Origin of the sequence: Pseudonocardia halophobica (assembly GCF_027922425.1) — a bacterium.
GTDB lineage: Bacteria > Actinomycetota > Actinomycetes > Mycobacteriales > Pseudonocardiaceae > Pseudonocardia > Pseudonocardia halophobica.
Window position 1 is genome coordinate 395625 of sequence record NZ_BSFQ01000001.1, and the last position, 97341, is coordinate 492965.

A 97341-nucleotide genomic window follows, 5' to 3' on the forward strand; every position below is an offset into this window, starting at 1 on the left:
CTGTGGGTCTGCGCGAAGCGGTCGAGCAGGATCTGCCGGATCGACGTGAAGGACTTGTCCCAGTCGACGTCCGTGCCGAGGTACCGCCACCGGGCGGTGACGGCCGTGGCGAGGATCCGGTCGTCCGTCTCGACGAGCGAGGTGTACGGCACGTCCGGGAACCCGTGGAACTCGCTGCCGGTGCTCTTGAGCACCGTCAGTCCGGTGAGCCCGGAGACGACCGTCTCCTCGGCCCCGTGCTTGGTCACCACGCACGTCCGGACCTCGGAGCCGGCCCTGCTGAACGCGTGGTCGTGGGGCCCGCCCTCGGTGGTCGAGATCCGCTCCCAGTGGTCCAGGTTCACCTCCTGCCGCGCGCCCGTGACCTGCGCGAAGCCGTCGACGAAGTACCGGGCCAGGAGCAGCCCGAACGCCTCCGGCGACCCGACGCCGTGCTGCCGGGCGAGCGCGTACAGGGTGTTCTTCTGGGTGTCGGTGGCGATGACCGTGCCGTTGTCGCCCGTCAGGTGCGTGTCCGCGAAGTCGCCGATCAGCTGGCTGGTCACGGTGATGTCGGTGATCGCGTGGACCGGCGTCGACCGGTCCACGTGCACCAGGTGGCACTCCGCCTTGCCGTACTGGTTGTAGCCGAGCGAGATGCCCATTCGTCCTCCGGTGGTCGTGCGTGGTGTGCTCCGCTCAGGCCGGGTCGGCGGCGGGCTCCGGCGTGCTACCGGTCCGGCTCCGCGAGATCACCCAGTGCAGGACGAACGCCAGGGCCGCGCCGATGAACCAGCTGAAGGCGGCGGCCGTCGTCGAGCCGAAGAGGACCACGGCCATGGCGACGACGGCGCCGACGGCCGTCGCGACGATCGCGACCGGGTTGTAGCCCTTGCGGTAGTGGTAGGTGCCGTCGGCCTCGAGCGTGTACAGGTCGTCGACGACGACCCGGCCCTTCTTGATCAGGTAGTGGTCGGCGATCAGGACGCCGTAGAGCGGGCCGATGAAGGCACCCAGGGTGTCCAGCGTGTAGTGGATGACCTCGGGGCTGGAGTAGAGGTTCCACGGCGTGATCAGCACGGACCCCACGGCGGCGATCATGCCGCCCATCCGCCAGCTGATCTTCTGCGGGTTGACGTTGGAGAAGTCGAAGGCCGGGGACACGAAGTTCGCCACGATGTTGATGCCGATCGTGGCGATCATGAACGTGAGCGCCCCGAGGACGACCGCGAACGTGCTGTCCAGCTCCGCGACCGTCTCGACCGGGTCGGTGATCAGCCGGCCGAACACCGGCAGGGTGGCGGCGGCGGTGATCACCACGAGCAGGGCGAAGACGACGAAGTTCAGCGGCAGGCCGAGGAAGTTGCCCTTCTTCACGTCCGTGAACGTCCGGCCGTAGCGGGCGAAGTCGCCGTAGTTGAGCATCGGGCCCGAGAAGTAGGACACGATCAGCGCGATGGCCGTGAGCATGACGCCCACGGACTGCCAGCCCGACAGGTCGACCTCGGAGAGGTTGAGGTCGATGTTGCTCCAACCCGCCTCGATCACCAGGTAGCCGGCCAGCAGGAACATCACGACGTAGACGGCCGGTCCGCAGAAGTCGATGAACCTGCGGATGGCCTCCATGCCGCGCCAGAACACCGCGGCCTGCAGCACCCACATGGCGAGGAAGCAGATCCAGCCCAGCAGCGACAGCCCGGCGAAGCCGTACCGCCCGACCTCGGCGTACGGGGCGAGCCCGGGCCACAGCTTCAACGCGACGATGACCAGCGAGTGCGAGGCCAGGTAGGTCTGGATGCCGTACCAGGCCACCGCGATCAGGCCGCGGATGATCGCGGGAATGTTGGCGCCGAGCACGCCGAAGGACACGCGGGAGATCACGGGGTACGGCGTGCCCGTGGCCTGCGAAGGCTTGGCGACCAGGTTGCACAGGGAGTAGACGATCGTGATGCCGATCAGCAGCGCGACCAGCACCTGCCAGGCGGCCAGGCCGAGGGCGAACAGCGAGCCGGCGGTGACGTACCCGCCGACGCTGTGCACGTCGGACATCCAGAAGGCGAAGAAGTTGTAGGACTTCCAGCTCTGCTTCCTCAGGGGCGCGAGGTCCTCGTTGGTGAGCCGCTCGTCGTACCCGGCCTTCACCTCGCCCGGCGTGCCGCTCGTGGCGACCGGCGCGTTCCCCGCCGTCGCGTCCACCGATTCCGTCATCTCCCGCTCCGCCCTCCGCCGACCAGAAGTCCAGTGCGGACGACGGTAGGTGGCCGCCGTACCCGAAAGAGGGATACGGCCGCGGAATTCACGAGACCGACGCGGGGGTCAACGCAGTCTCAACATCTATCCGCAACCCCGAGCCGGAAATGGCGCAGCAGTCCGGTGTAGGGCTTCGCCGGGGGCCGCGCGAACTCGCCGCGGTCCCCGGTGCGCAGGCCCAGCGCGACGAGCGACTCGACGGTCCGGGTGGCGGCCGCGACGCCGTCGACCACCGGCACCCCGACCGCCGCCGAGATGTGCGCGCAGAGGTCCGCCATGCCCGCGCAGCCGAGGACGATCGCGTCCGACCCGTCCTCGGCGACGGCCCGGCGGCACTCCTCGGTGATCCGCTCGCGCGCGCCCGAGGCGGGGTCCTCGAGCTCCAGGACGGGGATCGCGCAGGCGCGCACGCCGCGGCAGAAGCGGGCGGCGCCGTAGTGTTCCGCCAGGTCCTGGGCCCGTCCGACGGTCCGGCCGAGCGTCGTGACCACGCTGAAACCCCGGCCCAGGTAGCTCGCGGTGCGCATGGCGGCCTCCGCGATCCCGACGACCGGGCCGCGGGCGAGCTCGCGCGCCGCGTCGAGGCCGGGGTCGCCGAAGCAGGCGATGACGTAGCCGTCCGAGCCCGCCTCCTCGCCGGCCGCGATCTCGGCCAGCAGCCCGGGGACGGCCAGCGCCTCGTCGTAGTGGCTCTCGATCGACGCCGGACCGGTGGCGGGGGTGACCGCCCGGACCGTCGTGCCGGGCGACACGACGGCGGCGGCGGCCCTCCCGATGGTCGCCGTCATTGATTCCGTGGTGTTGGGGTTGATGACCGTGAGCAGCACCGCGGTCCGTCCTTTCCCGTGCGCCGGACTCGGTGTCGACGCTAGCCGCACGTTCGCAATTCCGGGCCTCGGGCGGATATCTTGTAACGACGACGTGAACGACTTCCCCGAGCCATTTCGGGTTATTGCCAGTCCCTCCTGCGATGCTCTGCGGCATGGCAGGCATCAGCACGCACGTCCTCGACGCCGCCCTCGGCCGCCCGGCCGCCGGCGTCGCGGTGACCCTGACCGCGCCGGACGGCACGGTCCACACGGGCACCACCGACGCGGACGGGCGGGTCGGCGACCTGTACACCGGCCCGCCCGCCCCGGGGACCTGGACCGCGGTGTTCGCGACGGGCGCCTACCACGCCGCGACGGGGCAGGAGGCCTTCTTCCCCGAGGTCACGATCGCCTTCATCGCCGACCCCGAGCGCGGCCACTACCACGTCCCGCTCCTGCTCTCCCCGTACTCGTACACGACCTACCGCGGCTCCTGACCCCGTGAGCGGCAACTGCCCTTAGAGCGGCAGTAGGCACTCACAACCCCGGCTGACCTGCGACGACTCAGCGGGCGGCGTTCTTCACGAAGCCCGTCTCGGTGTCGCGCAGGCCCGGGTCGCCGCCCTGCCAGCCGCCGCGGACGTGCCGGCGGACGGTGGCGTCGTCGGTCGCGCGGGCGGCGGAGTGCCAGAGGAACGCGTCGTGCAGGATCACGTCCCCGCGCTCGGCGTACACCGGGAGCTCGCCGCGGACCTTCTCGAAGCCCAGCGGCATCGGGAAGGGCGGCGGGGTGTCGGTGTAGCCGCGCGCCCCCGGGGCGCCCTCGGGGACCACCGCGCCGTTGACGTTCTCGAAGGGCGAGGGCGTGGCCCACAGGTGGCTGCCGGGTACGACGCGCAGGAAGCCGTTGGCCGGGCTGGTGCCGTCGACGTGGATGGTGAAGGCGGTGCCGGGCCAGATGTCCAGGTGCGGCACGGCCTGCCAGTCGGCGTGCCAGCCGATGCGGCTGTAGCCGGACTCCCGGCCCGGCCGCGCGTCCTGGTAGACCACGCCGTTCCGGTTGCGCCAGAAGCCCTCGCCGAGCAGGTCGGCCACCAGTGCCCGCAGCGCGGGCAGGGCCAGGGCCTCCTCGACGCCGGGCGCCAGCTCCTCGACGTGCTCGACGTAGTTGACGAACTTCTCGACCTTGCCCTCGTCGTCGAGGTATTTGGTCGAGCCGTACCGGGGGTCGGCGGTGCCGGCGAGCACCTCCTGCTGGGCGGCCACGCACTCGGCCTCGATCCGCTCGAGCAGCGGGGCCGGGAGCAGGTCGCGGAGCACCACGAACCCCCAACGGCGGTAGAACTCCGCGGCCACGGCCGGCTCGTCGGGTGTGTGCACGCCGAGATCGGTGAACGCGCCCAGGTCGAGCGTCTGCACGGTGCCTCCACAGGTGTGAACCACTTGGTTCACCGAGCATGACCGGCGCGTCCGGTGCCGCGCAAGACACCGCGGTGACGTTTGCGTCAAGGCTGCTCGGTGTCCTCGATGTGCTGAGACAGCAGATGTCTCATCGTCCCTGAGCAGGAACAAGTCGCTGACGACCATCGCCGGTCACAGGGGATCAGGGGCGGCGGGGGGCGAAGGCGTCGAGCAGCTCCTGCGGCCACTCCGAGCCGGGAGCGCGGGCGGCGCGGAGGGCGCCGTTGATCAGGGCCGGATCGAGGCCCGCGCCGGTGAGGGCGTCGCGCAGGTGCATCGGGGGGAGGGCGTCGAGCCAGCGACCCGCCGCGGTCTCCACCCCGCCGTCGGTCAGCTCGCCGTTGGCGCGCAGCCGGGCGAACCCGCCGTCGGGGTAGATATCGATCTTCAGATGCGTGACGACCGGGGAGCCCGGCCGGATGCCGAAGCGGTGCGGGGTGTCGGGCCGGACCGTCCGGCGCGGCACGATGGGCGTCCACACCCGCGAGACCAGCGCGTCGGGCGAGATCGGGCCGTCCACGCGGCAGCCGCTGATCTGCACTTCGCCGGGGGCGTTGCCCACGAAGTGGCTGGTGTCGAACTCGATGTCGCGCAGCCGGCTCGGTCCCGCCAGTGCGACGACCACCCAGTCGTTGCCGGAGTCCCGGCGGCGCGCCGTCTCCCAGCCCTCCCCCATCGTGCGGGCGGGCCCGGGGAGCAGCAGGTTCGCCGGCGACGAGAAGAACATGTCCGAGCAGGTCATGATGAGCCCGCCGCGGTCCTGCGCCGCCAGGTCGACGGTGCCGTGCAGCAGCCGTGGGTCCACCACCGCCTCGCCGTGGACCCGGAACCGCGCGACCCCGCCGTCGGGGTGGATGGTCAGCCGGACGTGCGTCCAGCGGTGCGGGTTGCGGACGTCGTAGACGTTGGCCCGGTCGCCCTTCGCCGGCGAGCGCGGCACCAGCGTCTCCCACTCGGCCGCGGCCAGCTCCTCCTCGCCCGGGTAGTCCTCCAGCGCGGTGGCCTCGACCGAGATCTCGGGCGGGTAGTTGCCGCGGAAGTACGAGGTGTCGACGACGACGCCGTGCACGATCCCCGGGATCCCCAGCCGCACGATCGCGTGGTCGGAGCCGGGCTCGCGGCGCCGGCGGGTCTCCCAGCCGTCGTAGACCTTGCCGCGGTAGCCGAACTCGCTGCGCGGCTGCACCGGACCGGGCATGACGAGCGCGGCGCGGTCGGCGAAGAAGTCGTCGTTGGCCGCGACGACCGCCCCGCCGAGCCGCCGCGCGGCGAGGTCGGGCAGCCGCACGAAGTCCGCGTCCATGTCGGGCCCGTCGAGGCGGGCCGCCTCCGAGGAACGGGTGCGTGCGGGTCGGGTGTCGGGCCGGGTCATCGGTCTCCTCGTCGCGGCAGTCGGCCGGTCAGCCGATTTCGTCGATCACGAACTCGCTCGGCCCGGACAGCGCGCGCGGCCCGGGTCACGGTGCCTCGGTGCGGGTTCCGGCTGCACGAACGGCACTTCCGTGCGTACCTGGCGCACGAACGGCACTGTCGTGCACTGTCCCGGCGGTCCAGCCGGGGTGGGCCGCGACGGCCTCGGCGAGGGCTCGTTGAGTGCTCACCGCGTCGGGCCCGACGGCGGTGGCGAGGCTGCCGCGCACGGCGAGCGGGGCGAGCGACCACCAGCTCCCGGCCGCGGCCTCCCCGTCCTCGCCCCAGAGCAGCACCTCGGTGCCCAGCACGCGACGCCCGGCGAGGTGCGCGGCCGAGTCCTGCAGCGCGGCGTCGCCCAGCTCCTGGGTCTGGTGCAGCAGGGGTGTCGCACGAACGGCGCCCTCGCGCATGCCTGGTGAGCGAGAGGGCCGTTCACCGGTCTCCTCGATCCGCACCGTGCCCCGGTACCGCCCGCTCGGCTCCCCCGCGCGCCCCGCCACCAGCACCTCGCGGGCGCGCAGCCGGGCGGTCGGATGCAGCTGGACATGCAGCAGCGTGCGGTGGTGCGCCCGGGCGGTGATCACCGTCGGCTCGGGGAGGTACTGCAGCGAGGCGCCCTCGTCGAGCCCCACCCGGATCGTCAGGGAGCTGGGTCGGTCGGTCCCCGGCAGGGCCACGGCCGCCGCGAGGCCGGTGAGGACCAGGTCGGCGCCGGGGCGGACGTGGACGTCGAGCTCGACGTCGTCGCCCGCCAGGGGCGTGCTCGCCGAGCCGACCATGTGGACCGTCACCCCGGGGTCGGCCGCCGCCGCGGTGCCGCGCCGGGGCACGAGCGAGAGCGGGGACTGCGACCGCAGCTCCCGCACGACGCTGCGCCCGCCGGCTCCCCGCTCGACGGTCAGGACGGCCCGGGCGTGCATGTCAGGCGGCCACCCGCGTGGCGAGCCGGTCGAGCACCCAGGCGCCGACCTCGCCGGCCGACGGGTCCTCCACCAGCGACTGCGTGATCACCGGCAGCTCGCCCCGGATCCGGCGGGCGTCCCCGGTCATCACGTCCATGTCCGCCCCGACCAGCGGCGCGAGGTCGGTCTTGTTGATCACCAGCAGGTCCGCGGTGGTGACGCCCGGGCCGCCCTTGCGCGGCACCTTGTCCCCGCCGGCGACGTCGACCACGAAGATCTGCGCGTCGACCAGCCCGCGGCTGAACACGGCGGTGAGGTTGTCGCCGCCGCTCTCCACCAGCACCAGCTCCAGCCCCTGCCCGTCACGGGAGGCGAAGCGCTCCTCGAGGGTGTCGATGGCGTCGAGGTTGGCGGTGATGTCGTCCCGGATCGCGGTGTGCGGGCAGCAGCCGGTCTGCACGGCCTCGACCCGCTCCGGCGGGAGCACGGCGTTGCGGCGCAGGAAGTCCGCGTCCTCGGTGGTGTAGATGTCGTTCGTCACGACGGCGAGCCGGACCCGCTCGCCCAGGCTGCGGGCGAGCGCCGCGACCAGTGCGGTCTTGCCGGAGCCGACGGGCCCGCCGATCCCGATCCGCAGCGCGCGGCCCTGCGCGGGCGGGGCGGCGTGGTGGTCGGGTTCGGACTCGGTGGGGTCGAAGGAGACCAGGTGGCCGTGACCGTGCTGACCGGTGGGGCCGTGCTGATGCGTGTGGTCGCCGCTCATCGGCGTGCTCCGTTCATCGGGGTCAGGAGGCGAACAACCGCAGGCGCCCGCGGTGCTGGTCGACGTGGGCCTGCGCCATGAGGTCGAGCACGGGGGCGCCCGGCGCGGGCAGGTCGGACGAGGGAGCCCCGGCCGCCGACACCGCCTCCGCCACGACGCTCTCCAACGCGGGGCCGAGCCGGACCAGCACGGCGTTGACGGCGAAGGGATCCAGCCCGAGCAGCCGCACCGCCGCGGACGCCGGCCCGGAGACGGCGAGGTACGCGACGCATCGCGCGGCCTCCCCCGGCGGCTCGCCGGCGACCCCGCACACCGCGCCGACCAGCAGCGGATGGTGGGGGCGCGGGTGGACAGCGACGAGGTCGTCGAGCACGGGCGACGGCCAGGCGGCGCGGACCGCCCGGAGCGTCCCCCGCCCCTGCGCCCGCGAGGCCTCCCGCTGCGCCGCGCTCGGGGTCCGGGCCTCCAGCTCTGCGTCCAGCTCCGCGAACCGCGAGCGGGTCACATCGGCGTCGTCGCAGGTCAGCGGGGGTCGTGAGTGGGAAGTGCCGCTAGAGGGGCAGTGGGCACTCACGGGTACGGAGGCCGCGGCGAACGCAGCCGCGACGAGGCCCGCGGTCCGCAACCGCCCCAGGAGGAAGCCTTCCAGGGAATCCACGGACGAGACGAGGCCGCGGGAGACGGCCTCCTCCAGCCCGCCGGAGTGCACGTGCCCACCGCCGGGGAACCGGGCGTCGGCGAGCACGAGGGATGCGAGACCCGGCATCAGAACAGGAAGTACCGCTGCGCCATCGGCAGCTCGGACACCGGCGCGGGCTGCACGACGGTCCCGTCGATGCGGACCTCGAAGGAGTCCGGGTCGACCTCGACCGCCGGCGTCGCGTCGTTGAGCAGCATCGACGCCTTGGTGATCGAGCGCGTGTCGTCCACCGCCACCGCGCCCTTCGCCAGGCCGGAGAGCGCGTCGGTCCCCATCGCCACGGACGCCACGAAGTTCAGCGAGGTCGCCGACGCCACCAGCGGCGCCGCCCCGAACTGCGGGCGCGCGAACACCGGCTGCGGGGTGGGGACGGAGGCGTTGGCGTCCCCCATCTGCGCCCACGCGATGAACCCGCCCTTGAGCACGACGTCCGGCCGCACGCCGAAGAACTTCGGCTCCCAGAGCACCAGGTCCGCCAGCTTGCCCACCTCGACCGACCCGATCTGCGAGGCCATGCCGTGCGCCAGCGCCGGGTTGATCGTGTACTTCGCGACGTACCGCCGGGCGCGCAGGTTGTCCGCGGGCCCCTCGAGCGCGCCCTGGGACTCCTTCATCACGTGCGCCGTCCGCCAGGTCCGGATGATCACCTCGCCGATCCGGCCCATCGCCTGCGAGTCCGAGCTCATCATCGAGATGGCGCCCATGTCGTGCAGCAGGTCCTCGGCGGCGATCGTCGTCGGCCGGATCCGGCTCTCGGCGAAGGCCAGGTCCTCGGGCACCGAGGAGTTGAGGTGGTGGCAGACCATCAGCATGTCGAGGTGCTCGTCGAGCGTGTTGACGGTGTGCGGCCGGGTCGGGTTGGTCGACGACGGCAGCACGTGGCCCGTCCCCACCACCTCGATGATGTCCGGCGCGTGCCCGCCGCCCGCGCCCTCGGTGTGGAAGGCGTTGATGGAGCGTCCGGCGATCGCCTCGAGCGTCGACTCGAGGAAGCCGGCCTCGTTGAGCGTGTCGGTGTGGATGGCGGCCTGCACACCGGACTCCTCGCACACCCGCAGGCAGGCGTCGATCACGGCCGGGGTGGTGCCCCAGTCCTCGTGCAGCTTGAACCCGCCCGCACCCGCGCGCAGCTGCTCCCACAGCGCGTCCGCCGACACCGTGTTGCCCTTGCCCATCAGCAGGATGTTGACGGGCAGGTGGTCCAGCGCCTGCAGCATCCTTCTCAGGTTCCGCGGGCCGGGCGTGACGGTGGTGGCCTTGGTGCCCTCGGCCGGCCCGGTGCCGCCGCCGGCCAGCGTCGTGATGCCCGCGGCCAGCGCGGTGTCGACCAGGCCGGGGGTGATGAAGTGGACGTGGGCGTCGATGCCGCCCGCCGTGAGGATCTTGCCGTTCCCGGAGAGGACCTCGGTCGACGGGCCGATCACGAAGTCGACGCCGTCCATGGTGTCCGGGTTGCCGGCCTTGCCGATCCCGGTGATCCGGCCGTCCGTGATGCCGACGTCCGCCTTGACGACGCCCCAGTGGTCGAGGATCACCACGCCGGTGATCACCAGGTCCGGCGCGCCCTCGGCCGACGTCACGGCGGACTGGCCCATGGACTCGCGGATCACCTTGCCGCCGCCGAAGAGCACCTCGTCGCCGGACCCGGCGCCACGCGAGCGGTCCTCGGTGACCTCGATCAGCAGGTTCGTGTCGGCGAGCCGGATCCGGTCCCCGGTCGTCGGGCCGAAGAGGTCGGCGTAGCGGCCCCGCTGGATCCGGGGGACGGCAGCCGACGGAGTCGGCGGGGTGGGTGGAGTACTGCTCATCCGCCGTAGTTCCTCTCGGTGGGCTCCGCGGAGCGCGAGTCCAGCCCGCCGGCGTACTCGGCGCGCAGGCCCGGGACCTGCCGCTTCCCGGCCAGCGGGACGAGCACGACCTCCTTCTCGACGCCCGGCTCGAACCGCACGCTCGTCCCCGCCGGGATGTCGAGGTGGGTGCCCCAGGCCGCCTCGCGGTCGAACGCCAGGCCCGGGTTCACCGCGGCGAAGTGGAAGTGCGAACCGACCTGCACAGGCCGGTCCCCGGTGTTCGTGACGACGAGCGTGGTCCGCTCCCGCCCCGGGTTCAGCTCCACCGGCTCGTCGTCCGGAATGATCTGGCCGGGGGCCCAGCCCCCGGACGTCGCCCCGCCCGCCATCAGACGATCGGCGAGTGGACGGTGACGAGCTTGGTGCCGTCCGGGAAGGTGGCCTCGACCTGCACCGAGTCGACCATCTCGGGCACGCCCGCGAGCACCTGCTCGCGGCTCAGGACGGCGCGCCCCGAGTCCATGAGCTCGACCACGCTCCGGCCGTCACGCGCGCCCTCCAGGACGTGATCGGTGATCAACGCCACCGCCTCGGGGTGGTTCAGGCGCAGGCCGCGCGACTGCCGCGCCCGCGCCACGTCGGCGGCGACGTGCACGAGGAGCTTGTCGCGCTCCTGGGGGCTCAGATGCATGGCGACAGTTCTACGGCCCGGATGTTTCCGCACCGTTTCGCGTGCCAGACATCCGCGCGGCACTGCCCGGGATCACCGCAGGTCAGGGACGCACGAGCAGCCAGTCCGCGGTGTGCCGGTACCAGGTCCAGCGGGGCGCGGGCCGCGGGTGCGGCACGCCCTCGACCTCGATCCGGGCGCCCGTGGAGCCGATCTGCAGCGCCCGCCCGGTGGCCGCCCGCACCCCCTTGCCGGGCAGCGCCGACACCCCACCCGGCCCCGGCACCGCGACCAGCCGGCGCACCCGTCCGCGCAGCACCAGCGTGTTGTCGCAGTAGGCCTCGCCCTCGACGTCCCGGACCACCCCGCGGCCGACGAGCACGCCGCCCGCGTCGTCCCGGATCAGGGGCGTGGGGCGGGCGGGGCCGTCCAGGGCGAGGGCCGCCGCGTCGCGCGGCAGTTCCCAGGCCATCGCGACGGCCGAGCGCCGCACGGCGGGCACGAACGCCACCTCGACGTGGAGCAGCTCCCGTCGCAGCAGCCTGACCAGCACGGACGCCAGGTCGGCGTCGTCCCCGTGGACGATCACCCGGCGGGGTTCGCGCTCCTTGAGCACCGGGTCCACGTCGTCCTTGCCGGGCCGCGCCGGCAGCGCGACGGCCGGGACGTGGGCCAGCACGCCGGGCACCCGTCCGAGCCGCGCCGCCGGGCGGCTACCGTGGAACGGGAAACGGCGCACCGGCCTGTCGCCACAGGTCAGCAGCACCAGTTCCTGATCGATCGAAGCCACCTGATCGGTTACCCTCCCGCCGCAAGCCAGGACTGGAGTTTCACATGCCGGCGATCGTGCTGATCGGTGCCCAGTGGGGCGACGAGGGCAAGGGCAAGGCCACGGACCTGCTCGGCGGGTCCGTGCAGTGGGTGGTGCGCTACCAGGGCGGCAACAACGCCGGCCACACCGTGGTGCTGCCCGACGGGCAGGACTTCGCGCTGCACCTGATCCCCTCGGGCATCCTCACCCCGGGCGCCAAGAACGTGATCGGCAACGGCGTGGTGGTCGACCCGGGCGTGCTGCTCGAGGAGCTGAAGGGCCTGGAGAACCGCGGGGTGGACACGACGGGCCTGATGATCAGCGCGGACGCGCACTTGATCATGCCGTACCACGTGGCCATCGACAAGGTGACCGAACGCTTCCTGGGCAAGTCCAAGATCGGCACCACGGGCCGCGGCATCGGCCCCGCGTACCAGGACAAGGTGGCGCGCGTCGGCGTCCGGGTGGCGGACGTGCTCGACGAGAAGATCCTGCACCAGAAGGTCGAGGCGGCCCTCGACTTCAAGAACCAGGTGCTGGTCAAGGTCTACAACCGGCGGGCGATGGACCCGGCCGAGGTCGTCGACGGCGTGCTCGCGCAGGCCGAGGGCTTCAAGCACCGGATCGCGGACACCCGGCTCCTGCTGAACCAGGCGCTCGAGGCGGGCGAGACGATCCTGCTCGAGGGCTCCCAGGGCACCCTGCTCGACGTCGACCACGGCACCTACCCCTTCGTGACCAGCTCGAACCCCACCGCTGGCGGCGCCGCGGTCGGCTCGGGCATCGGGCCGAACAAGATCGACCGGGTCATCGGGATCCTCAAGGCGTACACCACGCGCGTCGGCTCCGGCCCCTTCCCGACCGAGCTGTTCGACGCCTCGGGCGAGTACCTGCGCAAGACCGGCGGCGAGGTCGGCGTGACCACCGGCCGCCCGCGGCGCTGCGGCTGGTTCGACGCCGTGATCGGCCGCTACGCCCAGCGCGTCAACGGCATCACGGACTTCTTCCTCACCAAGCTCGACGTGCTCTCCTCGCTCGACCGGGTGCCGATCTGCGTGGCCTACGAGGTCGACGGCAAGCGCGTCGACGACATGCCGATGACCCAGACGGACATCCACCACGCCGTGCCGGTCTACGAGGAGATGCCGGGCTGGTTCGAGGACATCTCGGGCGTCCGCGAGTTCGACGACCTGCCGGCCGCCGCGCGGGACTACGTGCACCGCATCGAGGAGCTCACCGGCGCGCCGGTCTCGGCCATCGGCGTCGGGCCGGGCCGGGACCAGACGATCACGCGCGAGGTCTGATCCGCGCCAGCACCACGGAGCCGCGGGCGACCAGCCGGTCGCCCGCGGTGACCCGGCACGTGGCGAACACGGTCCGCCCGCCGACCCGGTCCACCGTCGTGACCAGCTGGATCCACTCGCCCACGTCGACCGGCGCGAGATAGTCCATCGTCATCGTGACGGTGCTGACCCCGGACCCGTCGCCCATCGCGGCGCGGGCACCGCGGGAGGTGGCCACGTCGACCGCGGTCGCCAGGAACCCGCCGTGCGCCCGGCCGCGGACGTTCGCGTGCTCCGGCCCGACCCGCATGCCGAACGTGTGCTCCGGCGCCTCGGGAGCGTGGTAGAGCCCGCCGAGGTGCTCGACGAACGCCGACGTCGGCAGGGGCACGAATCCCTCGGGCACCCCGTTCGCGCCGGTCATGCCGCGCAGGAGCCGGTGTCGACGGAGCGGGTGAGCCCCGGCGCGTTCCCGAGCGCCCGCGCCACCTGCTGCGCCGTGAGCACGAAGCCGGTCTCCGAGTCGTCGAGCGCCGCGCCGAAGACCACGCCCAGGACCTGCCCGTCCGGCGCGATCATCGGGCCGCCGGAGTTCCCGGACTGGACCTTGGCGCGCACGGTGTAGACGTCCCGCGTCACGGTGTTGGCGTCGTAGATGTCCGGGCCGCGCAGCTGGATGCGGTCGCGCACCTTGCCGGCCGAGATCGTGTACGGGCCGTCGAGCGGGTAGCCGAGGATGATCGCGTCGTCCCCCGGGGTGGCCGGCGCCTGCGCGAAGCTCAGCGGATCGGCCTCGAGGTCCGGCACGGCCAGCACCGCGACGTCGATCTCCGGGTCGTAGCTGACCACCCGGGCGTCGAGCTGGCGGATGCGGTTCGACGACGTCGTGACCTCGACCGTGGTGTCCGTGGTCCCGGCGACGACGTGCGCGTTCGTCATGACCCGCTGCGGCGCGACCACGAACCCGGTGCCCTCCAGCTGGCGCTGGCAGGACGGCGCCCGGCCGTGCACCTTGAGCACGCTGCCGCGCACCTCGGACACGATCGGCAGGTTGAGCAGCGCCGGGTCCGGCGGGCCGACCTGCTGGATCGGGGTGGCCTGGAAGGGGCTCAGCACGTCCGGGAAGCCGGAGCGGTCCAGCAGCGTGCGCAGCTCGGCGGGCAGCGAGCGGGCCTGGTCCGGCATCACCGCGTCGACGCCCTTGAGCACCTCGGACTGGCGCACGCTGGCGGCCAGGCCGGGGAAGCTCGCCGAGGCCAGCGGCAGCGCCACCAGCCACGCGGCGATCACCACCGTGACGGCCTGCACGATCGCGCCCAGCGTGGAGTCGACCGCGAGGAAGCGCTCGCCGCGGATCCGGTCGCGGATCTTGCGGCCCAGGTAGACGCCGAGGGTCTCGCCGAGCGCGACCAGGAGCACGACCACCACGATGCTCACGATGATCCGCGTGGTCTGCGCCTGGATGTCCGCGACCAGCAGCGGAGCCACCCGGACACCGATGATCGCGCCGCCGAGCACGCCGACGAAGGACAGCAGCGCGACCGCCATCCCGTGCCGCCACCCGGACACCGCCGCGATCAGGGCCAGGACGACGACCGCGACGTCCACCCAGCTCATCGCTGGTCCTCGTGGTGGGTCCGCCTCACGTGCCCGCAGCCTCCTGCCCGTCCTGTCGGCGTCCGTTCCGGTCGCCATCGCGTGCCGAGCGAGCTGCCGACCACGCCGCGCCCAGGTCCACGACCCGGGACTCGTCCCAGGGATGCGCCCATCCCGCGCGATCCAACAGGCCGGACAATAGGCCCCCGGTGAAACCCCACACGAGCACCCCCGCCACCAGGAAGGCCGGGCCGCGGTGCCCGCTGGGGTGGTGCACGGTGATGCGGTTCGCGGGGTCGACGAGGTCGGCCACCGGCACCCGGACGACGGCCGCCGTCTCGGCCGGGTCCACGGCGTGCACCGCGCTCGGCTCGGCCCAGTAGCCCAGCACCGGGGTCACCACGAAGCCCGACGGCGGGATGAACAGTTCGGGCAGCAGCGCCAGCGGGACGACGCCCGCGGGGTCCAGCCCGGTCTCCTCCTCGGCCTCGCGCAGCGCGGCGCCGAGCGGTCCGGCGTCGCCCGGGTCGATCCGGCCGCCGGGGAAGGCCACCTGGCCGGCGTGGTTGCGCAGCGTGGAGGCGCGCTCGACGAGCAGCACGTCCGGCCCCTGCGGGCTCTCGCCGAACAGCATCAGCACGGCCGCCCTCGGGCCGCCCGCGGGCGGCGGGACGCGGTGGGGGGCGAGGTCGTAGGCCTCGACGCTGTCGAGCGAGCCCAGCAGCGGCTCCAGGAAGGCGGGCGCCGCCTCCGGGTGCACGTCGGTCATGAGGACAGCTTGCCCACCGCGGCCGCCACCTCGTCGGCCGACCCGAAGGGAACCGGCGGGTCGACACGTGCCACCGAGCCGTCCGCCCGCACGACGTAGCTGGCCGGGATGGCCGGCGGCACCGCCAGCCCGGCCCGCAGCGCGCCCTCGGGATCGGTGACCGACGGGAGCCGGACGCCGATCTCGGCGAGCAGCGCGAGCGCCGCCTCGTCCGTGTCCTGGATGTCGACGAGCAGGACGGGCGCCGCGCCGGGGCGGGCGGCGTACCCGGCGAGCGCGGGCAGCTCCTCGCGGCACGGGGCGCACCACGACGCCCACACGTTGACCAGCGCGGTGCGGCCGGCGAGCGCGCCGCCGACGTCGACCGGCGTGCCGTCGGCCAGGCAGGGGGCGACGACCCCGGCGAGCGGGCCGGCCCCGCCGGTGCCCGACGGGCAGGGCGGCAGGTCCGCCCGCGCCCGCAGATCGGCGAGCCGGGCGGGATCGGGCGCGGCCGTGGTGGTCGCGCCGCCTGCCGTGCCTCCGGACGGGGCGGGGTCGCGCGGCCACAGTGCGACGACCCCGATCACCACCAGCACCACCACCACCAGCGTGCTGACCAGCTCGGACCGGTGCCGCCGCAGGACGGCCCGGGGTCCGGTGCTCATCGGTGGCTCATTCCCCGCCCAGCCCCGCCAGCTGCAGCAGGTGCGGCGCCTCCGGACCCTTGACCAACTTCGCGGCCGCGACCGGGTCGGTGGGGCCGAGGCCGAACGACGGGCAGTCCATCGCCAGCGTGCAGGCCCCGCAGGCCGGCTTCTTGGCGTGGCAGACCCGGCGCCCGTGGAAGATCACGTAGTGCGACGCCATGGTCCAGTCCTTCTTCGGGACCAGGTCGCCGACCTCGTGCTCGACCTTGACCGCGTCCTCCTCGGTGGTCCAGCCCCAGCGGCGCACGAGCCGGCCGAAGTGGGTGTCCACGGTGATGCCGGGGACGCCGAACGCGTTGCCCAGGATGACGTTCGCGGTCTTCCGCCCGATTCCCGGCAGGGTGACGAGATCGTCGAGGTTCCCGGGGACCTCGCCGTCGAACCGCTCGACGAGGGCGGCGCCCAGGCCCATCAGCGCGTTCGCCTTGTTGCGGTAGAAGCCGGTCTGCCGGACGTACTCCTCCAGCTCGGTGCGGTCGGCGCCCGCGTAGTCCGCCGCGGTGCGGTAGCGGGCGAACAGCGCCGGGCTGATCTCGTTGACCTTCTTGTCGGTCGACTGCGCGGACAGGATCGTGGCGACGGCGAGCTCGAGCGGGTTCGTGAAGTCCAGCTCGCAGTGCGCGTCGGGGTACGCGACGGCGAGCGCCCGCAGGATCCGCCCGACCCGCCGGGCGCGGCCGATCCCGCTCTCGCCGGCGGCGATCCGCGCGGACAGCTTCGCGACCTCGCGGCTGGTGGGACGCCGGAGTGTGGTGGTCACACGGCGAGACTACGGCGACCCACCGACAACCTCGGGCGCGGTACGCAGGGTGACGGGCCGTTGCCGCAGGTGACGGGTCTCGATCGCGCATCGATCCCGACACGCGGGGGCCCCGGTGGGGCCGGGGTGCCGGGGGTAGGCCATCATCGACCGTGACATGACTGCCTGGTTAGCCGTCCTCGTGCCGCTCCTGGTGATGTTCTTCGCGCTCGGTATGGAGCGTGTCGAGTCCCGGATGCGGGAGTCCACCGTGCGGCAGGACGAGCTCGACGAGTTGCTCGAGCGTCCCCGCCCCGACGAGGTGCGCGCGTTGTTCCGCCAGGGCACCGTCCGCGCGCTGGAGCTCTTCCGCCTGCGCAACCGGGGCGGGAGGCGCGGGACACGCCGGAGTAAAGTCTCCTCGTAGCCCGTTCGGCCCGTGAGGGTCGGCCGGGAAGGGGGGCCGAACGGGTCGGTCCGCGGTGCCCGGGTACCCCAATCCGGGCATGGTGTTCACACGTCGTCTCGTCACACTGTGCGGAGCGACCCCCTAGACTGGCGCGCCGATGATCCGCCGCGTGGCTGCGGTGGATGTGGACGAGGAGCAGGTGTTGTGGACGATGTTCTGATCCGGGCAGGGATCTTCCAGGGTGTGGAGCCGCACGCCGCCGAGGTGCTGGCCCAGACCCTGGAGCCCGTGGAGTTCCCGCGTGGGCACGTCATCTTCAGCGAGGGCGAGCCGGGTGACCGGCTCTACATCATCGCCAGCGGCAAGGTGAAGATCGGCCGGAAGTCCCCCGACGGCCGGGAGAACCTGTTGATGGTCGCGGGCCCGTCGGACATGTTCGGCGAGCTGTCGATCTTCGACCCGGGGCCGCGCACGTCGTCGGCCACCTCGGTGACCGAGGTCCGCGCCTTCACGATGGACCGCGCCGCGCTGCGCGAGTGGATCGGCAAGCGGCCGGAGATCGCCGAGCAGCTGCTGCGCGTGCTGGCCCGCCGGCTGCGCCGCACCAACAACATGCTCGCGGACCTGATCTTCACGGACGTGCCGGGCCGCGTGGCCAAGTCGCTGCTGCAGCTGGCCCGTCAGTTCGGGTCGCAGGAGTCCGGCCTGCTCCGCGTCACGCACGACCTGACCCAGGAGGAGATCGCCCAGCTCGTCGGCGCCTCCCGCGAGACGGTCAACAAGGCGCTGGCGGACTTCGCGCACCGCGGCTGGCTGCGGCTCGAGGGCAAGAGCGTGCTGATCCTGGAGCCCGAGCGGCTCGCCCGCCGCGCCCGGTAGAACCGTCCCGCGCCACCCTCGTGGTGGCGTGCGGCAAATAACTGGTACGGCCGTACCAGATCGTGCGATCCTCGACGGCGTGTCCGTCTCGCTCGCCGACTACCGCGCGGCCGTCACCGCTCCCGGTGCGACCGTGCCCGTCCTCACCTCCGCGGTGGGCCGGTTCCCGGTCGCCATGTTCAGCTTCGCCACGCTGCTCTACGTGCAGCGCGAGTCGGGCTCGTTCGCGGTGGCGGGTGCCGTCTCGGCGGGGTCGCTGGTCGGCGTCGCGCTCGGCTCGGTGCTGCAGGGCCGGCTGATGGACCGGCGCGGGCCGTCGGGCGTGCTGCTGGTCGTCGCCACGTTGTTCGCACTGGGCGCGGGCGGGCTCGTCGCGGCCGTCGAGACGCGGGTCGCGCTGCCCGTCGTCGTCGCGGTCGCGCTGTTCACCGGGCTCGTCATGCCCGCCATGCCCGGCGCCTCCCGGGCGCTGTGGGAGCGGCTGGTGCCGTCCGGGCCGCGGCGCGAGGCGGCGTACAGCTACGAGGCGATCAGCCTCGAGGTCTTCTTCATCCTCGGGCCGGGTGTGGCCGCGCTGCTGGCCTCCACGCCCTGGCCCGGGACCGGCACGGCGGTGGCCGTGGCCGCGACCGTCGTCGGGACGGTGGGATTCGCGCTGAGCGGGCCCGTGCGCGGCAGCCGGCCGCTCCCGTCGACCGGGGCGACGCTGTGGGGCGCGATCGCGAGCCCCGGCATGCGGACGATCGCGCTGGCCGGGCTGGGCTTCGGGCTCGTCGTCGGCGCCGTCGAGGTCGGGGTGCCCGCGGTCGCCACGGGTCTCGGCGAGCCGTGGCTGGGCGGTGCGCTGCTGTCGGCCTGGTCGGTCACCTCCGTGCTGGTCGGCGTCCTCTACGGGATGCGGCCGTGGCCCCGCGCGCTGCACCTGCGGATGCCGGTGCTGGTCGCCGGGTTCGGCGTGCTGGTGCTGGCCATGTGGCTCGCGGGCGTGGCGGACTCGCTCGTGCTGCTCGTGATCGCCATGCTGGCGGCCGGCGGGCTCATCACGCCGCAGACCACGGGGCACTCGCTCATCGTGGAGGTCGTGGCGCCGCGCGGCGCGGCCACCGAGGCGTTCGGCTGGGTGGTCACGGCGATCACCGTGGGAGCTGCCGTCGGCCAGTCGCTGGCCGGGGTCGTGGTCGAGGCGGCCGGGGCGTCCGGGGCCTTCCTCACCGGTGGCGCGGCCGGCCTGCTCGTCGGCGCCGTGCTCTGGGTCCGGCGCCGGACGATCGAGGGGACGCCCTCAGCCGCGTAGGTAGTCCAGCTGGGCCTTCACCGAGAGCTCCGCGGCGTCCCACAGCCGCTGGTCGACGTCGGCGTACACCACCTCGACCACCTGCCGGGGCGTCGGGTCCTCGGGCAGCGTGCGCAGGGCCTCGCGGACCTGGTCGAGCCGCTGGTGGCGGTGCTCGCGGTAGTACGTCGCGACGGCCGCGGCGTCGGGCAGCTCCGGGCCGTGGCCGGTCAGCACGGTGGTGCCGGGCGGCAGGTCGGCGTACCAGTCCAGCGAGGAGAGGTACGGGGCGAGCGCGCCGTCCGGGTGCGCGATCACGGTGGTGCCGTGGCCGAGGATCATGTCGCCGGCCAGCAGCGGCGGCGGCCCGTCACCCGGGCCCTCCAGCAGGAACGACGTCGAGTCCGACGTGTGCCCGGGCGTCGCCACCACCCGCAGCTCCAGCCCCGCCGCGGCCACCACGTCGCCGTCGGACAACGCCTCGGAGCCGAGCACGAGGCTCGGGTCCAGGGCCTGCACCGGCGCCCTGGTGAGCTCGGCGAGCCGTCGGGCCGCGCCGCAGTGGTCGTGGTGCCGGTGGGTCAGCAGGATCCGGGCCACGGGCCCCTGCGCCGTGAGCCGCTCGAGGTGCTCCTCGTCGTCCGCCTCGCCGGGGTCGACGACGATGCACTCCTCCACCCCGGGCGCCCGCAGCACCCAGGTGTTGGTGCCCTCCAGCGTCATCGGGCCGGGGTTGTTCTGCAGCAGCACCGAGACGAGCGGCGTGACCTCCCGCAGGACGCCGTAGGCCGGAGCGGTCACGCCGACCGCGCGGGCGCGAACTGGTGCTCGGAGCCGTCCGGGAGGATGACGTACCGGACGCCCGCGTCGTCCTTGCGGAACTTCGGGTGCACCGGGGTCATGTCCCGGCCCGCGCACCCGGCCAGCGCCTCGGCCGTCGTCGAGAAGGCGGAGAGGTCCCGCAGCGAGAGCAGGGTCGGCGGCATCAGCGTCATCTCGCCGGTGTCGAACGCCGCCAACGCGTCCTCGGGGTACCACCAGGTCGCCTCGACGGCCTCGGTCGTGTGCGCGTCGGCCTCCTGACCGGCCGGCATGCCCGCGACGAAGAAGATCGTGTCGTAGCGGCGGCCCTCCTGCGGCGGTGTCACCCAGTGCGCCCAGGTCCGCAGCAGGTCCGAGCGCAGCACGTAGCCGGAGTCCACCAGGACCTGGGCCAGCGAGAGCGTGTGCTCGGTGAGCTGCTTGCGCCACAGCGGGGCCTGCGCGGTGAGGGAGCCGGGCTCGCCGCCGGGCGGGCCCGCGAGCAGCACGCCGGTCTCCTCGAACACCTCGCGCACGGCCGCGGACACGGCTTGCCCCGCGACCTCCGGCGTCACGCCGATCAGCTCGGCCCACTCGGTGGGGTCGGGGCCGGCCCAACGCTCGGCGTCGGGCACGTCGGAGGGGTCGACGCTGCCGCCCGGGAACACGGTCATGCCACCCGCGAAGGCCATCTGCTTCACCCTGCGCTGCAGGAAGACCTGCAGGGGGGCGCGACCGGGCGGGGGTGCCGGGTCGTCGCGAAGCAGCAGCACCGTCGCGGCCGGCTTCGGCTGCGCGGCGCTCTCGGTCGTGTTGTCACCGGCGACGCTCACGTCCGGACCTTAACCCGCCGCCCGCCGGGGGTCGGCCGTGAAGATGGCCACGCCGCCCGCATCGCGGGACGGATCGAGGCTGGTTCATCGATCCCCACGGCGCTTCGGGCGAGGTCTCGGTCGCGTTATGGATCCCTGACGCGCTCGGAGTGGGGCTCTCGGCCGCGTTGTGGATCCATAGCGCGTTGGGGTGGTGTGTTCTGCTCGCGTGAGGGTGCGCCGCGGCCTGCTGCCTCTGTGTACCCATGACGCGCTCAGGGCTGTGTAGGGGTGCGTGACGCGGGTCGGCCAGGGCGAGCGGGCAGGATGGGGCCGTGGATCAGCTGCGCGTCGGACTCGTCGGGGGCGGGCCGTGGGCCCGCTCCGTGCACGCCCCCGCCCTCGCCGCCCATCCCGGGGTGGAGCTGGCGGGCGTCTGGACGCGGCGGCCCGAGCCGGCCCGGGAGATCACCGCACTGCACGGCGGCACACCGTTCGTCGAGGTCGAGGAGCTGTTCGAGGCCGTCGACGCCGTCGCCTTCGCCGTGCCGCCCGCGGTGCAGGGCGCGTTGGCCCCCTCGGCCGCGGCCCTGGGGAAGCACCTGATCCTGGACAAGCCGCTCGCCGACACGCTGCCCGCCGCCGAACGCACCGCGGCCGCGATCGCCGAGGCCGAAGTCTGCTCGACGACCGTGTTCACGTTGCGCTTCCACCCGCCGGTCCGTGCCTGGCTCGCCGGGCTCCCGGCCGGTCCCGCCGACGCCGACACCACCGCCACCGCCCGCTGGCTCTCCGGAGCGCTGCTCGGCGGTCCGTACTCGGCGTCGGCCTGGCGGGCCGAGCGGGGCGCGCTGCTCGACATCGGCCCGCACATGGTCGACCTGCTCGACGCCGCGCTCGGCGAGGTCGTCGACGTCGAGTTCGCCCACGCGAGCGCGCCGGACCTCTGGCAGGTCGGTCTGCGGCACGTCGGCGGCGCCCGCAGCACCCTGACGCTCTCGCTCGCGCTGCCGATCGACCCCACCGAGATGGAGGTGACGGCCTTCGGCTCGGTCGGTCGGCACGTGCTCACCGACCGCCCCGCCGACGCGACCGCCTCCTACGCCGTCCTCCTCGACGAGCTGCTCGACGCGGTCGCCGATGGCCTCGTCGACGGCCCGCACTCCGCCGCCCGCAGCCTCCACGTGCAGCGGGTGCTGGCGCGGGCGGAGGAGTTGGCGCGGGGGTAGGTGGGGCGTGAGGGCTGTTCTCGAGTTCGAGAACAGCCCTGGTGTCCCGTTCGACCTGCGCGGCCGGCGTTGATCAGCCTGCGAGGTCCGGCGGGCCGTAGGGGCCGGAGCCGTTGCGACGCTCCGGCGAGGACTCCCGCACCGCCAGCTCCTGCTGGAGCAGGCGCAACAGGTCCTGTTCACGGCTGGAGAGCGAGGAGAACGACTCCGCAACGGTCTCCTGCCCGGCGGGCCCGTCGGACGCCGGGGTGTCGTCGCCCCGCGGTTCGTCCTCGGCGCGGGCCGGGCCCGGACCGGTGCCGAAGGGGTCGTCCGGACGGCTGGGCGGCACCTCACCGGGACCGAAGAGCCCGCTGACGGGCTGCTCGGACGTGCGCCGGATGCGCGGGATCGTCCGCGGCACCGGCCGGGGCGGGGGCAGCCCGTCCGAGCGGTCCTGCGGCCCCTCGTCGGGCTGCGGTGCGGGCTCCGCATCAGCGGCGGGCGCCGCGGGTCCGGCGTCGGTCGCGAAGCCCCACGGGTCGGGCTCCGCGTCGTCCGGGCGATGCCGGGCGCGACGACGGCCACCCGGCACCGGACGGATCGTCGGCACCCCGTCCCTGGCGGCGCGGCGCCCGGTGGGGGCGTCGTCCTCGCCCTCATCCGGGGTGTCGCCGTGTGCAGCCGCGGCGGAGCCCGACCGGTTCGCGGCCCCGCTGCCCGGGGCGTTGTCGCCCTGTAGCGAGCCGCTGTCGCCGGACGAGTTGGGGGCGGCTGAGCCGAGGGTGTCGCCCGAGTGGGAGTCGGGCGCATCCGGGCGGGGGCCGGAGGTGCCGCCGCTCAGGTGCGAGGCAGAGGTGTCGCCGCCCAGGCCCGCGGCGGCAGCGCCAGCGCGCGAGCCGGAGGTGACACCGCCCAGATGCGAGCCGGACGGGTCCTCCGGGCCGGTGGCGTCGGTCGAGCGCGGTGCCACCGCGTTGCTCGAGTCGGAGGCGGTGGAGGCGCCACCAGGACCCGAGGCGGGGCCGGTGTGCGAGCCGGCGATGTTCCGACCCGCAGCAGATCCCTCGCGGGGCGAGTCGGAGATGTCGGTTTGGCGCGGGCCGGAGGTGCCCCCGCTCCGGTCCGGGCCGGTCTGGCTGCCGAGGGGCGGGCCCGAGGTGTCGCGCGGGCTCGAGGCGGAGGTGTCCCCGCCCCGGTTCGGGCCGGGGATCCCTCCGGCGAGGGGCGGGTCGGAGAAGCCGGTCGGGCGCGAGTCGGAGGGCTCGCCGCCGCGCATCGAGCTGGTCGCGCTGCCGGGATGCGGGTCCCAGGTTCCGCTCGGGTCGGAGGTGTTCCCGCCCCGGCCCGGGCCGGAGGGGTCCCCGTCCGGGTGCGCGCCGGGTGCGTCACCCTCGAGGAGCGAGCGGGAAGGGTCGTCGCTCGCGGACGAGCCGGGAGTGGCCTCGCGCGGGGACGGATCGGAGGCGCCTGCTGACCGGAGCGCCTCGTCGACGCGCTCCGACGAACCGCGCGGGTCGCCGGTCTCGGACGGGGCGCCCGAGTGGTCCGCGGCGCCGCTCGTGCGCTCGGCGCGTCGACGCCCCCCGGAGCCCGTCGGGGCAGTGAACGGGGCGCCCGGGCGGTCCGGCGCATCGGCACGGCGACGGCCTCCACCGTTCGCCGAGCCGCCGGAGGGCGAGTCGGTGTCGCGCGCATCGAGTCGGGTTCCCTCGGGGCCTGCAGTCGCGTCGCTCGTGCGGTGCTCGCCCTGGGAGCCGACGGTCCCGGAGGCGCCATCTCCGCTGTTCAGCGACCCGGCCAGGGGCGAGTGCCCACCGAACTCAGGTGCATCGACCGTCTGGTCGTGCTGGTCGGAGCTGCTCGCCGCGGGGGCGAGGGCGTTCGCGCCATCGCGCGAGCCGGGCAGGTCCACGTCCGAGGGACCTTGTGCCGGGCCCGTCGGGTCCGTGCTGTTTGCAGACGCGGACTCCTGTGAGGTCGCCCCGAGCGGCGCGGTGCGGCCCGCGTCGTCGGCCGCGGCGGCCCGGCCGGCAGCCGGGAGAGCGGATCCGGAGCGACGCTCGGTGGTCGGCATGGCCCAGGCACCGGACGTCCAGTCGCGTGTCCACTCCGCGGCAGGCTCCCGCCGGGGCTCCTCGGCGCGACGGCGCCGCCCCGTCGTCGGAGCGGAGGCCGGGGCCTCCGACGGCTCGGCGGCGTCGGGCTCCGCCTCGGCGGTGCCCTCCTCGACGGGCGAGACCTGCGGCGGGGTGAGGCCGACGATCGGCACGGGGCCGGTCTCGGCGCGGTCGAGCTGGGCGTCGAGCAGCGGCTCGCGCAGCGGACCGCTCAGCGGGTCCCGCATCGACGCGAGGACGGGCGGGTCCGCCTCCTCGGTCTCCTCGCCGCGGGACGCCGGCCAGGGCTCGACCGGGGTCGGGAGCGAGTCCTCGGCATGCACGACCGGCGTCGGACGCGTGACGGGCGCCTGGCGCGGCCCGCTCGGGGGCTCGTGTCCCGGCGCGGGGGGCACCACGCTGAGCGCGGGGCCGGACCGGCGGGCCCCGGGCGCCCGGGTGCGCTCGAAGGGCGTGGTCCGCGGCTCGTGGTGCGGGCCGTCCGGCTCGACGGCGCCGAGTCGTGGGCCGTGGGATCGGGGGCCGGGGCTCGGCACCGGGCGCGGCCCGGAGCGGTCCGCCGGGGTGTCGGCGACCTGGGCCGGCCCCTCGATGACCGCGCTCTCGGCGGCTTCCGGGTGTGGGCGCAGCGGCTGGAACGCGGCCGGCGGCTGCGAGGTCGTGATCGGCTGACCGAGGACCGGGCGCGGCACGGGCGGGAGGGTGCCCGGCCCCGCGGTCACGGGTCGGGGCGACGGCGAGGGCCGCGATCCCGGCTCCGCCCGACCGGGCGCCGGCCGGACCTCGTCGGGACGGCTCGCCGCCTCCTCGCCGGGCACCCGCCCGGCGTTCTGGACCTCGTCCGATTCCGCGAGCCCGACACCCGCATCGCCGTGGGCGGCCGCACCTCCGTGGGTCGCCATTTCGCCGTGAGCGGCCGCGCCGGCGTGAGCAGCAGCTGCGCCGTGGTCGGCCGCAGGGCTGTGGTGAGCAGCCGCCCCGCCATGAGCAATCGCCCCGCCGGGGGCAGCCGTCCCGCCGTGGACAGCCCCACCGCCGTGATGAGCAGCGGACTCACCGAAGGGCACCGGGCCGCCGTGCACAGCCGCCCCACTGCGCACAGCCGCCCCACTGCGTCCGGCCCCGCCGCCCGCCGCCCCGGGAGCTGCTGCGCCGTGACCGACCCCACCCTGAGCGGCACCGCCGAAGGGAGCCGGCCCCCCGGCCCGCCCGATCTCCCGCGCCCGCTCCAGCGCCGCACGCTGGTAGGCCGGGAGCGCGTCGGCGGGCGTGTACGCCTCCACCGACGCCGGCAGGCCGGACCGCGTCAGGTGCGCCCCGAGCCGGTACGACACGACCTCGGGCGCGATCCCCGGCCCGGACAGCTCCACCAGCAGCACCGGGTGCGGCACCGGCCCCGGCGCGGCACCCGCGGGCGTCAACCGCCACGTCACCCGCACCGTCGAGCCGGGCGGCGGGGAGGTGATCAGCTCCGCGATCCGTTCGTCCGCGCCGGCCGGGCCCGCGCCGAAGACATGGCGGGTGCCGTCGAGCGACCCGGCGGCGGGGGCGAGGAGGCCGTCGACGTCGAACTCGACCGCGCGCCGGCGGGACAGCTCCACGACCTCGGACCGCAGCGGGGCGGGGAGCGCGGTGCGGTCGGCGACCAGGGTCGCGACGAGGATCTCCAGCGCCTGCGGCTCCTCGCCGATCGCGACGAGCTCGCGGGCGGTGGCCAGCAGGTCGTCGTCGACGCGGCCGGCCAGGGCCAGCAGCAGGTGGTGCGTGCTCGGGGCAGGTGGGGCCGTCATCGGGCCCTCCTTCTTTCGGTCAGCTCGCGCCGGAGGTCGCCGGCGTCGCGGACTCGGTCTCGGCGCCGGGCCGCACCCACACGGGGCGGGACCCGACGATGGCGGCCTGGTGGTAGGCGGGCGGCTCCAGCCCGCCGGGGAGCACCTCGACGCACGGCGTCCGGTCGCCGTGCACGCGCAGCAGCCGCTGCAGGGTGCCGGTCAGCTCCCAGGCGCGCTCGGCGCCCAGGACGAGGAGCACCCGTTGTTCGCCGTGCCGGCCGCGCCGCGCGTGCCGCAGCTCCTGCGCGCCGGGGTGCCCGGCCACGACGGCCAGCGCGCCCAGCACGGCGAGATCGGGCAGCTCCGGGCCCGCCGCGAACGCCGGATGGGGAGCGTCCGGCGTGTGCAGCGGGAGGACGGCGTCGACCAGGCGGTTCTCGCCCGCCGTGGCGGCGAGCAGGGTGCGTTCGGCGTCGGTGATCCCGACCCGGTTGCGCAGCAGGGCACGCGGCAGCAGCGCCCCGACCGGCGCCGCGGCACCGGCGGCGAGCCAGTCCCGCAGCCGCCAGAGGACGTCGTCGGGCAGCCGCCCGGCCAGCCGGACGAGCAGCTCGTGGGCCGCTGCCGCCTCCACTACGCGACCTCGACGATCAGCTCGACCTCCACCGGGGCGTCGATCGGCAGCTCGGCGACGCCGACGGCGGAGCGGGCGTGCGCACCCGAGTCGCCGAAGACCTCGGCGAGCAGGTCCGACGCGCCGTTGATCACGCCCGGCTGCCCGCCGAACCCGGGGGCGGACGCCACGAACCCGACGACCTTGACCACGCCCTTGACGTTGTCCAGCCCGACGAGCGCGTCGACCGCGGCGAGCGCGTTGAGCGCGCAGATCCGGGCGAGGTCCTTCGCCTCCTCGGCGGTGACCTCGGCGCCGACCTTGCCCGTCCTCGGCAGCTTGCCGTCGACGAACGGCACCTGACCGGCGGTGAAGACGAGCGAGCCCGACGCCTTGGCCGGGATGTACGAGCCCGCGGGGGCCGCCACGGTGGGCAGCTCGAGACCGAGCTCGGCCAGCCGCTGCGTGGGCGACGTCACGACTGCTGCACCGGGCGCTTGAAGAACGCGATGAGGTTCTCCGGCGTGGCACCGGGGACGACCGAGACCAGCTCCCAGCCGTCCCGGCCGAAGTTGTCGAGGATCGCCTTGGTGTTGTGGATCAGCAGCGGGGCGTTCAGGTATTCCCACCTGGTGACGGCCGGGGAGGTCATGGGCCGGGACTGTAGCCCGGCGCCGTCACCCGGTAGCGGGTCGGACGGCCCGGTCTGCGACGAGCGGGCGTCCCCGGACGGATCGGCGGGAAGCGGGCACGGAGACCGGTCCGGTCGAACGGGCCGCTCGCCGCACCGCTCCGTACGCTGGTGGCGTGACGTCATCCGCCGGGGCCGCCGATCCGTGGGCGGCCCGACTGCACGTGGTCTCGGGCAAGGGCGGGACGGGGAAGACGACGGTCGCGGCGGCGCTCGCCCTGGCGCTCGCCTCGCGCGGCCGCCGGACCCTGCTCGTGGAGGTCGAGGGCCGGCAGGGCATCGCCCAGGTCTTCGACACCGCCCCACTGCCCTACGAGGAGCGCCGGATCGCCGTCGCGCCGGGCGGCGGCGAGGTCCGCGCGCTCGCCGTCGACGCCGAGGCCGCGCTGCTCGAGTACTTCGAGATGTTCTACAAGCTGGGCGTGGCCGGCCGGACCCTGCGCAAGATGGGGGCGATCGAGTTCGCCACCACGCTCGCGCCCGGTCTCCGGGACGTGCTGCTCACCGGCAAGGTGAAGGAGACCGTCTCGCGCCGGGAGAACGGGAGACCGGTCTACGACGCCGTCGTGCTCGACGCCCCGCCCACCGGCCGGCTGGTGACGTTCCTCGACGTCACCCGCGCGATGGCCGAACTCGCCCGCACCGGCCCCATCCACAGCCAGGCCGAGGGCGTGGTCGAGCTGCTGCACTCGGACCGCACGATGGTGCACCTGGTCACGCTGCTGGAGGACCTGCCGGTGACCGAGACGCTCGACGCGGTGCGCGAGCTGCAGGCCGCGGATCTGCGGGTCGGCTCGATCGTCGTCAACCGGGTGCGGGAGCAGTGGCTGCCGGACCGGTCGGTGGCCTCGGCCGCGCACGGCCGGGTCGACGCCGGGCGCATCCACACCGGGCTCGCCACCGCCGGCCTCGACCTGCCGCCCGAGGTGATCGACGGGTTGGTGGCCGAGACCGTCGAGCACGCCGTCCGGGTCGCCGCCGAGGTGGCCGCCGGGGACCGGCTGACCCGGGAGAGCGGGGACATCGCGCGCCTGGAGCTGCCGCAACTGCTGGGCGGGGTCGATCTCGGCGCGCTCTACGAGCTGGCCGAGCACCTGTGCGAGCAGGGGGTGCGCCGATGAGCCCGGCCGCCCCGCCCGTGCTCGACGCCGACGCCCTGATCGACGACCCGGACACCCGGATCCTCGTCTGCTGCGGCTCCGGCGGCGTCGGCAAGACCACCACGGCCGCCGCCCTCGCCCTGCGCGCGGCCGAGCGTGGCCGCACCGTCGTGGTGCTCACGATCGACCCGGCCAAGCGGCTGGCCCAGGCCCTCGGGCTGGACGAGCTGAGCAACGATCCGGGCACCGTCCCGGGCCTCGACGGCCCCGCGAAGGGCGGCTCGCTGCAGGCGATGATGCTGGACATGCACCGCACCTTCGACGAGATGGTGTACGCGCACTCGACCCCGGACCGGGCCGAGAAGATCATCGCGAACCCCTTCTACCAGACGATCTCCAACTCGTTCTCCGGCACGCAGGAGTACATGGCGATGGAGAAGCTGGGGCAGCTCTGCGCCCGCGGCGAGTGGGACCTGATCGTGGTCGACACTCCGCCGTCGCGCTCGGCGCTGGACTTCCTCGACGCCCCGCAGCGCATGTCGACCTTCCTCGACGGCCGCATGATCCGGCTGCTCAGTTCGCCGGCGCGGGCCGGCGGCCGGGGCCTGCGGAAGATCGTCGGGGCCGGGTTCGGGCTGTTCGCGAAGGCCGTCTCGACGATCCTGGGCGGCCAGCTGCTGGCCGACGCCTCGGCGTTCGTCCAGGCCTTCGACACCATGTTCGGCGGGTTCCGTGAGCGTGCGACGAAGACCTACGAGCTGCTGCGCTCGCCCGGCACGTCGTTCGTGGTCGTCGCCGCCCCGGAGCCCGACGCCCTGCGCGAGGCCGCGTACTTCGTCGACCGGCTGGCGGGCGAGGAGATGCCACTGGCCGGGCTCGTCCTCAACCGGACGCACCCGGTGCTCGCGCCGTTGTCGGCCGCCCGTGCGCGCACGGCTGCGGAGAACGCCGGCTCGTCCCGCCTGGCCGGCGCGGTGCTCCGGCTGCACGCGGACCGGGTTGACCTCGCCGAGCGCGAGGAGCGCCTGCTCGCCCGCTTCTCCGGCGCCCACCCGACCGTCCCGGTCGTGCGGGTGCCCGCGGTCGCCGGCGACATCAGCGACCTCGACGGCCTGCGCGAGGTCGGCGAACGGCTGGCCGCCGAGGACGAGCTCCCGCCCACCTCCGCCGGCACGGTGCACCAGCTCCGGTGACCCCGTGAGTGGCGATGGTCGCCATGGCGACCATCGCCACTCACGAGCGGGCTTCAGCGGCGGCGGCGCCTGGGGCGGCGGGTGGAGGCGTTGCGGCGGGCCTTGAGCAGCGCCACCAGCCCTGTCACCAGGACCGCGGCACCTGCGGCGCCGGCCCAGGCGACCGGCGGAACCGAACGAAGGCGGGCCTTGGCGCGGGAGGGGAGGTCGAGGCGTTCCGCCAGCTCGTGCACGGTCGCGCCGATGTCCTCACGCAGCTCGTCGGCCTCCTGCCGGCGCTCGTCGGTCAGGCGCTCGACCTCCGCGCGCAGCTCCTCCGGCGTCGCACGGGTGCCGTCGACGACCGGACGGTCGTCCTCCTGCGGATCGGCCATTGCACACCCCTTCCGTCTGCGGAGGGAATGACCGGTTGCGGGGCGGCCACACCTGCCCCGACTCGCCACCCACCGATCGGCCTACGGCATCTCGAACCAGATCATCGGGTTGACGCTCGTCCCGCGCGCCCCCTCGACGCCCAGCTCGCGGCGCAGGTCGAGGAGTGCGGCGAAGGTCTGCGGCACCCGGCGCGGGGCCACCGTGAAGTGCGGGACGTCCCGCTCGGCGAGCCAGTCGAGCACCACGCCGCCCTCGTGCCGCACCCACGCCGACCGGCCCCGGTACACCTCGTGCACCCCGACCGGCGTGCCCGACGCCAGCCGCGGGAACACCGTCCGCACGTACCAGCGCCCGAACCGGGCGGTGTGCGTCGCGTCGAGCAGGAGGAAGTCGGTCGTCTCCGGCAGCGCCTCGAGCCGCGCCCGGACGTCGCCGGTGTAGACGGTCCACCGGTCCTCGGCCAGCTCCGGCGGCACGGCCGACGGGCGCCGGGTCCGCCGGAAGGAGACCAGGCGCCCGCACCCGTTGTCCCGTAGCGCGCTGAGCAGCCAGGACGTGGTCCAGCCGCGCGAGGTGCCGATCTCCACCACGTGCTCCGGACGCAGCTGCCGCAGGAGCAGGTAGGTGATCTCGGCCTCGAGGTCGTCGAGCCCCGGACGGACCCGGTCGTCGGCCGCCAGCGCCCGCTGCTGCGCGACGACCTCGACCAGGTCGGCGGCGTACCGGCGGTACAGGCCCGCGACGAAGTCCACCCCACCGGTCGAGATCACGGTCGTCCTCCGGGCTGGGTGGTGCGGGCCCGACCACGGTACTGCGCGCGGTCAGCAGGCCGTCCTCCGGTCGGGTGACGGCAGCAGGTCCGCCATGGCCATCGCCGACTCCTCCGCGGCCGACACAGCGGACACGGCCGACGCCGCCGACCCGGCCGACCCGATCGACCCCGCGGGGCCGCCCGCGGCGTAGTGCTCCGCCCGCGCCGCCCGCAGCAGCTCCGCCCACGACCGCACCCCGGGCCGCGAGCGCAGCAGGGCACGCCGCTCCCGCTCGGTGGTCCCGCCCCACACCCCGAACTCCACCCGCTCGTCGAGCGCATGGGCGAGGCACTCCATCCGGACCGGGCACGTCGCGCAGAACTGCCGCGCCCGCCGCTGCTCGGCGCCCCGCACGAACAGCTCCTCGGCGTCGGCGGTCCGGCAACGGGCGGCGATCCGCCAGTTCCACCTGCTCGCGGCACGTGCGTCCACCATCGTCTCCTCCGCCCCGGGCGGGCCCGCTCGGCCCGCGTTCGGCAACTGGGACGGATTCTGCGAGCGTCCGGTTCCGCCCGACACCACGCAGAACTACTCAACCTGACAGAACGGTGACGCCGGGCCGGTTACGCTTCCCGACCGTGGCTCCTCCCCGTCACCTGGCCCGGCCGATCGGCCTGCTGCTGGGCCTCTGCGTGCTCGCCGGCGTCGTCACGGCGGGGATGGCGTTCCCGTTCGTCGCGGGTGTCGGGCTGGTCAGCAACGACGCGGGGGACAGCGTCAACTCCACGTCGAGCAGCCTGGTCGAGGGCGGCCTGCCGCTGGCCACCACGCTGACCGACAACGCCGGCCAGCCGATCGCCTACATCTTCGACCAGAACCGCACGCAGGTCACCGCGGACGAGATCTCGCCCGCGATGAAGGCCGCGATGGTCGCGATCGAGGACCGCCGCTTCTACGAGCACCAGGGCGTCGACTGGCAGGGCACCATCCGCGCGGTGATCGCGAACTCGGCGTCGGGCGACGTCGTGCAGGGCGCGTCCACGCTGACCCAGCAGTACGTCAAGAACTACACGCTCTACGTCGAGGCGCAGACCGAGGCGGAGCGGCTCAAGGCCACCGAGCAGACGCCGGCGCGCAAGCTCAAGGAGGCGCGGATCGCCCTGCAGCTGGAGCGCCAGCTGAGCAAGGAGGAGATCCTCACCCGCTACCTGAACATCGTGTTCTGGGGCAACGGGGCCTACGGCATCGAGAGCGCCGCCCGCACGTACTTCAACACCAGCGCGAAGAACCTCACCGTCGCGCAGTCCGCGCTGCTCGCGGGCATGGTGCGCAGCACCGCGGCGACCGACCCGGTGCAGAACCCGCAGGCCGCGCTCGACCGGCGCAACGTCGTCATCGCCCAGATGCGCGACCAGGGGATGATCGACGAGTCGCAGGCCCGCTCGGCCGCGGCCGAGGGGCTCGGGATCGTCAGCCCGCTCAACACGCGGCCCAACGGCTGCATCGGCGCCGGCGACGCCGGGTTCTTCTGCAAGTACGTCACCCAGTACCTCACCGAGGCCGGCTTCTCCGCGGAGCAGATCGGTCGCGGCGGCTACACGATCAAGACCACGCTGGACCGGGACAAGCTCGCCAAGGTCAAGGCCTCGCTCGACGCCGAGGTCCCGCCGTCCCAGCCCAACGTCGCCAACGTGATGTCCCTGGTCGAGCCCGGGCAGGACAAGCACAAGGTCCTCGCGATGGCCTCCAGCCGGACCTTCGGCCTCGACGCCGACGCGCTGCAGACCAGCTACGGCCTGCCCTACGAGCCGGTCAACCTGGGCGCCGGCTCGGTCTACAAGATCTTCACCGCGGCCACCGCGCTGGAGAAGGGCCTCGGCATCAACTACCAGATGTCGGTCCCGCCGAGCGGCTACGCGTCGCCGATCTACCTCGACGGCGGGGGCCGGCCGATCCCCGTCGCCAACGCGGGCAACTACCCCGAGCGGATGTCCCTGCAGGACGCCCTGGCCACCTCGCCGAACACCGCGTTCATCAAGCTCGAGGAGTTCACCGGGGTCCCGGACGTCGTCGACATGGCGGTCCGGATGGGCATGAAGTCCCTGGCCACGACCCCCTTCGTCGACCCGGCCACCGGCCGTCGGACGGACCGCTCGATCGCCGAGGTGACCAAGGCGCAGCGGCAGGCGTCGTTCACCCTGGGCGTCACGCCGACGAGCGTGCTCGAGCTCGCCAACGTCGGCGCCACGATCGCCAGCTCCGGCAAGTGGTGCCCGCCAAGCCCGATCGACTCGGTCACCGACGCCGCCGGCAACCCGGTGGCGATCACCGAGGCGCCGTGCGAGCAGGTCATTGAGCCGGGCCTGGCCAACACCCTGTTCACCGGCCTGAGCCACGACGACCTCAACGGCACCTCGGCCGCCGCCGCCCGGCAGGTCGGCTGGAACCGGCCGATGGGCGGCAAGACCGGCACCACGCAGCAGCACAAGTCCGCGGCGTTCGTCGGGGTCCTGCCCAACCTGTCCGGCGCGGTGATCACCTTCGACAACTCGAACGCGCCCCGGCCGCTGTGCGACGGCGCCGGCTCCCCCTTCGCCTGCCGCAGCGGCAACATCTTCGGCGGCAAGACGCCGGCGGAGACCTGGTTCGGCGCGGTCAAGCCGATGGTCGACGGCACGCCGGTGATCCCGCTGCCGCCCACGGACGACCGGTACCTGACCGGCGGCGCGGAGAGCCGGGTGCCCGACGTCGTGGGCCGCGGCCAGAACGACGCGCGCGCGATCCTCGAGCGGGCGGGCTGGACGGTCACCACGCGGACCGTCGACAACCTCGCCACCCGGGGCACGGTCGTCGGGCAGAGTCCGCGCGGCACCGCGCTGCCGGGTGAGCAGATCACGCTGCAGGTCAGCAGCGGGACCGTGCCGGCCCCGCCGCCCGCGCCCGAGAGCCAGGCTCCGGGTCAGCCCGGGCCGCCGGGCCAGGAGGGGCAGCCGCCGCAGGAGGGCGACCGGCCCGACGACGGCGGGGACAACGGCGGCGACGGCGGATAGCCGCAGGAGGGATCCACAACGCGCGCCAGGCAGGCTGAATGCGCGTTGTGGAACCATCATGCGTTGTCAGGCCCTCGAGATCCGCATCGTGGTTCCCCAGTGCGTGGGGACGCGCCGTCGCGGCAGCGGGTGTGATCGCGTGTTCGGCTCTACGATCGGCGCCCATGGCCGACGTCCACCGCGCCGACGTGCTCGTCCGGTGGGTCGGCCTGCTCCCTTTCCTCCGCGGGCCGGCCGCGCCCGACCAGCGCCCGGCGCCGGAGACGCCCTGGCAGACGGGCCGCCGCCGCCCCACCCGCACGGCCGCCGCCGACGCGGTCGTCGATGAGCCCGAGGCCGGTGAGCGGTCCGAGCCGGCCACAGCCGTCGAGCCCGCCGAGCCCCTGACGCCGGCCGACCGGGCCGAGCCCGACGCGGCCGTCGACGAGTCCGAGCCCGTCGAGCACCCCGATCAGCCCGAACCCCCTGCGCGCGCCGAGCAGCAACCACCCCCGCTCCGCCTCCCCGTCCCCGGCCCACCTCCCGTCCCGGCCGAGGCCCACGCCCTCGACCTGGGTCGGGCCACCCCGGACCCCGAGCCGGTGCCGCTGGTCGACCCGCTCCTGTTCCGCGCGTTCGCCCGCTCCCCGACGGCCCCACCCGCCCCACCACGCGACCGCCGCCGCGGCGCCGTGATCGACGGGATCGAGCACCGCCCGCCCGTCCGCCCCGACCCGCAGATCGTCGGGCTGTCGCGGCGGTTGCGCGGGCGCGTCGGATCCCGCGCTTTCGCCCTCGTCTTCGTGGGTATCTACCTGCTCATCCTGGTCCAGTTGATCGTCGCGCTGATGAACTCCTGAGACCGGCTGCGCGGAGCCCGCGCCGTCCTGTCGGTGCGCCCGTCTACCCTGAGGGCGACGACAGGGGCCGGCCCGGCTCGCGCGCGGCCCGCCGTCGACCATGCCCGGTCGAGCAGGGATCGGTCGGCGTCGCACGCGAGGGAGGTGACCCGCGATCGGCTCGGAGAGCGTTCCCGGCGGTCTGACGGGTACGGCCAACCCGGCGCCCACGGCGCACCGCGTGCGCAGCGTCCTGGCCATCCCCGCGTTCCGCAGGCTCTGGACCGTCACGGCCTTCACCGCCACCGGCGAGTGGTTGAGCCTGCTGGCGTTGACGTCCCTGGCCACCCAACTGACCAGCGGCTACGCGGCGCAGAGCTTCGCGCTCGGCGGGGTGGTCGCCACGAAGCTGCTGCCCGCGCTGCTGCTCGGCCCGATCGCCGGCGCCCTGGCGGACCGCTTCGACCGGCGCCGCGTGATGGTCACGTGCGACGTGCTGCGGTTCTGTCTGTTCGTCTCGATCCCGATCGTCGGCTCGCTGTGGTGGCTGTTCGCGGCCACCTTCCTGATCGAGCTGTGCGCGATGTTCTGGATCCCGGCGAAGGACGCGTCGGTCCCGAACCTGCTCCGCCGCAAGGACCAGGTGGAGACGGCGAACCAGCTTGGCCTCGTCCTCACCTACGGCATCTCGGTGCTGATCGCGTCCGGCCTGTTCACCGTGATCTCCAGCATCGGGCACCTGCTCCCGGGCCAGGACGGGCTGACCACGGTCTACATCGCCCTGGTGCTCGACGGGTGTGCGTTCCTGCTCTCCGCCACCGTCGTGTGGTTCGGGATCAAGGAGATCTCCGGCCGCTCCGGGCCGCGGGAGGGCGAGGAGCAGCCGGGCTTGATGGCCCTCCTCCGCGAGGGCTTCGCCTACGTCGCCACCACCCCGCTGATCCGCGGCCTCGTGCTCGGCATCATCGGCGCCTTCGCGGCCGGCGGCGCGGTCATCGCGTCGGCCAAGCTCTACGCGGCCAGCCTCGGCGGTGGCGACGCGGCGTACTCGGTCCTGTTCACCGCAGTGTTCGTCGGCCTGGCGCTCGGCATGGCGGTGGCGCCGCGGCTCGCGCACCGGCTCCCGCACAACCGGCTGTTCGGCACGGCGATCGTGGGCGCGGGCGTCGCACTGATCGTGGTCGCGGTGTCCGGGCACCTGTTCATGGCGATTCTGGCCGTCGCGCTCGTCGGCGGGTTCGCGGGCATCGCCTTCCTCACCGGGCTCACGATCATCGGCTCCCAGGTGTCGGACGACATCCGCGGCCGGATCGTCGCGTTCGTCCAGTCCCTGGTCCGCCTGGTGCTGCTCGGCTCGATGTCGCTGGTCCCGGTCCTGGTCGGGCTGGTCAGCACGCAGTCGGTCGACCTCTTCGGCGCGCACTTCACGGTCGACGGCACACGGTTCGTGCTGGCCGGCGGCGGTCTGGTCGCCGCGGTCGTCGGCACCCTGGCCTACCGGCAGATGGACGAGCGCCGGCTCGAGCCGCTGCTGGGTGATCTCGTCTCGGCGCTGCGGCAGGGCGAGGTCCGCCGCGGCTCCGGCACGCTGGTCGCGGTCGAGGGCGCCACGCCCGGGGAGGCCGCCGACCAGGCCGAACGGTTGGCGCGGGCGCTGCGCGAACGGGGCCACGTCGTCGTGGAGCCGGACGACGGGGAGCGGGACGAGCTGCGCTGGGCCGCCGCCACCCGCGAGGCCCACCTGTCCGGGGCGCGGGCGAAGGCCCTCGCCGCGGCCGCGATCCGGGCCGACCTGGTCGAACGGGTGATCCGCCCGGCGCTCGACGAGGGCGCGGTCGTCGTCATGGACCGGTTCATGGCCAGCCCGATCGCGCACTTCGGCGTCGCGGCGGACCGGATGGACGCCGAGCTCGAGCGCGGCGAGCTGGAGCGCCTCGCCGCCTGGGCCACCGGCCGGCTCCGGCCGGACATCACCGTGCTGCTCGACCGCGAGGGCGCGAGCGCCGAGTCCGGCGGGGTCGCGGGCGAGGAGCACGTCCGCGTGCAACGGCTGCTGGCCGGGCTGGTCGCGGCCGAGCCCCAGCGGTACGTCGTGGTCGACGCCGACGGGGCGCCGGACGAGGTCGCCGAGCGGATCCTGACCGGCGTCGGCCCCTCGCTGCCGGAGGCCCCCGAGCAGCCCGAAGACATCCCCCGGCCCGCGGTCGAGCCGTGAGCTCGCGGGTCTGGCGGGACGTCGTCGGGCAGCCCGCCGCGGTCGAGGAGCTGAGCACCGCCGCGTCCACGCCGTCGGCGATGACCCACGCCTGGCTGTTCACCGGCCCGCCCGGCTCCGGCCGCTCCAACGCCGCGCGTGCCTTCGCCGCCGCGCTGCAGTGCCCCACGGGCGGCTGCGGCGAGTGCCAGGCCTGCCACACCGTGCTGGCGGCGACCCATGCGGACGTCCGGGAGGTCGTCCCCGAGGGGCTGTCGATCTCGGTCGCGGAGATGCGCAACCTCGTGCAGCTCGCCGCCCGCCGCCCGTCCACCGGCGCCTGGCAGATCCTGATCATCACGGATGCGGACCGGCTCACCGAGGGCGCGGCGAACGCCCTGCTCAAGGCCGTGGAGGAGCCCGCGCCCCAGACCGTGTTCCTGCTCTGCGCACCGTCGGACCACCCCGAGGACGTGCCGATCACGATCCGCTCCCGGTGCCGCGTCGTCGCACTGCGGACACCGGTGCCGGAGGCGATCGCCGAGGTGCTCGTGGAGCGGGACGGGATCGAGCCCGAGCAGGCGCGGTGGGCCGCGTCGGTCTCCGGTGGGCACGTCGGCCGGGCCCGGCGGCTCGCCCGGGACGCGGAGGCGCGGGAGCGGCGCGAGCGGATCCTCGGCGTCCCGCTGCGGCTGCGGCACCTGGGGGACGCGTTCGCCTTCGCCGACGCGCTCGTCCGCTCCGCCGAGTCCGAGGCGGCGGACATGAGCGGCGCCCGGGACGCGGCCGAGCGCGAGGAGCTCGCCGTCGCGATGGGCGCCGGCGGCACCGGCAAGGGCGTGGCCGCCGCCGCCCGCGGCGCCAAGGCCGCCGAGCGCGAGCTGGAGCGCCGGCAGAAGTCTCGCAACACCCGCACCCAGCGGGACGCACTGGATCGCGCGCTCGTCGACCTGGCCGGCTTCTACCGGGACGTGCTGGTCGCCGGCACGGCGGCGGCCGTCGCGCTCGGCAATCCGGACCGCGAGGCGGACATCCGCCAGGCCGCCCGCGAGTGGAGCCCCGAGTCGACGCTGCGCCGGCTGGAGGCCGTGCTCGCCTGCCGCGAGGCCCTGGAGCTCAACGTGAAGCCGCGGATCGCCGTCGAGGCGATGATGACCGCGCTCCAACAGGGCTGAGCCGGGCGTATCACCCGCCCTCCCCGGCTGCTCTGCCCCTCCGGATCGGAGGAGGAGCCGTGGACCGACCGCTCGCCGTCGGCATGACGCCGTTGGAGACCCGTCGCGAGGTGCTGCTGCACGTGGCGACCCGCGCCGAGGAGCTGGGCTTCTCGCGGGTCTCGCTCGCCGAGGGCTGGGGCCACGACGCGTTCGTGCTGCTCACCGAGATGGCCCTGCGAACCTCGCGCATCGGCCTGGCCACCGGCGTCGTCAACGTCCTCGGCCGCTCGCCCGCCCAGCTCGCGATGGCCGCCGCGACCCTCGACGAGGTGAGCGGCGGCCGGTTCCGCCTCGGCCTCGGTGCGGGCAGCCCGGCGCTGGCCGAGGGCCTGCACGGCCGCCCCTTCCGGGAACCGGCGGCGGTGCTCGGCCGCACCGTCCGTGAGGTCCGCCGGTTGCTCGACGGCGAGCGGGCCCAGCCGTTGCCCGGGGCCCGCGGCCTGCGCCTGGCGACCCGCCCACCGCACCGGGTCCCGATCGACGTCGCCGCCCTGGGTACGGCGTCGACCCGGCTGGCCGGGGAGCTCGGCGACGCCTGGTCGCCGTTCCTCGTGCCGCGCTCGGGTCTCAAGGCGGCTGCCGCGCCGCTCGAGGAGGGCGCCGCCGTGTCGGGACGCCTGCGCCCGGCCGTGAACCCCGGCCTCCCGGCGGCGATCTCGGACGACCCGGCCCACGCCCACGAAATCGCCGCCTGGTGGGTCGGCTTCTACCTGACCTCGATGGGCCCGCTGTACGCGTCCACGCTGCGCCGGCTCGGCCTCGGCGGACTCGTCGACGACGTCCTGGCCGCGAACCCGGCCCCCGGCACGACCGTCGTCCCCGACTCGGCCGGCGCGCTGCTCGACGAGCTGGTGTTGTGGGGCGAGCCGGCGGCGGCCCGGGCCCTGCTCGCGCAGTGGTACGAGGCCGGCGTCGACGAGCCCACGATCGTCCTCCCGCCCGGCCGGCCGCTCGACGAGCTGGACCTGATCCTGGAGTCGACGAGCCCGCTGATTGGGGCGGGGCCGCGCGGGTAGCCGGGGGGCATGGAGGACAACCACATCCGCCACGACCTGACCCGGCAGTTCGTCGCCGCCCTGCGCAAGTCGGAGCAGGACAACGACGTCGACGACCTCACAGCCCTCTTCGCCGACGACGCCGAGCTCTTCCGGCTCGACGGCGGGGGTCCGCGCCGCGGCGAGGCGCGCACGTTCTGGGAGCAGTACCGTGCCCAGTTCGGCGAGGTCCGGACCCAGTTCACCAACGTCGTCGAGAGCGACGACGAGGCCGCGCTGGAGTGGCAGAGCACCGGCACCCGGCCGAACGGCCACGACTTCCGCTACGAGGGCTCGACCTTCGTGACCTTCGACGGCGACAAGATCACCAGCCTGCGTACGTACTACGACACCGCCGCATTCGTCGACGTCCCGGCCGGCAGCCGTTAGCGCACGGGCTGCAGCCTGACCCTTCCGCACGCCGTCGACCTCGATCTCCGCGACCTTCTGCTCCTGGCGTGATCAGCACTGATCAGCCGGGCAGGATCGCCGTCAGCCACTGCTCGAACCCGGGGCTGGTGGGCGGCCAGAGCCAGGCCAGGGCCAGCTGCGCGAGCACGGTGACGGCGAGCGTGCGGCTCGTCCTCGGCCCGCTGTCCCGCGGGATCGACATGAGCGCGACCAGCGTGAACAGCACGTACGCGGTGACCGGGGTGTACCGCAGCCCGACCCACACCGCCAGGATCGACGCCAGCACCGACACCGCGTAGCAGCCCGCGTCGGTGTCGGCGGCTGGGACGGGCGGCAGCAGCAACGACGCGAGGCCAACATCGTCACCGTCTCCCGATACCCCGCGTGCAGCGCCTGGACGATGTCCCAGTCCGTGGTCACGGCCAGGACGACCGGCGCGTTCAATCGCTGCTCGATCTGCCGGCGCCGCTCCTCCGTGGGCCGCTCGGACGTCGCGACGAGCACGGTCTCCCTGCCGTGCCTGGCCGCCGCCTCGCGCCGGACCGGGAACCATCCCTCGGCGCCGAGCTCCTGCGGGTCGAGGCCGTCGAGAAGATCGTGGTCGATGCCGGTGTCGGCGAGGTCGACGTACCCGCACTCCCACGTCCGCGCCAGCAGCCGGTACAGCTCGGTCCGCTTCACCAGCCCCGCGGCGACCAGCACCGCCCCGATCCGCGCCCCGTCGCGGGCGGACACCTCGACCGCCCAGTCCCGCTGCTCCGCGCTGATCCGCCCCTCGGCGACCAGCACGTCCCCGATCCGCATGTCCGTGCCGACCGTCGTCATGATCCGAGCATCGTGGGAGCGATGACGCGCGACATTCCTGACGTGCGAAGACGACCCGACCGAGTGACGGGGTGGGGGCCGGGTCGCCGGTCCGGGGGCGGTGGGTAGACTGACGTCGCACCACGCCGCCTTAGCTCAGTCGGTTAGAGCGACGCACTCGTAATGCGTAGGTCTGGGGTTCGACTCCCCAAGGCGGCTCCGCAGGTCAGAGGCCCCTACGAGGGGCCTTTGGTCGTTCCGGAGCACGTTTCGTGGCCTCCTTCGTGGCCTCCACCCCGCCTACTCTGTGCTCGTGGCCTCCACCGAGAAGCGTCAGCGCGGGACGATCTCGTGGCTGCCGAGCGGCTCGGCGCGGGTCAAGGTCTACGCCGGGGTCGACCAGCTGACCGGCGAGAAGCTGTGGCTCCGGCAGACGGTGAAAGCACTGGGCACCAAGCGCGAGACGGAGCGCGAGGCCGAGAAGGTCCTGACGAAGCTGCTCAACCAGGTCGACGAGCAGCGGAACCCGCGCACGGGTGCGACGGTCAACGAGCTGCTGGACAAGTGGCTCGACGTCATCGACGTCGAGCGCAAGACCCGGGCCGGCTACGTCAGCAAAATCGAGAAGCACATCCGCCCGGAGCTGGGGAAGCTGCCGGTGGGCAAGGTCCGGGTCGACACGATTGAGACGCTCTACGCCAAGCTCCGTCGCTGCCGTGACCACTGCAAGGGGCGCAAGGAGATTCGCCACCGCAGCAGTGGTGAGCACGTGTGCGACGAGCACACGGCGCGGCGCAAGTGCGCCAAGGAGATTGCGAACGATTCCTCAGCGCCGTGCAGGTGGTGCGACCGGACCTGCAAGCCGCACCAGTGCGTCCCGCTCGGTGCCGGGAGCATCCGGGTCATTCACGCGATCCTGAGCGGCTCGTTCGCCCGTGCGGTGCGGTGGGGCTGGATCTCAGTCAGCCCGGCGGAGCAGGCGGAGGCGCCGTCGGTGCCGAAGCCGAACCCCCAGCCGCCGACCCCCGAGGAGGCCGCCGCGATCCTCGAGGCGGCTGCGTCTGACCCGAGCTGGAGCACGTTCATCCTGTTCGCGATGACCACGGGCGCCCGCCGCGGCGAGATCTGCGCTTTGCGCTGGACCGACATCAGCCTCGACGCCGGGGTGGTCATCTTCAAGGGCAGCGTCAGCCAGATCGGCGGAGAGCGGTGGGAGGGCGACACCAAGACCCACCAGCACCGCCGAGTCACCCTCGACGAGGAGATGGTCGAGGTCCTGCGGGAGCTCCGCACGCGCTACGAGCAGCGCGCCGAGCTGCTAGGCGTGAAGATCCGCCGGGACGGCTTCGTCTTCTCCAGGGCGCCGGACTGCTCGACATGGATCAACCCGGACACCGTGACCCAGCGATACGGCCGACTGGCCGCCCGCCTCGGCATCGACACCCACATTCACAACCTCCGCCACTACTCGGCGACCGAGCTGATCGCCGCGGGCGTTGACATTCGCACGGTCGCGGGCCGGCTTGGACACTCAGGTGGGGGCTCGACGACCCTTCGGACCTACACTGCTTTCGTCCTCGAAGCAGATCAACGAGCCGCAGCCGCCCTTGCAGCACGTCGCCCTCGCAGGCAAGGAACTCCTTGACGACCGTCGAACGTGGGCTCTGTCGTGTCCGAGAACACACCCTTGGCCGCTGGCATCGCCATGATGGTGATTCCTCTACCATAAGACTGGATCAGATGCGGCCGAGGGGAGGCAGGGATGGCTAGAAGCGACCACCTGCGTGCCCTCCTGGCTGCTTATTCACGGGGCGACGATAGTGCCTTCAGGGACGCTGCAGCCTCCATAATTGCTGATGAACGTCGGAAGCGCCACAACTTGCTTGCTGATGAATTGGAGCAAGCGCTTAATCGAGACGAGCGTCCTGGCATTCGGTCGATGCCAGCAATGCTTCCGATTCCTAAGAGCAGGGACGATCGGCCGCTGCTGAGGCTGTCGAAGCCTCGGATCGAATTCGATGACCTGGTCCTCATGGATAGCGTGTTTCGCCCGTTGCTGGAGCTCGTCGAGGAAAATCGGTCTCGGCATGTTCTGTCCAGCTTCAAGTTGAGGCCACGTCAGCGGCTCCTCTTCATTGGGGAGTCGGGGACTGGGAAGACTGCCGCGGCTCAGGCGCTGGCAGCAAGCCTGAGTTTGCCAGTCGCGTCGGTATCGTTGCCAGCACTCGTTTCGTCCTACCTCGGCGAGACAGCGAAGAACCTCGAAAGTGTGGTTAGGTTCGCCGAGACGACTCCGTGCGTACTCCTTCTCGATGAATTTGACGCTATTGCTGGTCACCGGCATCAGGCAAATGACCACGCGGAGCTTAATCGGGTTGTCGCCACAATACTGCAGGTTCTCGAAGAGATGCAGGGCGAGTCCCTCGTGGTTGCCACGTCGAACCATGCAGATATGCTCGATACGGCGCTATGGAGGCGGTTCGACGAAGTCATTGGCTTCGGGCGCCTTGATGTAGAGGGCGTGCAGCGTCTGATCATGCTGAAATGTCGAGCCTTCCCATCGCGAATTTCTTATTCGCAATGGGCGTTGGAACTACTAAGGTTCTCTCCCGCTGAGATCGAGCTTGTATGCCTCGACGCACTTAGGCAGTGCGTTGTCGAGGGAATAGCAAGACTAGATGATACCGTCTTCGAGCGTTCGCTCCTGCGCGTCGAACAGCGACAGCAGACACTTCGACGAGTTGTAGAAGATATGCAGCTTGACGACGAGTCCCGATCTCTTGGCGAAGAGGGTTAGCGTCTGACGCGCGGCCTGTTATAGGGTTGTCTGCATGACTTCGGATGGCGCATTGCCTTTCCACGGGCGTGGCTACTCACATTTGCGTCTTGCGCAGGTTGTGTCGCCTGGTCAGAGGCAGGGCCGACGGGGCTTTGGCGGTAAGGTTCGGTACGCCGATCGCGCGCAGCACGCACGAGAGGTCCGGCAGCTAACGGTCGCGGTTATCGACGACTTCAAGAGGCGGCCGAGCACGCTAGGTGTAGATCCGCAGCTGGTCGTCGTCCTTGAAGCTAATCGCAATATCGATCCGTCGGATGTTGAGGGCGTCGGACTGAAGGTGCTCGAAATCAGAGGTAACAGCACCCTAGTTGCATTCTCCTCTGATGTCGAAATGACCACATTCTTTGAACAGAATGCTGAATATGCGGCAGGATCTCCCGGACTGACTGAAGCCGGAAACGAAAGGGCTGCGGCTCATCAAGGCCTGTTTGATGCCTTGGAGGTAGTTCGCTCGCTTGTGGCGGAGGACGTTGTCTCTGATCGTGTCAAGAAGCGGATAGAAGAATCTGGCCCCGACGATCTAATTCGGTTGGATGTTCAGTGCTGGTGTCCCGAGGATGAAGTTGACGCCCGCAGGCGGCACGACGAGGTGGCCGCAGCGATTAGGGCGTCTGGCGGCACGGTTCACGATGCAATGTTCAGAGTTCTCGCAGGTATCTCAGTTCTGTGTGCTGACGTCAAGGCCGGGGCCGTAATCGCCCTCGCACAGACTGATCGTGTCAGGAGGATCGATACTCTCCCGCAGCCAATGTTGGCGTTTGCGGAGTTTTTTGGTGCTCGACCTGAGGACTTGCCCGTGGTGACGCCGCCAGCACGGAATTCCCCGATTATCGGAGTAGTTGATTCTGGGCTGCGAAGCGCTCATCCGCTTCTTGCGCCCGCCGTGCTTGGAGTTGAGTTTGTCGATGCCTCGCTCGGTAACGGCGCAGACGAGAATGGCCATGGAACACTCGTTGCTAGCCTTGCGCTTTATGGTTCTCTGGAAGATAGCTTGTCGGCAGGTTCCTCCGTCCAGCCAGCTGGCCGGCTGGTCAGCGTCAGGGTCTTAGACGCCAACAACTTGTTTCCCTCTGATCGAGTCTGGGAGGAGCAGGTAAACGACGCGTTGAATATAGCCGCGGACGCTGGCGCGAGGGTGATCAACCTTTCGGTTGGTGATGCTCGAAACCCGTACCTTCCACCTCGCCCGACTCCGCTTGCGGCCCTAATTGATCAATTTGTGCGAGCTAGAAAAATCGTTGTAGTCATCAGTTCAGGAAACTACGTCGAGATTATGCGTGAGGTGGACGCGCTTGTAGATGGCGACTATCCCACGAGCCTTCTTGTCAATGATGATGCGGGCCTCGCGGATCCAGCTTCGGCTGCGTTAGCTCTTACCGTAGGTGCGCTGTGCTCGGACACGGTTCAAGGCGCGACGGAGCGCCGGCCAGATGTTAATCGGGTGCCCGTAGGTGCAGAGGGCATGCCAAGCCCTTATACGCGGGTCGGTCCCGGGGTCGCAAGAATGGTTAAGCCAGAGATCTCAGCGCCCGGAGGAAGCCTGAGTATTGATACTCTTGCGAATCGGCCAGTAACGAATGACCGTCGCGTGCAGATCGTCGGCGCAGGCGGCGAGAATTTTGATCGCCTACTCGCCGCATCCTCCGGTACGAGCTTCGCGGCGCCTTTGGTCGCGAATGCGGCACTGCGGTTGCTCGGGAGGTACCCGAGCCTTACTGCAAACGCGGTTCGTGCGCTCCTGCTTGCCTCGGTGACGGAATCTGACCGCGTGGTCGACCTTGGTCAGATGGCCAAGAGCCTGGAGGCTCAACGGAGGCTCACAGGTTACGGTCGGCTGGATGTTGATCGGGCTGTATCGTCAACGTCTCATAGAGTGGTCATGCTAAGCGAGTCCGCCATCAAGGTGGACGATGTTCACATCTACAGTGTCGCGATGCCAGGTTCCTTCTTTGAGTCGGGTGGAGTTCGGACTATTTGTATGGCGCTAGCCTACGATCCGCCTGTTCGGCCCACGCGACTGGACTATCTGGCGAATCGCATGAGTGTGAACCTGTTCTACAGGGCGTCTCAAGACCTTGTCCTCTCCGAGTTCGTCAAGAACCCGCCGACGGTCGAAAGCTCGAACGAGGAGGCGGACGGTGACGTTCCCCGAGCGCTAGCAAGCTATCGTATACCCCTTCTTCCTCCTGATACAGCCCGTTCCCGTGGGACGAATCACTTCGGTCGGTTTGAACGGAAGATTCGGTACGATCGAAGTGAGGGGGAGGAAATTGTCGTGGCTGTCCGCAACATAAACCGATGGGACACGCCAGGCGCTCAGCAGGATTACGCACTGGTCATAACGTTAGAGCGCGACGACGAGCACGCCCCGATTTACGCGGAGGCAAGAGCGCAGCTACCAGCGCTGCTTGATGTCGAGGTGGAGACTGAAGTCTGAGCCGCAGAACGCGACTGGGCGCGTGGACCGCGTGGTCGGCGCCCGCGCCGTGGCAGGTTCATAGCGGCTTGCGTAGCGTGCTGCAGATGGGAAGCGTGAGGCCGGTCGACGGGGTACCGCAGCCCATGGCTGTCGTGGCAGGCGCGGCGGGCCTTGCCGAGAAGTTTGTGCAGCCTCTGGGACGCCGCTGGCTGCATGTGGAGGCTGTAGCGTGGCGGGCCACGGAGATTGCTCAAGGTGGGCGCTTCGAGGAGTCGGAGTTCCTCGTGGCAGCAGCCTGGCTCCACGACATCGGCTACTCCCCTGAGATCGGCGACACCCGCTTCCACCCTCTCGACGGCGCCCGCTACCTGCGAGACGAGGGTTGGCCGGAGATCGTCGTCAACCTGGTGGCCCACCACTCGGGAGCGCGCTTCGAGGCAAAGCAGCGTGGCCTGGTCGACGAGCTCGGGGAGTTTCCGTTCCCGGATGGCCCGCTGCTGGATGCGCTCGCGCTTGCGGATCTGACGACCGGGCCGTCGGGGGAACCGTTGACCTACGACGACCGGATCGCGGAGATCCTGCGCCGGTACCCGGCGGACTATCCGGTCCATCAGGCGTGGCTCGAGGCGGAGCCGGTGCTCCGCGAGTCGGTGCAGCGAGCCGAGGCCCGGCTCGCCGGTGGGTCAGCCTAGGTACGGTTCGGTGCGGCTCCCGTCGAGCGCGTGCTCGATCCGCATCCGCATGGACTGGTGGATGCTCAGGCCGGGCACGTCGGCGGGCTCGACCCACTTGGCGGCCTTGGTCTCGGTGCCGTCCTCGCGGGGCTGCTCGGACTCGTCGACGGGGACGGCGTGGAAGCAGAGCGAGAACTGTTGGCGGACTTCGCCGTCGTCGTACTTCATGACGTGGCGGGGGTCGGTGTAGGTGCCGACGAGTCCGGTGAGCCGGACGTCGATGCCGGTCTCCTCGCGCACCTCGCGGACCGCGGTGTCGGTGATGCTCTCGCCGGGGTCGTGCCCGCCGCCGGGGAGAGCCCAGAAGTCGTTGTCGATCTTGTGGATGAGCAGGATCTGCCCGGCACTGTTGCGCACGGCGACGGTCACCGAGGGGACGACGCTGTTGATGGCCGGCGCGGCCGGGTCGTCGAAGTAGTCGATGCGGGCCATGCGTGCCCTACCTTCCGGCGGGTTCGGGGTCGGCGATCTCCCACACGCGCTCGAATGAGCGCATGTAGTGCTCCCAGAGCGACCCGCCGTCGACGCGGCGGATGTGGAGCATCGGGTTCTGGCCCGCGAGCGAGCCAAAGGTGTGGCCGTTGATGAGCGCCTGGTCGTCGAAGCGGTAGATCGAGTTGTAGAGGATCGTGCCGTGCGTGCGGACCTCGACGCCGGGTAGTCCGGCGACGTCCTGCAGGTAGCGCCGCATCATTTGGATGCGGCCCTCCAACCCGCCCGTGGTGCCTTCCTCCTCGGCTCGTTGGATGACCGCCGGCGAGGTGTGGTTCCCGACGACGAAGCGGAAGTGAACGCCCTCAGCGGCCTTTGCTCGCACGACCGGCAGCATGTTGTGCTGCTCGACGAGGAACTGGCCCGAGAACACGAGGACGTCCATCGCCTCGCGCACCCCGTGGATGAGCTCGGTCCACAGGTTGAAAGGGACCGACGAGCGGGACGGGTAGAGGTGGACGAGCTCGGCGACGTCGTCGACCGGCGCGATGCTGTGGCGGACATTGGTCGGCCAGAGATGGTTCGCCTCGACGCGCAGGAGTGCGGCGACGCGTTGACGGGTTGTGCGGTGCGGTGTGCGGCCGTTGGCGTTGACCCAGCGCTCCACGGTCTTGGGGTCGACGTCCACCTGGGCGGCGATCTGTTCGATCGTCAGGCTGGCCGCGTCCATCGCGGCCTGGAGTCGGGTGTTCGGCACGAGACTCATCATCCACATGTCGGGACGTTCCTGGGACGTTTTCGACGAACCGGGGTCATCCAGGACGTCTTAGAACGGCCTGTGAGGTGCGGTTTTGGCGTCCGAGTTTCCGCGGTCCACTCATACCCATGAAGTTCAGCGCCGCCACCGGCTGCCACTCACGGGACCAGGACGACGCGGTTGCGCCCGTGCAACTGCGCCCGGGCGGGCCCTGGCGAGCGGCCGCTGCCGCAGCTCCACGCTGGTTCCAGCGCGAGGGTGAGTGGGCTCAGCCGAGGTCGCGCACCACGCGCTCGAGCGCCTCGACCCGCTGCCGCAGGTCTCGAAGCTCACTGTGGACAGAGGAAAGACCGCCGGGTGCGGTGGGCTCGGAGGTCGGTCGCCCCCGGAGGACGGACCCGAGGTGCTCTCCCGGCCACCCCAGGGCGGTCGACAAGGAGACGAGCGTGCGGGGCTGTCGGCGACGAGTGTTCAGCACGTGGACCAGTTCGCGGACCGTCGTCAATGACACCCCGGACTTGGTCGCGAGGTCGGTCATGGTCATGCCGAGCTCGTCGAGCCGCTCACGCAGCGCGTTGCCCACGGCGGTCCAGTCCTGCTCCACGCAGCCTCCTGTGGTGAGTGCCTGTCGAGCGTAGCTAGAGCGCGATCCGAGTGCGATCCACGCGCGGAACACTGTTGACGAACTATCAATTCACGCTCAGAATGAGCGTGAAACTGGTAACGAAGGGATGACAGGGATGACCGGCAAGCACGGGGTAGGGGATGGCGGGAAGCCGCCGACGGACGAGAGCCGGCCGAGCTCGGCGGGACGCCCCGCCTTCTACACGGCGGCCGAGACAGCGGAGATCCTGCGGCTCGACGAGTCGACGCTCTATCGGCATCTGCGCCGGGGTTCGTTCCCGGGGCTCAAGATTGGCGGCCGCTACGTCGTCCCCGGCGTGGTGATCCAGCGCCTGGTCGAGGACGTCCTGGCGACGGGCCGGTGTGTCGATCTCGGCGAGTGGACGACCCAGTGGCGCCAGGACCAGGTCGCCGCACTCGCGCGGCTGACGGCGGCGGACGTCGAGCTCCCCGGGGGTGTGGCGTGAGCGCGGTCGGAGTTCTGATCTTCGTCGCCATCTTGGGTGCGTTCATCTGCGCCAAGGTCCGTGCGCCCGGGGGAGCGGTGGCGTTCTCGCTCCTGGCGATGGTGCTGTTCATCGCGACGCCCGTCGGGCAGGGGTTGCCCGAGGCGATCGGGTCGTTCCTGACCGCGGTCGACAACGCCTCGACTCCAGCGCTCAACGGAGGTGGCCAGGAGGCGGGGGTCGGTCAGTGAGCCCGCCGGATGGGGCGAGGCAGCCAGGAGTGGGTCGGCCCGGCGACGGGTTCTTGGCGGGACACAGCCGCCGGGCCGTTCTCACCGCACATCAGCAGACGGCAGGAGAGGTTCCGATGGTAGAGCGAGACGGAGTCGAGGGGCGGGGCTGGCGGACCCGCGCGCGGTGCCGCGGTGTGGATCCGGAGTTGTTCTTCCCGGTCGCCGAGGCCGGGCCGGTTCGTGACGGTGAGGTGGCGCGGGCCAAGGCGGTCTGTGTGGGGTGCCCGGTGCGGGCGGCGTGCCTGGCGTGGGCGCTGGTGGAGCTGCCGCACGGCGTGGCCGGTGGGCTCGACGAGCGGGAGCGCGCCGAGCTGCGTCGCGGCCACGAGGTGCCCCGGCCGGAGGCGTCGCGGCCGATGGTCGTGGTGCCGGTGGGTGCGCGCGAGCTGTCGTCGCGGAATCGGGGTGAGGTGATCGCCGCGGGTCGGCGCGCGCTGGAGGCGGGGGTCCCGCGGCCGCGGGTGGCGGTGGAGTTCGGGGTGTCGCGTCGAACGGTCGACCGCTGGGCCGCGGACGTGCGCTGTGGAGGTGTGCGGTGAGCGCGGTATCGCGGCGGCTGCAGACGCTGCTGGAGGAGGTCGCAGTCGAGCAGTTCGACGGCCAGGTCGTCGTCGAGCCGATCGAGGGCTACCAGATCCTGACCCGCCGCCGGCTGGTCGACCCGCTCCCCGGGGTGCGGGCCGCGGCGGTGCTCCGGGCTGCTGCCCGGCGGGTACTGGTCGACGCGGTCGAGGCGGCCCGCGCAGCGGGCCGGTCGTGGGACGAGGTCGGCGAGGCCCTGGGCCTGCCGGACACCGACGAGCCGGTCGGGGAGGTGGCGTTCGCGCTGGTGGTCGAGGGCCGCGAGCCGGAGCGGGCGCGGGAGATGTTCCGGGTGCCCTCGGCGTCGTGGCGGTGTGGTGCGTGCGGCGAGCTGGTGCGCGATCAGGGGCCGTTCGAGTCCCACCCGGCGGACGTCGAGTCCGGCCACGCCGCCGACTGCACCCGTCATCTGGCCGACGTGCAGGCGTGGCGCGAGCGCACGGGATGGGAGGAGTGATGGAGGTGCTGTGGAGCCCGACGCCGCTGGTCCTGGTCGGGCTGGCCGCCGCGGCCGTGCTGGCCTGGGTTCGTCGGGCGCGCGGTATCGCCCTGGGCCTGGGGCTGCTGGCGCTGCTGCCCGCGCTGACGATCGTGCGGGCCTTGCCGTGGCCGCTGCTGTTCGCGCCGGTGCTCGGGTTGTTGGTTCTGGTGCGGTACCGGTGGTCGCGGTCGTCGTCGGTGGTGTCGCGGTGGGGTGCGCGGTCGCGGCGCAAGTCCGGGGTGGCGTCGTCGCTGGACATCGCGCGGTTCGGCGGGTCGGTGCCGATGCTGCGCCGCGCGACCACGGTCCGCCCGTCGCTGGAGTCGCGGTCGCGGTGGGGACTGATGACCCTGCCGGTCGCGGAGGTGGCGGTGCGGCTGTGCCGGTCGGGTGGGCAGTGGGTGTGGTCGTCGAACGAGGACGTCGTGGTCACCGTCGGCGGGCCGCGGTCGGGGAAGTCGGGGTGGCTGGCCGGGCAGGTCATCGACGCCCCGGGCGCGGTGTTGGCGACCAGCACCCGGCTGGACCTGTGGGAGCTGTGCACCCCGTACCGGGAGCGCAAGGGCCCGGTCCTGGTGTTCAACCCGGCCGGACTGGGTGGGGTCGCCTCGACGGTCACCTTCGATCCGCTGACCGGGTGCGAGGACCCGGTGGCCGCGGCGGAGCGGGCGGCGGACCTGCTCTCGGCGGTGTCGTCGTCCGGTGGTGGGGACCGGGAGTACTGGGAGCTGCAGGGCCGCCGGGTGCTGGAGGCGCTGCTGCACGCCGCCGCGCTGGGGCACAGGTCGATGCGGGAGGTCATGGACTGGACCGCCGACCCCGAGGCCGCCCGCAAGGAGGTGACCGCGCTGCTGCGCCGTTCGTCCGAGCCGGGGTTCGGTGTCAGCTTCGAGCAGTTCGTGACCACGAACGACCGCACCCGGACCTCGATCACCTCGACGGTCATGCCCGCGCTGGGCTGGTTGACCTCCGCCCCCGCACGAGCGGCCGCAGGGCTGGGGCCTGAGGGTGCCCGCCCGCTGGATGTCGCCGATCTGCTGGCCGTGCGGGGGACGGTGTTCCTGCTCGGCGGGGAGGAGTCCCCGACCGCGCCGCTGATGTGCGCGTTGACCGGCTACATCGCCCGCGAGGCGCGCCGGATCGCGGCCACCAAGCCGGGCGGGCGCCTGGACCCCGGGCTGCGGCTGGCGCTGGATGAGGCCGCGCTGATCTGCCCGGTCCCGCTCGAGTCGTGGACCGCGGACATGGGCGGGCGCGGGGTGTCCATCCTCGTCGTTGTCCAGTCCCGCGCCCAGCTCCTCGCCAGGTATGGGGAGCACGGCGCGGCGACGATCCTGAACAACGCGGGCGCGGTGATGGTGTTCGGGGGCACCCGCGACCGCGACGACCTGCAGTTCTGGTCGACGCTCACCGGGGAGCGGGACGAGCCCGCCGACACCCTCGACCCGCACGGGAGCACCGTCACCCGCGGCACCCGCAAGACCGCCGTGCTGTCCCCGGCGCAGATCGCGAACCTGCCCGCTGGGAAGGTCCTGGTGATCCGCCGCGGGATGCCGCCGGTCGTTGGGTGGGCGCAGATGGCGTGGCGGCGCCGCGACGTGCGCTGGACCCGGCTGTCCCGCCGCCGCCCCCAGCTGGCCGGGCGGGTCGTGCGCGGCGTCGACAAGGTGCCCGGGGCCCGCGCGGTGCTGCGGCGCTGGGTGCCCGGGTGGCCGGGCCCGCAGTTCACGCGGGCGGTATCGCCCGCACTGCCCGGGGACGCGCTCGTCGTCGACGGCGAGGTCGTCCCGATCCACACGCCCCCCACGGGGGAGGAGCAGTAGCCATGTCCGAGAACACCTTTCCCATGAACGACTGGCCCGGGCCCGACCCGGGGTCGGTGCCGCTAACCCGCGCCGAGGTCGTCGAGCAGCTGGTCGAGCAGACCGGCCGCTCGTCGCAGGTCGCGGCGGCGATGGTCGGTGACTACCTCGACGACACCAGTGCCCGGCTCGGGTTCTCCGTGCACCGCTGGGGCCTCGACGCCGGCGACGTCGCCGAGATCCGCCGCGACTACGAGTGGCGGGACTACGAACGCGGCGAGACCCCCGCCGACGCCCGGGCCCGGGCCGCGGTCAACGCCGCCGGGTGGGCGACGACCGCCGCCGCAGCCGACCCCGAGCACAGCCCGGGTCACGCCGCGCGCAGCGACGAGCAGGCGGCGGTGTGGGCCGCCCGCGCCGAGGACGGGTGGTCGGCATGATCCCGCCCAACCCCGCCGACCCCGCCGGGCCGGACGCCGCGGTGGCCGGGCTGGCGCGCGAGGTCGAGGGCCTGCGCCGCCAGGTGGCCCCGCTCCCGGCGCGGGTGGACGTCCTCTCCGAGCTCCTCGCCGAGCTCGGGGAGGCCGTCGCCGCGCTCAACGCACGCAAGCAGCCGACCCCGGCGCCGTCCTGGCTGATGGCCCCGACCGACGTCGAGGTGACCAGCAGGTTGCTCGACGAGCTCGCAGGCTGGCTCGCGCAGGTGTACCTGCGCTACCCGGACGCGGTCGAGTCGCTACCGGACTGCTGGTGCTGGCACCCGCACGTGGTCGAGGAGCTGCTCTGGCTGGGGCACGCCTGGTCCGCCGCCTACCAGGGCCCGGCGGCGTCGGTGGCGTTGGCCGGGGACTGGCACGACCGCCAGCGCCCCGGAGTGGTCCGGCGGATCAAGGCGACGGTGGGGGTGTGCTCGCGGGAGAACCACCAGACCCGCCCCGGCTGGCCCGACCAGATCACCGGCGCCCCCACCGTCCCGTCCGAGGCCGACCTCGACCGGATCAGCCGGTGGTGGGCCGATGCCCGCGAGGAGCCCGCGCCGGAGCCCCCGGCGTCGGACAGCCCGATCTCCACCGTCCTGCGGGGAGGTGCGCGATGAGCTGGAAGCGGACGGTGGTGTGGCTGCCCGGCCTCGCCGTCGCGGTCGGCGCGGCGATCGCGACCGCCCACGGCCTCTACGAGGTCGCCGTCGCCTCCCGCGTCCCGCAGCCCCTCGCGTGGCTCTACCCGCTGATCACCGACGGGCTCGCGCTCGTGGCTTACACCGCGACCGCGCGGCTGCAGGGGTCGGCGGCCCGCTACGCCTGGACCGTGGTGGTCGTCGCCGCCGGTATGTCCGGGCTCGCCCAGGCGGTGTTCCTCGCCGGTGACGCCGGGGCGCTCACCGCGCCGGCGTGGCTGCGGTTCGGGATCGGTGCCTGGCCCGCGATCGCCGCCGCGGTGGTCGCCCACCTGCTATACCTGCTCGCCGACCACGGCCGTACAGCGAACGACGGTGTGCAGCGTTCACCAAACCCCGTTCACCCCGTGCCTGTACCGGCGGTCGCCGAGCCCGGCGGCGCGCAGGTGCTCGGCCCGGCCGGGGCCGGGCCGGGACAGACCGACACCCGGACAGACCCCACGGCTGAACGCATGGCCGCCCTGCCCACACCGCAACCGTCGGCACCGGCTCCCGCACCGGCCCGCGAGAAGGCCCAGGAGCTGGCCCGCGCGCACTTCCGCCGTCACCGCACCTGGCCCACCGTGACCGAGCTCCAGGACACCGCCGGTGTCTCCCGCGGCACCGCCGCCGCAGCCCTCAGAGCGCTACGCGACGACGACCACAACCCCGAGACCGCACCCATCGCCCTGCACCTGATCACCAGCACGACCGACTCGCACACCTCCGACACCAGTCAGCAGACCACGCCATGACCACCACCGAGAACCACGACCACAGCCACAGCCACTACTCCGAACGAGCCACTCAACGACCAAGATCAAAGGACTCACACCTATGCATCACGATCCGAGGGGACGGGCTGGCCTCAGGCCGCCGGGGGCGTGCGAGCGACTGCGCCGCTGCCAGAGTTGATCTTCAAGTCCCGCCGTTGACGATCGTTTCGGGGTGGTCGGGGTGCTGACGGTGTCATCGGGTTACAGCCCGGAGTACCTGCTCAAGGAAGTCGCGACCGGGCGGGAGAACTACTACACCGGCGCGGTCACCGAGGGTGAGCCGCCGGGCCGCTGGTGGGGCCGCGGCGCCGCGCAGTTGGGCCTGACCGGGTTGGTGGATGCGCAGGACATGCGGGCGGTGTTCGAGCGGTTCCTCGACCCGCGCGAGGACGGCTTCCGCGACCCCGACCGCTGGGACGAGGTCGCCACGCTCGGCCACACCGGTCGCAAGTTCAAGACCGAGGACGAGCTGTACAGCGCCGCCGTTGAACGGGAGCCGAACGCGTCGGCTGAACGCCGTGCCGAGCTGCGGGTGGAGGCGGGCAAGCAGGTGCGGCAGAACGTGGCCTTTCTGGACGTGACGTTCAGCGTTCAGAAGTCGGTGACCCTGCTGCACACCGCGTTCGAGGCCGAAGAACAGAAGGCCCGTACAGCCGGTGACACGGCGACCGCGCAGGCGTGGGGGCGGTTCCGTACGGTGGTGGAGGACGCGATCTGGGCGGGCAGCAACGCCGCCCTGGACTACCTGGCGGAGAAGGCCGGCTACTCGAGGGTCGGGCATCACGGCGGCGGCGCCGGCCGTTACGTGGACGCGCATGACTGGGTGGGGGCGTCGTTCTTCCAGCACGACTCCCGCGACCACGATCCGCAGCTGCACATCCACAACCCGATCCTCAACCGCGTGCAGGGCCCGGACGGGGCGTGGCGGACCCTGGACGGGCGGTCGATCTATCGCTGGCGCGGCGCTGCCGGCGCGGTCGCCGAGCGCACCACCGAGGAACGGCTCACCCACGCGCTCGGGGTGGTGTTCGCGACCCGCCCCGACGGCCGGTCCCGCGAAGTCGTCGGCGTGGCGCCCGAGGCGATGGCGCTGATCTCCTCGCGGCGTCGGGCGGTGACGGCGAAGGCGGCGGAGTTGATCTCCGGGTTCGAGCAGCGCTTCGGGCGTACTCCCAACGCGCTGGAGCGGGATCGGCTGTCGCGGCAGGCCACGTTCGCGACCCGGCGGGCGAAGTCCCACGACGGCCAGACCCGCGCCCAGGTCCTCGACCGCGTCGACGCCACGCTGCGGGCGGAGGTCGCCGACGGTCTGGCCGGGGTCGCCCGCGCCGCGTTGGACGCGCGCGGTTCGGGGCCGCCGGCGCAGCCGTGGTCACCGCAGGCGGTGCTCGAGACCGCCCTCGCCGACGTCCAGTCACGCAAGGCGGGCTGGACCCGCTCGGACCTGACCCGGGCGATCAACGCCGCCCTGCCTGATCACCTCGGGCTCACCGACGGCGCCGATGTCGCGAGGCTGCTCGACGAGCTGGCCGAGGAGGGGCTGCGCTACGCCGTCGCCCTGGACGCCGAACGCCCCGGCGCCTCCGTCCTGCCCCCGGAGCTGCGGCTGGCCAACGGCGCGTCCGCGTATCAGGCCCCGGGTGGGCGGCTGTTCGCCACACCGGACCAGTTGCGCACCGAGCGGATCCTGGTCGCAGCGACCGCCGCTCGGGACGCGGCGGCGGTGGCGCCGCATCAAGTGCAGCGGTTCCTGCAGGGGTTGCGGGAGGCGGGGATCGAGCTCGGCGTCGACCAGGCCGCCGCGGTCCGCGGCGTGCTGACCTCCGGTGCCCGGCTGGAGTCACTGGTCGGTCCGGCCGGGACGGGGAAGTCGTTCGTGGTCGGCACCCTGGCCCGCGCCTGGACCGACCCCGCACTCCACGGTGAGCCGGGAGAGCGGCGGGTGTTCGGGTTGGCGACCTCCCAGGTCGCCACCGACGTCCTCGCCGGCGAAGGGCTGACCGCGCGCAACGTCGCCCGCTGGCTGGCCACCCAAGACCGACTCACCGCAGCACCGGCCGAGGCCCGGGCGTCCGTCGAGGACGGGGCGTGGCGGCTGCGGTCCGGGGACCTGGTGGTGGTCGACGAATCCGCGATGACCGACACCACCGCGCTGGCCGCCATCCACAGGCATGTGGACAACGCGGGGGCGAAGCTGTTGCTGGTCGGCGATCACAAGCAACTCGCCGCCGTCGGCGCCGGCGGGGGCATGGAGCTGCTCGCCGGGGCCGGGGCGCGCTACGAGCTGGTCGACGCCCGGCGGTTCACCGCGGACTGGGAACGCGCCGCCTCCCTGCGCCTCCGGGCGGGGGATGAGCGGGTGCTGGGCGACTACCACCGCCACGGCCGGCTGCTCGACGCCGGCACCCCCGACCAGGCCGAAGCCTCCGCGGCGCGGGCGTGGCTGGCCGACACCCTCGCCAGACGCCGCTCGCTGCTGCTGGTCGACACCAACGACCAAGCCGCCCGACTCTCCGCGCGGCTGCGGGCCGAGCTGGTCCGGCTGGGCCGGGTCGCCGAGCGCGGCGTGCCGCTCGGGCGGCAGGGCACCTACGCCGGGGTCGGGGACCTGGTCGAGGCGCGGGCGAACGGCTGGCACCTGGTCGGGGTCGAGGGCAACCATCGCGGCCCGATCAACCGCGAGACCTACCAGGTCACCGCCGTGCGCGCCGACGGCGGGCTGCAGGTCGTCACCAGCGACGGGCAGCCCATCGTGCTGCCCGCCGATTACGTCGCCGACCACTTGGCGCTCGCCTACGCCGCCACCGTGCACTCCGCCCAAGGGGCCACCGTCGACACCAGCCATACCGTGGTCACCCCACGCACCGCCCCCTCGGCCCTCTACGTGGGCATGTCCCGCGGCCGGGACGCCAACACCGCGCACGTCGCCACCCAGACCGTCGTCGAAGACCCCGCCGACGGCCGCCCGGACCAGACCGTCCGGCGCGACCCGGTCGCCGTCGTCGCATCTGTGCTCGACCCGGACGGGCGGACCGAGCAGCGCTCCGCGCTCGCCACCGCCACCCGGTCGACCGAGGAGGTTGGGTCGGTGCGGACCCCGGCGGAGCTGCTCGCCGACGCCGCCCAGCTCGCCGCGACCCACCGCACCGCGACCTGGCTCGACGACCTCGCCGCCGACGGCACCCTCACCCTGCGCGACCGGGCCCGGCTCGCGGCCGAGGACGGCGCCGCCTCGCTGACGCGGGTCCTGCGCAGTGCTGAGCTCGCCGGCCACGACCCCCGCCAGATCCTCACCGACGCCATCGCCCACAGACCCTTGGATGGGGTCCGCAACGCCACCAACGTCATCTACTCGCGCATCACCGAGCGCCACCGTTTCGACCCCACCACCACAAGTTGGGTCGAACGCATACCCCGGATCGACGACGCCGAGTGGCAGGCCTACCTCGACCGGCTCGCCGAGGCCGCGGACAACCGGACCTCGGAACTCGCCGACGCCGCTGTGGCGGAGCCGCCGGCGTGGGCGGTGCGAGAGTTCGGGGCGCCGCCGGCCGACTTTGGCGCACTGCAAGATTGGAAGGCCGACGTCGGCGCAGTCGCGGCCTACCGCGAGCTGCGCGGGCACAACGGTGACGTCGACGCCCTGGGCCCGGCTCCCGCACCCGGCCAAGTCGAGGCGTTCGCCGCCTACCGGGACGCCTGGCGCGCGCTCGGCCGCCCGGAGATCGACCGCGAGGAGGTCGAGATGTCCGACGGGCAGCTCCGTATGCGCATCCGCGCCGCCGAACGGGAAGCGGCCTGGGGGCCCCGTTACGTCGCCAACGAAATCGCCGCCACCTACCAGGCCGCTGACGCCCAGCGGCAGAAGGCGGCGCTGCTGCAGGCCGAAGCCGCCCGCGGCGGCCCCGATCGCGACCAGCTCGCCCAACAGGGCCGCGACGCCGCCGCGCTCGCCGCGACTCTCGACGCACGAGCAGCGCAGCTGCAGGACCTCGACGATGTTCGGTCCCGCTGGCTGGCACACACCGCCGGAACCCGGGCGGCCGGGGAGCGGGCGCAGGCCGAGCTCGCACTGCGCCATGCCGATGCCACCGACCCCGAGCCGCAGGTCACCGCCGAGGAATGGCTCGCCGCCCACCGCGCAGACCAGGCGGAGGACGAGCGGCACCGCGAGATCGTCGAGGACTACGAACTCGACCACGCTTCAGCTGAGCGAGTCGATGAGCCGCAGGACATCCGTGAGATCGCAGCGAGTGAGGAGCGAATCCGCGACGAGGACACGGTGCGGGTGCCGAGTGCGGACGAGACCTCAGCCGCGATCGACCGCGCCCACCGTGCCTTGGCCGAGATCCACGCCCGCGACGTCTACGACGCCGGCCACCAGGCCGAAGAGCTCGCGGCCGAGGCCGCGCGATCACCGGTCCAGGAGCACGACGTGGTCGACGAGGACGCCTGGGAGCGGACGTGACCTCACTCAGCCACCGGCACCAGGACCGGCGCCGACCCGGTGGCGCGCCACGCCCACCGCAAGGTCGCCGACACCGCCTCGACATAGCCCGGCTGGCTACGAACCAGCGCTGGCGGACTCGCCCGGACCAGCATCGTCTCTGCTGCGAGGTACTCGGCTTCGATCGCCTCCTCGAACGCAAGGACGCGACGACCAGTGACCGGCGCACGCACAGGGAGCCGCTGTGCGTTCGCGGTCTCGCTCACCGCGCGAGCGACCCACCGGCAGGTCAGCGCCACCCCGGCCGGTACCCAATCGGCGATCCCGCGCTCGCCGTTGGCCGAGGTGAGCTTCTCGGCGGCTACCCAGAGCGCGCCGAACTCCCCACGAGGCACCCAGAGGTTGCCCGGCGGGATCCGCTCAAGGTCGCGCCCGGTCACTCGCACATCTCCAGAGTCGCACGCCGCGCCGACCTTTCGACACCGCCACGAGGAGACGGGCATGGTTGACCAGCTACTTCGCGCCGCGCTGAGCCATGCCGCTCGGGGCTGGCGGGTGTTTCCGCTTCGTCCCGGTGACAAGCGGCCGGCGATACGTGACTGGGAGGCCCGGGCGACCACCGACCCGGCGCGAATCCGCAGAGCTTGGGCACAGGCCCCGAGGCTCAATATCGGGCTGGCCTGCGGCCCGTCGAACTTGGTGGTGATCGACCTCGACACCCCCGACCACGGGACCGTCCGTCCCGCCGCCTGGGACCGGCCCGGGGTGCGCGATGGCATCGACGTGCTCGCCGCGCTGGCCGCTGACCACGGTCAGACCACCCCACTGGAGACCCTCGCCACCGAGACCGCCTCCGGTGGCGAGCACCTGTACTTCACCGCACCGCCCAATCGGCGGATCCGGAACTCGGCGGGGCGTCTCGGGTGGCTGATCGACGTGCGTGCCGCGGGCGGCTACGTCGTCGCCGCGGGCTCGGTGGTGCGCGGGCGTCGCTATCGCAGCAACGACCACGACGTCGTGGCGCCGCTGCCGGACTGGATCACCGAGCTGCTGGCCAGCCCGGACGTCCCTGCCCCGGGGCAGGAACGGCAGGAGCTCGGGGCTTTCCTCGACCTCGTTGGTCGACGATCTCAGTACGCGGCCGCGGCCCTGCGCGGGGAGATCGAGGCGGTGCTCGCCGCCCGGGCGGGCAGCCATCAACGCAACACCACCCTGAACAAGGCCGCCTTCGCCCTCGGCCAGCTCGTCGCCGCCGGCCTGCTCCCCGACCCGCTGGCCCGAGCCGCCCTGGCCGAAGCCTCGGCAGCGATCGGCCTGCCCGCCCGCGAAGCGGACCGCACCATCCGCTCCGGACTGACCGCCGGCGCCCGCCATCCCCGCCCAGCCCCGAACGGGAGTGGTGCACCGTGACCCAGCGCCGCAGCGCCCGCGACATCCTCGCCGGCCTCGACGCCGACCGCCGCCTCGCCGTCCTGCACGGCGAGGACCAGACCGCGGCGCAAGGCTGGGACGCCGACCCGACCCCACTGACCCCGCATCGGCTCGTGCCGCCGTTCCCGGTCGACGCGCTGCCGGAATGGGTGGCGGAGATGGTGCTCGCGGTCGCCGAGTTCACCCAAACCCCGCTGGATCTGCCCGGCTGCCTGGCCCTGGCCGCGCTGTCCACCGCCGCCGGCGGGCGCGCGGAGATGGAGGTGCGGCCGGGCTGGCACGAGCCGCTCAACCTCTACACCGTCGTCGCGATGCCCCCCGGCTCCCGCAAGAGCGCCGTGTTTGCCGCAATGACCGCGCCCCTGCTCGAGGCGGAACGCCACCTCATCGAGCAGACCCGCCCGCGCATCGCCGAGGCCGAGCTGGCCCGCAAGGTCGCCCATGCCGAGGCCGAGCGCCGCGCGAAACACGCGACTACTGCTCACGAGCGGCTGGCCCGAGACGAGGCCCTCGCGTCGGCAACGGAGGCCGCCGTCGAGGCCGACGGGATCGTGGTGCCCCCGCTGCCGCGGCTGATCGCCGATGACATCACCGTCGAGGCCGCCGCGACGCTGCTGGCCGAGCAGGGCGGCCGGCTGGCCGTGCTGTCGGCGGAGGGCGGCATCTTCGCCACCCTGGCCGGGCGCTACTCCGGCGGCGTGCCCAACCTCGAGGTCTTCCTCAAGGGCCACGCCGGCGACCTGCTGCGGGTCGACCGCAAGGGACGCCCGGCCGAACACGTCGCATCGCCGGCGCTCACCCTCGGGCTGGCCCTGCAACCAGACGTGCTCACCGACATCGCGCGCATGCCGGGCTTCCGCGGCCGTGGCCTGCTCGCCCGGATCCTGTACTCGATACCGGAGAACACCGTGGGCCGGCGTCGCGTCGGCGCCCCGCCGGTCCCGGCCCCGGTCGACCGCAGCTACGCCACCCGCCTGGTCCGGCTCGCGGTCACCCTCGCCGACCAGGGCGAGCCGCTACGACTGTGCCTCAACGACACCGCCGACCACCGCGTCCTCGACCTCGAACGCCGGCTCGAACCCAAACTTGCCCCGCACGCCGAACTGGCCCACATCGTCGACTGGGCGTCCAAGCTCACCGGCGCCACCGCCCGCCTGGCCGGCCTGTTGTACCTCGCCGACACCCTCCCGACTGCATGGGCCCAACCCGTCCCCGTCCGCGCCGTCGATGCCGCCGCCCGGCTCGGCCACTACTTCCTCGCCCATGCCCTCGCCGTGTTCGACCGGATGGGCGCCGACCCGGTCCTCGACGACGCCCGCGCCCTGCTCGACTGGATTGCCCGCACTGAAGCGGAGCGGTTCACCCGCCGCGAGCTGTTCTCCGGGGTCTCCCGGGCCCGGTTCCGCAAGGTCGGCGACCTCGACCCCGCGCTGCGGGTACTCGAAGACCACGGCTACATCCGCCCCGACACCCCCGCCGGGCCCACGGGTGGGCGGCCCGGCTCGCCGCGCTGGCAGGTCCATCCCCGTGCCGCAGAAGCCGCGGAAGCCGCAGAAGTCCCCCACTAACCCCTTTCGCGGCTTCCGCGGCTTCTGCGGCACGAAATTCGCGCACGCCGGGCGCTCTGCTTCGCTGGGCGATCGGAAACGGGCACCCGAGGTAGGAGAACCGCGATCGGCCCTGGACCCGCACGATCTCGGTGCGGGCTGGCTTCGAGCAGCCCCGGCCGCGGCACGGCCGTCGGACGCTGGTCATGGCCCGTTCCCCCGGGCAACGTCCGTCCGCACCGTTCGAGGGAGGCCTGAACCAATAACAGCGTGATGCCCTACTCGGCAAGCTCCGCCCGCCGCTAGCCGCGCTTCGGTGGGCGGCGGTGGAAAATCGGCAGAAGCTGCAGCTCGTTGGCCGACAGCAGCCAAACCACAGAACCCATGTTGATGGCGGCCTGCGACACCAGAAAATCTTGGCGGTCTCCGCCACGATCTTCGTCCCCTGGTCGATAGTTCCGCAGTTCACCCGCGCGGGGTGACGGTACCTTTGCTAGCTAGGGGCCAGCCTAGGACGATGGTGCATGCCGCGGATCGGACGTAGCCGGGATGAGCGCCGCGGCGGGCGGGAACCGAGCATGACGGCTTCCCCAGGACGAAGGCTGCTGCGTCGGACTGTGCTGAGTCATCACCGGTGGCGGACCGAGCACGATCTCGCCCAGTCGATCTACGGCACGGTCATCGGCGCGGCCGCGATCGCTATCGGCAGCGCGTCCGCCGACCTTGGTCAGATAGTCCTCACGGTGGTCGTGACCGTGGCAGTCTATTGGGCCGCTGAGCGGTACGCGGAGCTTCTTGCGGCTGCCGTTCACTCGGCTGGCCGCCGTGCGCGGTGATGGCGGCTCTGGGGCGTGGGCTGCCGGTCGTCGAGGCGGGGCTGACCCCGCTCGTCCTCCTGGTCGTACTCGCGCTGCTGACCGGGCGGGTCGCTTTCGCGGTCTTCTCCGCGCTCGGGCTAGCCATCCTCATGCTCGGCGCCTTTGGTCATGCGGCAGCGCGTCGAGCCGCCGCGACCCGGTTTCAGGCTCTGGGATGGAGTCTGTGCAGCGCGGCGCTGGGTGGGGTGGTTGTCGGCTTGAAGGTGCTACTCCATTGACGTCTGACGATTCCGAGAAGCCGGCCGGTCGATGGCTAAGGTAGGCAAGGCAGGCTGAGCTTCGCGATTGATTTCTCCGGCGGCTTGCTCAGCTCACCGTTGAGGCGGGTGCCGCACTGATCCCGACGTCTAGCCGTTGTGACCAGGCGATTGTGCGGCGAGGGGCCACGCCTTGAGTTGCACGATCCGCGGTTTCAAGGCTCGTCGATCAAGTAGCCGTCATCTCGTGGTTCGCCGGCAGAAGGGACGGGCCGTCGAGGCGGGATCCACGGCTCCACCGATGGGCAAGCATTGCGATCGCTCCGACCATGGCGAGCTCTCCGATGAGCCAGTACAGGACGGCCCCACGCCGCTGGTCCGCGATCAAGTCCGGAACGAACGGCAGTTGCAGCGCTCCGTAGAAGCCCTGCGCGATCGGGCTCGACCGACTCAGCAGCCAGATCGCGAAGCCGGCGTGTAGCAGCATCATGGCGAAGGCCATGGCCAGCCGCCCGAGGCCAGGAAGCCCGGCGTTGCCGGGCTGGTGCCCGAGCAGGATCCAGAACAGCAGCAGCCCCGTGGCGAGGGTGGTGGCGTCCATGGCCGGATGGGACCAGTGCTCGAGCACGATCGCCCCGAACAGGCCGGTGGCGTACAGGCCGAACAGGGCAGCGGCCACGAGACACCAGGCGATCGCGGGGTGGCGGGCCGTGCGGGCCGGGGTGCTGTCGAGCAGGGCGTCGACTCGGACGCCGAGCTGCGGCGAGGCCTCGCGCAGCAGGCTCAGTGCGTGCCCGAGTACCAGGCACACCGGCGCGACGGCCGCGAGCAGCGTGTGCGCCAGCAGGTGGATGCTCAGCACACCGGTCGCGTAGGTTCCGATGCCGGAGGAGGTCGCGATCAGCACGGCGGCGCACCCGGCGAGCCAGGCAGCGGTTCGGGTCCACGGCCAATGCCGGCCCTGGCGTCGCAGGCGAGCGACGGCGAGGACATAGGTCGCGGCGGCGAGCAGTGAGAGCGGCGCGAAGATCAGGTCGATCCGCCACCGCAGGACGAGGTCCGCGAGGGTCATGTGGTCGGGCAGCTCGTAGCCCAGGAAGTAGACGAGGCGGCTGACGTCCTGTCCATCGTCCGCGGGCGGAACCAGACGGCTCATCGCCGTCCCGGCCGCGGCGGCGAGCCCGAGGAGCACCAGCTCGACCATCGCGAGTGGCGCAGCGCGGGTTGTGCGTCGGCGCATCAGTACCCCCGCGGTCACCAGGAGCGCGGTGGCGATCAGGCTGGCCACGACCAGCAGCCCATAACCGGTGGACAGGACCTGGTTAAAGCGAAGCGCGAGCAGGGCCGGGACGATCGCCGACCCGGTCACGACGAGCAGGGCACCGGTGGCGATCGCGCGGTGTCGTCGCAGCAGCGTCGTCGTCGCCGTCCCCCGGGACGCCGAGAGCACGACCGCGATCGTGCTTCCGAGCCAGAGCAGGGCGGCGAGGCTGTGCAACGTGGCGGCGTCGCCCGACCAGTCGTGGTCCTCCTCGGCGTTGCCGACCGAGGTCATCGGAGCCACCGTCAGCCCGAGCAGCAGGACAAGGAGCAGGCCGACCGATCCACGCCAGGACAGCACCGTCCGGGACGCCGTTGCCACGAGGACGGCGACGGCGGCGAGGATCGCCCAGCCGGCTGCGGGCTCGACCGCGGCGAGCCCGGCGACCAGGAGGTCCGGCCGAGTCAGGTAGGTGGCCGGGTCGACGCCGACGGTCTCGGAGGCGGTCAGGACGGCGACTGTGAAGCCCGCGAGGGCCAGCAGCGCGCCGGCGGGTCGGATGGCGAGCAGGGCGGCGTAGCCGGCAGGTGAGACGCTGCCTCGGGGATCGCCGGGAGCGAGAACGGCCGCGAGGAGCAGATTCCCGATTGCGACGGCCGCTGCGCCGAGGGCGACCAGCTGTGCGAGGGGCAGCCCGGCGTTGACCACGGGCCCGAGGTCGGCATACCCGTAGACCTCGGCGAGGCTCGGCGCCCAAATCGCCAGCAGCACCGCGCTGACCACCGCGACGGCGCCGATCCCGGCCCAGATGCGCGTCCTCATGGGGTGGCGCGCCCGGGTGTGAAGCGGCGCAGCTGCAGGCTGTGGGAGACCACGAACACCGAGGACAGGGCCATCGCGGCGCCGGCGATCAACGGACTCAGCAGGCCGGCGGCGGCCAGCGGGAGCGCAGCGACGTTGTAGCCGAAAGCCCACACCAGGTTCCAGCGGATGGTGCGGTGGGTGCGGCGGGCGAGCTCGATGGCATCCGCCACGACGAGCAGGTCGTCCCGGCCGAGTACGACGTCGGCGGCTTCGATGGCGGCGTCGGTCCCTCGGCCGATGGCGATTCCGAGGTCTGCGGTGGCTAGCGCGGCGGCGTCGTTGATGCCGTCGCCCACGACGGCGACGGTTCGCCCGTCCGCCTGCAGCCGGCGCACGTGAGCGACCTTGTCCTCCGGCAACGCCTCGGCGACCACGACATCGGCATCGAGGCCGACGGTCTCGGCGACCACTGCCGCCGTACGGGCGTTGTCGCCGGTCAGCATGACGGGCTCGAGTCCAAGTCGGCGCAGCGCGGCCACGGCGGCCCCAGCGCTGGTCCGGACCTTGTCGGTTACGGCGAGCGCGCCGCGCACCTGCCCGTCCCAGGACACGAGGACGACGGTCGCGCCCTCGTCTTCGAGTCGGGTCCGAAGGGCGTCGAGGTCGACCTGGGTGGGGACCCCGTGCTCGTGCAGCAACCGCGCTCGGCCGAGCAGTACCTGTCGGTGCTCCACCAGGCCGGATGCCCCCAATCCCGGAAGGGCTTCGAACTCGGTCACGGGCGGCAGCGACGTCTCGGGGGACGCGTCGCGGGCCGCCTCGACGATTGCGGTCGCGATGGGGTGCTCGGACGCGTGCTCCACGGCTCCGGCGAAGCGCAGCAGTTCCTCCGGGGCGACGCCCGGAGCCGGATGGACCCCGGCCACGTGCATGCGGCCCTCGGTGAGCGTGCCGGTCTTGTCGAACACGATGGTGTCCACGGCCCGGGTGGACTCCAGCGCCTGCGGTCCCTTGAGGAAGACCCCGAGCTGCGCACCGCGCCCGGTGCCGACCAGGATCGCGGTCGGTGTGGCCAGTCCCAGGGCGCACGGGCAGGCCACGATCAGCACGGCGATCGCCGCTGTGACGGCCGCCGCCGCCGGCTGGTCGGCCAGTAACCATCCGGTCAGCGTCGCCGTCGCGAGCACGACGACGGTGGGTACGAAGACCGCCGAGACGCGGTCGGCCAGTCGCTGTACGGCGGCCTTGCCCTCCTGCGCCTGCTCGACCAGGCGGGCCATCCGGGCAAGCTGGGTGTCGGCGCCAACCCGGGCGGCCTGCACGGTGAGCAGGCCGCCTGCGTTGATCGTGCCACCGACGACGTCGTCCCCGGCCACGACCTCACGGGGTACCGCCTCGCCGGTGACCACGCTGGTGTCCACTGCAGAGCGCCCCTCCAGCACACGGCCGTCTGCGGCGATCTTCTCCCCGGGACGGACGAGGAAGACGTCGTCGACCACCAGGTCGGTGACCGGCAGTCGGACCGCGACGCCGTCGCGGAGGACCTCGACGTCTTTTGCCCCCCAGGCGAGGAGGGCGCGCATGGCGGAGCCCGCGCGGGCCTTGGCCTGCGCCTCGAAGAACCGCCCGGCCAACAGGAAGGTGATGACCACGGCGGCGACATCCAGGTAGAGCGCGTCCTGGGTGCGGGTTAGCGCGGCCCACCCGGCGCCCAGCCCGGGCTCGACCGGGCCGCCGCTGAGCATCACCCACAACGACCAGCCGGTGGCGGCCAAGACCCCGAGGGACACGAGGGTGTCCATCGAGGAGGTGCGGTGGCGCAGCCCGTTCCACGCCGCGCGGTGGAACGGCCAGGCGCACCAGCCGACCATGGGCGCGGCCAGTGCCAGGCACACCCACTCCCAGCCCGGGAAGCGCAGCTCCGGGAACAGGGACAGGGCGAGTGACAAATCGGCCAGCGGCACGGCGAGGACAGCGGCGACCACGAGCCGCCGGCGCAGATCACGGACGCGGTCCGTCGGCTCGCCATCCGCGGCGCGGATGTCGTCGATGCGCCGCGCGGTGTAGCCGGCCCGCTCGACCTGCTCGAGCAACGAGCGCGGGTCGACGGCGTCCGTGCACTCGACACGCGCCCGCTCGGTGGCGTAGTTGACCGAGGCACGAACCCCCTCGAGCTTGTTGAGCTTGCGCTCGACACGGTTCGCGCACGCCGCGCAGGTCATCCCGCCGACTTGGATGTCGTAGCGGCGTGTGCCCACGACGGGTGCAACCTCGGGCTCGCCCGCGGGTGCCGCTGTCCCTGGCATCGTCCTCGCCTCTTCGCCTCGAAACGTGCACCGGTCGGCTTGTTCTACCAACCGTAGAATACGGTTGGTCAAGGCCTGTCCGGTGGGCCGGGAGGGGATTCGGTCGCGGGCTCCGCGAGGAGCCGGTCGACGACGGGGCGGAGCTCGCTGATGCGTACCGCGCCGAGGAAGACCGCTGCGACCCGATGGCGACGGTCGAGCACGATCGTCGAGGGCACGACGTTGGGCGGGAAGCCTCCGAGGGCCACGAGCGAGCGTCCCGCCGGGTCGAAGATCGACGGGTACGCCACCGCCCGGGCGCGCAGGAAGTCCTGCGCGGCCTGGCGGTCGTCGCGGACGTCGATGCCCAGCACGACCGCGCCACGCTCTCGTGTCTGCGCGTACGTCTGCTGCAGGTCCGGGATCTCCTCGCGGCACGGCCCGCACCAGGAACCCCAGATGTTGAGCACGACGATCTGCCCGGAGAAGTCGTCCACGCCGATTCGTCGGTCCGGGTTCATCAGGTCCTCGCCCGAGAGTCCCGTCACCCGGCCGCGCGTCTGCGGTGGGTCGTAGGTCAACCGGGTCTCGCCGCCCGGCGCGACGAACGTGAACTCCCGGACCTGGCTGGGTGCGCTCCCATCGGGGGAGCGGAACGAGCAGCCTGCGAGCAGGGCGCAGGCGGCCAGAAGGAGAACGACCTTTCTCCTCATCCGGCGATCCCGATGGTCGACCAGTACGGCCAAAACCGCGCCGCGATGAGGGCGACGAGCGCCGTGAACCAGCAGGCGAGGGGGACGGAGTGGTATCGGGTCACAGCGGCGAGCCGACGGTCGGCCGGCTTGAGGCGGTGCAGGTTGCGCAGGGTGACGTACCAGAAGATCGGCACGGTCACGGCCCACACGACCATGCAGTACGGGCACAGGGCCCCGATGCGGTAGAGGCTCTGCCCGATCAGCCAGTGGACGAACACTGCCCCGGACGTGGCCCCGCCCTGCAGGCCGAGCCAGTACCAGCCCCGCAGTCGCCCGCCGGCGAGTAGCGCCGCGCCTGTCGCGGTGACGACGGCGAACCCGACGATCCCGAGGAGCGGGTTGGGGAACCCGAACACCGCGGCCTGCGGTGTGCTCATCACCGAACCGCAGCTCAGCACGGGGTTGATGCTGCAGGTCGGCGTGTAGTCGGGGTCCTGGGCGAGCGCGAAGCGTTCGACGGTCAGCACGAACGACGCCGTGAGCCCGATGAGACCGCCGACGAACAGTAGCCACGGCAACACCCGCGGCAGTGGAGCGGACGACGTCTGCTCGCTGCTGGTGGACGGGCCACGGGCTACGACGGTGATCATGGGTTCAGGGCGGCGTCCAGGGCCGCGGTGAGGTCGCTGACGGTCTTCGGCTGGAGCCGCTGACCGTTGAGGAAGAAGGTCGGCGTGGCCTGGACGCCCAGGGCCTTGCCGTCGGCGACGTCGGCGCGGATCCGCTCGAGTGTCTGTGGGTCGGCGTAGACCCGGTCGTACTCGGTGAGATCGAGTCCGAGGTCGGCGGCGTAGCCGCGGAAGCGGTCGTCCATGGGGATCTGCTGTTCGCCCCACTCGGCCTGGGTGTCGTACATGCGCTGGTACATCTGCTCGAATCGGCCCTGCTGCGCGGCGGCCTCGACCGCTCGCGCGGCCCGCTCGGCGTTGAAGTGGCTCGGGATCGGGAAGTAGCGCACCACGAAGCTGACCCGGTCGCCGTACTGGTCTCGCAGCTGCTCGATCACCGGGTAGACCGAGCGGCAGGCCTCGCACTCGAAGTCGAGGAACTCGACGAAGGTGACCGTGCCGTCGGGCACGTCGGAGAGTCGGTGGCTGTCCGGGCGAGCGGCTGTGGCGGCGGTCGTCGCGGGTTGTTCCGCGGGCTGCGAGGAACCTTTGCCCAAGAAGCCCTCGGGCGCGAGGACCCAGGTCAGTATCGCCAGCAGGACGACGACGAGGATGCCGCCGGAGATCTTCGCGTTGCGCGTCACTTGACCTGCACCTCGTCCCCGACCTGCAGGTCGGCGAAGAACGCCTTGGCGTCCTCCAGGGACAGCTTCACGCAGCCGCCCGAGGGGGTGGTCTGGCCGCCCTGGTGGAAGGCGATCCCTCCCGGTGCGAAGAACACCGAGTAGGGCATCGGGGTGTTGTATTCCCGGCTCGTGTATTGCTCGGCCTTCCACTCGACCTTGAAGGTGCCGGTCGGGGTCGGGGTCTTCTCGTCGCCGTCGACGAACTTCACGGTGCGGGTCACCGCCCCGTCACGGATCAACCAGGCGTTGTGCGTGGCGAGGTCGACGCAGGCGCGCGCGGTGGTCGTGCACGGGGTGCCGGCGGCGATGTTGGCCGGCGTCGGGCCCGTCGGGGCGACATAGGGCGTCGGTCGGGTTGGCACGTTCGCAAGGGCGGCGCCCGCCGCGAGGGCGAGCGCGGCCGCGGAGGCGGCGACGACGGCCACGGTGGCCCGGAGTGGGCGGACCGAGCGGAAGGCGCTACGGCCGGACGGACGGGGGAGCTCGCGCTGCCAGCGGTGCTGGGCCATGGACACTTCTTCCTGGGCCAGGATCAACGAGGATCCGAGGGGTCGTCAGCTGCCGCGGCGGTTCCGGGCAGCTCGGCACACGACGCCGGTCGTTGGCGAACTTCTCCCGGCTACGAGGGGAGAGACGGCCGGGACCGGTGGGTCGGATCAGCGCCGACTGACGCAGAGCTCCGTGCACAAGGCGGTCCCGCTGGCGGCCCCTGGCGCCATGGGAACGGCGGAGGAGGCGCAGGAGCGGGGGGACCGCGGATCAGACCAGAACGGGTTGGCGGTCGCGGGCATCACCGCGTCCATGCCGCCGATCACGCGTGGCGGAGGCGTCGCAGAGTCCTCGTGCAGCGGCGTGCCGCCATCCGGGCAGGACGACCGGTCCTCCGGACGCCGCTCGTCCGCGACGCCCGGCTGGCCGATCGCCAGCCTCGAGGTCTCGCCCAATGTCGCAGAGGCGTCCGACGACTCGGCGTACTCGGTGGGCACTCCCGTGGCTGCCGCCGTGGACGACACTGCCAGGACTGGCGCCAGGACCTCGTCCGACCTGTGATTCTCCGAAGCACAGTGCGCGACGAGCGCGATGAGCATCAGGGCCAGGGTGAGGACAGTATGCCGCCAGCGGCCGACCACCGTCCTCACCTACCTCCACCTCTCCGACGCGCCGCGGGGCGTGCCGCGCACCCCCAGCAGCTGCTCCTGCAGGCTACTCATCGCGGCCGAAACGCCCCGAACTGCCCGATCGGCACAGACTCGGCAGAAGGCAGCACCTCTCGACGTAACGATCGAACGCCGCGTAGGAGACGGGCTTGATGCGCTGACTGCTCGTGGTCCGACGTTGACCGGCAACGCTGAGCGTCACATCTCGAAGCATCGGCTATCGAGAACTATTAGCCGCGTCTACAGTCGCGGGCTATGGATGATGCCGGGGGCGGCGACCTGCCGACGGAGTCGCTGGACGCGTCGAGGGGGCCCAGTTCCCGGCGCGCGTCCGGATCGAGCACCGACGACGGCCGGACAAGCTCTGGTGCATCGGGAATGCCAGCGGCCGACGGCGCAGCGACGGGATCCTTGTCCCTGCCCCGGACCGGGAGACTGCGCGCCGGTGTACTGGTCGCGGGTCCGGCCTTTGTCGCCGCCATTGCGTACATCGATCCGGGCAACTTCGCGACGAACTTCGCCGCCGGATCGCAGTACGGCTACCTGCTGCTGTGGGTGATCTTCGCCGCGAACCTGCTGGCCATGCTCATCCAGTCGCTGTCGGCGAAGCTGGGTCTGGCCAGTGGGCGCAATCTCGCGGAGCACTGCCGGGCGCAGTTCCCCCGCCCTGTGAGTTGGGGAATGTGGGTCCAGGCCGAGATCGTCGCCGTGGCGACGGACCTGGCGGAGGTGCTGGGCGGGGCGATTGCGCTGCAACTGCTCTTCGGCGTCCCGCTGTTCACCGGTGGCGTGATCACGGGCATCGTGGCTTTCGGGTTGCTCGCGCTGCAGACCCGCGGCCACCGGCCCTTCGAACGCGCCGTGATCGGGCTGTTCCTGGTGGTGCTCACTGGGCTGTTCGCCACGTTGTGGCAGGTGGATGTGTCGGCCGGGGGTGCGGCGGAGGGTCTCGTGCCAGGCTTCGAAGGAACCGACAGCGTCCTGCTCGCCACGGGCATTCTTGGGGCGACGGTGATGCCGCACGTGATCTACCTGCACTCGGCGTTGACCCAGCGACGGCTGAGGGCGGCGGGCCCGCGGGAGCAGGCGTTCATCATCCGGGCCACCCGGGTCGACGTCCTGCTCGGAATGGGCACGGCTGGGGTGGTCAACGCGTCGATGTTGCTCGTGGCCGCGGCTGTTTTCGCCGGCTCCGCCCTGTCGGGCACCGACACGCTCGACGGGGTGTTTGAGGGCCTCGGTACAGCAGTCGGCCCGTGGGCCGCCCTGGGGTTCGCGATCGCGCTGCTGGCATCGGGATTCGCGTCGTCCGGCGTCGGCACCTACGCAGGTCAGGTGGTGATGCAGGGCTTCATCCACCGACGCATCCCCCTGCTCCTCCGACGGGCGCTGACCTTGGCGCCGGCCCTCGTGGTCCTCGCCGTCGGGGTCGAGCCGACCCAGGCGCTGGTGTGGTCCCAGGTCGTGCTCTCCTTCGGCATTCCGTTCGCGCTGGTGCCGCTCGTGATGTTCACCCGTCGACGGGACATTATGGGACCCCTGGTCAACCACCGCGTCACCACGGCGGCGGCGGTTCTGACCGCCACGCTGATCATCGGGCTCAACGTGTTTCTGCTCGGCGAACTTCTGGTTCCCGGCTGATGATCGACGCACTGTTCACCACTGCCGCTCGCAACTGGCGGCAGAGCGGTCGTCCTCGATCTGCACGGTGACGTGGTCGAGGCCGTAGCCGCGGTGCAGCACGTCGCGGCTGCTGGCGAGAACGGCCTCCCGCTCGCCCGGTGCGGCCCGCAGGTGGACTGAGCCGACCTCCATCCCGCTGGTCAGCGTCCACACGTGCACGTCGTGGATGTCCCGCGCCCCCGGCACGGCTGCGAGATCACCCTGCAGGGCGGAGACATCGATATGAGCCGGCGCGACCTGTAGCAGGATGCGCAACGCGTCGCGGCCGAGCTTCCAGGTCCTCGGCAGCACGAACAGCCCGATGGCGACCGCGACCACGGGGTCGGCATACCGCCACCCGAACGCCACCGTCACAGCACCGGCGACCAGGACCCCGACGGAGCCCAACGTGTCCGCCAGCACCTCGAGATAGGCGGCACGCACGTTCAAGCTCTCCTTGGCGCCCTGTCGCAGTAGCAGGAACACGACCAGATTGGCGCCCAGGCCGAACAGCGAGGCCGCCAGCATGACCGTGCCCGGGACCTCCGGGGGTTCCTCGAGCCGGTCGAACGCCTCGACAAGGATCCAGCCGGCCACCCCGAACAGCAGCACTGCATTGGCCAGCGCCGCGAGCACTTCCGCCCGGTACACCCCGAACGTCCGCTGCGGTGACCGCCGCGAGGTGGCCTCTCGCCGGGCAGCCAGGATCGCGGCCAGCGCCATCGACATCCCGAGCACGTCGGTCAGCACGTGGCCGGCATCCGACAGCAGGGCGAGTGATCCGCTCGCGAGACCGGCTGCCACTTCGACGGTCAACGCGACGACGAGAACGCCGAGTCCGACCCCGAGCCGGCGCACGTAACGTCCCGAGTTGCTCTGCGGCTGCACTCCGTGACCATGTCCCGCTCCCATGCGGACAACATATAAACACATTCGCATACATGCAAGTAGTTGGCGGGGTCTGGGGCGAGTGGCGGTGATGTGCTCGGGAGGTGGACGCGGTGATGAACTCTGGCTGAGCCACCCGATACGAAGGCAGTAGGCCAGCACCACGCCGCAGTTGGCAAAGAAGGCGAGGCCGAGCGCCGCACTCACCGGCGACACCTCGGCCGAGTGCCTCCAGTGACGGCGACGCGGCGACCGCCTGCCGGCGCGCGGACGGCGGTCACAGCGGAACGAATGCGCCGACGCCGGCGTCGTAGGTGGTCACGGAGCCCTCGGTGAGGTCGTAGTACCAGCCGTGGAGCTCGACCCGGCCAGTGGCGAGGCCGTCGGCGATCGCCGGGTGGGTGCGCAGCGCACCGAGTTGGTGGAGAACGTGCCCGTAGCCCGCGCGGTGACGTCCGGCGCCGCGGACGGTGGTGCGCGGTCCGACGAAGCGGACGCCGTCTGGGCCGTAGTCGCTCTGCAGTGGCAGCGGTGCACGGTCGATCGTCGCGGCCAGGGCATCTTCCGGGACGCCGTCGGCCACCTGGCCGGCGAGCCAGTCCGCCGTCGCGGGAAGCTCGGGCAGGACTTTCCCGGCGAGGGCGTCGCAGTCGGAGTGTCCGCACACGATCACGTGTCGTACGCCGAGGTGGCGGATGGCGTACTCGACGGTGGCGGCCTCCGCTGAAGGGCAGGTGGCGTCGAAGGTGGGGATGCGGCAGCCGATCGACCGCAACTCGCAGAGTTCGCCAGGGGTGGTCGCGGTGATCGCGCCGGGGACGATGCGCGAGTCCGAGCAGGTGATGAACAGGGCGACGGGGCGCACGGACCGCGCCGCGGCATCGACGGGCATCGCCAGCAGACGCGACCGCCGCCGGACCGCACTGCGGAGATCGTCGAAACGTGTGCTCATCGGGACCACCCCACCGGTCGGGTCGCCGAAGGGGAGTCGTCGAGAGCGACGTCACCGGCGGAGGGGGCGGCCAGGCGGACCCGGGCCGGGAGGGTCAGGGCGAGCACCGTGCAGCGACCTAGCACCAGGTCCGCGGCGGTGGCGGCGACGCCCCACAGGCCAGCCCACGTGGAGAACCCGATGTCCTCGCGCAGCAGAGCCACCCCGCCCAGGGTCACGTAGACACCGAGCCCGGTCGCCGCACGTGTCGATACGACCCTCTGCAGGAGCCGGTTCCTTTCGCCGGGGAGGAAGACCGTGGCGGCCGCGACGAGGCCGGGCAGCACCGCCGCGCCGACCGCGGCGAGCCAGGCCGGCGGAGGGATCGTCGCGACCAGGCCGGCGTGTACCGCGACGGTCGACACCGCGACTAGCGCGATACCGCTGGTCCAGTACCTGCTGTCGAGGTCGCCACGGCGCAGAGCGGACGCGATTCGTCCGATTGCTGGGCCGCCGTGGGCAGGGGTGGTCGAACGGCCGGTGAGTGTGCGGGTGCTCATGTGCGCTCCATGCGAAGGTCGGATCGTGGGTCGACGTGCAGCACTGCGCCCGCGCCGGCGAGACCCCTGAGTGCCGGCATGCACGTGTGTCAGGCCGACGATGACCCGGCTGTGAGCTGAGACTCAGCAAGAGCCGGTCCTGGCGCAGGTGGCAGATGCGAGCGGTCGCCGCGGCGAAGGCGCCGCAAGCGATCAGGTCCGACTCACACAAAGAAGAGTGCAGCGCTGGGCGCCGCCGGTGTCGATAGCGCAGTGGCTGGTCGTCCTCGTCGCGGCGGGCAGAGCTTGGGCGTAGGCCTGCCCATCGATCAGCGCGTCGGGCAGAACACCGAGGAGGCGGTCGTCGCTCACCGACCGTGAAGCGTCGGGCGCTGCGGCCTCGTGCAGCGGAGCATGCGGACGCGGACACTCCGGCAGTTGACCGTCGCCGGCCGCCGTGCCGATCTCGATCGCCCCAAGCTCCACGAGTGGTGCGGCCGGGGTTGCGGTCGCGGCGCCAGACACCGCCTCCGTGGTCGCGGAAGCCTCAATCCCGCGGGCCGGATCCTCGGCGAGAACGTGGGCGGTGAGACCAGTGACCAGCAGGAACAAGAGGATCAGGCGTCGAACGACCGCCTGTCTCATCCTGTCCACCCCCGCTCGTCGAGCCGCGAAGCCCGGTCGGCCCGGGTAGGCCCGGCGCGGTATGCGAGCCAGGCTACCCAGGCTGTGACGCCCGCGGCTCACTGGTCTCTGCCCGCCTGATCCGAAGCCACTCGCTTGAGCGGGCGATCGCAGGCGTCCCCGTCCGCCGGGAGCTGCCGTTGACAGAGCGTGAACGACCGGTGGTCGTCCGATCCCGACCGCGGAGGAGCCGGGCCCATGTTTCGTGCGGTATGTCGGATCTCGACGGCCGCCGTGCTCCCCGGGGCGGTCGCCGCCGGCCGCTCGTGGCCCTCCCCCGAAAGGACGTCTCGTGCATCGATCGTCGACTCGCCGAATCGACGACCCTCCCGGTCGTCGACGGCGGCAAGGCGGCTGAGGTTCGTGGGACGCCATCGGCGCAGCAGCGGCGTCGGGCGTCACCTAGCCTCAGTCACGACCGGCGCGGTCGCAGTGGCCGTGCCCTCGATCATGCCGGTCGTGCCCACCGCGGCCATTCCGGACCCGAACCCCTGGTCGCCGGTCGCGATGACGGTCGCATCCGAGCGGCACGAGCCGACTCCCCAGACCTCGGCGGTCCCGCGCGTCGAGAATCCTGCGGTGGCCATGCGCGCCGAGTCCCACGACCCGGACGACGTGCGATCACTCGACAAGGCCGCGCGCCTCGCCGACGAGATCGCGAGCCTTGCCGCCGCACGGGCGCGGGCCACGGCAGCCGGGGCCACCGCCCCCTCCGTCGGCCGCGACGGTCGGGTCTACGTGTCACCGACCGTCGGTCGGCTGACCTCGGGCGCCGGCCCGCGGTGGGGCGCGACCCACTACGGTCTGGACATCGCCAACCAAATCGGCACCCCCATCTTCGCCGTCGCCGACGGCACGGTCGTCGAGGCCGGCCCTGCGTCCGGGTTCGGGCTGTGGGTGCGAGTCCGGCACTCGGACGGCACGATCAGCGTCTACGGCCACATCGACCGCAGCCTGGTCCGCGCCGGTCAGCAGGTGCGCGCCGGTGACCGCATCGCGCTAATGGGCAACCGGGGCCAGTCGACAGGGCCACACCTCCACCTGGAGATCTGGTCTCCCTCGGGGGCGAAGGTTGACCCGCAGGCCTGGCTCTCCCGCCGCGGGGTCGCGGTCCGGTGATCCAGGTGACCGCCGGACGAGTGCCCCGGGCGTCGACAAGGAGGCGGTCCGGATTACCGTGCTCTGAGACGCCCTTTGCTCGGTGAACCAGTTCGCCGATCTCCGCTCGGCGCGTCGGCAGCGAGGAGGTGTGGCCCCATGTCGCAAGCGTCCGCTTCGCGACCGCGAGATCGGCGTGTGCTCGCGCTCGCCACCTCGCTCCTTCTCGTCGGCCTGAGTGTTGTGTGCGCCGCCGTGCTCGCCGTCTCCGGCTCGTTCGGCACCGCAACCGGGAGTGCAGCTCCTCCCGTTGCTCCCGGCGGTCACCACGTCGTGCACGACGTGCATTGCGAGTCCTTCACCGGGGCGGAGGCCGCCGCCGCGGTGCACCGCAGCCCAGCTGACCACCCGCCGTTCGCCGCAGGGCCCGGTGTGTCCGGCAACCTCCCCACGGACCGCACCCAAGCCGCTTCCGCCGGTTGCGCTGCGAACAACCGCTCCCCAGCAACCCCTGGACGAGAAGTCCTGCTCGCCGGCGGCGTGAACCGGAACTGATCCGGAATCGGCACCGCAGGTCGCCGTGAGCACCGCTCCGCGACCGAGCGATCCCTCACCGCTGATCTCCTGTCCTGCCTGGCGGAGCCCTGCACTTCGCCTCCCGACCCGGGCAGCCGTCATCGCTCGCCCGGGTTGGCGCGCCGCATCGAAACGAGCCTCATGCGCCCGACCCCGCTCATGACACCCACCCCGTTCTCGGGTCCCGCCCTGCTGACTCCACCGGCACCACCGGCACCACCGGCACCACCGGCACCACCTGCGCCGCCGGCGGTGCCCGCCACGCCGGCCTCGGCCCCGGCGTTAGACCCAACCGTGGACGTGTCGCCCTGGCCGATCCTCAGCGTGATCGCCGCGGTCATCGTGCTTTGTCTGCTGATCGCGTGGGCCCAGTCCACCGCGCCGGAGCGTCGTTTTCGCCGTGCAGCGCCGGAACCGACCCAAGCCGCCGAGTCCGAGGAGCGGAGCCAGGACAACGAGGACAGCAGACCTTCCGCCGGACCAGCCGCCGCGGAACCCACGGCGGTCTCCGACCCCGGTGACGGTTCGGCCGCCGGGACGGACACCGCGACGGCACCCACAGAGGCGGGAACGGAGGGGGCGCCAGAGGGCGCTCGGCTCGATGAGGAGCCAGGGAGCCCTTCCCGATGATCGTGCTTCCGCAGATCTCTCCGACGCCGCTGAGCGTCTTCTTCCCCCGCCCCGACAGCATCCCGCCGCCGTTGACAGTGGCACGGGTGTTCGGTAGCTGGACCGTCGATCCTTGGGTACTCGTCCCGCTCCTGGCGGCGGGAGTGGCCTACGTCGCCGGCGTCCGGGCTCTGAAGCGCAAGGGTATCGAGTGGCGTCGGGGGCGCACCGTGCTCTGGTTCGTCGGGCTGGGCACCATCGCGCTGTCCACCGGTTCGGTCGTGGGCGTCTACGACAACGCGTTGTTCAGCATGAGCGCGGTGCAGCACATGATGCTGCAGATGATCGCGCCGGCCCCGCTCGGTCTCGCCGCTCCCGTCACCCTGGCCCTGCGCGCGATGTCCGGCCGCCCGCGCAAGATCCTCCTCGGGGTCGTGCACAGCCGTTACGTCCGGGTCGTGAGCCACCCGCTGGTGGCGTACCTCTTCTTCGTGATCAGCCCGTTCGTGCTGATCTACAGCCCGCTCTTCCAGCTCAGCATCACCAACGACTGGGTGCACGAGCTCGTCCACCTGCACTTCGTGCTCGTCGGCGCCTTGTTGTACTGGCCCCTTCTGGGCGTTGATCCGTTGCCGAACCCGATGCCGTGGGTGATGCGGCTGCTCCTGGTCATCGGGCTCGGGCCGGCCCACATCGTTCTCGGTATTCCGATCATGCTGCGGGACAGTTTGATCGCATCGGACTACTTCACCCGGGTCGCCGCTGCATGGGGAACCGACGCGCTGGCCGATCAGAAGGTCGGCGGCGGGCTGCTGTGGATCTTCGGAGACGTCGTCGTGTTGTTCCTGCTCGCCGGGATGTTCGTGCAGTGGAACCGCAGCGAGAAGCGCGAGCAGCGCCGCGTCGACCGGCACCTCGATCGCCGCTACGGCGCTGCCGCCACAACGACGCCGTGGTGGCTGACCGACGACCCGCGAGCCCCGCGCAGCATGCCGAACTTCGTCGAGGACACCACCCCCGGCCCGCCAACCGCCGACACGACGGTCGCCGACTCCGGAGCGTCCGGGCCTGCGGCGGGCGAAGCCGCGCGACCGCAGAGCTCACCCGCAGCTCCCGCGTCCTCCGAGCTCCTCGACCAGTCCCTGACTTCAAGTACGCCGTCGATCTCACCCGAGGAGCACCACTCATGAACGCGTCGCGGAAGGAAGCGGGTCGCCGCCGCCTGATGCCGAATCCCACACTTCGTACGCTTGCGGCGATAGCCACAGCGTGCCTGCTCAGCCTGATGGCCATGATCGTCGGGGCCACACCCGCCTTGGCCCATGAGGAGCTCGTGGGCGCCAACCCCGCAGACGGCGCCACTCTCGCGCAACCCCCGGCAAGCATCCAGCTCGAGTTCAGCGCCGAACTCGACCCGGCCTTCGTCGCGACCACCGTCACGGGGCAGGACGGCGGCCGTTGGGACGCCGGCCCGCCACAGGTCGACGGGCGCGTCGTCACTGTTCCGGCGCAGACGGCCGTACCGGCCGGCAGCTACACCGTCGGCTACCGGGTGACCTCCAACGACGGTCACCCCATCTCGGGCGGCGTCACCTACCGCGTCACCACCGACAACTCGCCCACCTCGACCGCGGCCACCCCCGCGGCACCCACCTCTGCACCAGCATCAGATGTGCCGCCCTCGTCGGCCGAACCGGAGGCGAGCGGTGCGGCCGCCATGCCGATCTGGCCTTGGCTCATCGCCGCCCTGGCTGTTGTCGCGATCGTCGCCACCGTCGTCATTCGCAGGCTGGGCCGCTGAGTCTCGTCTCTCCGCTGCCCGCGGCGGCTCGTGACCACAGTTCACCACGAGAGTGGCTCAGCGGGTTCCGCGACTACGACGACACCGCCGTCGCGCTGCTGCGGGTGGTGAAGTCGGCGCAGCGGCTCGGGTTCACCCTCGACGAGGTCGCCGAGCTCCTCGACACCGGCCGTCGTCGTCATCCCACACCGGGGACCTGCAGGCCCGAGCCCGGGAGAAGCTGGCCGAGGTGCAGGACCGCATCAACGACCTCCTGCTGATCCGGGACGGGCTGCAGCAGGTCATCGATGCCCGCTGCGACAGCCTTACCCACTGCACTTGCCAGGACTGCCCGCTACCCTTCGTCGAACTTTCCGAGTTGACGCGCACCGCCACGGGCACGACCGCGGGCTTCGTCGGGGGCTCGCGGTGAGCGTGGATGGCGGGACGGACCCGGGGCCGCCGAGGCGGAGCAAGGTCCTCGCCGGCATTGCCGCCCTGGCTTGCGCGGGTTGTTGCGCGGTGCCGTTGCTGGTGCCTTTCGGGCTGCTCACCATGGGAGGGGTGGCTGCGGCGACGACCGGCCGGTCGTCGCCGCCGGGATGCTGTTCGCCCTCGCTGCTGGTCTCTGGCTGATGCACCTCCGCAGGCGCGGTGTCCGCTGCGGCCCGGCCCTGAGCTGCGGGGGAGGCGCCTGCTCGTGCTCGACGCCAGCGGCACGTCCTCGCGGTGGCGAGGGGGAGCGGACTCGACGGGCGGCGCTGCCTGAGGAAACGTCGATGAGCGCCACTCGTGTGCGACAAGGAAGCAGGAGCTGTTGAGCGACACCGGGGGTTTCACCGCCGACAGCGTTCCGGACCCCAGTGTGGTGGCGTGGACGGAACGCCACCAGGTACCGATCTACCTCGGCGCCATCGCGGCCGGCCTCCTCGTCGGGCTCGCCGCCCGCGGCGCTGGCCCCGGCCTGGAAGTCGCGATCAACCCCGTCCTCGGCCTCCTGCTCTACGTGACCTTCCTCCAGGTCCCGGCCCGCGATCTGCTGCGATCCCTCCGCGCGCTGCTCGGCACCGGAGTCGCACGGCTTTCCGCCTCGGACCGCCCGACGGACGCGCAATCGTGTTCACCGGCGCGACCCGACCCGCAACTCCCTTGTCGTGCCCAGCTGCGCTCGCACTGCCGGACGCCTTCTCGGTCGCCTCGATCGTGATCGTCACGCAGACCCTGGTCGAAATCATCGGCATGGTCGTCTACGTGCGGCTCGTCCCACGCCTGCTCCCGGCGCACGACTGAACCCCGGCTGCCGTTAACCGGTGCATCCTGCTGTAGCGGCAACAATCACCGCACACACCCCGCCGCGAGCTCACCTCCGGCGCGGCTACGACTGAGCTTGCGAGCGCGCCGGAGGAGGCTGGAGCCGACCGAGCCCCGGCACGAAGCGACCCACCCTGGCCGCATACGCGCGGTAGGCCGCGCCGTGCGTGGCGAGGAGATATGGCTCCTCGACCTGTCGGACCTGGAGCTGTACCGCGATCATCATCGCGACTGCCGCGACCAGCCCCGGCCAGGCCGGCGCGATCGCCCACAGACCCCACAGCGCCGCAACCATCCCGGTGAAGATTGGATTGCGGGCCTGTGCGAACACCCCCGAGGTCACCAGCTCGGTGCGCTCGCTCGCCTCCACCCCGATCCGCCATGAGGCGCCCATGTGCGTCTGCGACACCACCACCAGGGCGAAGCCGGCCATCGCCACCGCAATCCCGGCCCCGTTCAGGAGCGGGTGTTCCACGGTCGGCGCCACCAGGCCGATCAGTACTGTCAACGGGGAGGCCAGACCGCCTACCAGGGCCACGCCGAAGAGCAGCTGACTCCACCACGCGGCTTCTCCGGGGCGCGCCTGCGGTCGGCGGAGACCGCTGTCGCCCGTGGCCCGGCGATGGACCACTGTCCGCAGCCCGAACGCCACGACCACGCCAACCCCGTACAGCGCCAACGACAGCCCTGCCATCGCCACCTCGATCACCCCAGTCTGTCCGGACGTGCCGGACAAACATATAGTCGCATGCGCATCTATGCAATAGATGTGGAACTCTGGTCCTGGCTCAAGTGGGAAGCTGAGGGCGCACTACCCCCGTGCGGTCACGCGCAGGGCCAGATTCGCTCAGGCAGGATCGCCACCGGCTGTGCCGCCGCTTCCACCCAGCCGGGCACACTGACCGTCAGCGGCATCCGTCGTTCGAGCAGCCGCGGCGGGCGCCCCACCTCTCGATGAGGGGGTGTGGACGTGCCGTCCGGCGCGTCGATCAGGACGACTATCGGCCCACCTGCTCCTGGCAAGCGTCCACGACCTGCTCCTGGCCGCGGTCTCAGGTCGTTGAATCACGCCTCGACGCCGGCGAGCTCGAGGTGGATGCTGCAGCCGACCGAGTCCCGCGTCCGGATCTCCTCCGGCCTGAGTACGGCGTACGCCGCCGGGCGCTTTGTCTCGCTATCGCTTCCCGCCAAGGCGCGGGGTAGTAGGTCGCGACAGCCGATCAAGTCGACGGTCGGGGTTGGTTCGAGGCGGTGTGAACCGGGCCGTGCGCGTCTGCGCAGTGTTCGGCGTCGCGGCTGTGATCGGCGTGGTGATCAACCTGCAGCGTGGTGTGCTCAAGGTGGTGCCGCTTGCGCAGGACCTGTTCGACGGCACTCTGGACCTCATGGCAGTCCGCTGTCGTGTCGACTAAGACGTGTGCCGACAGTGCGGGCTGACCAGAGGTGATCTCCCAGACGTGTAGGTCGTGGACCTCTGACACGCCGGGGACGGCGGCCAGTTCTGCGCCCAGGGCGTCGGGATCCATGCCTCGTGGAGCGGCCTCGAGGAAGATGCGGCCGGCCTCACGTACCAGGCCCCAGCCCGCCTTGGCCATGAGGGCCGCCACGACCAGCGCGGCGATGGCGTCGGCGCGTTCGAAGCCAGTCAGGATCACGACCAGGCCGGCCACGGCGGTGGCGATGAATGCGAACAGGTCGTTGAGGATGTGCTGGAAGGCGCCCTCGACGTTGAGGCTGGTCCGGTTCGCTCGGCTGATACACCAGCTCGCAGCGATGTTCACCACGATCCCCACCAAGGCGGTCACCAGTACCAGGGCGCCCGCGACCGCGGGCGGGGAGATCAACCGGTCGATGCCTTCGTAGATGAACCAGACCGACAGCAGCAACAGGGTGATCCCGTTGGCCTGGGCGGAGAGGATCTCGGCGCGGCGTAAACCGTATGTGTAGCGGCCGCGTGCCGGTCGCTGAGCGAGCCGAATGGCGACCAGGGCGAGGACGAGCGAGGCCGCGTCGGTGAGCATGTGCGCCGAGTCCGAGATCAACGCCAAGGACCCGGCGATCAGGCCGACGACGAACTCGCCCACCATGAACACCACGATCAGCCCCAGGGCGATGCTCAACCACCGCCGATCCGCCTCCGCGGACACCCCGTGCCCGTGCCCGTGGCCGTGGCCGTCAGTGCCTGTGCTCATAGGTAGCAATCTATAGTCACATGCGCATACGTGCCAGCGCGGTGAGTCGCCGCACAACCGCATGGTGCAAACGTTGACCCGACGGTCAGACCTGCCAGGCCACGGGAGAACGCCTCAGCCCTGGCCGAGTACCTGTCACCGATGTCGACAAGGCTGCCACCTACCCGTCCCCAGATTTTGCCGTTATCTAACCGACCTCGCTGGTCAGATGCGGCGCAGGTCCGTGATGCTGTGGAAGTGTCTGGAAAGTACTTTATTGCTCCTTCTGTCGCCTCCCCGAGCATCGGGCCCCTGGGTTGCCCCAGGCCCGCGGTGCCTCAGCGCTCAGCATGAGTTGAGGTCGTCGCTATGGTTGATCGGACCGATGAGGACGACGCAGGACATCCCCGCATCCTGCTCGTCGAGGACGATCCAGGCCTGGGGGAGAGCCTCGTCGAGAGCCTGTCCCAGCAGGGCCATCAAGTCTCCTGGGTCCGTACTGGCGGCGAAGCGCTCGAGACCGACGTGCAGACCGACCTGGTCCTGCTCGACCTCGGCCTCCCGGACATGGACGGGATCAGGGTCTGTCGGATACTGCGCGCTCGGTCAACTAAGGCCGTCGTCGTGATCCTGACCGCCCGCGGCGCCGAGATGGACGTCGTCGTCGGTCTCGACGCCGGCGCGGACGACTACCTGATCAAGCCCGTGCACCGCGAGGAGCTGCTTGCGCGCGTACGTGCTCACTTGAGACGGGCTGGGCCGAGTGACGAGTCACTGCGACTCGGTGATCTCGAGCTGGATCTGCAGCTGCGACGCGTCCTTGTGAGGGGGCACGAGCTCCACACGCGGCCCAAGGAATTCGACCTGTTGGAGCGGTTCACACGTGAGCCCGGGAAAGCGCTGAGCCGACAGACGCTGATGGCCGATGTGTGGAACGACCCGTGGGGCGGGTCCAGCAAGACGCTTGATGTTCACGTTGCGTCGCTGCGGAAGCTGCTGTCGACACCGCCGAACGTGACGCGGCTACCACGCATCCGGACGCTGCGCGGGCACGGCTATCGACTCGAACCCCCGAAGCCTTAACTGTGCACACCTCCTCCAGCGTGTCAGGGGGTTTGCCGAGGTCATAGGCGCATCGCCCGGCCCGTCCAGGCCCCTGCTCACGGAAGAGCCTTCGCTTGCGGGCGCTCCCACGCTGCTCGCCGGAGATCCGATGTTGGTCTATTCCTGCGCGGACGACGGGGGCGCGGCGAGGTCCCAGACCGCGCAGCCATCCCGCGCGATGCTTCGCTCCAGGCGGGCGTTGTCGGCCAGCCAGGCTGCCAGCGGTCCGCCCAGCGGGACGAGCTGCGGCTCGCCCACGACCAGGAAGCGGGCGCCGGCGTCGCGCAGGCGTGCGACCTCCTCGGGGGTGTGCCGGTCCGCGGGCAGGCTCCAGCCCGTGCGGTCGGCCAGGAAGAACACGACCGGCTCCTGGTAGTTGTTCGTGACCCCGTCCTCGACGGTGCTGCTGGTCGTGCTGACCAGGGCCAGGTCGGTCGGTGTGGAGACAGCGTCGAGGGCGATTGCGCAGGCGCCGAACACCCCGGCCCGGTCGCGCAGCGACTGGGCCAACACGTTGACGGCCTGCGCGCCCAGGAGGACGGCCACCGCCACGCCGACGGCGATGACGCGCGTGCGGGTCACTGCGATGCGGGCCTGGCTCAGGGCAGCCGCGATTCCGCTGCCGGTCGCGATCGCGGCGTAGGGGAGCGAGTAGACGTGGTACTGAATCCCCAGGTCGGTGCTGGTGTAGCGGCCTGCCGCGAAGTAGTACACGGCCAACGCGACCGCACCGGCTCCCAGCAGCGACAGCGCCAAGAAGCTCGATGACGGGGCGCCCGAGCGGCGGCGCCAGAGCCACACCGCGCCGAGCACCGCGAACGGGAGGCCGACTAGGCCGTAGATGAAGATCGTCTCGGTGCGGAGGTTGCCCAGGTAGAAGCCCGGGCTCAGCCACAGCGACAGGCTGCCCCACTTGCTGTCGCCGCCGGAGATCACACCAAAGGTGTTGCCGTAGGTGGCGTAGAGCCCCGCGGCATGGCGCAGCCACAGCGCCGGGGCCACGAGCGCCGCGACTCCAGCGACGTACAACGACGGGCGACGCAGCCGCTCCCGGGCCGCGAACACCACCCACAGCCCGACGACCAGCCCGACGTGCAGCGAGGTCGGTTTGACCAAGGCCGCCGCCGAGGTGGCCGCCGCGGCCCACCCGAGAAGGGCCGGTCGGTCCTCCTGCAGCCAGCGACAGAACCCGAGCAGCGCGAGCAGGTAGAACGCCAGCACCGTGGCCTCGGGCATGAACGCGGTACCCCAGCGCATGAACGCCGGAGACAGGAAGAACGCCGCCAGCGCCCACCGGGCCGCGGTCGCGGGTAGCAGCCGCCGCACCAAGCCCCAGAACGCGGCCGCCGCGACCAGCATGAACGCTAACGAGATCAGCCGGCCGAGCGCGACGTGCTCGCCGACGACGAGGTAGGTCACGGCGGTCAGCCACGGCATGAGTGGGAACTCGGTCTCCACGTAGCCGGGCCCGGCGCCGCCCCAGTTGATCTGCGGGAAGAAGATGTTCATCCCGTTCGCGGCGAAGTTGCGGGCGATCGTCGCGGTGTCGGACTGGCGCCAGATGTCGCCTGGATAAGCCGTCATCGGAGCGAGGGCCCGCATCACCGAGAGCGCGACGACGACCGCGCCGATGGCCACGACCCACCAGCTCAGGGGTACCAGGAGAGGGCGGACGTTAGGCGACTGCTCGAGTCTCGAGTCGAGTCGTTCAGTGGGCAGGTCGAGGTTCGACGTGCGTGATGGGACACGGTGCGGGGAGGACACAGCTCAGTCACCTTGCCAAGCCAGAAGGCGGAGACGACGAACGTCTCCGGAAGGGGCAACCACAGCGGCAACCACAGCGGCAACCCGGCGTATGCCGGGGGCGCTGAGGGCGCCGAGGAGGGGTAGCGAGGTCGGGAGAGAGCGGAGGAGGCCTACGTCCGCATCACGCAGAGTTGATACGGCGATGGTGTGGATGGCGGGACATCATGGATGGCCGCGTCCGAAGTCGGGCCAGCCGAGGCCGCAATGTCGGCGCTCAGCGACGAAGCCAATCCGAGAGCGTTGAGTGAGGGGCCGCGGTCAGGCACGACGGCATTCGCCGCCACGTCCAGGTGGTGAGGGTCGCAGCCTTCGGCTGGTTCGGCCCGCTGGAGCTCTGTCGATGCTCCGACCGGGCGGGCGGCTAGGCGGGGGCCATGCCTGCCTGCGATCATCTGCGCGGAAGGTGCGCAGCTGCCGGCAGCGCCGGTTGCCTGAGCGCCCTCTGCCCGGTTCGGGCTGCGGGTGTCAAGGTAACAGCACACCATCAGCAGACCACCGAGGGCGAGCGCCGCGGCCGCGAGCGCGAGCCCGCACATCGACAGATGTCGTCCGGCAAGGCGGCACGTCGCCAGGGCGGCGGACGTTGCTCCCGGCGGGAGCAATCCCGAACGCCGCTGCGCCCGCGCTTGAGTCACGACTGCGAAGCGTAAACGGGTGAGTTGAAGGGACGCTGAGACCACCCCGGCTACGCTGTGTGATCGCCCGGAGGGCCGAGGACGAAGATGCGAGACGTGGTCGCCACGTACCGCGACGGGTGGTCGTCGGTAGCCGATCGACTCTTGGGCTTCCCGTGCGGCGCAGACGCTGCGGCGTCCCGGTTCGGGAGTCGCCTCCTGCTGGTGGCCGACTCGCCGGTTTGTGTTAACCCATGGCAAAAGTTGCAGTCTGTTTTCGATGTCGGGTATCTGCCCCATTGCCCGGTGAGGTCTCCCGGACAACCCTTGGCGGGGGAGCCGGGCCGCGACCCGTGGTCCGTTGGAGGGTGCAGCAAGGCTGCTGGACGGAGAGCCGATGGTCATCGTGCCCGCACGGAAGAGGTCCGCGAGCGCACGCTCGTGCGACCTCGGCGTTGCCGCCCGACCTGGCGCGCTTGGTGCACCGCTCGTCGGCGTGCCTCGTGTCCGGACGCAGGCGAGGTGAAGGATGCCATCGACCCCTTCCTTTGATCCCGAGTTCGAGAAGGTGGTGTCGTCCCTCGGGCACCGACCCGGCGTCCCGCTCGCGGGCCTCGTCGTGGTTGATCGGCACGAGGCGCAGGGCTGGCGGGTCCGCCGCCACGAGCGGCTTGACTTCGTGTTCGAGGAGCGCTGCGACTGGATCCGAGACTACGGGCGGGCTGCTCAACTCGCCATCGACGGCGGGAGTACCGCGCTGACCTACGACGAACTCGATGGCCGGGCCAACCAGCTCGCCCGGTACCTGCGCCTGCACGGCAGCGCCGCGGGGGACCGGATCGGGCTGCTGTTCGACGATCGCGTCGAGGCTTACGTGGCGACCCTGGCGGTGTTGAAGATCGGAGCGTCGTGTGTTCCGCTCGATCCGACCGCTCCGGTCGATCGCATCGCCTTTGTCGTCGCCGATACCTCGGCCGGGCTCATCCTGAGCCGGGCGCAACTGCCCGGCCGGGTCGCCGCAACCGACGCCCTGCTGGGGACTGCGGCGGAAGTCATCGCCGTGGACGCGGCTGCGCGGCTGATCGGGGAGATGAGCTCACAACGGCTGCAACCCGCCGAACGAGGAGCACTCATCGATCGGACCGCCTACATCGTGCACCTCAACGATGCCTCGGGGCGGTCGGAGGGCGTGGCGATCGACCATCGCAGCATCTGCAACGCTGTGCGCATCTCCTCCGAAACCTTTGGCATCCGCGGGCACCGTCTCTACCAGGGCAAGGCCTTGTCCTCGGGAGGAGGTATCGAGGAGACCTGGATGGCGTGGGCGTCGGGCGCCACCCTCGTCCCCGCACCCGAGGGCCCACACCTGCTTGGCCCGGCGCTGCACGCGCAGCTTGTGGACCGTCGCGTCAGTGCCGTGTGCACCACACCGGCGTTGCTGTCGACCCTTGAGGCGGACCTGCCTGCATTGCAGGTACTGGTGGTGTCGGGCGATCCGTGCCCGCCGAGCCTCGTCGCGCGCTGGCGCCGACCGGGTCGGCGCTTCTACTCGGCCTACGTGCCAAGGGGTGCGGCCGTCGCCGCAGCCTGGGCCGAGACGCAGCCGGACGAGCCGGTGATGGTGGGTGCGCCGTTGCCGACCTACGCAGCTGTCGTGCTCGACCCGGATCTCCCGTTGGCGCTGCCCCACGGTCAGACGGGGGAGATCGGCCTCGCCGGCTTGGGTCTGGCGTGTGGGTATCCGGATCCGTCGGGGGAGGCGTTCGTCGAGGACTTTCTCGGCATCCCGGGAAATCCCTCGGGGAAGATCTACCGCACCGGCGACCTCGGCCGCGTGACCGACGCCGGGGAGATCGAGTACCGCGGGCGCGCCGACCTGCAGGTGGTCGTCGAGGGACAACGCATCGATCTCACTGCAGTGGAATCAGCGATGCTGGCTGCGCCCGGGGTGGCGTCGGCCGTTGTCGATGTCCCCCGCTCGACAGGGCTCGCCGAACTCGTCGGCTATTACACCTGCTGCGTGGACCGGCCTCCGCCTGACGAGCAGTTCTTACGGGCGTGGCTGACCGACCGGCTCGACGCCCTCCATCTGCCGGCCCGCTTGCAACAGCTCGAGACTCTCCCGCTGACCGTCGACGGCCAGATTGATCGCCCTGCGTTGTCGTCGCGGGCCATCGCGGATGCTGGGCTGTGCCACTTACGCACTGAGAACGCGCAGCTGCAGGAGCGGTTGGACGAGCTGCGCCCTGCTCCCGCCGACGCCGGTCTCGAAGCTCCATCAGCCGTGCATGCCCAGACCGCTGAGCCGCGAGGTCTGACGGTCGACGACGTCAATCGATCTCCCGCAGCTCCGCCGGCCTCGGAGGCACAGCCCGGGAGCACGTCGTTCGATCTGGCCTCGCCACCTCCGACACCCGCACCGGCCCCGCCGGGCCCGTCGTCGCGACCGTTGCCCTGGCCTCGACCGTCAGCGCAGAAACCGACCACCCCAAGCGCGCCGGGTCGGCGGCCAACGCCCTACCCTCGCTCGCCAGGCCGATGGTCCTCTTCATCGAGCGCGAGCGCATCTGTGCGGCCGACGCCCTATCCGCGCTCGCCCGCGCCGACAACAGCGATCCCGCTCGTGCCCGCGACTCCCGGTGTGGTGCCTGCGGCGTCCCCGTCGGCCACCGTAGGCTCGGGGTCGGTTGCAGGGCTGGCCGCGGCCCTGGCGAGCGTGCTCGCCGAGGTGCTGACGATCGAGCACGTGCCTGTCGACGGCAACGTGTTCGACGACCTGGGCGCGGACTCGATGGTGATGACCCGCTTCTGCGCCCGCCTGCGTCAGCGCGACGACCTGCCCTCGGTCTCGATCAAGGACGTCTACGCCCACCCGACGATCGCCGAACTCGCCGCGGCCTTCGCGTACTCCTTACCGGCACTCACCCAGCCGACACCTCACGGATCCGTCGCCGAGGCGCTCGCCCAGGTGCTCGCCGAGGTCCTCGAGGTCGACCACGTCCCGACCGACCGCAACGTGTTCGACGACCTGGGCGCAGACTCGATGGTGATGACCCGCTTCTGCGCCCGCCTGCGCAAGCGCGACGACCTGCCGTCGATCTCCATCCGCGACGTCTACGCCAACCCAACCCTCGCCAGCATGGCCGCCGCAGCCGCGCCGGCTCAAGCGCCAGCCGCCACCGACGGCGCGAGTGCAACAGCGACGCAGATGACCCCGATACGGCACAGCACCGTCGGATACCTGCTGACCGGGTTCCTGCAGCTGCTGACCTTCCTGCTCTATGCCGGGGGCCTGGGTTACGTGCTGGACCGTGCCTACATCTGGATCCTCGCGAGTGTCGGGCCGCTCGAGATCTACGTCCGCTCGGTCATCGCCGGCGGCGCTGCGTTCCTGGTCATGTGCCTGCTGCCGGTGGCGGCGAAGTGGCTGCTGATCGGCCGGTGGAAGGAGAAGGAGATCGCGGTCTGGAGCCTGCGGTACTTCCGGTTCTGGCTGGTTAGGGTCCTTACCCGGGCCAACCCGCTGGTCCTGGTCATGGTCGGGTCGCCGCTCTACACGCTCTACCTGCGCGCACTCGGGGCCAGGATCGGCAGGAACGTCGTCATCCTGACCCGGCACCTGCCCGTCGCGACCGACCTGCTCACCATCGGCGCGGGCACGGTGATCCGCAAGGACGCCGTGCTGCTCGGCTATCGAGCCCACTTCGGCCGGATCCAGACCGGGCGGGTCACGCTGGGCCGCGACGTCGTCGTCGGCGAGAAGAGCGTGCTCGACATCGACACCGCGATGGGCGACGGCGCCCAACTCGGCCACGCCTCCGCCCTGCACCGCGGACAGGCCGTGCCGCCCGGTCAGGCCTGGCACGGCTCACCCGCGGTCCCCATCGCCACCGACTTCCGCGCGGTGCCTCCGCTACGGGTACGGCGCCTGCGTAAGCCGGCCTACGTCACCAGCCAGCTGCTGAAGCTGTTCGCGATCTACCTGCCACTCGGCTTCGGCGGGCTGTTCCTGCTGCTCACCCAGGTGCCCCGACTGGCCGAGCTACTTCAGCCCGGCGCAGCTGGGCACACCAGCCCGCAGTTCTACCTCAACGCCCTCGCCGAGTCCGCCGTCATCGTCTTCGGCGGCCTGCTCGTCGGGCTGCTCGTCGTGTTCACCGTGCCGCGGGTCCTCGCCCCGTTCGTGCCGCCGGACCGGGTCTACCCCGTCCACGGCTGGCGCTACTCGCTGCACCGCACCATCACGCGGCTGACCAACGTCCGGCTGTTCGTCTACCTGTTCGGCGACAGCTCGTTCATCGTCGGCTACCTCTATCTGCTCGGCTATCACCTCGGGAAGGTCGAGCAGACCGGCTCGAACTTCGGCTCCAACATCGCACAAGAGACGCCGTTCCTGACGTCGGTGGGGCGCGGCACCGTCGTCGCCGACGGACTGTCGGTGGTCAACGCCGACTTCTCCAACACCTCCTTCCGTACCTCGCGGATCGGCATCGGCGGCAACAACTTCCTGGGCAACAACATCGCCTACCCGATCGGCGGCCGCGTCGGCGACGACTGCCTGCTCGCCACCAAGGTCGCCGTCCCGATCGACGGCCCGGTCCGCACCGGCGTCGGCCTGCTCGGCTCACCCGCCTTCGAAATCCCCCGCACAGTCCAGCGGGACCGTGTGCTGGAGGTCGACGCCACACAGCGCCGGGCCCGGCTGCGCCGCAAGAACGGGCACAACCTGCGCACCATCGCCCTGTTCCTGTTCGTCCGCTGGGGCCACGTCCTCGGCCTGCTGCTCCTGGGCCTCGTCGCCGTGGACCACTACCACGACTGGGGCCCCGCCGCGTTCGCGATCCAGGCGGCCGCCAGCGTCCTGTTCACGATCCTGTGGTTCGTGTTCTGGGAACGGACGTCGACGGGCTTCCGCCGTCTGCGCCCGCGCTCGTGCTCGATCTACGACGTCCGCTTCTGGCGCCACGAGCGCTACTGGAAGCTGATGGTGCCGCCGCTGGACCGCATGCTGGCGGGCACCCCGTACAAGAACCTGCTCATGCGCCTGCTCGGTGTGAAGATCGGCCGGCGGGTCTACGACGACGGCGCCGCCGTCCTCGAGCGCACCCTCACCAGGATCGGCGACGACTGCACGCTCAACTTCGGCAGCATCATCCAGTGCCACTCCCAGGAGGACGGCGCCTTCAAGTCCGACCACATCGTCCTCGGCTCGGGTGTGACCCTGGGGGTCGGTGCCTTCGTGCACTACGGGGTCACCATCGGCGACGCCGCCGAGATCGCTCCCGACTCGTTCGTGATGAAGGGCGAGGAGATCCCGGCGGGCGCGCGCTGGGGTGGCAATCCCGCCCACGAGCTCGCCGAACCACCGCCCAGTGCGGGGGACAGGCCGGTTACGGAACCACCTCAGGCCGAGGAGCGCGTCACTGCCCCTGAGACCGTCCGATCCTCCGGTGCGCTCGCCATGCGGCAATAGCGCTCACGAAGCGTCGGGAAAGCCGGATGCAGTGACCCATCGGCCCAATTTGCACCTTTGTGGAGGTTGAAGTGTGGAAGAGTCGCCCGCTGCCCGAGGAACGCGAGGTTCATCGCCGTCGCAGCAGGCTGCGGTTGGTCGGGGGCGACAGTCCGGCTGGACAGGGTCGGGAAGGACAGTGGGCGTCGCGGCCCGTCGTCGCGCCCGACCTGGAATCTGAGACACCGGAGCAGCAGACGGCACCGGGCGCGTCCGAAATCGTGATCCTTAAGGGAGAAGGCGACTCCGGGCTGCACAACCGTACCGATGCTCGCTCTTGAGCAGCCCCGGCGCCCACAGATGACGGTAAATCAGTGACCTACTTGATATGACGACCGCGCGCGAGTCGCCGGTAGGGAGCTGCGGCTCCAACGGTAAGTAAGCACTGCGACCACACCGATCGCCACTATGGCCCGCGTCAGTACCGTGGCCACGGGCGATCCACACCTGGAGACGATCCCCATGACGCTTCTCGAGTTCCTCCTCAAGCTCATCGGCAACGACGAGGAGTCCCTGGAGCTCCAGGAGAACTTCCGCGAGGACCCGTACGGCACCCTCAAGGACGCCGGCCTCGAGGACCTGACCGCCGAGGACGTGCACGACGCCCTGGTCCTCATCCAGGACAACGACACCGCCTCCTTCGACCGCAACTACGACACCGGCAGCAACCACCTGGTCGCGGCGGCCGCGGCGCCTCGACACAGCGAGGGCGACGCCGAGGGCGGCAAGGGTGCGGTCGAGTACATCAACAAGTACGTCACGAACAACTACGTCGACGACCGCGACACCATCGTCGACAACTCGGTGAACCAGAAGATCGACACGGACGGCGGCGACTTCCGTCAGGACATCGACATCGACGCGGTCACGGCCTCCGGCGACGGCGCGGTTGCGGCCGGCGGCGACATCGAGGACTCCACGGTCACCACCGGCAACGGCAACATCGTGGGCGGACAACAGCGACAACAGCATCAACGACTCGGGCAACACGAACGTGGACCGGTCGATCAACGACTCGTTCAACGACGAGAGCGACAACAGCGTCGACGACTCGTTCAACGCCGACCTGGACTTCGACAACAGCGTGAACGACTCGGGCAACAGCTCGACCGACAGCAGCACGAACGACTCGGGCAACTTCTCGGTCGAGACCGGCGACATCGACGTCGACGACTCCGCCGTCGCGCTCTGATCACGCTCCCCTCGTCCTCACGACTTCACGACCGGCACGGAGACGACTGACATGGCTTCCCCCCAGACCCTGATCGAGCTGCTGCTGAGCCTGCTCAACGACCCGGAGGCCGCCGAGGCCTTCAAGGCGGACCCCGAGGCCTACATCGAGGGCTGCGGCCTCACCGAGTTCACCGCCGAGGACGTGCACGACGCCGCGCTCCTCATCCAGGACAACGACGACTCGGACTTCGACCGGAAGTACGACACCGGCGGCAACCACCACCACACCCCGCCGCCGCCCCCGCCGCACAAGGAGCCGCACGAGTCGGACCACGAGGCCGCGGTCAAGTACCTGAACACGTACGTGACCAACAACTGGGTCGACGACCGCGACACCATCGTCGACAACTCGATCAACCAGGTCATCGACACGGACGGCGGCGACTTCCGCCAGAACATCGACATCGACGCGGTGACGGCGTCCGGTGACGGTGCCGTGGCGGCCGGCGGCGACATCGACGACTCTACGATCACCACGGGCGACGACAACATCGTCGGCGACGGCAACCAGGTCGTGGACGGCGACGGCAACACCACCGCCTTCGGCAACGGCAGCGCCACCAGCACCAACGTGGGCGGCGACCTCACCGTCGACGACGGCTCGGCCTTCGCCACCGGCGGCAACGCGGGCGTCGACAACAGCGACCACAGCGTCAACGACTCGTTCAACGAGACGATCGACGCGAGCATCAACGACTCCGGCAACGACTACAGCGACAACAGCGTGTCCGACTCGGGCAACCTGGACGTCGACGTCGACGCGAGCACGAACGACTCGTTCAACCAGACCACCGACGACAGCGTCAACGACTCCGGCAACGTCGACGTCTCCGTCGACGACGTGTCGGTCGAGGACTCGATCGTCACCGCCTGAGCCTCCCCGCTCGGCCCGAGAAGACCCGTCACCCCGTGGGGTGACGGGTCTTCTTGTCGGCGCCCCTTGCAGGTCAAGAGCCGGGTACCGCAGCAGGTTCCCTAAAAGCGCTGGGTTCTGCATGAGCCCGGCGTCGCTGCAGAACATGTCGGTCTGGTCCGCTGGGGTGGTCTTCAGTGGGTGACCATCCGGCACAGTAGGGGGTGCGGATCGTCGTATAGGGGTAGGTGCGGCGGCTGATCGGCACGTGCACTTGCGCGGACTGCACGAGCTCGATCACTCGAACGAGATGTGCACGTGATCCATGTGGTTGGCAGTGGCCCCGCCTCGATCTTCCATGCTCTCCCATCCGCCCCCGGTGTTGATGCGCTGCCGGTAGATCACGTAGCTGATTCCCAGCCGCTTCATGTTCGCGGTGGCGTACTCGGCGAGGCGGTCACCGCTCGCCCGCGTAGCCATGAAGTCGAGCGCCTTTCCAGCCGGGTGATCCGAGGCGTTGGAGCGACCAGCGACGCCGTACACGGTGTCGACGCCGAACATGCAGCGGAGCTGCTCCCCGGCTTCGGCCACGCCGGCAGCGACCGCGCCGAACCCCGTCGTTCCGGCGGCACAATTGCGCGCTACTGGTCCGTTCTCGCCGCCGGCCGAACCCGGAGCGCTTGAGGCAGAAGTCTCCGCCCCAGCCCTGGCCCAAGCGCCGGCAGCATCGCGGGCCGCGCTCGAGGTCGCGTTGACGACGGCCTCCACGTCCACGGTCCGTAGCTCAGCGGTGGCATCTGTACCGGCGGCATCGGAGGAATCCGCCTGTACGGGGACGGCCGAAGGTGATGGATCCTCCACGTCCAAGCTGTCAGCGGTCGATGCTGTAAACGCCTGCAGTGCGAGATCTTCGACGTGAAGGCTGCCCCGGCTGAGCACGCCGTGTCCCGCAATCAAGGCTCCTCCCGCAAGGGCCGAGGTCAGGGCGACAAGTGCCGCAGGCCGGCTACGCCGCGAACCTCCGCTCAAAACAGGAGCAGAGAGGTCCGACCGAGACCGGTGCGCACGGTGTCGTGCGGCGGAGGTGTCTGCACGGCGATGCCTCGACAACGTCATCCTCCTGGATGGGGAGCGGTAAAGCCCGCGGGCGAGGGGGGAGCCCCGGGACGTCGGCACAGCTGGGGACCTGTGCCTTTACCGTTACGAGATCGACATTAGAGCAGTAGCTGCCGAGCCACTGATAAACGGACATATCACGCGATGATCGGTCGACGGCACGCTGCGAGCGGAGCCTGCAGACCTGTTCAGTTGTGTCCCAGGGCGTGGTGTAGGTCCTCGGCCCGGACGGCGTGGGTGACCGCGTTGTAGGGGGCCATCGTGCGACGGTCAGCGAGACCGGCTCAAAGGTGCTCGCGGAAGGACACGACGCACGATGACCCTGGACCAGTCTGCCCTGCTCGAGGTGTTGGAGACACTCAAGGCCGCCCATGTCGAAGACCGCGTCCGCTCGGCGGCGGAACCATCTATCAGGCGTTGATCGAGGCCGAGCTGACCTCGGTGATCGGCGCCGCGCCCCATGAGCGGGCCGAGTCCCGCACCGCGCAGCGCAACGGGCATCGCCCGCGCATCTTGACCAGCACGGTCGGAGACCTGGAGCTGCGGATCCCGAAGCTGCGCACCGGCTCGTTCTTCCCCAGCCTGTTGGAGCGCCGCCGCCGGATCGACCAGGCGCTGTTCGCGGTGGTCATGGAGGCCTACCTGCACGGGGTGTCCACCCGCAAGGTCGACGACCTGGTCCGCGCCCTCGGGGCGGACACCGGGATCTCCAAGAGCGAGGTGTCGCGGATCTGCGCCGACCTCGACGAAGAGGTCGGCGCGTTCCGCGACCGCTCCCTGGCCGGCCAGGCGTTCCCGTATGTGTTCCTGGACGCCACCTACTGCAAGGCGCGGGTGAACCGCCGCGTGGTGTCTCAGGCGGTGGTGGTCGGCACCGGGGTGGCCGCGGACGGGCGCCGCGAGGTGCTTGGGTTCGCCGTGGGCGACTCCGAGGACGGGGCGTTCTGGACCCAGTTTCTGCGCAGCCTCAAGGCCCGTGGGCTGGGCGGGGTGCAGTTGGTCATCGCCGATGCCCACCTCGGGCTGCGGCATGCCGTGCAGGCCGTGTTCGCCGGCGCCTCGGTCCAGCGCTGCCGGGTGCATTTCCTGCGCAACGTGCTGGCCCGGGTGCCGAAAGGGTCGGCGGAGATGGTCGCCGCGGCGGTGCGAACGATCTTCGCCCAGCCCGACGCCGAACACGTCCACGAGCACTTCGAGGTCGTCGCCACCATGCTCGGGCAGCAGCTCCCGGTGGTCGAGGCGATGCTGCGTGAGGCCGAGCCGGAGCTGCTGGCCTTCGCCGCGTTCCCGGTCGGGCACTGGAAAAGATCTGGTCGACCAACCCGCTGGAGCGGCTCAACAAAGAGATCAAGCGCCGCACGGATGTGGTCGGGGTGTTTCCGAACCCGGCCGCGCTGCTGCGGCTGGCCGGTGCGGTCCTGGTCGAGGCCCACGACGAGTGGCAGGTCTCGGATCGCCGCTACCTCTCCGAGGGCTCCATGGCCGCCCTGCGAGCCGCTTCCGAGGACCAACCAGTAGCGGCCGGCGAGCTCGCCGCGGCATCATCGCCATCAAGCTGACCGCCGCGCACGATCTACACCACGCCGTGGGACGTCATCACCTGTTCCGGACAAGGTTGTGTGCCAACCGCCTGGGTGCAGGTGCCTACGGCTGGCCTGCCGCGGCGGGCGCGGCCGTTCGCTCAGCGGAGGCCTGCGGATTGGCCCACAGGATGACCAAACGGCAAGTTGTGCGAGATTCCCCTCCTCGGACAGCCGCAGCGCAGCGGCGACCGAGCTCCCACGCCGGGTGGCCGGCCACCCGGCCGCCCGCACGGGGGCCGAGGTCGGGTTCGCGCTGCGGGACAGCCTGGCCCTGAGCAAACGTCACAATATGCAGCTGGATGAGCCGCGTGAGCTCGGCGTTGCCGCCGAGCTGATGGGCTGTGTTCTTCGACATCCGCACGCCGCCGTCCTCGTCTACGATGCCCGCGCCTTCCGCGCGACCCGATTGGACCTCAGGTCGGTGTGCCGTAGCCGGAGCCCCGACCGAGGCAGAGGTGACAGCGGCTCCGCGAGGGCCGCATACCCTAGGCGCATGCGCTTCCTGCTGCGGCCAAGCTGGATCGCCTTCGTGGCGATGGTTGTTGGCTTCGCCGTGGCGTGCTACACGCTGCTCGCTCCATGGCAATTCGGGCGTGAGGCACAGCGCCGAGCCCAGCAGCAGGCGATCGACGCCACCGCATCCACCTTGCCCGTCTCCTTCGCCACACTCGTTCCCGCCTTAAGCGTGAGGGCCGAGGACGAGTGGTCACGGGTCGCGCTCTCGGGCACCTTCCTGCCGGAGGCGGAGGCGCTTGTCCGCCTGCGATTCGTCGACGGCAAGCCCGCCTCTCAAGTGCTCACCCCTCTCCGGCTCGACGACGGACGGATCATCGCCGTCGACCGCGGCTCGGTCCCCCTGAATAACGGCCAGGCGATCCCGGGCTTCGCCGCCGCACCATCGGGACCGGTCACACTGACCGGCCGGCTGCGCCTCAACGAGACCGACACCAGCGGCCGCGCCCCGGCCACCGAGGGCGGCCACCTGCAGATCTATGCGATGAGTTCCCGGCAACTGGCCGCAGCCACCGGCACTCCTGGCATGGTCGAGGGGTACGTACAGCTCGCCGCGGACCAGCCGGGAATCCTGACACCAACCCCGATCAACCCAGATACGAACGTGGCGCCGTTCACCAACGGCTCATACGCCCTGCAGTGGCTAACCTTCGGAGCGATTGCAATCGTAGCGCTCGGCTATTTCATCCGGCTGGAGATGCTACAGCGGCGCGGTAAGCAGAAGACCAAGGCGAGCTTCCGCGACGCCCTCGCCGGCCGCGACGTCGACGCGGAAGCTTGAGGAGGGCGGCCTCCCGCCCGCATGGCCGCGCACAGACAGGGAGGAGAAGACACCGCTCCCCAACGGTAGTGTGACCAGCCCTTGAAGGGCAGTTCAGAAACCGTGGCCGGCCGACCGTGACAGCCTCACCGCTGGTCCTCACCTGCACCCTCTGAAGCCCCGTGAACGCCAAGAGCTCCTCGGCGAGGCGGAGGGCTGGCTGCGCCCCTGCCCGAGCCGCACAAGTGATCAGCTCGACCTTGCCGGCGACACGCTGCACGCGTCCCCGTCACGGCGCCTCATCAGGTTCCGCTTCGTGTGATCGCTGCTCCTCAGCCCAACCACAGGCCGAGGTGAGCTTGGCCCCCAGCGCCGGACACTGACGGTGTGGGGTCAGTGATCTGGGTGTGGTGGGGTGTGGGCTGCTTCGAAGTCGACCGGGGAGAGCATT

Annotated in this window: 86 protein-coding genes, 1 tRNA gene and 3 pseudogenes (1 of these 90 cut by a window edge); 44 read left to right on the plus strand and 46 right to left on the minus strand. The window is 71.6% G+C overall.

Going from position 1 to position 97341, the window contains the following annotated elements; genetic code table 11:
* From pucL to PKE99_RS01930, 3 genes are all read right to left on the minus strand, one after another.
* On the minus strand, window positions 1–644 hold the 5' portion of the coding sequence (gene pucL, locus PKE99_RS01920) for a factor-independent urate hydroxylase (protein WP_037041910.1). The gene continues 253 nt to the left of window position 1, outside the view; only the first 644 of its 897 coding nucleotides appear in the window; it begins with the start codon at window positions 642–644; its stop codon lies beyond the left edge, outside the window.
* A gap of 34 nt (window positions 645–678) precedes the next feature.
* The gene (locus tag PKE99_RS01925) at window positions 679–2187 is read right to left on the minus strand and encodes an NCS1 family nucleobase:cation symporter-1 (protein ID WP_051736934.1); all 1509 of its coding nucleotides are present in this window, start codon (window positions 2185–2187) and stop codon (window positions 679–681) included.
* A gap of 119 nt (window positions 2188–2306) precedes the next feature.
* Window positions 2307–3056: an aspartate/glutamate racemase family protein gene (locus tag PKE99_RS01930; RefSeq protein WP_037041908.1), complete on the minus strand. Its 750-nt coding sequence runs from the start codon at window positions 3054–3056 to the stop codon at window positions 2307–2309.
* 155 nt (window positions 3057–3211) lie between these two features.
* On the opposite strand from PKE99_RS01930, the gene uraH reads away from it, so the two are divergent.
* A complete protein-coding gene (gene uraH, locus PKE99_RS01935; protein WP_037042411.1) occupies window positions 3212–3535 on the plus strand; it encodes a hydroxyisourate hydrolase in 324 nt (107 codons plus the stop codon).
* A 67-nt stretch (window positions 3536–3602) separates the two neighbouring features.
* On the opposite strand, the gene PKE99_RS01940 is transcribed toward uraH, so the two are convergent.
* The 9 genes from PKE99_RS01940 to PKE99_RS01980 all read right to left on the minus strand — a co-directional run bounded on the left by PKE99_RS01940 (window position 3603) and on the right by PKE99_RS01980 (window position 11527).
* Window positions 3603–4457 (minus strand): phytanoyl-CoA dioxygenase family protein, encoded by an 855-nt coding sequence (locus PKE99_RS01940; RefSeq protein WP_197040499.1) that lies wholly within the window; start codon window positions 4455–4457, stop codon window positions 3603–3605.
* A gap of 184 nt (window positions 4458–4641) precedes the next feature.
* Window positions 4642–5871 (minus strand): allantoicase, encoded by a 1230-nt coding sequence (alc, locus tag PKE99_RS01945; protein WP_306470723.1) that lies wholly within the window; start codon window positions 5869–5871, stop codon window positions 4642–4644.
* Window positions 5872–5956: 85 nt separating this feature from the next.
* Entirely contained in the window at window positions 5957–6832 is an 876-nt protein-coding gene (locus tag PKE99_RS01950) for an urease accessory protein UreD (protein ID WP_051736933.1), read from the minus strand.
* A gap of 1 nt (window position 6833) precedes the next feature.
* A complete protein-coding gene (gene ureG / locus PKE99_RS01955; protein WP_051736932.1) occupies window positions 6834–7577 on the minus strand; it encodes an urease accessory protein UreG in 744 nt (247 codons plus the stop codon).
* 22 nt (window positions 7578–7599) lie between these two features.
* Window positions 7600–8343 (minus strand): urease accessory protein UreF, encoded by a 744-nt coding sequence (locus PKE99_RS01960; protein ID WP_037041907.1) that lies wholly within the window; start codon window positions 8341–8343, stop codon window positions 7600–7602.
* The gene (locus PKE99_RS01965; protein WP_051736931.1) at window positions 8343–10085 is read right to left on the minus strand and encodes an urease subunit alpha; all 1743 of its coding nucleotides are present in this window, start codon (window positions 10083–10085) and stop codon (window positions 8343–8345) included. Before PKE99_RS01965 ends, PKE99_RS01960 begins: the two co-directional genes overlap by 1 nt.
* Window positions 10082–10456 (minus strand): urease subunit beta, encoded by a 375-nt coding sequence (locus PKE99_RS01970; RefSeq protein ID WP_037041905.1) that lies wholly within the window; start codon window positions 10454–10456, stop codon window positions 10082–10084. Before PKE99_RS01970 ends, PKE99_RS01965 begins: the two co-directional genes overlap by 4 nt.
* Window positions 10456–10758 (minus strand): urease subunit gamma, encoded by a 303-nt coding sequence (locus PKE99_RS01975; protein WP_037041903.1) that lies wholly within the window; start codon window positions 10756–10758, stop codon window positions 10456–10458. Before PKE99_RS01975 ends, PKE99_RS01970 begins: the two co-directional genes overlap by 1 nt.
* A gap of 82 nt (window positions 10759–10840) precedes the next feature.
* Window positions 10841–11527 (minus strand): hypothetical protein, encoded by a 687-nt coding sequence (locus PKE99_RS01980; RefSeq protein ID WP_231498077.1) that lies wholly within the window; start codon window positions 11525–11527, stop codon window positions 10841–10843.
* Between the two features lie 44 nt (window positions 11528–11571).
* Here PKE99_RS01980 and PKE99_RS01985 point away from each other — a divergent pair, with 44 nt between their 5' ends.
* Window positions 11572–12852, plus strand: a complete 1281-nt coding sequence (locus tag PKE99_RS01985; protein ID WP_037041901.1) for an adenylosuccinate synthase — start codon at window positions 11572–11574, stop codon at window positions 12850–12852.
* Here the strand turns inward: PKE99_RS01985 and PKE99_RS01990 are convergent.
* Genes PKE99_RS01990 through nth form a run of 5 tightly spaced genes read right to left on the minus strand, consistent with a single transcriptional unit; the run spans window position 12836 to window position 16600 of the window.
* On the minus strand, window positions 12836–13255 hold the full coding sequence (locus tag PKE99_RS01990) for a PaaI family thioesterase (protein WP_037041899.1): 420 nt from the start codon (window positions 13253–13255) through the stop codon (window positions 12836–12838). The genes PKE99_RS01985 and PKE99_RS01990 overlap by 17 nt on opposite strands.
* Window positions 13252–14448, minus strand: coding sequence for a MarP family serine protease (locus tag PKE99_RS01995; protein ID WP_037041898.1), 1197 nt, complete (start codon window positions 14446–14448; stop codon window positions 13252–13254). Before PKE99_RS01995 ends, PKE99_RS01990 begins: the two co-directional genes overlap by 4 nt.
* Window positions 14449–14473: 25 nt before the next feature.
* Window positions 14474–15196 (minus strand): NUDIX hydrolase, encoded by a 723-nt coding sequence (locus PKE99_RS02000; RefSeq protein ID WP_037041897.1) that lies wholly within the window; start codon window positions 15194–15196, stop codon window positions 14474–14476.
* Window positions 15193–15843 carry a TlpA family protein disulfide reductase gene (locus PKE99_RS02005; RefSeq protein WP_051736930.1) on the minus strand — a complete coding sequence of 217 codons (651 nt, stop codon included), beginning with the start codon at window positions 15841–15843 and terminating at the stop codon, window positions 15193–15195. Before PKE99_RS02005 ends, PKE99_RS02000 begins: the two co-directional genes overlap by 4 nt.
* A 7-nt stretch (window positions 15844–15850) precedes the next feature.
* Window positions 15851–16600 carry an endonuclease III gene (gene nth, locus PKE99_RS02010; RefSeq protein ID WP_037042397.1) on the minus strand — a complete coding sequence of 250 codons (750 nt, stop codon included), beginning with the start codon at window positions 16598–16600 and terminating at the stop codon, window positions 15851–15853.
* A 202-nt stretch (window positions 16601–16802) separates the two neighbouring features.
* Here nth and PKE99_RS02015 point away from each other — a divergent pair, with 202 nt between their 5' ends.
* From PKE99_RS02015 to PKE99_RS02025, 3 genes are all read left to right on the plus strand, one after another.
* On the plus strand, window positions 16803–17051 hold the full coding sequence (locus PKE99_RS02015; protein ID WP_037041896.1) for a hypothetical protein: 249 nt from the start codon (window positions 16803–16805) through the stop codon (window positions 17049–17051).
* A 186-nt stretch (window positions 17052–17237) separates the two neighbouring features.
* The gene (locus PKE99_RS02020) at window positions 17238–17912 is read left to right on the plus strand and encodes a Crp/Fnr family transcriptional regulator (RefSeq protein WP_037041895.1); all 675 of its coding nucleotides are present in this window, start codon (window positions 17238–17240) and stop codon (window positions 17910–17912) included.
* A 79-nt stretch (window positions 17913–17991) separates the two neighbouring features.
* Window positions 17992–19206 carry an MFS transporter gene (locus PKE99_RS02025; protein WP_231498076.1) on the plus strand — a complete coding sequence of 405 codons (1215 nt, stop codon included), beginning with the start codon at window positions 17992–17994 and terminating at the stop codon, window positions 19204–19206.
* Here PKE99_RS02025 and PKE99_RS02030 read toward each other — a convergent pair.
* Both PKE99_RS02030 and PKE99_RS02035 read right to left on the minus strand, forming a co-directional pair.
* Window positions 19195–19986 (minus strand): MBL fold metallo-hydrolase, encoded by a 792-nt coding sequence (locus tag PKE99_RS02030; protein ID WP_037041894.1) that lies wholly within the window; start codon window positions 19984–19986, stop codon window positions 19195–19197. The two genes, PKE99_RS02025 and PKE99_RS02030, sit on opposite strands and share 12 nt — an antisense overlap.
* The gene (locus tag PKE99_RS02035) at window positions 19983–20819 is read right to left on the minus strand and encodes an NUDIX hydrolase (RefSeq protein ID WP_037041893.1); all 837 of its coding nucleotides are present in this window, start codon (window positions 20817–20819) and stop codon (window positions 19983–19985) included. The genes PKE99_RS02030 and PKE99_RS02035 overlap by 4 nt, the downstream gene beginning before the upstream one ends.
* 314 nt (window positions 20820–21133) lie before the next feature.
* Here PKE99_RS02035 and PKE99_RS02040 point away from each other — a divergent pair, with 314 nt between their 5' ends.
* Window positions 21134–22027 carry a Gfo/Idh/MocA family protein gene (locus PKE99_RS02040; RefSeq protein ID WP_037041892.1) on the plus strand — a complete coding sequence of 298 codons (894 nt, stop codon included), beginning with the start codon at window positions 21134–21136 and terminating at the stop codon, window positions 22025–22027.
* A gap of 73 nt (window positions 22028–22100) precedes the next feature.
* Here the strand turns inward: PKE99_RS02040 and PKE99_RS02045 are convergent, their stop codons facing one another.
* From PKE99_RS02045 to sp36, 4 genes are read right to left on the minus strand one after another with little or no spacing between them, the layout of a single operon-like run.
* The gene (locus tag PKE99_RS02045) at window positions 22101–25916 is read right to left on the minus strand and encodes a hypothetical protein (RefSeq protein ID WP_037041891.1); all 3816 of its coding nucleotides are present in this window, start codon (window positions 25914–25916) and stop codon (window positions 22101–22103) included.
* A 19-nt stretch (window positions 25917–25935) separates the two neighbouring features.
* Entirely contained in the window at window positions 25936–26532 is a 597-nt protein-coding gene (locus tag PKE99_RS02050; RefSeq protein WP_037041890.1) for a hypothetical protein, read from the minus strand.
* On the minus strand, window positions 26532–26990 hold the full coding sequence (locus PKE99_RS02055) for a RidA family protein (protein WP_037041889.1): 459 nt from the start codon (window positions 26988–26990) through the stop codon (window positions 26532–26534). Before PKE99_RS02055 ends, PKE99_RS02050 begins: the two co-directional genes overlap by 1 nt.
* Window positions 26987–27163 (minus strand): Sp36 family protein, encoded by a 177-nt coding sequence (gene sp36, locus PKE99_RS02060; protein ID WP_197040498.1) that lies wholly within the window; start codon window positions 27161–27163, stop codon window positions 26987–26989. Before sp36 ends, PKE99_RS02055 begins: the two co-directional genes overlap by 4 nt.
* Window positions 27164–27318: 155 nt before the next feature.
* Here sp36 and bagA point away from each other — a divergent pair, with 155 nt between their 5' ends.
* Together bagA and bagB are read left to right on the plus strand one after the other, a co-directional pair.
* Complete coding sequence (gene bagA / locus PKE99_RS02065; protein ID WP_037041888.1) at window positions 27319–28323, plus strand: ATPase BagA; 1005 nt, start codon at window positions 27319–27321, stop codon at window positions 28321–28323.
* Window positions 28320–29495 carry an ATPase BagB gene (gene bagB / locus PKE99_RS02070; RefSeq protein WP_051736929.1) on the plus strand — a complete coding sequence of 392 codons (1176 nt, stop codon included), beginning with the start codon at window positions 28320–28322 and terminating at the stop codon, window positions 29493–29495. Before bagA ends, bagB begins: the two co-directional genes overlap by 4 nt.
* Before the next feature lie 53 nt (window positions 29496–29548).
* Here the strand turns inward: bagB and PKE99_RS02075 are convergent, their stop codons facing one another.
* The 3 genes and pseudogenes from PKE99_RS02075 to PKE99_RS02085 all read right to left on the minus strand — a co-directional run.
* Window positions 29549–29869, minus strand: a complete 321-nt coding sequence (locus tag PKE99_RS02075; protein WP_037041887.1) for a hypothetical protein — start codon at window positions 29867–29869, stop codon at window positions 29549–29551.
* 81 nt (window positions 29870–29950) lie between these two features.
* Window positions 29951–30640, minus strand: a complete 690-nt coding sequence (locus PKE99_RS02080; RefSeq protein WP_051736928.1) for a class I SAM-dependent methyltransferase — start codon at window positions 30638–30640, stop codon at window positions 29951–29953.
* 183 nt (window positions 30641–30823) lie between these two features.
* Window positions 30824–31117 (minus strand): annotated as a pseudogene (locus PKE99_RS02085) (WhiB family transcriptional regulator); the annotation flags it as partial.
* Between the two features lie 143 nt (window positions 31118–31260).
* On the opposite strand from PKE99_RS02085, the gene PKE99_RS02090 reads away from it, so the two are divergent.
* The 6 genes from PKE99_RS02090 (at window position 31261) to PKE99_RS02115 (ending at window position 39325) form a co-directional block, all read left to right on the plus strand.
* Window positions 31261–33672 (plus strand): transglycosylase domain-containing protein, encoded by a 2412-nt coding sequence (locus tag PKE99_RS02090; RefSeq protein WP_306470724.1) that lies wholly within the window; start codon window positions 31261–31263, stop codon window positions 33670–33672.
* Between the two features lie 164 nt (window positions 33673–33836).
* The gene (locus PKE99_RS02095) at window positions 33837–34511 is read left to right on the plus strand and encodes a hypothetical protein (protein ID WP_037041886.1); all 675 of its coding nucleotides are present in this window, start codon (window positions 33837–33839) and stop codon (window positions 34509–34511) included.
* Between the two features lie 220 nt (window positions 34512–34731).
* Complete coding sequence (locus PKE99_RS02100) at window positions 34732–36705, plus strand: bifunctional MFS transporter/dTMP kinase (protein WP_231498075.1); 1974 nt, start codon at window positions 34732–34734, stop codon at window positions 36703–36705.
* Window positions 36702–37859, plus strand: coding sequence for a DNA polymerase III subunit delta' (locus tag PKE99_RS02105; protein WP_037041884.1), 1158 nt, complete (start codon window positions 36702–36704; stop codon window positions 37857–37859). The genes PKE99_RS02100 and PKE99_RS02105 overlap by 4 nt, the downstream gene beginning before the upstream one ends.
* Window positions 37860–37918: 59 nt before the next feature.
* Window positions 37919–38917, plus strand: a complete 999-nt coding sequence (locus PKE99_RS02110) for an LLM class flavin-dependent oxidoreductase (protein ID WP_197040497.1) — start codon at window positions 37919–37921, stop codon at window positions 38915–38917.
* A gap of 9 nt (window positions 38918–38926) precedes the next feature.
* Entirely contained in the window at window positions 38927–39325 is a 399-nt protein-coding gene (locus PKE99_RS02115) for a nuclear transport factor 2 family protein (RefSeq protein WP_051736925.1), read from the plus strand.
* 82 nt (window positions 39326–39407) lie between these two features.
* Here the strand turns inward: PKE99_RS02115 and PKE99_RS02120 are convergent, their stop codons facing one another.
* Complete coding sequence (locus tag PKE99_RS02120; protein WP_051736924.1) at window positions 39408–39689, minus strand: hypothetical protein; 282 nt, start codon at window positions 39687–39689, stop codon at window positions 39408–39410.
* An 86-nt stretch (window positions 39690–39775) separates the two neighbouring features.
* Window positions 39776–40171 (minus strand): annotated as a pseudogene (locus tag PKE99_RS38910) (cyclic di-GMP-binding domain-containing protein, MshE-related); the annotation flags it as partial.
* A 124-nt stretch (window positions 40172–40295) separates the two neighbouring features.
* Between PKE99_RS38910 and PKE99_RS02130 the strand changes: the two are divergent.
* The 5 genes from PKE99_RS02130 to PKE99_RS02150 all read left to right on the plus strand — a co-directional run bounded on the left by PKE99_RS02130 (window position 40296) and on the right by PKE99_RS02150 (window position 46100).
* Window positions 40296–40369: transfer RNA gene (locus tag PKE99_RS02130), tRNA-Thr, on the plus strand.
* Window positions 40370–40463: 94 nt separating this feature from the next.
* Window positions 40464–41795 carry a tyrosine-type recombinase/integrase gene (locus PKE99_RS02135; protein ID WP_037042381.1) on the plus strand — a complete coding sequence of 444 codons (1332 nt, stop codon included), beginning with the start codon at window positions 40464–40466 and terminating at the stop codon, window positions 41793–41795.
* Window positions 41796–41912: 117 nt separating this feature from the next.
* Window positions 41913–42947 (plus strand): AAA family ATPase, encoded by a 1035-nt coding sequence (locus PKE99_RS02140; RefSeq protein ID WP_081923843.1) that lies wholly within the window; start codon window positions 41913–41915, stop codon window positions 42945–42947.
* A gap of 34 nt (window positions 42948–42981) precedes the next feature.
* Window positions 42982–45426 carry a S8 family peptidase gene (locus PKE99_RS02145; RefSeq protein WP_081923842.1) on the plus strand — a complete coding sequence of 815 codons (2445 nt, stop codon included), beginning with the start codon at window positions 42982–42984 and terminating at the stop codon, window positions 45424–45426.
* 125 nt (window positions 45427–45551) lie between these two features.
* A complete protein-coding gene (locus tag PKE99_RS02150; protein WP_037042377.1) occupies window positions 45552–46100 on the plus strand; it encodes an HD domain-containing protein in 549 nt (182 codons plus the stop codon).
* Here the strand turns inward: PKE99_RS02150 and PKE99_RS02155 are convergent.
* The 3 genes from PKE99_RS02155 to PKE99_RS02165 all read right to left on the minus strand — a co-directional run bounded on the left by PKE99_RS02155 (window position 46092) and on the right by PKE99_RS02165 (window position 47935).
* Window positions 46092–46574, minus strand: a complete 483-nt coding sequence (locus tag PKE99_RS02155; protein WP_037041879.1) for an NUDIX hydrolase — start codon at window positions 46572–46574, stop codon at window positions 46092–46094. The genes PKE99_RS02150 and PKE99_RS02155 overlap by 9 nt on opposite strands.
* Before the next feature lie 7 nt (window positions 46575–46581).
* The gene (locus PKE99_RS02160) at window positions 46582–47331 is read right to left on the minus strand and encodes a helix-turn-helix domain-containing protein (protein WP_037042375.1); all 750 of its coding nucleotides are present in this window, start codon (window positions 47329–47331) and stop codon (window positions 46582–46584) included.
* Window positions 47332–47599: 268 nt separating this feature from the next.
* Window positions 47600–47935, minus strand: a complete 336-nt coding sequence (locus PKE99_RS02165) for a helix-turn-helix domain-containing protein (protein WP_037041877.1) — start codon at window positions 47933–47935, stop codon at window positions 47600–47602.
* 136 nt (window positions 47936–48071) lie between these two features.
* On the opposite strand from PKE99_RS02165, the gene PKE99_RS02170 reads away from it, so the two are divergent.
* The 9 genes from PKE99_RS02170 (at window position 48072) to mobF (ending at window position 57959) form a co-directional block, all read left to right on the plus strand.
* A complete protein-coding gene (locus PKE99_RS02170) occupies window positions 48072–48422 on the plus strand; it encodes a helix-turn-helix domain-containing protein (protein WP_051736922.1) in 351 nt (116 codons plus the stop codon).
* Window positions 48419–48652 carry a hypothetical protein gene (locus PKE99_RS02175; RefSeq protein WP_037041875.1) on the plus strand — a complete coding sequence of 78 codons (234 nt, stop codon included), beginning with the start codon at window positions 48419–48421 and terminating at the stop codon, window positions 48650–48652. The genes PKE99_RS02170 and PKE99_RS02175 overlap by 4 nt, the downstream gene beginning before the upstream one ends.
* 116 nt (window positions 48653–48768) lie before the next feature.
* Window positions 48769–49233: a WhiB family transcriptional regulator gene (locus tag PKE99_RS39570; protein WP_081923840.1), complete on the plus strand. Its 465-nt coding sequence runs from the start codon at window positions 48769–48771 to the stop codon at window positions 49231–49233.
* Window positions 49230–49733 (plus strand): hypothetical protein, encoded by a 504-nt coding sequence (locus PKE99_RS02190; RefSeq protein ID WP_037041873.1) that lies wholly within the window; start codon window positions 49230–49232, stop codon window positions 49731–49733. Before PKE99_RS39570 ends, PKE99_RS02190 begins: the two co-directional genes overlap by 4 nt.
* A complete protein-coding gene (locus PKE99_RS02195) occupies window positions 49733–51580 on the plus strand; it encodes a type IV secretory system conjugative DNA transfer family protein (RefSeq protein WP_037041871.1) in 1848 nt (615 codons plus the stop codon). Before PKE99_RS02190 ends, PKE99_RS02195 begins: the two co-directional genes overlap by 1 nt.
* Window positions 51581–51582: 2 nt before the next feature.
* Window positions 51583–51999, plus strand: coding sequence for a hypothetical protein (locus PKE99_RS02200; RefSeq protein WP_037041869.1), 417 nt, complete (start codon window positions 51583–51585; stop codon window positions 51997–51999).
* On the plus strand, window positions 51996–52655 hold the full coding sequence (locus tag PKE99_RS02205) for a hypothetical protein (RefSeq protein ID WP_051737004.1): 660 nt from the start codon (window positions 51996–51998) through the stop codon (window positions 52653–52655). The genes PKE99_RS02200 and PKE99_RS02205 overlap by 4 nt, the downstream gene beginning before the upstream one ends.
* Complete coding sequence (locus PKE99_RS02210; protein WP_037041867.1) at window positions 52652–53470, plus strand: hypothetical protein; 819 nt, start codon at window positions 52652–52654, stop codon at window positions 53468–53470. Before PKE99_RS02205 ends, PKE99_RS02210 begins: the two co-directional genes overlap by 4 nt.
* A 193-nt stretch (window positions 53471–53663) precedes the next feature.
* Entirely contained in the window at window positions 53664–57959 is a 4296-nt protein-coding gene (gene mobF, locus PKE99_RS02215) for a MobF family relaxase (protein ID WP_051736921.1), read from the plus strand.
* A gap of 2 nt (window positions 57960–57961) precedes the next feature.
* On the opposite strand, the gene PKE99_RS02220 is transcribed toward mobF, so the two are convergent.
* Complete coding sequence (locus PKE99_RS02220) at window positions 57962–58378, minus strand: hypothetical protein (RefSeq protein ID WP_037041865.1); 417 nt, start codon at window positions 58376–58378, stop codon at window positions 57962–57964.
* A 61-nt stretch (window positions 58379–58439) separates the two neighbouring features.
* Between PKE99_RS02220 and PKE99_RS02225 the strand changes: the two genes are divergently transcribed.
* From PKE99_RS02225 to PKE99_RS02235, 3 genes are all read left to right on the plus strand, one after another.
* Window positions 58440–59348: a bifunctional DNA primase/polymerase gene (locus PKE99_RS02225; protein ID WP_037041863.1), complete on the plus strand. Its 909-nt coding sequence runs from the start codon at window positions 58440–58442 to the stop codon at window positions 59346–59348.
* Complete coding sequence (locus PKE99_RS02230) at window positions 59345–60937, plus strand: YfjI family protein (protein WP_197040496.1); 1593 nt, start codon at window positions 59345–59347, stop codon at window positions 60935–60937. Before PKE99_RS02225 ends, PKE99_RS02230 begins: the two co-directional genes overlap by 4 nt.
* An 814-nt stretch (window positions 60938–61751) precedes the next feature.
* Window positions 61752–62012: a hypothetical protein gene (locus tag PKE99_RS02235; RefSeq protein ID WP_156067267.1), complete on the plus strand. Its 261-nt coding sequence runs from the start codon at window positions 61752–61754 to the stop codon at window positions 62010–62012.
* A 208-nt stretch (window positions 62013–62220) separates the two neighbouring features.
* On the opposite strand, the gene PKE99_RS02240 is transcribed toward PKE99_RS02235, so the two are convergent.
* The 6 genes from PKE99_RS02240 to PKE99_RS02265 all read right to left on the minus strand — a co-directional run bounded on the left by PKE99_RS02240 (window position 62221) and on the right by PKE99_RS02265 (window position 68899).
* Window positions 62221–64074, minus strand: a complete 1854-nt coding sequence (locus PKE99_RS02240; protein ID WP_081923839.1) for a cytochrome c oxidase assembly protein — start codon at window positions 64072–64074, stop codon at window positions 62221–62223.
* A complete protein-coding gene (locus PKE99_RS02245; protein ID WP_081923838.1) occupies window positions 64071–66362 on the minus strand; it encodes a heavy metal translocating P-type ATPase in 2292 nt (763 codons plus the stop codon). The genes PKE99_RS02240 and PKE99_RS02245 overlap by 4 nt, the downstream gene beginning before the upstream one ends.
* 68 nt (window positions 66363–66430) lie before the next feature.
* Window positions 66431–67054, minus strand: coding sequence for a TlpA family protein disulfide reductase (locus PKE99_RS02250; RefSeq protein WP_037041857.1), 624 nt, complete (start codon window positions 67052–67054; stop codon window positions 66431–66433).
* A complete protein-coding gene (locus tag PKE99_RS02255; protein WP_037041855.1) occupies window positions 67051–67686 on the minus strand; it encodes a vitamin K epoxide reductase family protein in 636 nt (211 codons plus the stop codon). Before PKE99_RS02255 ends, PKE99_RS02250 begins: the two co-directional genes overlap by 4 nt.
* Window positions 67683–68348, minus strand: a complete 666-nt coding sequence (locus PKE99_RS02260) for a DsbA family protein (protein WP_037041853.1) — start codon at window positions 68346–68348, stop codon at window positions 67683–67685. Before PKE99_RS02260 ends, PKE99_RS02255 begins: the two co-directional genes overlap by 4 nt.
* Window positions 68345–68899 (minus strand): L,D-transpeptidase, encoded by a 555-nt coding sequence (locus tag PKE99_RS02265; RefSeq protein ID WP_063739670.1) that lies wholly within the window; start codon window positions 68897–68899, stop codon window positions 68345–68347. Before PKE99_RS02265 ends, PKE99_RS02260 begins: the two co-directional genes overlap by 4 nt.
* Before the next feature lie 1026 nt (window positions 68900–69925).
* On the opposite strand from PKE99_RS02265, the gene PKE99_RS02270 reads away from it, so the two are divergent.
* On the plus strand, window positions 69926–71188 hold the full coding sequence (locus PKE99_RS02270) for an Nramp family divalent metal transporter (protein WP_051736918.1): 1263 nt from the start codon (window positions 69926–69928) through the stop codon (window positions 71186–71188).
* A 15-nt stretch (window positions 71189–71203) separates the two neighbouring features.
* On the opposite strand, the gene PKE99_RS02275 is transcribed toward PKE99_RS02270, so the two are convergent.
* The 4 genes from PKE99_RS02275 to PKE99_RS02290 all read right to left on the minus strand — a co-directional run bounded on the left by PKE99_RS02275 (window position 71204) and on the right by PKE99_RS02290 (window position 74212).
* Complete coding sequence (locus tag PKE99_RS02275) at window positions 71204–72121, minus strand: cation diffusion facilitator family transporter (protein WP_037041849.1); 918 nt, start codon at window positions 72119–72121, stop codon at window positions 71204–71206.
* Between the two features lie 253 nt (window positions 72122–72374).
* Window positions 72375–73049: a carbonic anhydrase gene (locus PKE99_RS02280; RefSeq protein ID WP_063739682.1), complete on the minus strand. Its 675-nt coding sequence runs from the start codon at window positions 73047–73049 to the stop codon at window positions 72375–72377.
* Window positions 73046–73588, minus strand: coding sequence for a hypothetical protein (locus tag PKE99_RS02285; RefSeq protein ID WP_156067265.1), 543 nt, complete (start codon window positions 73586–73588; stop codon window positions 73046–73048). Before PKE99_RS02285 ends, PKE99_RS02280 begins: the two co-directional genes overlap by 4 nt.
* A 192-nt stretch (window positions 73589–73780) precedes the next feature.
* On the minus strand, window positions 73781–74212 hold the full coding sequence (locus tag PKE99_RS02290) for a hypothetical protein (RefSeq protein WP_156067262.1): 432 nt from the start codon (window positions 74210–74212) through the stop codon (window positions 73781–73783).
* 489 nt (window positions 74213–74701) lie between these two features.
* Here PKE99_RS02290 and PKE99_RS02295 point away from each other — a divergent pair, with 489 nt between their 5' ends.
* From PKE99_RS02295 to PKE99_RS02320, 6 genes are all read left to right on the plus strand, one after another.
* A complete protein-coding gene (locus PKE99_RS02295) occupies window positions 74702–75370 on the plus strand; it encodes a M23 family metallopeptidase (RefSeq protein ID WP_081923884.1) in 669 nt (222 codons plus the stop codon).
* Window positions 75371–76551: 1181 nt separating this feature from the next.
* Window positions 76552–77724: a cytochrome c oxidase assembly protein gene (locus PKE99_RS02300; protein ID WP_051736916.1), complete on the plus strand. Its 1173-nt coding sequence runs from the start codon at window positions 76552–76554 to the stop codon at window positions 77722–77724.
* A complete protein-coding gene (locus PKE99_RS02305) occupies window positions 77721–78335 on the plus strand; it encodes a copper resistance CopC family protein (protein ID WP_051736915.1) in 615 nt (204 codons plus the stop codon). The genes PKE99_RS02300 and PKE99_RS02305 overlap by 4 nt, the downstream gene beginning before the upstream one ends.
* 107 nt (window positions 78336–78442) lie before the next feature.
* Entirely contained in the window at window positions 78443–78595 is a 153-nt protein-coding gene (locus PKE99_RS38915; protein WP_369075866.1) for a hypothetical protein, read from the plus strand.
* The gene (locus PKE99_RS02315; RefSeq protein ID WP_051736914.1) at window positions 78565–78747 is read left to right on the plus strand and encodes a hypothetical protein; all 183 of its coding nucleotides are present in this window, start codon (window positions 78565–78567) and stop codon (window positions 78745–78747) included. Before PKE99_RS38915 ends, PKE99_RS02315 begins: the two co-directional genes overlap by 31 nt.
* Window positions 78748–79131: 384 nt before the next feature.
* Window positions 79132–79521 carry a hypothetical protein gene (locus PKE99_RS02320; RefSeq protein ID WP_037041841.1) on the plus strand — a complete coding sequence of 130 codons (390 nt, stop codon included), beginning with the start codon at window positions 79132–79134 and terminating at the stop codon, window positions 79519–79521.
* A gap of 168 nt (window positions 79522–79689) precedes the next feature.
* Here the strand turns inward: PKE99_RS02320 and PKE99_RS02325 are convergent, their stop codons facing one another.
* Together PKE99_RS02325 and PKE99_RS02330 are read right to left on the minus strand one after the other, a co-directional pair.
* Complete coding sequence (locus PKE99_RS02325; RefSeq protein WP_197040494.1) at window positions 79690–80334, minus strand: methyltransferase family protein; 645 nt, start codon at window positions 80332–80334, stop codon at window positions 79690–79692.
* Window positions 80335–80845: 511 nt separating this feature from the next.
* Window positions 80846–81745, minus strand: coding sequence for a cation diffusion facilitator family transporter (locus PKE99_RS02330; RefSeq protein WP_231498072.1), 900 nt, complete (start codon window positions 81743–81745; stop codon window positions 80846–80848).
* A 420-nt stretch (window positions 81746–82165) separates the two neighbouring features.
* Between PKE99_RS02330 and PKE99_RS02335 the strand changes: the two genes are divergently transcribed.
* Complete coding sequence (locus PKE99_RS02335; protein WP_051736913.1) at window positions 82166–82879, plus strand: response regulator transcription factor; 714 nt, start codon at window positions 82166–82168, stop codon at window positions 82877–82879.
* Window positions 82880–83017: 138 nt separating this feature from the next.
* On the opposite strand, the gene PKE99_RS02340 is transcribed toward PKE99_RS02335, so the two are convergent.
* Window positions 83018–84538, minus strand: coding sequence for an ArnT family glycosyltransferase (locus PKE99_RS02340; protein ID WP_037041837.1), 1521 nt, complete (start codon window positions 84536–84538; stop codon window positions 83018–83020).
* 1311 nt (window positions 84539–85849) lie between these two features.
* Between PKE99_RS02340 and PKE99_RS02345 the strand changes: the two genes are divergently transcribed.
* The 3 genes from PKE99_RS02345 to PKE99_RS02355 all read left to right on the plus strand — a co-directional run bounded on the left by PKE99_RS02345 (window position 85850) and on the right by PKE99_RS02355 (window position 92939).
* Entirely contained in the window at window positions 85850–90793 is a 4944-nt protein-coding gene (locus PKE99_RS02345) for a Pls/PosA family non-ribosomal peptide synthetase (RefSeq protein WP_081923836.1), read from the plus strand.
* Between the two features lie 465 nt (window positions 90794–91258).
* Window positions 91259–92074, plus strand: coding sequence for an IniB N-terminal domain-containing protein (locus PKE99_RS02350; RefSeq protein WP_271214832.1), 816 nt, complete (start codon window positions 91259–91261; stop codon window positions 92072–92074).
* 1 nt (window position 92075) lies between these two features.
* On the plus strand, window positions 92076–92939 hold the full coding sequence (locus PKE99_RS02355; RefSeq protein ID WP_271214833.1) for an IniB N-terminal domain-containing protein: 864 nt from the start codon (window positions 92076–92078) through the stop codon (window positions 92937–92939).
* A gap of 276 nt (window positions 92940–93215) precedes the next feature.
* Here PKE99_RS02355 and PKE99_RS02360 read toward each other — a convergent pair whose 3' ends face one another.
* The gene (locus PKE99_RS02360; protein ID WP_271214834.1) at window positions 93216–93686 is read right to left on the minus strand and encodes a VldE C-terminal domain-containing protein; all 471 of its coding nucleotides are present in this window, start codon (window positions 93684–93686) and stop codon (window positions 93216–93218) included.
* 789 nt (window positions 93687–94475) lie between these two features.
* Between PKE99_RS02360 and PKE99_RS02365 the strand changes: the two are divergent.
* Window positions 94476–95593, plus strand: a pseudogene (locus PKE99_RS02365) (IS256 family transposase).
* 517 nt (window positions 95594–96110) lie between these two features.
* Complete coding sequence (locus PKE99_RS02370; protein WP_063739680.1) at window positions 96111–96911, plus strand: SURF1 family cytochrome oxidase biogenesis protein; 801 nt, start codon at window positions 96111–96113, stop codon at window positions 96909–96911.
* The last annotated feature ends 430 nt before the right edge of the window (window positions 96912–97341 follow it).

Excerpts from the sequence above, each read along its gene's own strand:
- alc (WP_306470723.1), bottom strand. The coding sequence starts at position 5,871 with ATGACCCGGCCCGACACCCGACCCGCACGCACCCGTTCCTCGGAGGCG.
- PKE99_RS39570 (WP_081923840.1), top strand. The coding sequence starts at position 48,769 with ATGGTAGAGCGAGACGGAGTCGAGGGGCGGGGCTGGCGGACCCGCGCG.
- PKE99_RS02225 (WP_037041863.1), top strand. The coding sequence starts at position 58,440 with ATGGTTGACCAGCTACTTCGCGCCGCGCTGAGCCATGCCGCTCGGGGC.
- PKE99_RS01960 (WP_037041907.1), bottom strand. The coding sequence starts at position 8,343 with ATGCCGGGTCTCGCATCCCTCGTGCTCGCCGACGCCCGGTTCCCCGGC.
- PKE99_RS02295 (WP_081923884.1), top strand. The coding sequence starts at position 74,702 with ATGCCGGTCGTGCCCACCGCGGCCATTCCGGACCCGAACCCCTGGTCG.
- PKE99_RS02355 (WP_271214833.1), top strand. The coding sequence starts at position 92,076 with ATGGCTTCCCCCCAGACCCTGATCGAGCTGCTGCTGAGCCTGCTCAAC.
- PKE99_RS01950 (WP_051736933.1), bottom strand. The coding sequence starts at position 6,832 with ATGCACGCCCGGGCCGTCCTGACCGTCGAGCGGGGAGCCGGCGGGCGC.
- PKE99_RS02115 (WP_051736925.1), top strand. The coding sequence starts at position 38,927 with ATGGAGGACAACCACATCCGCCACGACCTGACCCGGCAGTTCGTCGCC.
- PKE99_RS02275 (WP_037041849.1), bottom strand. The coding sequence starts at position 72,121 with ATGGGAGCGGGACATGGTCACGGAGTGCAGCCGCAGAGCAACTCGGGA.
- PKE99_RS02300 (WP_051736916.1), top strand. The coding sequence starts at position 76,552 with ATGATCGTGCTTCCGCAGATCTCTCCGACGCCGCTGAGCGTCTTCTTC.
- PKE99_RS02345 (WP_081923836.1), top strand. The coding sequence starts at position 85,850 with ATGCCATCGACCCCTTCCTTTGATCCCGAGTTCGAGAAGGTGGTGTCG.
- PKE99_RS02015 (WP_037041896.1), top strand. The coding sequence starts at position 16,803 with ATGACTGCCTGGTTAGCCGTCCTCGTGCCGCTCCTGGTGATGTTCTTC.
- PKE99_RS02250 (WP_037041857.1), bottom strand. The coding sequence starts at position 67,054 with ATGAGGAGAAAGGTCGTTCTCCTTCTGGCCGCCTGCGCCCTGCTCGCA.
- PKE99_RS02200 (WP_037041869.1), top strand. The coding sequence starts at position 51,583 with ATGTCCGAGAACACCTTTCCCATGAACGACTGGCCCGGGCCCGACCCG.
- PKE99_RS02000 (WP_037041897.1), bottom strand. The coding sequence starts at position 15,196 with ATGACCGACGTGCACCCGGAGGCGGCGCCCGCCTTCCTGGAGCCGCTG.
- PKE99_RS02285 (WP_156067265.1), bottom strand. The coding sequence starts at position 73,588 with ATGAGCACCCGCACACTCACCGGCCGTTCGACCACCCCTGCCCACGGC.
- PKE99_RS02280 (WP_063739682.1), bottom strand. The coding sequence starts at position 73,049 with ATGAGCACACGTTTCGACGATCTCCGCAGTGCGGTCCGGCGGCGGTCG.
- PKE99_RS02170 (WP_051736922.1), top strand. The coding sequence starts at position 48,072 with ATGACCGGCAAGCACGGGGTAGGGGATGGCGGGAAGCCGCCGACGGAC.
- PKE99_RS02045 (WP_037041891.1), bottom strand. The coding sequence starts at position 25,916 with ATGACGGCCCCACCTGCCCCGAGCACGCACCACCTGCTGCTGGCCCTG.
- PKE99_RS01985 (WP_037041901.1), top strand. The coding sequence starts at position 11,572 with ATGCCGGCGATCGTGCTGATCGGTGCCCAGTGGGGCGACGAGGGCAAG.
- PKE99_RS01925 (WP_051736934.1), bottom strand. The coding sequence starts at position 2,187 with ATGACGGAATCGGTGGACGCGACGGCGGGGAACGCGCCGGTCGCCACG.
- PKE99_RS02150 (WP_037042377.1), top strand. The coding sequence starts at position 45,552 with ATGGCTGTCGTGGCAGGCGCGGCGGGCCTTGCCGAGAAGTTTGTGCAG.
- PKE99_RS02195 (WP_037041871.1), top strand. The coding sequence starts at position 49,733 with ATGGAGGTGCTGTGGAGCCCGACGCCGCTGGTCCTGGTCGGGCTGGCC.
- PKE99_RS01990 (WP_037041899.1), bottom strand. The coding sequence starts at position 13,255 with ATGACCGGCGCGAACGGGGTGCCCGAGGGATTCGTGCCCCTGCCGACG.
- sp36 (WP_197040498.1), bottom strand. The coding sequence starts at position 27,163 with ATGACCTCCCCGGCCGTCACCAGGTGGGAATACCTGAACGCCCCGCTG.
- PKE99_RS02075 (WP_037041887.1), bottom strand. The coding sequence starts at position 29,869 with ATGGCCGATCCGCAGGAGGACGACCGTCCGGTCGTCGACGGCACCCGT.
- PKE99_RS02140 (WP_081923843.1), top strand. The coding sequence starts at position 41,913 with ATGGCTAGAAGCGACCACCTGCGTGCCCTCCTGGCTGCTTATTCACGG.
- PKE99_RS01975 (WP_037041903.1), bottom strand. The coding sequence starts at position 10,758 with ATGCATCTGAGCCCCCAGGAGCGCGACAAGCTCCTCGTGCACGTCGCC.
- PKE99_RS02235 (WP_156067267.1), top strand. The coding sequence starts at position 61,752 with ATGGCGGCTCTGGGGCGTGGGCTGCCGGTCGTCGAGGCGGGGCTGACC.
- PKE99_RS01965 (WP_051736931.1), bottom strand. The coding sequence starts at position 10,085 with ATGAGCAGTACTCCACCCACCCCGCCGACTCCGTCGGCTGCCGTCCCC.
- PKE99_RS02335 (WP_051736913.1), top strand. The coding sequence starts at position 82,166 with ATGGTTGATCGGACCGATGAGGACGACGCAGGACATCCCCGCATCCTG.
- PKE99_RS02145 (WP_081923842.1), top strand. The coding sequence starts at position 42,982 with ATGACTTCGGATGGCGCATTGCCTTTCCACGGGCGTGGCTACTCACAT.
- PKE99_RS02305 (WP_051736915.1), top strand. The coding sequence starts at position 77,721 with ATGAACGCGTCGCGGAAGGAAGCGGGTCGCCGCCGCCTGATGCCGAAT.
- PKE99_RS02005 (WP_051736930.1), bottom strand. The coding sequence starts at position 15,843 with ATGAGCACCGGACCCCGGGCCGTCCTGCGGCGGCACCGGTCCGAGCTG.
- PKE99_RS02240 (WP_081923839.1), bottom strand. The coding sequence starts at position 64,074 with ATGAGGACGCGCATCTGGGCCGGGATCGGCGCCGTCGCGGTGGTCAGC.
- PKE99_RS02155 (WP_037041879.1), bottom strand. The coding sequence starts at position 46,574 with ATGGCCCGCATCGACTACTTCGACGACCCGGCCGCGCCGGCCATCAAC.
- PKE99_RS02290 (WP_156067262.1), bottom strand. The coding sequence starts at position 74,212 with ATGAGACAGGCGGTCGTTCGACGCCTGATCCTCTTGTTCCTGCTGGTC.
- PKE99_RS01970 (WP_037041905.1), bottom strand. The coding sequence starts at position 10,456 with ATGGCGGGCGGGGCGACGTCCGGGGGCTGGGCCCCCGGCCAGATCATT.
- PKE99_RS02205 (WP_051737004.1), top strand. The coding sequence starts at position 51,996 with ATGATCCCGCCCAACCCCGCCGACCCCGCCGGGCCGGACGCCGCGGTG.
- PKE99_RS02370 (WP_063739680.1), top strand. The coding sequence starts at position 96,111 with ATGCGCTTCCTGCTGCGGCCAAGCTGGATCGCCTTCGTGGCGATGGTT.
- uraH (WP_037042411.1), top strand. The coding sequence starts at position 3,212 with ATGGCAGGCATCAGCACGCACGTCCTCGACGCCGCCCTCGGCCGCCCG.
- PKE99_RS02265 (WP_063739670.1), bottom strand. The coding sequence starts at position 68,899 with ATGGCCCAGCACCGCTGGCAGCGCGAGCTCCCCCGTCCGTCCGGCCGT.
- PKE99_RS02245 (WP_081923838.1), bottom strand. The coding sequence starts at position 66,362 with ATGCCAGGGACAGCGGCACCCGCGGGCGAGCCCGAGGTTGCACCCGTC.
- PKE99_RS02270 (WP_051736918.1), top strand. The coding sequence starts at position 69,926 with ATGCCAGCGGCCGACGGCGCAGCGACGGGATCCTTGTCCCTGCCCCGG.
- PKE99_RS01995 (WP_037041898.1), bottom strand. The coding sequence starts at position 14,448 with ATGAGCTGGGTGGACGTCGCGGTCGTCGTCCTGGCCCTGATCGCGGCG.
- PKE99_RS02255 (WP_037041855.1), bottom strand. The coding sequence starts at position 67,686 with ATGATCACCGTCGTAGCCCGTGGCCCGTCCACCAGCAGCGAGCAGACG.
- bagB (WP_051736929.1), top strand. The coding sequence starts at position 28,320 with ATGAGCCCGGCCGCCCCGCCCGTGCTCGACGCCGACGCCCTGATCGAC.
- PKE99_RS02210 (WP_037041867.1), top strand. The coding sequence starts at position 52,652 with ATGAGCTGGAAGCGGACGGTGGTGTGGCTGCCCGGCCTCGCCGTCGCG.
- ureG (WP_051736932.1), bottom strand. The coding sequence starts at position 7,577 with ATGAGCGGCGACCACACGCATCAGCACGGCCCCACCGGTCAGCACGGT.
- PKE99_RS02095 (WP_037041886.1), top strand. The coding sequence starts at position 33,837 with ATGGCCGACGTCCACCGCGCCGACGTGCTCGTCCGGTGGGTCGGCCTG.